The organism is Orrella marina (genome assembly GCF_003058465.1).
GTDB classification, from domain to species: domain Bacteria; phylum Pseudomonadota; class Gammaproteobacteria; order Burkholderiales; family Burkholderiaceae_B; genus Algicoccus; species Algicoccus marinus.
The window spans coordinates 634387-749729 of sequence record NZ_CP028901.1 but is presented as its reverse complement, the minus strand read 5'-3'; the positions used below and the strand labels follow the sequence as shown (position 1 = coordinate 749729).

Sequence of the window (115343 nt, the reverse complement as noted above, 5' to 3'; positions counted from 1 at the left end):
ATCCCCACGCGTAAGCTTGACATCGTACAGGTCCGCATTATTGGTTGCGCCACCTGCTTGTGCAATGGCGTCAGTGATCCGCAGCGGCTGATCGGTGATCTCCAGTGCGCCAGGCGACTTGACTTCACCTGCGAGAAATACTCGCTGGCTTCTGAAGCCTGCCACGTCAACCTCAACCTGCGGATCGGCGATGTACTGACTCAGTGCGCGGGACAGTCGGTCGCGGAACTCGCTCACAGTCAAGCCAGCAGCACGAATGTTGCCAACCATTGGGAAATAGATGTTGCCGCTGGAGTCAATCGTACGGCCGGCCGGAGTGCTCGCGATGTTGTTGGCCGATACGCTACTCGTGGCCGGTGTCAGATCCGGATGTCCCCAGACAAAAATGCGCAAGGTGTCCTGAGGGCCCAGACGATAGGGATAACTCGCGACCTTGGGTTCGGGAAGCGTCCCTTGAATTGCAACAGAGTCCGCATCGGCCTGCTCGACCAGACGACGCACCAGCAACGGGGTGACCTGAAGCAGCGTGTAGTCCATCTGAGCAGGCTCTTGCTCGGTCTGCAGCACTTCGGGTTGCCGCTCATACGAAGCAAACATGCCCGGCACGACTGCGCAACCGGAAACAAGCAACCCGGCTGTTGCAGCCAGAAAGAGTCCTTTAATGGGTGTCAGTAGATGCCTGCAGTTCTGGCGGCTGCTGTTCTGGTTGCGGCATTTGTTGAACGCCGTCTCACAATCATTATTCCTGCCGCTGCATGACAGACTCGCGGGCACTTCTTTGCAATCCTCATGCATGCTCATGTAACAAAACCCATTTCAATCATCTTTTTGGCCCACTGACCTGCCAGGACCGTCATGCGATCCACAGATTTTTCATATGTTGCTATCGAACGTCCGACCGGATCGTCGACCTCGGACTGCCCATCCCACTGTCCGAAGAGCCTGGCTCTTCCCAGGACCGCCGGGTTCAAAGATTGAACTGACGCAAGATGGTCCCTCTCCATGCACAGTAACAGCTGATAACGATTCGTGTGGGAAGGCAACAACGCGCGAGAGCGATGCTGCAGAATCTCGTCATACCCCCGTTCAAGCATCAACTCGATCATGGACGAATCGGCCGGGTTTCCTTCTACGGCTCGCGTGCCCGCAGACTCCACCAGCACGTTGTAATCTTGCAACTCTTTCTGTAGCAAAACCTGTGCTGCGGGACTCCTGCAAATATTCGCCGTGCATATCACCAAGACTCGGAATGTGCCGGAATCCACCTCAACAACCGCCTGAAAGAAAGAGTTCAAAAAATATAACGCTGTGCACGCCCTGATCCTGAGATTCCTGCAAAATTCTGTCGCACGCTGGCAACCGGCAATCCGTTCACAAAAAACCGAATTACGCCCGACAGAACGTGGCAGATGACTGACAGTCTGCTCTCATTCGAACCACTGGAATTGACCAAAGACAATCCCTGCTCTTTGCCCGTATCAGGAGGTCGCAGCTGGTCTCGCCTGCGCTACTGTAACCTACTTTTCTATAGCACTCACTCGAGGTTTTTCCTGAGTTACACATGCGACCGGTGAATACCAGACATCATCTCAAAAAACTGCGAATCGAGCAGTCAGACATACAACAAACCCTCATAAATACTCACACAACGTAGCCACCGCAAGGTCAGAACCAGAACGACACTGGCGCAAACCGGTGTGATCCGGATCTGGTGCTGGCTTTGGCGACACATGTGATTGTCTGCAGCACTCTGACAAGTCCGTCCACACGAGTCACTCACCCGCCCCGCGCTCCCGCCCCACGCTCCCGATCCACCGACCCTCATCTGGTCAATGCCGGGCATCAGCGCTCACGCGTATTAACCATGACCATGATTGGCCTGCGAACTATTCTCAGCGCCCCTCTAATATCTGTCCTTATTAAATATATCTTAAAATTGCATTTGTGATCTGTTTGACCGAACATCTTGTAGCGCCATGGCCTGAACAGAACCTGACCAGGCCCCAGGCGAGATATCCAGGCCTCAAGCCTGTCAGGCCTGTCGTCTTCGCTGGTGGCCGAGAAGTGTTAACTCCTGGTTCATACCGCAACGGTACGGCGCTACACTACGCCAGTCGGACACTTGAGCCGTCCTTGTCCTTCGGAATCGGCTTGCTGGTTCGAGACATGTTCCCTTGCCAGCGTGCATTTCAGTGCCAACCCCAGAGAAATCGTGACTTCGACTGACACTTCACCGCACAGCATCAAGCCGATAACGACCAGCAAACGGGTCATGGATATCATCCTCGCCCTGATGGCAGGCTCCATTCTCATTCTTCCGATGTGCATCATCGCCCTGCTTGTGCGGCTGACATCGCCAGGACCTGCGCTCTACTGGAGCGACCGGATCGGCGCCAGCAACCGGATCTTCCGGATGCCGAAGTTTCGAAGCATGCGCACTGACACCCCTGTGGTCGCAACCCATCTGCTAACCCGGCCTGATGCCTACGTGACACGGGTCGGTGCGTTCATACGTCGCACCAGTCTGGACGAACTTCCCCAGTTATGGAACATTCTCAAGGGTGACATGAGCTTTGTGGGGCCTCGTCCAGCGCTCTACAACCAGTACGATCTCATCGAGATGCGTACCGAGAAGAACGTGCACTTACTCTTGCCTGGACTAACAGGCTGGGCGCAGATCAATGGTCGCGACGAACTCGATCTGCCTGCCAAGGTTGCTTTTGATGCCGAGTATCTGACGCACAGGTCAGTCCTGTTCGATATCCGGATTCTCTGGCTGACCTTCGTCCAGGCACTTGGTGGCAAGGGTGTTTCTCACTAAAGCGGGAGAGATTTTTTGAGGTTTCAGTATTTCAAGATGCTGGCAGATCCCGTTCTGGCCATGCCGCGATTCGCCAAACGATCCATCGCCCTGCTTGTTGATGTCTGCCTGTGCGTACTGACGGTCTGGCTGGCGTTTTTTCTGCGTCTGGACTACTGGGTCCCGATCGTAAGCGATCAGTTCTGGGAGGCAGATATCGCTGCGCTGATTTCGATCATTCTTGCGCTCCCGATATTTGTCCGATACGGCTTCTACCGTGTCATTTTCCGGCACTCCGAACTGACTGCTGCCCACACTATCGTGCGCGCCATGGCGGTATACGGTTTGCTATATTTCACGGCCATCACGGTCATCGGCTTCACCGGCATTCCGCGAACAGTCGGTGTGATGCAACCCATCTTGCTGTTGCTGGCCATTGGTGCATCACGCGCCCTCGCCGCTTTCTGGCTTGGCGGTGCCTACCGGGCAATCCTGCGACAGTCCAAACGACCTGGTGTTCTCATATACGGGGCAGGCTACGCCGGCCGACAACTGGCAGCGGCCATGCACAACAGTGCCGAGATGCAGATCATCGGTTATCTTGACGACGACCCCCACCTGCAGCGCCAGGTTCTCAACGGTTTACCGATCTACGATCCGCAGGATTTGCCGCTGCTCGTGGAGACCAAAGGGGTTCAAAGTGTTCTGCTGGCACTTCCCTCCATCAACCGCTCCCGTCGCAATGCCATCATCAGCAAGATCCAGCAAGCTCGCGTCGCGGTTCACTCGCTACCGAGCATGAGTGCACTGGCGCAGGGAAAGGTCTCGCTGGCAGATTTGCTCGAACTGGACATTGATGATCTGCTCGGTCGAGAGTCAGTCTCGCCCAATCCGCTCCTGCTGGCACGCAATATCCAGGGCAAGACAGTAATGGTGACTGGCGCAGGCGGATCGATCGGTAGCGAGATATGCCGGCAGATCATGAAACACTCACCCAGGCGACTGCTGCTGGTCGAGGCGAGCGAATTTGCACTGTACGCCATCCACTCAGAGCTTGAATCCACCTGGCTCTCTGAACCACAGAACCTGGCGAGCCTTGAAGATGGCACTGAGGATCAGAAGAGTTCCCCACTCATTCCGTTAATCGGAAATGTACAGGACACGGGCAGGATGCGCGTGTTGCTGTCCACCTGGATGCCGCAAACAATCTACCACGCCGCTGCTTACAAGCACGTTCCACTGGTCGAGCACAATCCAGCTGAAGGTATCAAGAACAATACCTGTGGCACGCTCACTGTGGCCGAACTTGCAATGCAATACAGCGTGTCAGATTTTGTGCTGGTGAGTACAGACAAAGCTGTGCGACCCACCAACATCATGGGTGCGAGCAAGCGTCTGGCGGAGATGGTGCTGCAGGCACTGGCCGAATCCAGCCCCGATACCAGCAAGACACGCTTTACCATGGTGCGATTTGGCAACGTCCTGGGTTCTTCTGGTTCTGTTGTGCCCAAATTCCGGCAGCAGATCCGCGATGGCGGCCCTGTGACTGTGACGCATGGCGAAATGACGCGCTACTTCATGACGATTCCTGAAGCCGCACAACTGGTGATTCAGGCAGGAGCCATGGCCCAGGGGGGAGACGTATTTGTGCTCGACATGGGTGAACCCGTCAAAATCATTGATCTCGCCCGCAGGATGATCGAACTGTCAGGATTGACGGTACGCGATGAGAGCAACCCTGATGGCGACATCGAGATTGAGGTCACCGGTTTGCGACCGGGAGAGAAACTCTACGAGGAACTCCTGATCGGACACAATCCAAAAGGTACCAGCCACCCGCGAATCATGCGTGCACAGGAGGACTATCTGGAGTGGTCAGAACTGAAGCCTTTGCTCGCAGAGCTCTTGGTCGCCTCGAATAACAACGAGATTGGCAAGGTCAAACTCATGCTCCAGAAACTGGTGTCCGGATATTCCCCGTGCGCAGACATCGTTGACTGGATCCACCTGGAGCAGGATAGCCACCACGGACAAGCGCTAAATGACACGCACTAAGTGACACGCACAGTCACGCAACATCCAGACAAAACTGACCCGGTCCAGTAGCCCGAAGGCTTTAACCCAAGGACAGGGCATACTTGCAATCTACGATCCGTAAACGGCGACGACAAACCAATCATTCCTCTACCCTTAACCTGCATCCCTGGCGTCTGACCACGGAGATGAAGGAAAGGGATCCGCAATCACGACTTGTCTAGCGCCTTCGCTTCCTGCAACTCTACAAGATCGCCATCATCCTCGTCATCCTCTTCATCCTTGTTCGGATTACCTCCGAGCCAGGTCATGATCTTGACGTAGAAAACCGGCACAATCGCCACCGCCAGTGTCGTGGACGCAATCATGCCGCTAAACACTGTCAAACCGATCGAGAAGCGTGAAGCCGCACCTGCACCCGAAGCAGTCAGCAGTGGGACCACCCCCAGAATGAAGGCAATCGAGGTCATGACGATCGGTCTGAACCGCTCGTGAGAAGCATGCAGAGCAGAGTCGACCAGGTTCATGCCGGCCCTTCTTGCCTCCAGTGCCACCTCGACAATCAGGATGGCGTTCTTCGCTGAGAGCGCAATCATCAGGACAAGACCGATCTGCACGTAGATGTTGTTATCCAGACCCGTGAGTGTCAGCGCAATCACAATGCCAGACAGTGCCAGGGGCACGGCACTCAACACAGCCAGCGGTGCTGCCCAGGACTCGTACTGGCCTGCCAGCACCAGATAGACCAGCAGGATCGAGAGCGCGAACACAATGATCTGGGTGTACCCGACCAGGCGTTCCTGATATGACATGCCAGTCCACTGAAACTCGACTCCCTCTGGCAGGCTGTCTGTTGCAAGCTGATTCAACGCGCTGAGCGCCTGACCTGAACTCACACCCGGTGCTGCAGCGCCGTTGATCGAGGCCGTGGGAAACAGGTTGTACTGCGACACGATGGACGGACCGAGTGTTTCCTTGATCTCGATAAACGAACCCAGTGGAACCATTTCACCGGAGCGACTGCGAACGTACAGCCTCTGGATATGGGACATATCAGCACGAAACACGCCATCGGCCTGCACATAGACCTGGTAGGTCTGTCCAAACTTGAAGAACTGGTTGACGTAAGACGAACCAAGGTAAGAGCTCAGCACATCATATGCATCGCCAATGTTCACACCAAGCGTCTCCGCCCTCGCAGAATTGAAACTGATCTCGAGTTGTGGAATGTTGTTATCAAACGTCGTGAAGGCCGTCATGACTTCAGGCAGCTGATTGGCTTGCGCCAGAAATTCGTTAGTGGCAGCCTGGAGTTTCTCGAAACTGTTGCTGCCATCAGTCAGCAAGATCTGCATGCTAAAGCCACCCGAGGCTCCCAGGCCCGGAATGGCCGGCGGGAGTACAACCCGGGCGCTTGCACTCTGAATCTGTGACAAGGCAGCCGACAAACTACTGTAAATCGAACGCAAATCCTCGTTCTTGGTCTTGCCCCGCTCCTCCCAGGGCTTCAAAATCACGTACATGGCACCGGCACTGGCCGACGACGAGTTGCTGTCCAGCACACTGACTCCGCCAATGGATACCACGTCCTGAACGCCAGGCACCTTCTGTATCGTCTGACGAATCTCGTCCATGGCTTGCTGCGTCCGTTCAAGCGAAGCAGCCCTTGGCAATTGAACGGTTGTAATCAGGTAACCCTGGTCTTCGTTAGGAATGAACCCGGTCGGAACTTTGGCCAGTCCATAGACGGATGCACCAATGATCACAAGGCCGACCAAGGCAGTCAGGTTGCTGTGCTTCATGAGCGAAGCCATCATGCGCGAATAGCGGCTGGCGAGCGCTTCGAATCCCCTGTCAAATGTCCTGGCAAATCGCCCTTTAGGCTTGGGCGTCTCGCCTTTCTTGAGCGGCTTGATGAACTCCCCGGACTGGGCGGGACTCAGACTGATCGCACAAATGCCCGAAAGCAGCGCGGTGATTGCGATCACGAGTGCAAATTGCCGGTACATCTGGCCAGTAATGCCGGAAATAAAGGCGGCTGGCAGAAACACAGCCATCAACACCAGGGTGATCCCGATAATCGGCCCCATGAGTTCACCCATGGCTTCGATAGCCGCGCGTTTGGGACGCATGCCCGCTTCCACCCTCTTGGCAACACCCTCGACCACAACAATCGAGTCATCCACCACGATACCAATCACGACCACGATAGCAAACAGCGTCAGCAGGTTGATCGAAAAACCGAGCGCGGCCATGCCGGCAAATGCACCAATGATCGTGACTGGAATGGTCACCGCCGGCACCAGCGTGATACGCCAGTTCTGCAGGAAAACCATGATCACCAGCAACACCAGCAAGCCTGCCTCGAACAGCGTCATGTAGACCTCATCGATCGAGGCCTTGACGAACACTGTCGTATCAAATGGAATGTCCCACTCGATGTCGGCCGGGAATGTTTTGGCGATGTTCTCCATTTCTGCGCGTACGGCTTCAGAGACGGCAAGCGCGTTGGCATCAGGCTGCTGGAAAATGGCAATACCACCAGCCGGCTTCTCGTTCAGGTTGAAGAACTGGTTGTAGTTCTGGCTGCCCATCTCGATACGGGCAACATCTTTAAGGCGAGTGATCTCGCCGTCACTGTCGGCCTTGAGCACAATCTCGCCAAACTGTTCAGGCGTATCCATGGCGCTTGCCACGTTCACCGTGAACTGAAACGCCTGCCCGGCTGGCACCGGTGGCGCACCAATCTGCCCCGCCGAGAGCAACACGTTCTGTTTGTTGATGGCCTGCATCACCTGGTCCGGAGCCAGCCCGCGCTCTTTCATCAACGCAGGATTGAGCCATACTCGCATACTGTAATTGCCCACCCCGAAAACGTTCGCTGCGGCCACACCGGGAATACGCGCCAGCCGTTCCTGCATCTGCAAGTTGGCAAAGTTGCTTAGGAACAGGGCGTCCCGGGTGTCGTCACGAGAGGTGACGGTCACGAACATCAGAATGGCCGTTGACTGGGTCTTGGTCGTGACGCCAAGCTGCTGGACCGCCTGCGGCAGCATCGGCAACGCAATGGCAACACGGTTTTGCACGTTGACCTGCGCCATATCAGGATCGGTTCCTACATCAAAGGTCACCGTCAGAGAATAGGTGCCCGCATCGGTGGAATAGGACTGCATGTAAAGCATCCCGTCCACTCCGTTGACCTGGTTCTCGATATTGCTGCCAACCAGCTGTTGAATCAGCTTGGCGTTTGCCCCCGGCCAGCTGGTCGTCACCTGAATCGTTGGCGGTGTCATCTGCGGATACTGGGCAACCGGCAACCCGAAAATGGAAACGGCCCCGATCAGCACAATGATGATGCCGATGACGTTACTTAGAATCGGGCGTTCGATGAATGTCTTGGATAACATAGCGGGAAGTCCGGTCAGCGATCAGCGGTCAGCCGAATTTAAAATCGGTGAATAGCACGTGCGGACATTTCGTGCGTCCGTGCTATGCACGCAGCTTGTTCAGTACGCGGGTACATTAACCGTGCCCCGGCAACTTCGCCGGTTCAAGCTTGCCCTCCTGCGGCTCCACCGTCTGCCCCACACTCAGCGTGACAAAGCCGTTGATGACCACCTTGTCGGTTGCAGCCAGGCCTTTGGTGACTTCGACCAGCGAGTCGTAGCGCTGCCCGATCGTCACATCCTTGCGCTCGACTTTGTTGTCAGCGTCAAGAAGCAGCACGTACGTCCCCTGCTGGTCGCGCTGGACCGCATCATAGGGCACGAGCAATGCATCACGAGACTGACCATAATTGATCAGCACATTGGCATACAGTCCTGGGACAATGGCGTTGTCGGCATTCTCGAATACCGCCCGCAACTGCAGGGCACCAGTCTGCACATCGAGGTTACTGGCCGCGTAGTCCAGCACACCGACGTAGGGATAACCGCTCTGGCCTTGCAGTTGAGCATAGACGGGCAGTTTGCCCACCAGGTCGGCCGCTTTGGTGCCGCCCTGATTGCGACGCTGAAAATTCAGCACTTCCATTTCGTTCATGGAAAAGTAGAGATAGACGGGCTTGATCTGACGGATATCGGCAAGCTTGATGCCCTGCTGGCTGCTACCAAGGTAATTGCCGACATCAATGAGGTGACGGCTCACGACACCATCAAACGGTGCTCTCACCTCGGTGTATCCAAGATTGATGTTGGCAAGAGCCAGACTGGCCTGCGCCTGTTGCAACTCTGATCGCGCCCGGTCAACAGCGGCCTGCGACGTGGCCTTCTGGGCCAGCAAGGTGGTCTGACGATCGAACTCGATCTTGGCCTCGTCATAGATCGCCTGATTGAGCGCCACCTGTTCCTTGTACTGATCCTGCTCAATAACAAACAGCAGATCGCCCTTGCTGACCTGCGTTCCATCTTTGTACAAAATCTCCGTCAAAAAACCTGGCACCCGGGCTTCCAGACTCACCGTGTTCATGGCCGCCGCAGTGGCGTCAAATGTTGCATACCCTTGCACTTGCTGCTGCACCGGAGTGGCCCAGGTCACGTGGGCGACCGGTCTTGGAGGAGTTTCCTGCTTCTCGCAGGCTGCCAGAGACAGGCCACCCAAAATGGCGCAACCGGCCACGAACCAGCGCTGGAACTGTCGTCTGACCTGAGTGCCGTAGCCCTGGCCAGACACCGACTGGCCGCACGCCACAGCGCCAGTTGCCTTCGCAGCGGCACACGTTGCCTTGTCATCTGGTGGTACGCACGTCCTTTCAGCCATCATTTCACCCGTTGGTTCAATTGCAATATGGGAAGCACTCGAGCGCCAGTACATGGTCATGGTTTCAATCCGGGAGTCTGAACAAGATGCGGCGTGTCCGGCTGGCTCAATGCCTCGCCCCAGTCGGTTCGCTGCGACATCTGGGCGATCATTTCGTTGGGCAGAGCTGGCACACGCATGTCGTCAGCCCAGCCCCCGCCCAGTGCCTTGAAAGCCTGTACGTAACCGAGCAAGGTATCTGTCTTGGACTGCACATAATCACTTTGCACACTCAGCAACGTCTGCTGAGCCACGATGACCGTGTTGTAGTCACTTTGTCCTGATTCATAAAGATCGACAGCCAGCCTGGCGGCCTCTCTGGACGCGGCAAGCGCCCGGGCCAGGTCCTCGGTGGAGCTGAGCGACGTGGCGATCTGGACCAGTGCGTTCTCCACCTCGGCCTGGGCCTGCAGCACCACATTCTGGTAATTCAGGACAGCCTGCTGAAACGAGGCATCCTGGACTCTGACCTGATCTACCAGCGCGCCACGATAGAAGAGCGGAAAGTAAAACGCTGCACCGCCGCTAAGATTGCTGCCATCGAACTTGAACGTCGATCCGCCCTGGTAAGAAACCGATGCGTTCAAGTAACTGAACATACCGTTCAACGAGAAAGACGGGTACAACTGAGCTTGCTGCACGCCGATCAGGGCAGACTGAGAGGCCGCCTGATACTCGGCGACCAGCACATCGGGTCGCCGGCGCAGCAGATCACGCGGAATCCCCACGTTCAATGCCTTGGGCGTCGTCATTTGCTCGCGCTTCTGTTCCTTGTCAAACAGCCCCTGAAAGTACCCTGGAGGCTTGCCTAGCAACACGCTCAACGCATTCTGCAATTGCTCTTTCTGACCGTTCAGGCGTGGCAACTGGGCCAGCGTCTGCTGATAGCGCGCCCGTGCCTGGCTCAGTGCCAGCAATGAAGTCGAACCAGCCTGGTAGCGTGCATCGGCTATCCGCAGGCTTTCGCCCTGCAAGGCCAGGTTCTGGCGTGCAACCCGGATCAACTCCTCGGTGTTTCGCAGATTGATATAGGTACTTGCCACGGTCGATGCAAGCGAGACATCGGCAGCGTAATAGGAGGCAATGGTTGCGTTGTAGCCTGCGAGACTGCTCTCGATACCACGGCGAAACTTGCCCCAGAAGTCCAGCTCCCAGTTCGCCTGCACCCCCAGCTGATAGAGAGTTGCGCTGTCGGAACTCGTCCCTTGACCCGCGGCACCAACAGTGGGCAACAGCCCGGCGTCGCTGATACCAAGCTGGGCCCGGGCCTGATAGACCCGCACTGCAGCAGATTGCAGGTCCAGATTCTGAGAAGTGGCAAGCTCAAGCAGTCTGATCAGCGTCGGATCACCAAACGACTGCCACCAGGTCACCGGGTTGATCTGCTCGCTGCGAATCATCTCGACAGCCTCGGCAAATCGCTCCCTGGATCGCTCTTCCCATGCAGGATTGACATCCGCAACTGGTTTCTCGAAATCCGGGCCGACCATGCAACCGGCAAGCAAAAGGGCTGCCAGACTACTAGCGGTCAATTGAAGGGATCGCTTCACGATCTCTGGCGTGCGGGGGACTGTCATAGGATTCCAAACAAACGGTGAGACGACTGAAGTCACGATCGATCAATCGCTCAGAAACAAGACAAAAGACTGACAAACGACATGACTGAACCGGATGGACCGGGCAGCCTGGTCCAGGCATGATGTGAAGATCATCTTGACCAGGAACTGTAGGTACCAAGCTCATGGCTCCCTGCAGTCACGCTTGCAGTCACGCCTGCACCCACGACTCGTCACCCGAAACTCGTCACCCGACACAGCTACGACTCTGCGAACTTCCACTGGCGCCTGTCAATCCCTACCCGTTACGAACTGTTACCACCCATAAAAGTACCTGAAACAAATGGGCTAATAAAGCAATAAATCACACCTGGGTGGCAACGCAGTCGCCACCCAGGACACTACCACTGCTCCTGCCCAGCCGCGTCCCCCATGGACCGCACACGTGCCCAGGCTCTATGCGCTGCGCCGATGCATGCAATCTCACCCACACGAATGATGCTCAGAAGCGACATTGTGTCGGTCCGCGTGCGTCAGTCAAACCAATCCTGTGTCTGCTGGTTGCAATGGCGCAGACCTCGCACCAGGAAACTCAGCGACTGACCCGTCTCGTGTGCGCAAGCGCAGCCTGAACCAGTTTGTCACTGGCCTCCGGTGTGCGAAACGCCGAATGTGCCGACAGAGTGACGTTTTCCAGACGTGTCAGCGGGTGCTCAGCCGGTAACGGCTCGGTCTCGTAGACGTCCAGACCGGCGTGTGCGATCTTGCCAGACTCGAGTGCCTGGATCATCGCCTCTTCATCAACCACTGCCCCGCGAGCGGTATTCACAAACAACACGCCATCACGCATCTTCTCAAAGCAGGCCGCATCAATCATGCCGCGGGTTTCGTCATTGAGCAGGAGGTGGATCGACACAACATGGCTTTGTGCCAACACCTGGTCCAGCGGCAAAAACTCGACACCCTCGGACGTTTTAGGCGATCGGTTCCAGGCAATCACGCGCATGCCGACACCCCGCCCTAGCCGGGCCATCTCTGCACCGATACCACCGAATCCGATCAGGCCCAGCGTCTTGCCAGTCAGTTCAACGCCATCTGTTCTTGGCCAGCCTCCGGCCCGAACGCCGCGGTCCATGCGAGTGAAGCTTTTGGCGGCGTCCCACATCAAGCCAAACGCGCACTCGGCCACCGCTGTGTCACCATAGCCCTTGATGATGTGAACTTGAATGCCGACCTCGGCCAGTTCTTCCGGGTCCATGTAGGAGCGTGCTCCAGTCCCCATGAACACCACATGACGAAGGTTCGGACACTGACTCGCGATGTCTGTTGGCAGTGATGTGTGATCCACCCAGATGACATCGGCATCACCGACCACTGCCGGGATTTCATCTGGCGTGATATCTGGATTGCGATTGACCGAGATAGGCATGTCATCGTTCAGACGGAGTCGCTCGGTCACGTCACCCAGACTCTCACTCGCATCAATGAATACAGCTTTCACGTGTTATCCCCCGCTTGTCATGGATCGAATGTGGCCCATCATGCTCGAATCTTCTGTTTCAAGTCAAGGACCATGACCATCCGTTGTTTAAAGCCTGGGCATTGAACGTCAGGAATGACTCGATAATCTGCACAGTCCCGGTCACACGAAGTGCGCTGTAGAACCAACCCTCACGCCGAAATGCAAACTGGCCGCATCCACCACGTGATTCTCGTGACTGCAACGACCTTCGCCTCTACAATATTCACCCCAATCGACAAAAGTCGTTCCGGTTGTCATTTCGTTGTTTGCTATGTCGCTTCTTCCACTGGCAGTTCCTGATCTGCGCGCTCCGTGAGTGAACACCCATCATGTACGGCATTACTGATCCGCTGACTTTTTTAATTGGCACTATCTTTGTCGTGCTGCTACCCGGTCCAAACTCCATGTTCGTGTTGACGGTGGCCTCCATGCGCGGTGTCGGGCAAGGTTACCGTGCCGCGTGCGGCGTATTTGTCGGGGACACCATCCTGATGAGCCTTGCGGCGATGGGAGCAGCTTCTGTTCTCTACGCAAACCCGATTCTGTTCATGATCCTGAAGTACGCCGGCGCCGCCTACCTTGGTTACATTGGCATTGGCTTGCTGAGGGCAGCCTGGCGACACTGGCGAGACCCGCGTCAGACCGGTGCCCAGGTCAGGCAAGGCGACCCGGATCTGGGCGGTTCGGGCGAACACACGAAAGCCAGCCATCGCGAAAAGAAAGGACTGCCTCACCACATGCAGCGCCCATTTCAGCGTGCCCTGCTGGTTAGCCTGATCAATCCGAAAGCCATTTTCTTCTTTCTGTCGTTTTTCGTCCAGTTCGTCGATACACGCTACGCACACCCCGGCCTGACATTTTTTGTGCTCGGTCTGATTGTTCAGGCTTGCAGCTTTCTCTACTTGTCTGCGCTAATCTTCGCAGGATCGCATCTGGCGTATCTCGTACGTAGCCACCCTCGGGTGAGCGCGCTCGCCTCGGCATCGGTTGGAGGCCTTTTTCTGGCATTCGGCATTCGCCTGGCCGGCGCATCGATCAAGGCCGTGTGACTGCAACAATTCACTGATACCCTGATCGCCACGTTGCTGTTCAATCGCGCCGGGCCATGAAGCCCGAAACGCAGCCATGGTTAAACCAGAGGGACAGACAAGTAGAATTCGGCCATGAACAATCCTCGCAGACTCCCCCCAATGCCCCAATACCCCTCGATGACCGGCAGGCAACGATCGACACGGTGCGTTCGCGCGATTCTCATGCACCACATGCTTCACATGGATCGCACAGGTCAGTCGCTGCGCAACACAACCCGGGCAGCAATGGACACCGGGATCCACAAGCCACACTTGAACGTGCCGAAGTCGCCCGTCGCACCACCATGGTCAGCGTCTGGGTCAATGTTGTCCTGAGCTTGTTGCAGATCGTTATCGGTTACATGGCACGATCGCAGGCACTGATTGCTGACGGCATTCACTCGCTGTCAGACTTGATGTCGGACTTTGCCGTGTTACTTGCAAACCACCACAGCAAGAAAGCACCTGATACCGACCACCCTTATGGTCATCAACGTTTCGAGACAGCCGCCTCCCTGTTTCTTGGTGGACTGCTACTGGGCGTTGGTGGTGCGATGGTATGGGTCGCAGTCGAACGGGTCATTGACCCGTCCAGTATTCCGACGGTTTCTCCGATCGCACTGGTCATTGCCATCCTGACCCTGGTTTCCAAGGAAAGCCTGTTTCGCTACATGCTCAAAGCCGGCAAGCGAGTCAAGTCGAGCATGATGGTCGCCAATGCCTGGCACGCCCGCTCAGATGCGGCATCGTCTCTGGTTGTTGCGTTTGGCATCATTGGCAATCTGATGGGGTACCCTATTCTGGACCCGATCGCCGCGCTGCTGGTTGGGCTGATGATCGGGCGCATGGGCTGGCGGTTTGGATCTGACTCGTTTCAGGATCTCATGGACCGCGCAGCCAACGAGACTGAAGTTGAGGAAATCATCCGCACGCTGAACGAGACTCCGGGCGTGCTTGGCGTACACGATGTCCGAACACGTAAAATGGGAGACTTGGTACTGGTGGATGCCCACATTGAAGTTGATCGCACGCTCACTGTTGAACAGGGCCACGAGATCGGCGTGTCAGCACGCGCAGCGGTATTGCTGCGACACCGCGTGCTGGACTTGCTGACACATATCGATCCCGTCGATCCGCCCAAAGCGACGCATCCCGCTCAGGCAGAGTCTGTGGTCGAGCCTTCGGACTCAGGCAGCCTGCCGGACTCGACACACTGACCAGCTCATCACGAACCCATCGAATCAAGAAACACCATCTCTAAATGAATCAAGAACGCGCCTCACAGACCCCGTCTTCTTCCAGTGCCACTACGGGCGCTGAAACCACCACCCGTGGCCATCACGCCAGACCACTGGCTGGCCTCAAGGTCATTGAGCTAGGACAGTTGATCGCTGGTCCCTTCGCTGCCAAGATACTTGGTGAGTTCGGGGCCAATGTGATCAAGGTCGAGCCACCCGGAGGCGACCCGCTTCGCAAGTGGCGCTATGTCCATGAGGGCACCTCGGTATGGTGGGCAGCACACGCGCGAAACAAGCGTTCGATGACACTCGATCTGCGTCAACCCGAAGGCCAGGATGTCGTGCGCAAGCTGGTTCAGGAAGCGGACATCCTCATTGAGAACTTCAGGCCAGGCCAGATGGAAAAATGGGGGCTCGGTTATGAGGCCCTGAGCCAGATCAATCCGGGACTGATCATGCTGCGCGTCTCAGGCTACGGCCAGACTGGCCCCTACCGTGACCGGCCAGGGTTCGGTGTGATCGGCGAGGCCATGGGTGGATTGCGCTACCTGAGTGGCGAGCCTGGACGCCCACCAGTACGCGTGGGTGTCTCCATTGGTGACACACTCTCGGGTCTGCATGGTGTAATCGGCATTCTGATGGCTCTGCGCCATCGTGAGCAACAAGGCGGCCTGGGGCAGGAGATCGATGTCGCCCTGTATGAATCTGTTTTCAACATGATGGAAAGCCTGCTCCCCGAATACTCCAAGTTTGGAGCCGTGCGCCAGCCATCGGGCGCCAGCATGCCGGGCATCGCCCCGACCAATGCCTACTTGTGCAAGGATGGCAAGTACGCACTGATTGCCGGCAATGGTGACAGCATTTTCAAGCGTCTGATGAATCTGATCGGCCGCGCTGATCTGGCTGAAGACCCGGCGCTCGCAGACAATCAGGGCCGTGCGGCGCAGGCTGACATGCTTGACGAGGCCATTTCGGCCTGGTCCTCGCAACGTGGACTCGACGAAGTTCTGCAAGCGTTGAACAATGCCGGTGTGCCAGGCGGCAAGAGCTATGATGCGGCCGACATCGCCAGTGATCCACACTACCGGGCCCGTGACATGATCCTGAGCACCGAGCTGCCAGACGGCTCCGCGGTCGAAGTACCGGGGATCGTCCCAAAACTTTCGCGTACGCCGGGTGAGGTCGACCGGCTTGCGCCAACGCTGGGTCAACATACGCAAGAAATTCTGGATGAACTGGGAGTCGACACCCAGACACGTGAAGACTGGAAGTCACGAGACATCATTTAAATGAATCCGTGCAACCCCGCGCAATTCCTTGCCGGGGCAATGCCAGCCAGAACGTCAGACGTTCAAACAATCCGTCTGTTTTACTGTTTTCCTGGCATCCTGCCCGGGCGCGAACCCGTCCGACAAAAACTCGCCTCAAATCCGCGAGTCCCCTCGCAGGCAGCTTCACAAACCACACCACACACACAACGGACGTAGTCACCGCAGATCCGGCAAAATCGATGTGCAACCGCATCAGTCAGAAAAAAGGAGTTACCTGATGAGCAAGCAACGAATCTATCTTCACGACGTCGCCCCCCGAGACGGGTTTCAGAACGAGAAAGTTTTCATTGAAACCCAGGACAAGATTTCGATCATCAATGAACTGAGCGAATGCGGATTCGCCAAGATCGAGGCAACCTCCTTCACGTCCCCCAAGGCTATTCCCGCGTTGCGCGATGCAGAGCAGGTCATGCACGAGATCAAGCGCAAGCCCGGCGTGGAGTACACCGTCTTGATCCCCAACGTGCGCGGTGCCGAGCGGGCGCTAAGCTGTGGCATTGACGAAGCCAACCTGGTGATGTCTGTCAGCGAGACACATAACCGGGCCAACCTGCGCATGACCCGCGAGAAATCGGCTCAGGGCCTGGGGCAGATCATCGAAGCGCTTAAAGGTGCACCCGTGGCTGTGAACGTGTCTCTCTCGACTGTCTTTGGCTGTCCGATGGAAGGCGACATTGCGTCATCCGAGGTATTCCGGTTGATTGGCCACTTTGCGGATCAGGGCATCACCCGGATCTCACTCTGCGACACAACCGGAATGGCGTATCCGAGTCAGGTACGCGAGATTTGCAAGCGTGCCCGTGCAGAATTTCCCGACATCACGTTCACACTGCATTTTCACAACACGCGAGGCTTGGCGCAGGCGAACGTGCTGGCCGCTATTGATACAGGGATCGACCGGTTTGACGCCTCACTCGGTGGACTTGGCGGATGCCCTTACGCACCGGGCGCCAGCGGCAATGCGTGTACAGAAGAAGTGGTTCACATGCTTGAGCTAGAAGGCTTTGACACCGGCATCGACCTGGATCGCCTGCTTGCCGTTTCAGCGCGTCTGCCCGATCTGGTGCAACACGACATACCGAGCCAGATCCTGAAGGCCGGACATCGTCTGACCACCCATCCCGCTCCTGAAGGAATTGCGGACATGGCATGAGGTCTGGGAGTCATTCCGGATCCGGTATTCGAGTGACTTGAAGGTTCAGAGCCCACTCCGGGCTCTGAACCATGCCGTCCCATAGACGACCTGGAGCGCCCGTAGCATCATGCGCGTCATGATCGTCCACCATACTTTCTACTCCTTTCCACTTTTTTACCAGCATTTGCTTGCACGGTGTCGCCACAACAGTCGTTCTCATCAGTCTGCGCAATCTGCTACGATCAACTTAGCGCGCGAGCCTATGGCCGCTAGATCTGTTGCAACAGGACAGGCACAGCCGCTCGAGACGCCGCTCGAAATGTACCGCCGCTTCTCGATCGAGTTGACGCTTGACGCTTGACGCTTGAACGAAATCTGGCGATGTAACAGATCGGACTGAACTGTGACGCAGACTCCCGGTCGCACCATGAGAGTCGATATCAGATTGCATTCACATCAAAATCGTTGCCCTGAAACCACCGTTGCTGAATTCCGAACCATGCATCAATCCCCATGACTGGCACTCCTGCACTGAAGGCACCCTGCCAGCAAGCTGCCAGCGGTCAAGTAGCAGTGCGCTCGCTCATGACGGGTGCACTGATTGTGGGGTGCCTGTTGCTCTCGGGATGTATCAGTCCGCAGGCACCTGCCTTCTATCTGGCCGGGTCTTATTTCCCGAGCTGGCTGATCGGAACGGCGGTCGGCATCGTGCTGATGATTCCGATCCGGTGGTTGCTGATTCGCACCGGTATCGACGATGCCTTGCCCCTGCGTCTGCTCTTTTACACCTGCGTGGTGCTGATCATCGCGATGGCGTTTTCGTATGCCTTTTCTCCCCAATGAAGACTGACTGATACCCCATGTCCGACCACCCTTCCGACTTTGCTCACGACGACTTCGGCATGCGACCTGCACCGGCAAAGAGAATGATCGCGATTGCGCTGGTGATCGTGGTCATTGCCAGCACGATCTTGATGGCATGGCGATATTTTGTGTATACCGAGCGCAACCAGGTTTCCGAAGACGCCATCATCCAGGCCAACATTGTCCACATCGCAGCCATGGTGCCAGGCAAACTCGAGACGCTGGCGGTCAAGGATGGACAACGGGTGAGCAAAGGGGAACTTTTGTTCAAAATTGATCCCGCCACCTATGAACTGCGCGTGAGGCAGGCACGGGCTGAACTGGCCCTGACCAAGGCAGGCCTGAATGATCAGCTACGTCGAATCGAGGCTGAATCTGCCAACGCGGTGATCGCAGACGAACAGGTCCAGCGTGCACAAGCCAACCTGGAACTCGCTCAGAGCACGCTCAAGCGCCTGGAATCCCTGGCACCCAAAGGTTATGTGACTGCTCAGCAGGTCGATGCGGCCCGAACGGCCCAGCGTGATGCCGAAGTCAGCCTGACCCAGGCGAGCTCCCAGGCGAAAGCGGCGCAGGCGTTGATCGGCCAGACCGAAGCCGCCCAGGCAACCGTTGAAGTTGCCACCGCGGCACTGGCGATCGCCGAGAAAGCACTGGCTGACACAGTCGTTCATGCCCCTGGCAACGGACTGGTAGTCGGATTGAATGTCTCCCAGGGGGAGATGCTGGCCCCTGAGCAGTCCCTTTTTACGTTGATTGACACCGACGCCTGGTACGCCACGGCTCTGTTTCGTGAAACCGAGCTGCCTTCGATCAAGGTAGGAGACTGCGCCGCAGTCTACACCATGGCAGCGCCTGGAACGCCTATGAAAGGCCGTGTCGAGAGTATCGGCTGGGGCGTGACCACTGAAGATATGCTCAGTTTGCCGCGCACCTTGCCTTTCGTGCAGAAGTCACTGAACTGGGTCCGTGTCGCGCAGCGATTCCCGGTTCGCATTCTGATCACCGACCCTGTGACTGACCTGATGCGCGTGGGAGCCAGTGCAAGTGTCGTGATTCGTGACGAACACACCTGCGAAGGCTCGTGAACACACGTCAGGCGAAATAACGTCCATGCCAGCCAAGACAACCAGTACAGCCAACGTGATCAACCACAACGACGAGGGTCGAGGCGCACACACGCTACCGGCACGGAATCTGCCATTGTGGCGAGGTGTGCTCAATGAACTTGCGCCTTTTGACGGCAGAATGGCCATGGCCTGGCGCACTGCTGCGGTGTGTGCACTGGCCGCCCTGGTTTTTATGACTTATGAGGTGCCGCTGGTATCGATCGGTTGCTACCTGATCATGTTTCTGGCCAAACCCAACGCCCAGGAGAACGTGCTCGTTGCCATCGGAATCACCATTCTCGTATCGCTGGTGGTGCTGCTGCTACTGTTTCTGACCCGGCTCGCGATCGAGGTGCCGATGTGGCGCATGGTCATCATTGTCCTGGGCTCTTATTTTTTTCTGTTCATCGGTGCAGCCAGCGTTCTGGGCCCGGGCGGCAATATCGTCGCGCTTGTGATCGGCTTCATCATGACACTGCTGCCCTACGTGCCCTTTGGAGAAGTGGCCACGCGAGGCATCTTGTATGCCTGGTTGATGGTGCTCGTTCCCATGGGGGTTATCGTGGTGTTTCACACGATTGCCGGACGCAGTGCCCGAACGGAACTTCACGACAAGCTTGCCGAGCGTCTGAATCTGATCGCGCTTGCCGCACAGAGCGCATGTAGTCCCCCTGCCCCGACAGACGCCTTGAGTAGAACCGGCAATTCAGCTGATTCAGATGAGGATATGGTTCGCAGCATGCTTCTGAGAACGCTCAGAGAGGGTCAGGGCAAGCTTGAAACGCTCCTGAAACTCGTGCGCCTGTTTCATCTGGCACCCACCGCCCATTCGCGCGTCTTGGCTCAGGCCATTGCGCAAACGCAAGACATGCTGGTATGGCTGGCCACTATGCGTGACCCTTCAATCGTTCAACATGGCCTGCCACCGGAGCGTGATCCGACTCAGGTTCAAGTGTTCACCAGACGTTGCAAAGCGCTTGCGACTCTTCTGAAGCGCGACAAACTGGTCCAGGCTGTGCAACTCACTCACAGACAACCACTTGGCCAGTCTCTCGAGCAATCACCATTGCATCAAGGCGCCAGGCTCGATCCGCACACGTTGTCCTTGGTACAGATGCTGGATCAGATTTTTCGGCAACCTGCGAATGCGACGGTATCCGCCCCTGCACCCAAGCGTGAACATACCAAGTCGACAGGCAGGAAACCGGGGTTTTTCAAGGAAGACGCCTGGCGAAATCCGGAGTACTCCCGGTTCGCCATCAAAACCACCGCTGCCGCGGTGCTGGCCTACATTATCTACACCAGCATCCAGTGGGATGGCATCCACACGGCCATGATCACGTGCTATGTGGCCGCACTCGGCACGACTGGCGAGACTGTTCACAAACTGACTCTTCGCATCATCGGCTGTCTGATCGGTGCGGCCATGGGCATGGCGAGTCTGGCGTTTCTCATTCCATACATGACCTCCATCGGGCAATTGATGATCCTGGTGTTTGCTGGTGTACTGATTGCTGCCTGGGTGTCCAGCGGGTCGGAACGAATTTCCTATGCCGGCATTCAGATCGGCCTGGCGTTTCTCATGACGGTCCTTCAAGATTTCAAGCCAGATGTGGGCATGTCAGTCGCCATGGACCGGATCTACGGCATCTTGCTGGGAAATGCCCTGCTTTTCATCATGTTCACACGGCTATGGCCCGTTTCAGTCGCCACGACTGCCGAGCGAACCTTAAGGCGCTGTCAAGCGCACCTGGATGCGTTACGAGATTTGACATCAGGCCCCTCAGGGCTTTCCCGGGAGCAGCGACGCAAGCTGGTCGATGAGTGCCTGACAAGTACTGGCCAGGCCAGAGAGGCGCTGATTTACAACCGGTTTGAGCCCGACCGTCTGAGAGCCCGGCCGGAAACCCTGGCAAAACTCAGGCGTCAGATCGATTCTATCGAATCCCGGGCACTGGCATTGTCATCTGGCACACCAGACCGGACCTGATCAGACCACGTTCATTCAGGCAGCGTACCCAGGCGCTCCAATAGACCCAATAGACCCAATAGACCCAATAGACCCAATAGACCCGGCATGCGGTTTATTGCAAACAGCCAGGAGAAGTCTGAGTCCGCACAACGTATCAAGGAAACGTTTATCATCGAAGGGATCAGTGAGGTTCGTTCAATGCACCTCACACATTGCGACACGCTCACTGCACGCCGAGTACGCCGAGTACGCCGAGTACGACGAATCACGGCGTGAGAGGCTGTTTGTTTTTGATTTGGGTTTTTGATTTGGTTTTTTGATCTGTGATTTTCCGCGCACGGCGCAGCATCAACGACACATCGTCCGGGCCTGGCCTGGAGCCAGGCAGTTTTCATTTCACGCGTCCCCTCGTTACATGCCGCATGACTGATCCAGCAACGTTCATTCCATATCCAGACTACGAAACACGGCTCACAAAGCTTTTAGCGGGCCGTCTACAAAGGACCTTCTGTGCTGGGGCTCGCGCGCTCATACCTGCGTGTGCCATCGGCTTGTTGAGCGGTTGTGCGACCGAGGCGCTGGACCGTGCACCCGCTTCAGCCGAGCGCCCCTGGGTGGACCCTGAGATTGTCAGCGTAGCCACTGAAACAGTGACTGCCGGTCAGACCGGTGGTCTCACCTCAGCGCAGACGACCACCAGTCACAATAGCCAGGCACAGCCGACCTATCGGGTAGCCAGAGTCTCCGAAATCAGAGGACTGCCCCGCACGGAACTACCCAACCCTGATCAAACCTACAGTCTGGTTCAACTGATCGATCTCGCACAACAGAACAACCCGCAAACGCGTGCTGCCTGGAATCACGCCCGCGAAGCGGCACTGGCAGTCGGTATGGTCGAGGCAACCTTTCTGCCCGTCCTTTCAGCCAATGTGCTGGCAGGCTATCAACGCACGACCTTCCCTTCGCCACTGGTCATCGGGCCACGTGAGTTCGCAACCGAGGTGAGCGGGGTGGTGCCGGGCCTCGCACTCGGGTGGCTGGTGCTGGATTTTGGAAAAAGAAAGGCGTTGCTGGAAGGAGCCGAGCAGCTTTCACGTGCAGCCAACATCCTTTTCAATGCCGAGCACCAGAAGGTGATCTGGGCTGTGACCACGCGCTTTTATGAGTACAACCTGGCACGCGAACGGGTGCGACTTGCGCATGACTCGCTTGCGAGCCGGCAGCAGATCGCGCAAGCCACGCGCGCACGCCTGCAGGCAGGCATGGCAACCACCGTCGAAACGGCGCTTTCTGACCAGGGCGTCATGCAGGCCAGACTGCACCTGGTGAACACGCAAGGGGCCGAGCGCAATGCTTATCTGGGATTGCTGGCAGCGGTCGGTCTTTCACCAACAACCGAAGTCCGGATCGCAGCAGACACCTCCAAAGTCGCCACGGAGCAACTCAGAGCCAACACGAAGCTCACCGATCAGGCAATCGAACAAGCAATTGCCTCGCGCCCGGATGTCGCGGCGAGCTATGCCGCAATGAAAGCCGCTCAGGCTAATATCAAGGCAGTCGAAGCGGATTTCTTCCCGAAAGTCTTTCTGGGCGGGTTCCTAGCCAATAGCAACACCAGTTTCAACCTCCAGGGACTGCCTGGCTTCACCCAGCAGGCAAACGCAACAGGTGTTTTACTTGGGGTCACACTACCGCTCTATGATGGGGGGCTGCGCAATGCCCGCCTGGTCGGCGCTCAGATCAAAAGCGAGCAAGCCGCCAGAAACTTCAACCAGATGCAGCAAGACGCCGTACGTGAGATCGTGCTGGCGCAAACGGTCCTGGGATCAGCACTCGAGAGTGAAGCCACGGCCCGGGAACTGGTCAGTACGGCGCGCATCGCCTATAACGCAGCGCTGGATTCTTATCAGGAGGGACTGGCAACCATTACACTGGTGACCGAGGCAGCTGAAGGGCTCTTGCACGCACGGGAAGCATTGCTCGAGGCGCGGGTGGCATCGGAAGTGGCGGCTGCCAACCTGGCGTTCGCCATGGGCGAGATGACCTCGTCCAGTCAGGCGGTCCAGACGATACAAGGACGCCCGAAATAAATCAGAACGCACACCGAAGCATGTGAAACCGGGAGCATTCAGAAACAAGTGCAGATCGCGCGGCCAGATTCAGGGTCATCACACAGAAAGGTGACTGAACACAGACCGCACACAAACACCACAAAACAAAACGGACCACTCTTTCGGGGTATCCCCGAAAAAGTGGCCCTGATTCTTGTTGCTCTTGCAGGCACAAACGCCGTTGTTCTCTCTTCTTCTAACTTCTTCTTTTTATTCCTGGTTTTGACGGCCTCAGACCATCACGACTTCCAGTTGGCCCAGTCCTTCGAAAGTGCCAACCATGCGATCACCCTTGACTACCGCACCCACGCCTTCTGGAGTCCCTGTAAAGATTAGATCACCCGCTTTGAGTTCGAACAACCCTGACAGATAGGCAATGCTCTCGGGAATACTCCAGATCAGCTTGTCAAGATCACTGCTTTGTTTGACCTCGCCATTCACGGTCAGCGCAATGGCACCCTTTTCCAGAATACCAGTTTGACTGACAGGATGCACCGGACCAATCGGGCCGCCGTGATCAAACGCCTTGCCCACTTCCCAGGGGCGCCCCTGCTTTTTGGCTTCACCCTGAAGGTCACGACGTGTCATGTCCAGACCCAGTGAATATCCAAAGATGCACTCATTGGCTTTCTCCACAGGAATGTCACAACCACCCTTGCCCAGCGCCACCACCAGTTCCATCTCGTAATGCAGGTTCTGTGTTTTTGAGGGGTAAGGCATTTTGCCTTCAGTGCCATCCGGAATCACCAGCAAGGCATCGGCTGGCTTGCTGAAGAAAAACGGATCCTCACGCCCAGTAAAACCCATTTCCTTGGCGTGCTCGACGTAGTTACGGCCGACACAATACACCCGGCGAACGGGAAACTGGGCATCACTACCCACAACGGGCAAGGACACCACGGGGGTGGAGCAAACACGTAATCTGTCATCGATCATTCCTTTCAAAAAACAGGTAGCCCGTCTCACCAACCGTCACAGGCATCCCACCACGACACAGTCGAAAATTTTATTGCACTGCATTCTATCGGAGGGAACCGCTTGGCGGGTGATCGTCAAAGCTTGTCCAGCACACAATTTTCGTTGCAGTGGCGCCCTCTCTTGGATATACACCGATATATAGCATTACGAGCCCACATCTCACACCACGGTAGATGCAGCATTCATTCAGTCGCAACCATATCGCTACTGACACCAAAGGCTGTGGGCGTTAAAATTCACGAACAATTTTATCTAACTTTTTCTTAACCTGAGTACGGTTGCGTTCAACCGGTTGCATTCATTTTGCATGCGCACCAAATGCGACTGAACCGGGCAGTTCCTTTATAGTCGGTCGATCGCGCCGTTGCGTCAAGTTCGGCATTGCTCGCCTGGCGTGCAAGTTGAGTCGTACAATTTCAAAGAATCGTTTCTGCTTTACACATTTATCAACCATCTGGTGGTCTATTCAATATGTCATTCAACAAAGTCAGCCCCGGTGACAAAGCACCTGAAGTCTTCAATGTCATCATCGAAATCCCGATGAACGCCGATCCGATCAAATATGAGGTGGACAAAGATACGGATGCCATCTTCGTGGATCGCTTCATGAGCACCGCCATGCAGTATCCGACCAACTACGGTTACGTTCCACAGACCATCAGTGGCGACGGTGACCCCGTTGATGTGCTGGTGATCACGCCCTTCCCTCTGCTGCCTGGCGTTGTGGTTCCGTGCCGTGCACTGGGTATTCTCAAGATGACCGACGAAGCCGGTGAAGATGGCAAAGTGCTTGCTGTCCCGATCAACAAGGTTCTGTCGATCTACAGCCACTGGCAAAAGCCTGAGGACATCAACCCGATGCGCCTGAAGACCATTGCTCACTTCTTCGAGCACTACAAGGATCTCGAGGAAGGCAAGTGGGTCAAAGTCACGGGCTGGGAAGGTGCCGAATCAGCCAGAAAGGAAATCACTGACGGGATTGCAAACTACCAAAAAAGCAACGAACAGTAATCGTCTCTATCTGAGACGCCTGAGTTGATCGGTACCCGCCAGATCACTGTCAACTCGACCAACAGCCTCAACAGGCTCAACAGGCTCAACAGGCAGGCCCGGACCAGATGTCCGGGCCTGCCTGTTTCTATAGAGAGCACTCAAGGTCGGAACAGCCCTGACCCTGCTCGGGCAAGCACGATCATCGCAAACAGGCCGGTTCAATCTGCGTGCTTCTTGCGGTACCATCTTCGGCCGGACACGCTCACCCCTCCTTGCGGTTGATGCAGTGCAGTCACTTTACATTGGCTACCAAGTCGATCACACTGAAGGGACCTTAACTGCAAGGAGGGACTGACCATGGGTTACCTGCTCGTCATAATGCAGTTTGGCATTCTGGTACTACTCGCTGTGTGGGCAGTCCGACAGGATTTTGCGTCTCTGACGCAAGCGACCCCTATTGTCTTGCTGGCCGGGGCGGTTGTCATGGGTGTCTGGGCTGTTACAGTCAATCGCCCTGGTAACTTCAACATCACACCAGATCCCAAGCCTGGAAGCGAACTTGTCACCGCCGGTCCTTACCGATGGATTCGTCATCCGATGTACACCAGCGTGCTTTTGTTCGCTCTGGCGTGTGTTACGGTCATTGGCCACCCTCTGGCCTGGATCGCGTGGGTGATTCTGCTAGCAGTCCTGTGGGGCAAAGCCCGCATGGAGGAACAATACTTGCTCGACACACATGAGGCCTATCAGATCTACATGGTCGGCAAGCGTCGGTTCATACCCTGGATTCTCTGATTAAGCCTGGTCCTGAGGGTGTCTGTCGATCTTTACTGACAACAAATATGGTCAGTTCTTCTCTGGCAGTACAGCCATCCCCGGGTACCAGTCCTGCATCTTCTCGATGATATGTCGCACCATGAATTCGACCAGTGTCTGTGCGGCCAGACTGGGATAACGTCCACCTGATGCCATCACGAATAGCGAATCACCCGCCCCGCGAGCTGTGTACTCCGGCAACACCTCGACCAGGTCGCCATCGCGCAATTGCCGCCAGACGGCATAGCGAGGCAGCATGGCGACTCCCATGCCTGCAAGGACAGCCTGGACTAGAAACGGGTAGTCCCCCGACTGGAGCCGCGGGGTGATCGGAATCGACACGCATTGTCCAGCGCGATTGAGCTCCATTGCGAAGCTTCTTCCAACCGCGGCCGGAGTGATCACGGCGTGTTGCACCAGGTCGTCGGGCCGAAGTAGCGCAGTGGTCTCTCGCAGATAGTCTGGGCTTGCGCACAGACACCAGTGAACAGGTCCGACTCGGCTGACGACATCGGTCTGGTCCATGTCTGTCGCGATCTTGAGCGCCACGTCCACTTCGGCTGAAATCAAATCCCCCAGGTGATCGTTGATGTTCACTCGCAGCGTGATTGCAGGATGCTGTCGTACAAAATCCAGCAACAGAGGCGTGAGATACAGATGACCCAGCCCAGTCGGCAAGCGGATCCGGACGTCGCCTCGCACGATACGCCCCAACTCCTCGATTGCCGTCACAGCAGCAACCGACTCCTGCATCATCCGGCGAACATGCTCGTACAGAATCTTGCCAGCCTGGGTCAGATCCCGCTTGCGCGTGGTTCTACGTAACAGCTGTGAACCCAGCGATGTTTCGAGTGCTCTGAGCTGATGCGAGACATTTGCCCTTGTCATGCGCGCACGTCTGGCGGCTTCAGCCATGGAGCCGCACTCCACGGTCAGGGCAAAGAGTTTGAGTTTTTCCCAGTCAACTTGATTTTCTAGTTTCATGGTTAGGTTTCGATCCGGATTCGGTCTGAATTCAGGCTTTGATCAGAGAGTTCAAACCTATTGGCAAATATCGTTTGACAGTACTGTCAAAATTTAGATGATTGTCACATGAAGTTCTACCTACTAGCATAAATGCATGACACACAGGCATGACAACAATCTGACCTGAAACATCCAGAAAAAAAGGAGACAGCATGATCAAACCCTGGTCAGGCATCCGCATCCTCGACATCAGCCAAGGCATTGCCGGCCCCTATTGCGCACAGATCATGGCTTCACAGGGAGCACAGGTCATCAAGGTGGAACCACCCTCGGGAGACTGGGGACGGTTTGTCGGGGTCACCCATGGCGATCACAGCGGGCTGTCCCTGCAATACAACCAGGGCAAGCGCGGTGTGGCCCTGGATGCCAAGCATCCCGAGGGGCGCACTCTCCTGAGAGACATGATCCGGTCGTGCCAGGTCGTGATCCAGAATTTCCGGCCCGGCGTCGCCCAGCGACTTGGCATAGATCATGACACGCTGTGCGCCGACCAGCCGGATCTGGTCAGCGTCTCGATCAGCGGCTACGGACCCGATGGCCCGGCGGCCGACATGCCAGCCACGGATTCAGTCATGCAGGCTGATTCTGGTTTGATGTACATGAACCGCACGCCAGATGGAACACCGAGGCGCGTGGGCATGCTGATGGTAGACGCGGTCACAGGCATGTACGCGGCGCAGGCGCTGTCTGCGGCGCTGTACCAGCGGCTTGCCACAGGACAAGGAACACACGTCGAACTCAACCTCTTCGAAGCCTGTCTGGCGTTTCAAGGCATGAATCTGATCGAACATGCGTTGGCTGGCCCTCGCCCGGTCGGTGCCGTCAGTGCACCCAATGGAGTCTTTCGCACCGCTGATGGCCAGTTGACCATCGTCACCCTGAACAACCCGCAGTTCGAGAAGCTCTGTCGAGCGCTTGACACAACCGCCTGGCTCAGTGATCCGAGATTTATCGACAATCCCGCGCGCATGCGCAATCGAGAAGTGCTGGACGAACTCATCAACCAGGTACTGCAGCAGGCCCCGACACAAGTCTGGGTCAACCGCCTGCGAGAACACGAAGTGCTGCATGCCATCCTGCGCGATTATGACGATCTGATGCAGCACCCTCAGGTGGCACATCTGGATCCGTTTCAAACGCACACCGTTGCAGGACTGAATTCTGTGCAGATGATGAGCAGTCCGGTCGCTGCGTTTCGACATGAACTGAGCACAGCCCCGGTCATTGGAGAGCACACCATCGAGGTGTTACGCGATCTGGATGTTGACGAAACACGTATACAAGAACTGATACGGTCAGGCGTTCTGACCCAGGCAAACGAAGTTGGAGCACAATCATGAAAGCCATTGTCTGCGAACGATTCGGGGATCCTCGAGAGGTTGCCCAGGTGAAGGAAATCGACCCTCCCCCATCACCTGACTCTGGTCAGGTTTCGATAAGGGTCGACGCCGCCAGCGTGAGTCATGCAACCGAACTGCTGATTCGCGGCTCGTACCAGTCCAGTCCGCCGCTGCCTTTTTCGCCGGGAACAGAAGTGTATGGGGAGATCGTGGCTTGCGCAGCAGATGTCACCGCATTCAAACCAGGTGACAAGGTGTTGGCGATGACACGCTGGGGCGGGTATGCCCAGCAAATCAATCTGCCAACCCACACCGTCTATCGCGTGCTCGACGGCCTTGGCATGCGCGAAGCGCTGCCCTTGCCGCTTTCCTACGGTACCGCCTACACCGCGCTGGTGTGGAAAGCGCGCATGACGCCAGCGGACACCGTGTTGATACTCGGTGCGGGCTCAGGCGTCGGACTGGCTGCGGTCGAAATTGCCAGCGCGCTTGGTGCCACGGTCATCGCAGTCGCAAGCTCGCAGGACAAACGTAAAGTTGCACAGGACCATGGAGCCCACTACGCATTTGCACCTGACGACGAACTGGTATCAAACATCAAGGCCTGTAGCGGCAGCGGCGGTGCCAGTATCATCTTTGATCCGGTGGGTGCGGAACTCATGGAAACTGCCTTCAAGGCCGCCGCACAGGGTGCGCAGATTCTGAGCATCGGTTTCGCGGCAGGTCGCCCTCCCCGACTTCCCCAGAACATCATGCTGGTCAAGAACCTCACACTGCATGGGTTCTTTTACGGCCAGTACATTGGCTGGACCCCGCGCGACGAACGACTGCGCTACGAGACGCCGATGCGCGAGATGATGCGAACCCTGCAACAAATGGCGTTACGGGGCAAGATCCGGCCTGAGATCGTCAAGACATACCCCATGGAAGGACTGTGCCAGGCACTGGACGACCTGGGCTCGCGCCGGATCACCGGCAAAGTCGCACTCGAACTGAAAGGAGACACACCATGACACACAAAACCCGGAACCGACTCTCATTGCGGCCGACCATCCTGAAATCCATGCCCGCCCGTCTGTTGACATGTACTGCCGGTGCCACAAGCGCCATGGCACTGGCACTCACACTGCTCGCTACACCGGTGGCGCACGCTGACACGTCGGCCTACCCTGATCGCCCGGTGCAAATGATCATCCCCTATCCACCAGGTGGCCCCACTGATCTCACCGCCCGCGTGGTCGCGGCCGAGATGGGCTCGGTGTTAGGTCAGCCGGTTGTACCAGACAATCGCGCTGGCGCAAGCGGCATGATTGGCGCGGACGCCGTCGCCAAGGCCAGTCCAAATGGCTATACATTCCTGGCGAACGCATCAATCCATGTCATCAACCCAAGCGTCTACGACAAAATGACATTCGACGCACTCGAAGACTTCGTCCCCATCACCCAGCTGGCGCAGGTTCCACTGGTACTGGTTGTACCGGAATCGTCACCCATTCACTCCGTCGAAGACCTGGTCAAACTCGCCCAATCCAGGCCCGGTGGATTGAACTTCGGCTCGGCCGGCAACGCCTCGGCTCAGCACCTCTCAGGCGAGTCATTCAAGCGCGCAGCCGGCATCGACATGCAGCACATCCCCTACAAGGGAAGCGCACCGGCACTGCAGGACCTGGCGGGAGGTCAGATCGACTTGATGTTTGACTCAATGCCATCGGCCACACCGTTGATCAACTCCGGCAAATTGCGTGCGATTGCCGTGACAACCGCCAACCGTGCGCAAGCTCGTCCGGAGCTGCCCACCATCGCTGAAAGTGGCTACCCTGGCTTTAACATGGCAACCTGGTACGGTTACTGGGCCCCGAAAGGCACACCGCCAGCCATCGTCAACAAGCTCGCAGCAGCAGCCCAGGAGGCCCTGAAAAACCCGAAAGTGATCGACTCCTATCTCAAGATGGGTGCTGAGCCGGTTGGGTCGACTCCCGAAGAGTTTGCTGTCTATGCGCGTGACGAAGCGCAGAAATGGGGGCAGATCGTCAAGGAATCGGGTGCAAGGCGCGACTGATTGCGTCTGACAACAGGCTGGCATCGCACTCAAACAGCCCCGATTCAGGCTGTTTGAGTCTGTGATTGACTGTCCTTGCTCCGACGGACTTGTATCGAAGGATTTAAAACACGTTGCAGATCTGTTTCAGGCGCCATCTGTTCGCCAGGACCGCCGGCTTTGAGTTCGGGAATGAACCCGGTATCGAATGCGACGTCGTACCCGGTCCGGGTGTCAGGTCAGGTCCGGATCAGGACGGTCCAGTAACATTTTGACGATCGTCAGGCGCCTCAAGGGATCATCCTCATCCAGGATACTGACCTTCTGCTCGATGCCCAGATTGACCAGATGAGCCCACTGGTTAGCCACCCAGCCGCACTCATCCAGTCGATAAGGCCGGGTAACGGGTAGCCGATCTTCAATACCCTGACGCTGAGAGTCGGCGATCAGCGCGCCAAGGCGATCTGCCATTGGTTGCAGATCCGGCGGGATATCTGTCGCAAGATCAGGCTCAAGCATCTGGACCTCGGCATGCCAGAGACCTTGTCCATCCCGCTCACCGGAAGTCACCCTGAAACGGTCGCCACCGACGCAATGCACCGCCAGCAACCCTGGTTGCAATTCCCTGACTTCAACAATATGTGCCAGACAGCCGATATGAGTGAGCGTTTCGTCCACGCCTTCAACCTGCACCTCATAGCCATCCTGCAAAGTGACCACTCCAAACGGCACATCATCACGCTGACACTGATCAATTAGCGACAGATAACGCGTCTCGAAGACCCTGAGTGCAAGAATGCCGTCAGGAAACAGCGGTTGCGAAAGCGGAAACAAGGCAAGCATGGGCACAGTCAGCAGCGGTTCATTTCTTCTTGTCAGTGGCGTCTTCAGCCAGTTCTGACCGAGTTGTGGCGAGCGCAGGTGATCCGTCATATGGGATCGGTGCGCTATCAAAAAACTCGTGATATTCGTCGACAGTCTGGCTCGCTGCGGCTTGCGTCCGGGTCTGTTCAGCAGGCTCTCCACGATCAGATGGCGCTGCGCCTGAGTGGTCAGCCGATTTCATCACGCCACCTGAACCGGATGCCACAGAGCCCGACGCGCGAGGATAGAAGTCCTGGGCACTTGCGATTGAATCGCCGGTCGGATGATCCTGTCCATGATCACCATCTTCATCGACGGGCTCCACATACCCTTCAACATGGTGAATCTTGGGGTCGGCTGCAATGTCTGCCGCCGGCAGATGCACGTCCTGCGCCAGCACAGGCAGTGCCGCACTGACCGCCGTGGCAAGACGCCAGTGATTGGCCGCTTGCTGTGGCTTTCCGATGCGATCGTAAAGACTGCCCAGCAATGCATGAACACGTGCGTCACTGCGCAGGCGGCTCGCCTGTTCAAGATAACGCTGCGCCTGTCCCCACATCTGTGACGCCAGACAGAGTGCGCCCAGTGCTGTCAGCAGATCCGGATCATCTGGACGCTGGGTCAGCCAGCTTTCTGCTTTTTGCAGTCGCGGGTTGACCTGATCCGAACTGGCTCGCGCGTACGCCGCGAGCAATCGTCCATCAAAACTCTCCTTGATCGCCTGTTCGAGCAAGCGTGTTGCCTCTTTTTCTTCACCACTGGCCTGCAGACCCGCGGCACCTGCCAGAGAAACCTCCGGATACAAACGCTCTGGTGCTTTCAGTGACTTCCAGACTGCCTGCCATTGAACTTTGTCCTGAGTCTGGCGCAGCAGTGCCGCTGCACTGCGTTCGACGTAGGAACGCGCCTGCTGCGCAGTCAACGCGTCCTTTCGCAGCAACTCCCGCGCAATCTCCAGCACTTTGTCGTGCTGGCCGAGCGACTGATATGCACTCAGTAACAAGCGCATTGTGTGAACATGCTTCTGCGGATCAGCCTGGGACGCAGTCAGGGTCTCGATCGCCCGATTCGCCTGACCGTCCTGAAGCCACAAATCCGCTGCCGCAACCGCGACAGCAACACTCATTGCCTTGTCGGCTGCAAGCGACCGCGCACCGGTCTGGGCTCTGCTGATCAGTTCGTCGCGCCGGGTCCGCTCACCTAGTTCGTGTGCAGCACGGGCAGCACTGAGCTGAGCAAGAACCGTACGACGCCTCTCTTTAGAGTTATCCGCCAGTCGGCCGAGCACTTTCTCGGCATGGGCATATCTTCCTTCCAGTAGAGCCACCCAGCCCAGCTCAAGCTGAGACTGTTCAAATTTTTCCTGGCGGCCTGTTCTCCAGCCTCGATAGCGCTCAGGAACCTGGACGAGCCACGCAAACAGGCGAATCAGAAAATATACCGCTGCAAACACACCAATCGTGAGTAAGGCGGCAAACGCCAGCGAAACTTGCACCCGCCACTGCCCGACGACGATCAGTACGTTGCCGGGATAGGAGTGGATCACTACCGCCAGAAACACGGCCAGTGTGACAAGGAGAATTGTCCAGAACCAGGCACGCATCAGTTAGTCACTCCCGTATTGTCTGGTACGGCAATTGCCTGAGCGGTGACTGCCAGCGCACTCAGGCTTTCCGTGATAGGTTCGATACTCAAGGTGATCGGTGCACTTTGAAGTTCATCAGTCAGGCGCAGGGCTGTTCTGGTATCCAGGGAGTCCGGATTGTAGTAATTCTGCAGCACCGATCGCACTGACTTGAGGTCTGCCACCCAGATTTCGGGCTGCTGATTCAGCAACGCCAACTGGGCACTGAGCAACATCGAGCGCAGATTCGTACGTACCAGCATGGCCTGCTCTTCGGACAACAGCAACACCTGCGACTGGTCTGCCTTGCGGATCTGCATCAGATCGGAAAACTCGCGCGACACGACCTGCGCGGCCGTTGCTCCAGCCTCGCTAGCCTCGTCGAGCCAGCGTCTCCACCAGATCGATTCGCTTTCTGCAGTCGCTTGCACCTGCGGAGCGGCTTGCGTAGCGGGACCTTCTGCAACAGCGGCACCGCTCGCCGGGGCCGGTTCCTGGGCCATTCCAGACACCGGACTCAGTCCGGGCGCAACCGGATCAGGGATCTGCAGGGGCGCCTTCTCGGTAATGTCCACAAGTCGATTGAGCTTGGCTGCCAGCGCATCGATATTGACCTGAGGGGTTGAGCGCAACCGCTCAAGATCTGCCTGAACAGCCTTGAGCAGATCTCCGAACTGTTCCTGATTCTGATGACCTTCGAGCAGACTCTGTGCCGTCTCGAGTACCGCAATGGTGCTGTTGACGTTGCCAAGCAGAGTCAGTTGTTGCTGCGCCATGTTGAGCAGCCTTCTGATGTTACTCAGCACCAGGTTGTCATCGAGGCTGCGGCTCATCGACTGCCAAGCCTGGTCCATGGACGTCATCTCGCTACGTACCGAACGGATTTCACGCCCGAGGGCACCAAGCTTCTCTGCCTGGCTGCTACTGGCGGCCAGAGCAGTCTGCGCATCCTGCTGAAGACGATTGACAGTCCGGTCTGTCTGCTGCAATCGCGTAGCCACTTCCCTCGCTACAGCCTCAAATCGCTGGTGCTGCCACCACAGGGCAAGCCCCAGAAACACGACCATAACCAGCGCGACCGCGCTGACCCACGCAACGGTGTGTGTGGGGCTTGAGGAATTGCTGGACGATCCGCTTGAACCGGTCATGTTGGTATATCCGGCCTTGCCAGGCTTGTCAGAGTTTTCAGGGTTATCTGGCTTTCCGGGCAAACCAGATTTCGCGGCAGATGACTGCCCGGACTTGTCGGTGTCTCGGCCTGTTTGATTGCCCGCCTGCCTGACTGCTCCCTTTTCTGCGGGACTGACAGCACCGGCCATACTGCCTTTGCTGTCATCGCTATGCTTGCTGTCTGGCTTCAATGTGTCAGATCCCTGGGCGTTCAACGTGCTCGGCGCTCCCTGCTTATCCACTTCAGAGCTATCCGAGCCCAAAGACTTCGGATTACGCAATGCGTCCACCGGCTCATCGAGTGTCTTGCCACCTGGCGGATTGTTTCTGGTTTTATCTTGATCAGCTGTCATGGCTCTGATTGTAGACCTTTGCGAGTTGCAAGATAGACGAATCGTCTCTCGTGTAATGACCGGTAACGCACTCGCTTCACCGGCATACCTGCGTATCTGTTACATCTCGTATTCTAAACGTCGACGCCGGCAACCATGGTGGCACGCACTCAGTACAGCGTGTAATCCCCTATTCCTGCCCAGAGACACCATTGCGCAAGTTATCTCTGCGACGTGCCTCACGGATCTTATCGTCTCAGGCTCGAGAAAACCGGATTACTCGATCATTGCCACAAACAAGCAGAAGCAGCCTTGCCTTGATCGCGTGTGTCAACTCACGTGTGTCAATTCACGCGTGTCAACATTCGCCGGCATGACCACTGCTCGCGACGGAACATCTTTCGAATCAGGTCAACCGCCGTATTCAGCATCCTGGCAGCGGCTTCTGGCAACAAAAGCGACTCGACCATTCAAAATGGACAGTCACGAGAGCACCTACGCAAAGAAATCTTCGACATGACCGTCAACCAATCCGGGTCAAGAAACACTCTGGAGTCTGATCTGTTCGAATCCTTGTTCCAGGCTATCGTCATCAGGCTGACATATCCATACTGGCGTATTCTCTGGAGCTCGCGTATGCCCGAGCCACTGTACAGCGGGCTGAACCAGACGCTCGTGCGTTACGAGCACAGCCGCCGGATAAACGAGATGCAGCAATCCAGCCATTTTTAATGCCTGTGTACTGGCTTGAACACCATGCTGACTGGTGAAGAGCCATACCCCGCCGCTGGCCAGTTCATTCGTTCTGGACCACTGTCTAAGTGTCCATTCAGCCTTGGCGGAAACTGGCGCCACAATCCGCTGATAGCATTCCATCACCTCACACTGGGCACCATACGCTCGGATCTTGTCACGCAACCAGGTGCGCCCTTGCCGTCCGGCAACAATCAACACACGAGAGCAGTCACTCAGGCGAGGTTCCAGACGACGCCACAGCCCCTCTGAATCTTGTGAATCGTTTTTTTCTGGCGTCAAAATTTCAGGAGCCTGACAAGACGGCTGGGAAACATCTTCACCCGAACCGGGACGCAAGAGACCGGCTGCGAAGTCCCCTGCAATCGCCTGCGCCGTCCCCTGACCGACCACTGCGATCCTTGTCGATGCGGGCCAGCAAACGCCTGTACTGGCGCGATACAGACGCCAGGCGGTTCGACTGACAAACATTATCCAGTCAAACTGTTCAGGTCGAAACTGGACATTCAGAGTTGAATCACCAGTCGCGACTAGTTCGAGTGCAGGCAATGAAAGAACTTCCCAGCCCTGGGCATGCAAGCGCTGAGCCAGCGCCATCTGCCGATCTGCCGGACGGGTCAGAACGGCTCTGAGGGCCGGAAGCTTCAGTGGGAAGTCAGACGAAACCCGCGAAGATTCTCCACTGGAAGCACCCTGTGCGCTTGAGCCAGCTATCGGAATCGAAGGCAACATCAGTCGTCCTGCAGGTGTTCCTGCAACAACTGCGCCGCACCGTCATCAAGCAGGATACGAGCAGCCTGTTCACCGAGCTGGTTCGCTTGACTGACCGGACCGAATACGCTCGACTCCAGCACATCCGCCCCGTCAGGGCTGGCAACGAGAGCACGAACAAGGATGCCCGCATCCGTGATTGAATCCAGACCTGCATCAGCCGCGATCAATTCTCCGCCTTCTGACTGTAACGTCGCATGGGCAGCCAGTGGTACCGAGCAGGAACCACCCAGCACTCGAGAAACCGCACGTTCCGCGATCGAGACGGCTGTGCTGCGTTGACAAGCAAGTGGCATGAGCAGATCAACCATGTCCTCTCGCCCTGCGCTGACTTCGATACCAAGCGTTCCCTGACCCGCTGCAGGCAGACACAAGTCCACCGGGAGGATCATTCTGATTCTGGATTCGAGCCTGAGTCGCTGCAAGCCGATTGCTGCCAGAATAATGGCATCAAACTGCCCATCATCAAGCTTGCCAAGACGGGTATCAAGGTTTCCCCGCAATGGCTTGACCACGACGTCAGGGCGTCTGCGACGAATCTGGGCCTCGCGTCGCAAGCTTGACGTTCCCACCACAGCCCCGGCAGGAAGGTCTTCAATCGAAGCGTATTTGCCTGATACCCATGCATCCCTCGGTTCGGCTCGTGGCAGGATACAGGCCAGCGTGAACCCTTCGGGCATTACCACCGGGACATCCTTGAGCGAGTGCACGGCAAGATCGGCTCGACCGTCTGCCAGCGCATTCTCGAGCTCTTTGATGAACAAGCCCTTGCCCCCAACCTTTTGCAGGCTGCGGTCAAGAATTTCATCTCCACGCGTGCTCAGTTTAAGCAACGAGACTTCCAGTCCCGGATAGGTCTTGCGCAGGAGATCCTGCACATGCTCTGCCTGCCAGACAGCCAGCCTGCTTGCACGCGTGGCAATCACAATCGGGCGATCGGTAACTTTCGACAGCACCATCAGCGAATGTAATTCAGCGCGACGGTCAATACGATTCCTATCACGGCCAGCAACGCGAGCCGTTGCAGAATCGACATACTCGCTTTCTGCATTGCTTGTTCTTCAGACATTCTGTTTCCTTATCAACAAATAAGCAATGTCACAGCAAACATCTCGCAGAATTTCACCACGTAGAACGATCTGTGACACCGACAGCATAAGTGTAACCGCTCCCCCTGAGAAACACACTTGATCCAGCGCAAGACCGCAGAATGATCCGTGCGATGATCTGACGTGCCCGAGAACCAGGTGCACACCAGTCATTAACGCATCCCAGGCAAGCACACATCAGGTCAGACGGCATGAGCAAACGGGACACGAATGTCTCGACAAAATCCGATCCCGATACCTGCAGCGGATCCAGGTCAGAGCTGGATTTCTGGAGAGAAGCTCGAGAAGAAAAGCAGAACGCCGCAAATTCACGATGAACTTGCGGCGTTCTGCTTACGGTTGCAATCCATTGCGCGGCTGTGTGACCTAAACAGATCAGTTCAAGCAGATCAGTTCAAGCAGATCAGTTCAGTCAGGAAATGGACCTGGGACCTATCGAGAGCCCAGTCCAGCACAAATAGCCCGGACTGAGTTGCCGAATAGCATTACAACACTGGTTTACAGCACTGATTTGAGCAGCTTACCCATCTCGGAAGGATTGCGCGTAGTTTTCATGCCGCAAGCTTCCATGATCTCCAGCTTGGCATCCGCTGTATCTTCACCACCCGAAATCAACGCACCGGCGTGACCCATGCGTTTGCCAGCGGGTGCCGTCACACCTGCGATAAAGCCCACGACCGGCTTGGTCATGTTCTCTTTTGCCCAGCGTGCAGCATTGACCTCGTCGGGACCACCGATTTCACCGATCATGATGACGGCTTCGGTCTCGGGATCTTCGTTGAACATCTTGAGGACGTCCAGGTGCTTGAGACCATTGATAGGGTCGCCACCAATACCGACTGCACTGGATTGACCCAGACCAAGCTCAGTGACCTGAGCAACTGCCTCATAGGTCAGCGTGCCGGAACGGCTGACAATACCGATCTTGCCACGACGGTGAATGTGACCCGGCATGATGCCAATCTTGATTTCATCCGGAGTGATGAGTCCCGGGCAGTTCGGGCCGAGCAGCAGTGTCTTGCTGTTCATGGCAGCCATCTTGCTCTTGACCTCAAGCATGTCACGCACAGGGATGCCCTCGGTGATGCAGATCACCAGATCAAGTCCGGCTTCGACACCTTCCAGGATAGCGGCCGCAGCACCTGCGGGCGGCACATAGATCACCGAAACGGTGGCACCGGTTGCTTCCCTGGCCTCGGAGACGTTGGCATAGATTGGAATGCCTTCGAAATCCTCACCCGCTTTCTTGGGATTCACCCCCGCAACAAACGCTTCCTTACCGTTCGCATAATCACGGCACATACGGGTGTGGAACTGCCCCGTCTTGCCGGTGATACCTTGCGTAATGACTTTGGTGTCCTTGTTGATCAGAATCGACATATTGAAATCCCCGGCGATTATTTGGCGGCTGCCACGACAGCACTGGCAGCGTCTGCCATGGTGTCGGCACTGATGATCGGAAGACCCGACTCGGCCAGCATCTTCTTGCCCAGCTCTTCGTTGGTTCCCTTCATGCGAACCACCAGCGGCACGCTCAGGCTAACAGCCTTGCAAGCAGTGATGACGCCCTCTGCGATCACGTCGCAACGCATGATGCCTCCAAAGATGTTGACCAGAATGGCGCGAACATCATCGTTCTTGAGCATGATCTTGAAGGCCTCGGTGACTTTCTCAGCTGTGGCACTACCACCCACATCGAGGAAGTTGGCCGGCTCGCCGCCAAAGAGCTTGATCGTGTCCATGGTCGCCATGGCCAGACCCGCGCCGTTGACCAGGCAGCCAATGTTGCCGTCGAGCTGAATGTAAGCCAGGTCGAACTTGCTCGCTTCGATTTCAGCAGGATCTTCCTCATCCAGATCACGATAGGCAACGATCTCCTGATGGCGAAAGAGCGCATTCGAGTCAAAGTTGAACTTTGCGTCCAATGCAATGATGTCTCCGCTGCCGGTCAGGATGAGCGGATTGATCTCGGCCAGTGACGAATCGGTATCCCAGTAAACCTGATACAGCTTGCGGAACTCGGCAGCAGCCTTTTCGACTGATGCGTCAGGCACACCGATACCACGTGCCAGTTCACGCGCCTCGTCCTCGCTGAAACCTTTGAGGGGATCAACAAACACCTTGAGGATCTTCTCAGGAGTGCTGTTGGCTACTTCCTCAATGTCCATACCACCCTCGCTGGAGGCCATCACGCAGACACGCTGGGTGCCTCGATCAGTCACGATACCAACGTAGTATTCCTTCTTGATGTCCGCACCTTCCTCAATCAGCAAACGCCCAACTTTCTGACCGTCCGGACCAGTCTGGTGTGTGACCAGCTGCATGCCGAGGATCTCGCTCGCGAGCTGTCTGACTTCGTCTATGGAGCGAGCGAGCTTGACACCACCGCCCTTACCCCGGCCTCCGGCGTGAATCTGGGCCTTGACTACCCAAACTGGCCCACCAAGCTGCTCGGCGGCACTGACAGCTTCCTCAACGTTGAACGCCGGGATGCCACGGGGTACTGTCACGCCAAACTTGCGCAACAGTTCCTTGCCTTGATATTCGTGGATTTTCATGAGAACCCTGTCTATCGGTCGTTAATCTTGAAACAGCAACTACTCTCTTGTCGCCCATACGCAAGCAGTATGCCGGCCCGGACCGGCCAGGCAGGCTGCTCTGCATATCGACTAACTGCTTGACGATTCCGCCTCGCTTTCGCGCTTGAGCGGAACGTACCATTCGGGATGAAACTCGCGCACTACCGGACCGTGCTGACTCAACGCATGACAGCCGTCAACCTGAAACGGCTTTTTCCCGGGATCTTGCGCGGGTTCAGTCGATCGGAAACTGGCTCGTGTCTGCAAGGCCACGGTCGGCAGCAGTCCAGCGAGTTCGGTCATGTGAGAACAGCCGGCGGCTCGTGCAAACCGCACCTTGACAGCCTGCCTGAATCCTTTAAGAAGATTCATGCCGACCAGGTTGCTGTAGTCGGGCGCGATACAGGTACAGATTTCTCCGTAAGGAGCAGCATCATAGGCGGCAACGGCGGCAACCACGTTGAATGCCTTGTCAAACGTGATGCGGATATGCATATGGTGAAACGGCTCACCCGCATGCCGTGTACTGCCGTCGCGACGCTCAAAATCGTAGGATTTGGTGTCGATCAGCTCGGCATCAATATCCCAGAGTCCGTCATCGCGTTCGAATGAGTGAGCCCTGATGTATCTGTTGTGCATCGGGGAACGTGGGTAGTCGGGTGCGGGTAATGGCATGCGTGTCAGATAAAACTTCGATTAGTGATCAAGTATAGCGCGATCTTGCTGCATTGCACGAAAACTAAGACGTGGTTAACCACAGATTAACCCCTTCTGGTTCCGGATTTCAATGAGATCCGGTTAAATGCGCACAAATGCGAAGGATCACGCCCCCAAGACGCATAGTGTCGCATCTCGCAGCACCAGAATGAAAGACGCTGGCTTGAGACAGACACAAAATTGAACATCTGATCTGACCTTGCACTATTGACAAGCATCAACCAGTCGACTCGTCCGAATCACTGTCCACGTCAAAGTCTGGCTCGTATCGCCCCGAAAGGATCCGGGCAACAACATCCCCCCAAACCCCCGACTCGCCAAAAAACGTGCTTGCCGGGCATACTCGCGCGAGTCAGTCGGTAACCCCTTCTGTCCAAAACGCTTGCGCCAGACTTGCCAGGCTCTCTGCGGTTCTGAATCCTTGAGTCGATCCAGGCTTTCACGAATCAACTCATCATCAAGACCTCGCTCGCGCATCGAGTACGCAATCCGGCGACTACCGAACCGGCCACGGTGACTGTGCTCAAGCGCATGTGCGAACCGTGCATCGGACTGCCACCCCTCTCGTTCGAGTTCATCGAGCAACGCGTCAAGCACAGTCGAGTCGAACGGGTGCTCACCTGAGTCACTATCTGAATCACCAGTTGAACGTACCACTTCAGTCATGCCAGTCCTGGCATCCTCGTCGCGAATGCTCGCGCCAACCTCGAGATCACCGTCTTGCCTGGTATCAGACTGCGGCTTCAGAGACATCTTTCTCGCATAAGGGGAGAGTTTGCGGAACAATTCATCTCGCGAATACTCTCTGATGCTGAGATAGCGAACTGCACGCGCCTTGAGACTGATATCAGACCCCTTGCGTGCTTTCTTGTCCAGAGGCTTATGCCTTTCATTCAGAGACGGATCAGGATTGCCAGCCTTGTTCTGACCGGATTCATCACCGGTCAGTTCAGAAGCCCGGAGAACCCCTGGCGGATTATTCTTCGGATATTTCGGACGCATCTCTTGCCGGGACAACAGCCATTCTCTTGATACCGAACGACTCGCGCACCTTGTTTTCGATTTCGACTGCGAGCTCCGGATGCTCACGCAGGTACTCACGGACATTGTCTTTGCCCTGCCCGATCCGGTTCCCGCCATAACTGAACCATGAGCCCGCTTTATCGACCACACCGGCCTGCACCCCAAGGTCGATGATCTCACCCTGCCTGGAGATTCCGGCTCCATACATGATATCGAACTCGGCTTGTTTGAACGGTGGTGCGACCTTGTTCTTGACCACTTTGACGCGAGTTTCGTTGCCGATCATTTCATCGCCCTTCTTGATGGAACCGATGCGACGAATATCGAGGCGCACCGACGCGTAGAACTTCAGTGCATTGCCACCCGTGGTTGTCTCGGGACTACCGAACATGACACCAATCTTCATGCGGATCTGGTTGATGAAGATCACCATGCAATTGGTCCGCTTGATGGTCGCAGTCAGCTTGCGCAATGCCTGACTCATCAGTCGTGCCTGCAGACCAGGGAGAGAGTCCCCCATCTCGCCTTCAATTTCAGCTTTAGGCACGAGTGCCGCGACCGAGTCGATCACGATCAGATCAACTGATCCTGAACGCACCAGTGCATCTGCAATTTCCAGTGCCTGCTCACCCGTGTCTGGCTGCGAGATCAGCAGGTCTGTCAAGTTGACCCCCAGGCGCGAGGCGTATTGAACGTCCAGAGCATGCTCGGCATCAATAAAGGCGCACGTACCATTGATTTTCTGCATCTCGGCGATGACTTGCAACGTGAGTGTCGTCTTGCCGGAGGATTCCGGACCATAAATCTCGATCACCCTGCCGCGAGGCAGCCCGCCAACGCCCAAGGCGATATCAAGCCCCAAAGAGCCAGTGGAAACCACCTGAATGTCATGCTCGACCTCGTTGTCACCATAACGCATGATCGAACCTTTACCGAACTGCTTTTCGATCTGCGACAGCGCAGCGGCAAGAGCCTTGCTCTTTTCTGACCCGCCTCCCTGTTTGGAGGATTTATCGTCCATGAATACTCCTTGCCATGATTACATCTCGTTAATACGGTTACACAAATAGCTACGCAACGGACACACAAACGGACAGCGCGATTGACCGCTGCAGCCCCCCCATCGACGAGCCATCGAGAGTAGAAGAACTTTACTCGAAGCACATTATTGCACTTGCCACAGACTTCACATTGCCAAACAAGGCGCTGACCGCCCAGCCATGAATCAGCAGATTTTACATTTACTGTATAAACCAACAGTATAACTGAATCGTGACCTAATTCAACGTCACACTGGGCGAGAACCTTCACGAACGGGGGTCACTCCCAAGGACAAACACCTGAACAAACGATGGCCGGGTCCGGTACAGAATTCTTGATGACATAGAAGACGGGATTCTTCCATCCAGCAAGGTCATTTGCTTCCCGGGATGAGGCGGATCGTTGCAAGCGCACACCTACGCGGGTTAATGCCTGTAGGCAACGCCAGCGGCCTGTGCCAGAATTCCAGATTATTGACCTGTGTTTCCTATCTCGCACCATGAGAATACTGATCGCCGAAGACGACAACCTGCTGGCTGACGCGCTGACCCAGTCCTTGCGCCATTCAGGATACGCAGTTGACGCCGTAAGCGACGGACTGGCCGCAGACACTGCATTGCGCTCCCAGGAGTTTGACCTTCTGATACTGGACCTCGGGTTGCCAAGAATGTCAGGACTGGAAGTGCTGCAAAGTCTGCGCACGCACAACGCCATGTTGCCCGTACTGATTCTCACCGCCGCGGACTCCATTGAACAACGAGTCAGAGGACTGGACCTGGGCGCTGACGACTATATGGCCAAGCCCTTCGCACTCAGTGAACTTGAAGCACGTGTCCGGGCGCTGACTCGTCGCGGACTAGGTGCTGGCACGGCACTCATGCGGCATGGACGTCTGGTGTTTGATCAGGTCGGCCGGATCGCGCTGGTTGATGACAAGGCGCTGGACTTATCGGCCAGAGAGGTTAGTCTGCTGGAGATTCTGCTGCTGCGTGCCGGCAGAATGGTCAACAAGAGCCAGATCGTCGACCACCTGTGCCAGTGGGGGGAGGAAGTCAGTTCCAACGCCGTCGAGGTTTATGTGCATCGACTCAGAAAGAAACTTGAACCCAGCGGCGTACGAATTGCAACCGTTCGCGGACTCGGCTACTGCCTGCAGCGCGCAACCGAGGAGCCCGCCTCCGTTCAGGGATCAACAGCCTGAGACGATCTGAATTGAACCGTACTGTCATCCCTCCTCCAGAACGTGTTGCCAGCGATGAATCAAAGTATCCGCCAGTAAACACGCCGATCAGCACACAATCAAAGTCTTCAACCGAGGGGTTCGAGCCAGCAGACAGTGGCCCGCGCGTACATCGCCGCTCGCTACTCGGGGAGATTCTGGACTGGATGCTAGCTCCGCTTTTTCTGCTCTGGCCCATGAGTGTGGCAATCACCTACCTGGTTGCACAGGACATCGCGAATGCACCTTTCGACCGGTCGCTTAACAACGCACTGGAGCTTCTGGAGCACCAGATCGAATGGGCGGAACCACTACCCGCCCTGACACTGAGTTCTCCTACCAGAATTGCCATGCGCACACGTGAGAACGAGGGCATTTTCTGGAAAGCCCAGGTCGTCGGCGGGCCGATCATCAGTGGAGAAAGCGCGCTACCCTCACCCGACATGCCAGAGAACTGGGGACCAGGCGATGTCTATTACCGTGACGAGTCAGTGAGCGGCTACAACCTCAGACTGGCATATACCTGGGTTCAGTCTCCGCTCAAACCGGCGACGAACATCCTGCTGGTTGCAGCCGAAGGCACTGAAAGCCGGGCGGAGCTGGCCAACAACATCATCAAGGGTGTCATCATCCCCCAGTTCCTGGTACTGCCACTGGCGGTACTACTCGTCTGGTTCGGGCTGTCACGAGGGATCGCGCCCATCAATGCACTTCAACAACGATTAAGGTCGCGCAGACCGGACGACCTATCCTCAATCGAGGACACATCGACACCGCTCGAGATCACTCCACTTGTTGTTGCCATGAATGATCTGCTTGCCAGACTATCAGGGAACATCGAATCGCAACGTCGCTTTGTCGCGGACGCAGCGCACCAACTCAAAACTCCGCTGGCTGGCTTGCGCACGCAGGCAGAGCTTGCGCTCAAAACGGCAAGTGACGCCCAGACTCAACAGAATCTGCACAAGATCGTGGCAAGCACTGAACGAGCAACCCGCCTGATCAATCAGCTACTCCTGATGGCCAGTGCCGAACATCCTGAAAAGGTCGAACGCCAGCCTATGGATGTCGGTTCGCTCGCACGTCAGGTATGCGAGCAGTGGGTACCGGACGCACTTGAAGCAGGCATCGACCTGGGTTACGAAGGCCCCGAGTTTCCGATCATGATCCAGGGACAGTCAATCTTGCTCACAGAGGCTCTCAACAATCTGATCGACAACGCACTGCGCTACGTTCCTGACGGAGGCCATGTCACGATTGGCGTAAATACAACACTGGGGCAGGTGGAGTTGTTCGTGCGCGACGATGGCCCTGGCATTCCTGCGGCAGACAAGGGGCGCATATTTGACCGTTTCTATCGTGTACTCGGATCGACTGCACACGGCAGCGGTCTTGGGCTTGCGATTGTCAAAGAGATCGCCCAGCGACATCAAGCGGAGCTACGGGTCGAGGACGCAAATCCTGGACAAAAACCGTATGGAACCCAGTTCACGATCACTTTTGACAGAATCCTCACAGAATAACTTGCAACAAGTGAGTTATTGACGCAACGTATCACTATGTCTTGCTGATAGAACATGTCAGAAGTGCTGATAGTTGTGCTGGGCAATACTCGTATCAGCATAGACGCATTGACTGTCAGTTACCTGTCAGGTTCATGAACTAATATTTAGGCTAGATGTTTTGCAAATTGGAAGCCTTGGTTATAGAATACTTTCAGTCACAAAACATAGCTTAGCCAGAAACTGATTCTCTCGAACGGTCCAGACCCTGCAAACGGGATATCAAGACCGATAAGACAGATGGTTATGGCATGGTTTAGTCAGGGTTAGCTGTAGTGCCGGTGGTGAATGCAGATGTGGCTTGATGACACACTTGCCTGGTTGGACACCAGGATGAACCCCGACACGAGGTCAGTCCTGCCTGCTGCTCTGGAAGACAGGGCGGCTGATTGAATTCAGATCGAAATCAGAGCAACACCTGATCGATCGAACGGTCCCCCGCCGGATGGGACTGCTGCACCCTACCGGCTTTTAGGCCCCTCCAGTGCTGGAGGGGCTTTTTTTTACCTGAATTTCCCGCATCACATGCAGGCGACAAGGCTTCACGCAGCCCGGTTCTTACCGGAGAAAAATGGGTAGTTCCAACCGCAACCCCCGGGAGCAAGTCGTTAAACGCTGACTACCAGGCCACGCACCGCAAGACATGCGGGCCAGCGATGCTCTGACGTCTTTTGAAACAGCGTGAAGATTGCTCTGTCCTGATGTGTGATTCGAACAAGTGAGCTGACTTGTCTTATCTGCCAGAAATGCACAGGCACAAGACACACATCACGCGTCAGAAAGCAAACCCGGTGTCGCCATTTTCCTGCGCAGCACGCGCAGTACCGTACCAAGTACTGGTAATCGCTCGTAAACGCCTTGAGAAACATCCCAGAAATCGCGGTGTCTGGAGATTAAGCCTCGCTCATCAAGGTCAAACCAGGTTGTACCTTCAAACTCGATCGGACGCCCGCGCCAGCTAAACTGAAACATCCATACAACGCACAGGTGACTTGCCTGCTCGACTGATTCAGTCACCGTAAACCTGGGATTCTCCAGAGATTCGAACATGTGCGCATAAATCTGTCTGATCGATCTCAAACCGCTGACGTCATTGAAAGGATCCCGAAACCGGGCGTTCGGGCCATAGACCGTGGCTATACTGTCCAGCGTATCAGGTCTGAGCGCTTCAAACCAATCGATGATACGGTGTGCTCTAGCCGACTGCTCTTCACGCTTGACTCGCTGGCCAGTACCGGACGTCTGGCTAGAGCCCGAAACCATTCTATCAACCATGTCGATACTCCCACAAAGCGCACATCGCGGTGCACATCACATTGCACGCACTTACGCATACTTCCATGTACATGCGTTTATTGACATGCGCCTATTAAATTGCACGACAGCATCCCTGCCCTTGCATGGAACAAGACCAATCGACTAAGCCCTGGTTACACGGTTAAGCAAGGCGAACCGGATGCGATATGGCAGTCTGCTCACAAGCCGGAGTACATTGGCAAAGCCGGTCGGAAACCGGATTTCAAACAGCCCCCTGGCAAATCCCTTCAGAATGGCCTGTGCGGCAGCCTGCGGTGTCATCAGTCCAGGCATCTCGAAATCGTTGGCCTGCGTCATCGGGGTTCTAACGAAACCTGGCGAGATGAGATAAACCGATACACCCTTGGGAGCAAGTTCCAGATACAGCGTTTCAGTCAGATTCTGCAACGCCGCTTTGGTGGCTCCGTAGATGATCGCTCTGGGCAAGCCGGTATAGCCCGAGATGCTCCCTATCATGGCGATCCCGCCATGCCCCTGTGCGATCAGCCGCGGAGCCAGTCTGGCAGCCGCCCGATAGGCACAAACAACGTTCAGATCATAGCTCGCCTGAACTTTCTGAAGATCCAGATCCCAGACGTGCCGGGGATCATAACGAGCTGCACCGAAAACGACCAGATCGATCTCGCCAAACTCGCGATCAATCCGCTCGAGTGCCTGATCCCAGGATCGTTCGTCCAGGACATCCAGCGGCACGACAAGCGCGTGTTCATAATCTTGGGCAATCCCCTCCAGCATGGACACTCGCCTGGCCGAAATGGCCACTCTTGCCCCCTGCTCGAGCATTGCGCTCGCCAGCGCTGCCCCGATTCCACTTGACGCACCAATGATCCAGACCTTGCGACCTGACCAGTCTGTCACCGGCGCATTCAACTTACGCCAGATGCTAGCGAATATGCTCACGAACCGGGCTCCCGTTTGCGAAACAGTAGCGACACTTCACCCAGTCTGAATCCGTACTTCGACATGACTGAACGATTCATCATGGTATTGCCATCCATGAGCCACATCCAGTCGTCAAAGTCAACGTTGTAGACCTTTCCGTCAACCGGCAGTTGCAGGACATACTTCCAGTGCAATGCATTACCCGCTACCTTGCCAATCGCAACGCCTTCGACATCATCGGCCGTACCGTGCCAGGTGCCATCCGCCTGCTGGCTGAGTTTCCATAAGCGGCGCGACTTCTCACCATCCGCGTAGGTGAAATACTCATCGAGCTGGCCCTCGGTCGGACTTTCCCATGTGCCAATGATCTCGACATGAAAGCGCCGGGCAAGCTCGCCGTTGCGTTTCTGAAAAATGCCCCAGGCATCCATCTTCCCGTCAAAGAATTCCGACATGACGAGCCTGGGCTCTTCACTGGCGTACTGTTCGACATCAACGCTTGCGCATGCCGTCAGAACAGCTGCGCTGGTTGCAGCCAGTATGGATTTGAGTTTCATGCTTTGGCTCTCCCTTAATCAGTACGTGAATGGATAGATATGTTTTTTGGCGATTGCCGGACCGTGTCCGGACTGAGCAGTCTGCGCCCGAGACAGACTGCTGCCACTGCCTTGAAAACAATCGGCATGAAGGCGTAGACAAGTGCCAGCGATGTGGCGCTTGCCGGCTGTCCGGGCTCGTACCCAAGCGCGGCCAGCACGGGTAGCGACACCCCGGCTGATACCGCCAACGCAAATTTGGCGACGAACGCCCAGACCCCGAAGTAAAGCCCCGTACTGCCACGTTGCTCTGGCCGGATCGCATCGGCCAGCATGGCCGGGGGCAATGCCAGATCCACGCCCAGTGCAGTGCCGGTCAAGACACAGACGAACAGATAAGCAATGGTGTCGCCTGTGCCTAGAAACGCAGCCAGACAAAGCCCCACTCCAGCTATCAGCGATCCAAGCGCCCAGGTCCGGGCCTTGCCCAGACGGTCTGAGACCCGGACCCAGAGTCCAAGCGCCGTCAGTCCCGCCAAAAAATACGCGCCCAGAAACAGCCCGACCTGGGCAGGCCGTTCAATCACATCTTCGACATAGAACAGGATCAATGTCGCCGGCAATGCCGCCGCCGTTGCGTTAAACAGATAAAACGCATAAAGGCGCCACAACCAGCGATCCGGACCAACGGTCTGACGACCTAACGCGGCCCGCCAGGGCGCCAGCATCCGGGCCCATCGTCCTCGTTCTCGTCCTCCTGCTCGTACTCGTCCTGCCTGAGCAAAACCGTCGTTACCGGTATGCTGAAGCTGGCGCCGGTCTGCGTTGATTTCAGGAGTGAAGACGATCCTGGGGCGCGGCGACCCCAGCAACGTGATCAGCACAGTGACCGCAAGAATGGCAGCAAACACCCACGCAAATGCGCCGTAAGCGCGCTCGGGACCATCGCTTGCCGCCCAGACTGCCGGCAGGATAGACGCCACCACCACACCGACCACACCGGCGGCTTCACGCCAGCCAGTAACGCGAGCGCGGGCACCGGTGTCGTCCGTCAGTCTGGCACCCCAACTCAGGTAGCACACGTTCATCAGACTGTGAGCCGTGTACACCAGCACGAGTGCTGCCACCATCCAGAGAACAATCGACGTTTCACTCAGCCCGTCCGGCACATGAAACAGCAGGACAAATCCCCCTGCCAGCAAAAACGCACCTGCGATCAACAGCCCGCTCCATCCGCGCCGGACCCCACTCAGCCAGTCCACCAGTTGTCCGATCAACGGATCCTGAACAGTGTCGACCAGACGCACGGCGAACAGTGCAGCGCCAAGCATGCCGAGACTGACACCCAGCGTATCCCCATAGAACTTGGGTGCGATCATGTAGATCGGCAACATCGCCATGGCAAGTGAAAAAGACAGTGCACTGTAGGCCGCAAGCCCGGCGGCAGACGGCAGCCTCTGGAGATCTGGCGTGCCTGATGCTGAGCGCGATGGTCTCGGATTCACGTGAGCCGGCCCTTAGTCCGACTGCCCAAGCAGCTCGGCGCGCAAGTCAGGATCACTGGTGCGATGATCCAGCCAGATCGCAAAAAATGCCTGTGCCAGCGCGTCATCCAGTCTTCCCAGCCTGACTCCTTCATGAAAAATCCCGCTGCCCCGCCCCGGAACGTAAACGCCAGTCAGCACATCGCCCGCTCGCACGTCCATCAGGGCCCCATGGAGCTGGGCTTTCCAGTCAGGGTGCTGGTCGACATCCACACCCAGAGCCTGCATCTGGTCAAGCGACGCATCAATGATCTGGTCACGGCTAATGGTTCTCGCGTACCGTAATTCCAGTGCGAAAGGCTCGTCAGGCTGATAGCGACCGTTGGGCGCCAGGAGCGTGGCGTCGTAGATCAGGAATCCGAAGCGACGAAACTGGCCCTGTCCAACTCGCCGGGCGTGCGGAACCAGTGCATGCCAGCCAAAGGCCGGGGTCTGACTCAGCGCGTCGCCTGCAACGGGGTCGCCCCCGGACGCCCGGTCGTGGCCGGAAACTCCGTTCGCACGATCCTGATTCGCGAGTTGTGAACCTGATGCCGGCATCGCAAGGCCAGCCAGGCTTGCCAGCACAGCAGCGCCTAGCACCTTTTTCAAGTTCGGTGCTATCAGTGCAAGAGAAGACACACACCGCAAGAAACCGTCATTGGCTTTTTCCAGAATTGCGGTTGCGATGGCGCTAACCAGGGTATTCTGCTCGCGCACTCCACTGACCTCAGGCTGCCCCTGCACGCTGGAATGTCTTTGCATGGTGATCTTCTCCTTACCCGTCAGCACACAGTAGTGGTGACTGGAACATTGCGTTCTTACTGGCTCGCCGCGTCAAGCGACCGCGTCCGGCAAAGAAATGAATAAAGGCCATCAAGCATGCTTGGCCAGAACCCATTGCTTGACATCAGTGCGTCCTTCCCGAAATCCAGCTTCGCAATAGGCCAGATACATGCGCCAGATCCGCATGAAGGTGTCATCGAACCCTTGCGCCTGAATGTCTTCCTGGTGTGTGTCGAAGGCTTGCGCCCACAAGGCCAGTGTTTTTGCATAATCGATACCAAAACTGAATCGATCCTGCACATTCAGGCCCGCGTTGTCGGCCAGAGACTCGAATCGCGATGGGCTGGGCAGCATGCCGCCCGGGAAAATGTATTGCTGAATGAAATCAGTGCCACGCACGTATGCATCAAAATGGGCATCCGCTATATCGATTGTCTGGATAACCGCTCGCCCACCGGGCTTCAGACGATCGCGAATCACTGAGAAGTAACCGGGCCAGTGACGAAGGCCCACTGCCTCGAACATTTCGATCGAAATGATGTGGTCGTACTGACCTGTGATATCACGGTAGTCGCAGATCGAAAGATCAATCTGAGCAGCCAGCCCTTCGCGTCTGACCCGCTCTTGTGCCCATGCTAGCTGCGCGTCTGATAGCGTGACGCCTTTGACTTTCAAACCTCTTCGAGCGGCACGCACAGCGAGTTCACCCCAGCCGCACCCAATCTCGAGCAGTGTCTGGCCCGGCTGGATGTCGAGTTGGTCCAGCATACGGTCGTACTTCGCTGCCTGTGCATCGGGCAGACTGCGCTGGTCATCCCCTTCAAACAGTGCTGCGGAATAGCTCATCGACCCGTCGAGCCATAGACGGTAAAAGTCATTCCCGAGGTCGTAATGTGCAAGGATGTTGCGACGGCTACCGCGGCGGCTGTTGTCTCGCAGCACCCAGTGCCCAAGCTGACGCAGCAACAGCGCCCACCAACTACCGCGCACCACATTCACCGAATCCTCGTTACGGATTGCGAGCCTGAAGAGTGACATCATATCCGGGCAATCCACCCAGTTGCGTCGGACGCACTCCGCAAACCCGACATCGGCCTGTCGCATGATGAGCGATGCTGCCCGCCAGTCACGGATCTTGAGCTGGGCGTGTGGCAATGCCCCTTGCCTGCCGAGCAGCATGAACCGGCCCTGCGGATCGATCAATGTCAGAGAGCCTTCTGAGATCCTTGACAGCAATGAGACAAACGTACGGGCAGACCAGGGCAGCGTCTGGACGGACAGTGTGTTGATCGAAGCTTCATTGACATTCATTAAATGAACCTCGGGTATGGTGAAGTGAAGTAATGTGAAGTGAAATGAAGTGAAGTCAGGTGTGAAATCTGGGTCAATGTGTCTGGACCTGACGGGACTGAGGTCGGTTTGGTCGTTTTTGCCTGGTCTGTCGACACATTGGCAAGCACGGCATCAGTAGCGGCAGTACGGTCATGGCACATTGCGGGTCACCTCTTCTTGCGGTGGCGCAGGCAACCGGTGAAACGCTGCCCCTTTGCGCCATAATTTGAAGGCATGCCAGTGGATGCGGACCATCACGCCAAAGGTCATGAATGGCATACGCATGACTGCACCGAGCACGCGTCTTGTGGTCCACGATTGCGGTTCGACCGTGATTGCCGTTCGCAGCAGCGCTACATCACTGGCGTCATCATCAAAGAAATCGATCGCCATGGACTGACGCGCGGAAGTTGATTCAGCCAGTGACATGGCACGGTTCGAGATAGAGGGTGCCGTTGCGAGGGGAGCCGTGATCTGGCCCTGGTATCGAAACCGGTAGTGCCCCTTGATCTCGCAGAAGGGAGACACATGGAAGACTTTGCGACAGAACAGGTCGTCACCCTGTCCAATAACACCGTGATCAGGTGCCTGCAACACATACTGGTGGCTCTGCCCGAAGGTGTTATTCACTTCGGCCAGAATCAGCTTCAGGTCCCCCTGACGGTCATGCATCATCCAGAAGCTGACCGGGTTAAAGACGTAGCCAAACACCCTTGGAAAGCACTGCAACCAGGTTGCACCACCAGGATGCTCTAGTCCGGCTGTACGTAAGGTGCGCTCCAGCCACCCCATCAGATCAGTGCCCTGACGATCTCCGTGATCGGCACTCATAAAGCTGACCGGGCGGCGGCGATTCACGCCAAACAGCCATGAGCCGCCTGATGACGCATGAAACGCCACCTGATCAAGCTGATCAACCCGCAACTGCATGCAGAACAGCTTGTAGACAAAGGCGTGGATAAACGGCTTTTGCCGCTTGTGCATGACCACGGCACGAGCAAAGCGGATCAGGTTGTCAGACGCCGGTAACTCATTGCTCATGCCACAACTCCTGCCCACGGCGGTTCAATCCCGAAGTCCCGGGCAACGGCGATGGCTGACTTCAGTCCGTCCTCATGAAATCCATAGCCACACCAGGCCCCGCAGAACCAGGTGCCCAGTTGCCCCTGGATCACACCAAGCCGCTGCTGGGCCCGAATTGCAGGCAGATCCATGACCGGATGTTCGTAATTGAAACGCCGGATGACACGGGACTCATCAATCGGGCGGTGACTGTTGAGGGTCACAATCACCGGAGTCGTGAATGGCAACGGCTGCAAGCAGTTGATGAGATAACTGACAGCGACTGCATGAGCATCATCACGTGACGGCGTGGACAGATAGTTCCAGGCCGACCAGACTTTCTTGCGTCGGGGCAACAGTGCTGGATCCGTGTGCAGAACGGCTTCATTAGGCTGGTAACGGACAGCCCCTAAGATGTCACACTCCTGATCGGTAGCATCGATCAGCCCCAGACTGGTGGGCGCATGACACGCCATCACAACAGCGTCGAACACCTCGGTCGAACGGGCGGTGCGAACGACGATACCAGCGCTCTGCTGTCCAGACTCTGCGTTGATCAGGTGACGACGACTGATTTCCAGCACCGGGCAGTCAAGCCTCGCATCCTGAATCGACTTGAGCATTGCCTGAACGTAGACTCGCGAGCCACCCAGCACGGTGCGCCACTGAGGCCGTCCTTCGATCTGCAATAACCGGTGATTCAAACAAAATCGCAGAAACGTCGCGGCCGGAAACGACAGAATGTCACGAACAGAGGAGGACCAGATCGCCGCTGCCATTGGCAGCAAGTACCAGTACTGCATCGCCCGCCCGTAGCCATGGCGCTTGAGCAATTCCCCAAGCGTGATATCTGGCTGGTTCGAACATTCCAGAAGATACTGGTTCGCGTTGCGGTTGAACTTGAGTATCTGGCTCAGCATCACGATAAAACGAGGATTGAACATCAGGCTCTTCTGGGCAAAGACTGTGCCCAGGTTCGAACCTGCCCATTCAATGTCTGGCTCCTCAATTGATACACCGAATGACATATCGCTTTGATGGACAGGTACGCCAAGATGCTCGAATAAAGCAATCAGGTTGGGATACGTGAGGTCGTTATGAACCAGAAAGCCGGTGTCAACCGGATGCGTGATGCCGTCGACCGTGACATCCACCGTGTTGGAGTGTCCGCCAAAGTACGACCCCGCTTCGAACAAAGTCACCGAGTAGCGCCGGGACAGGAGCCAGGCGCTCGCAAGGCCCGCAATGCCCGAGCCAACAACTGCAATCCGGCTGCCGGGCGAGGGAATGCGCGACTTGCCCTCAGTCATCACTTATCCCCAGCAGCGCCTTGCGCAAGGACTGCCCCTGAGTTCTGGGATCAAGCCAGATCGCTGCAAATGCTTGTGCAAACGCCGGATCCTCCACGCAGCCCAGGTGCTTGTTACCGTCAAAGAATTCAACTTTCTGATTCGGGTAAAAAAGGCCTGTCAAATGGTCGCCCAGCGCGACATCAGGCAACAGCCCGAGGAGCAAACTCCTCCACTGCTGATGCTGTTCTGACGAACCGAATCCGAGCCGCTCGAACTGTTGCACGGATGTGTCGGCAATCTGCTGAGCGGTTACTTTGCGCAGATAAGACAGCAACAAGGCGTAGGGCCTTCCAGAATCGACAGTTCCTTGAACAAACAGGCTGGCACGGTACAGACGAAACACGCTCCAGCTGAAGACACCACAACCACTGAGTGTCCAGGTTCCCGGCTCAAATGCCTGGACGTGCCTGGGTAGCTGCTGCGCCTGGGACGGAGTCTGCTCACCGGACTGCGCCGCTGCCGCCCCCTTCTGATCAGACTCGCGCGAGTCCAGAACCCCTTTACCGGCTGCAGATTGATCGTCAAACGATGTGGATACAGGCATAATCGACATTTACTCTCGAGTAGCAAGACGACCATCAGGTTTTAGACAGCAACTGCATCATTTCTGTAAAAACTTGGGTCTCTTTAAATTGAACTAATCAGTTCAAACAAATACTGATCAGTATTTGTTTGAACTGATTAGAAACCATTTTTGTGGGATACACAAGCTTTTTGTGTGTCCATGTGTTTTTTACAAGAGGCAGCAAACATGCCAACGCCAGCAGCCAGAAAGAAGGCCTCATTCAAGGCACAACAATTGAAGTTCCGGGAAGACGCGATTCTGGACGTCGTCAACCGTCTGCTCGCCCAAAAAGGGTTTGACCTGATGACCATGGATGAAGTAGCTGCTGAAGTGGGCATCGCCAAAGCCAGTCTTTACAAACACTTTGCATCCAAAGAGGCGCTTGCTGCGGCGTCTATGACACGGTTTCTGGATGACTCGCTCGAGGTTGCCAACTCCCTGTCCGAGCATCTGTCCGCAATTGAAAAGCTCAAGGCTGTCGTTCGCTGGGCCGTGCGCATTCACCTTAGCGGCACCATGCCCTCGCTACCATCAACCCGTTCCAGCATTCAGCAAACATTGATCGAGCACCAACCCTATGTGGAGCGTCTGACCCGGTTGACCGAAGTGCTCGGGGAATGGATTGAACAAGCGCAAGCCAAAGGTGACCTGTCAGCCTCACTGCCTGCCGAAGTCATTCTCTACACGATTTATTCGCGCTCATGTGACCCGGTTGCGGACTTTCTGAAAGCGGGCGGCGCCTTCAGTGACGATGACATTGTTGAATTGCTGATTCACACTTGTTTCGAGGGCATGACCAAACCGCCACGAGTACCGAACCGAGAGTGAGCAAGCTTCGCAGTTGCGTGCAACGGCGCCCTGTTTGCCCGCGTTGCGAGGCATGTGCCGCTACATCGCAAGCCGATTACTGAATCATTGACAATTCGTACAACCACTATCTCGCCGTGGCGAGCGTTCCGAATTGGAGCTGCGCCCGGCTTGAACTACACTTGAAGCCTTTTTTCGTGGGTATTGGATAGGCATCATGTGGTTCAAGAATCTCAAAGTATTCAGACTGTCGGCTCACTGGGCCAAGCACTGGGATGAAATCGATCAGGCGCTCAGCGCGCATCGATTCACACCAGCAGGCGATCTGTCAGCTGTTTCTCAGGGCTGGGTTCCGCCCCGGGAGGACGACGACCGGCTGGCCGTGAATGTGTCAGGTCAGCTCTTGCTGGCCATGCGCATGGAAAAGAAGCTGTTGCCTGCCAGCGTCATCAACCAGGAAGTCAAGGCACGGGCGCAGATCATTGAGGCCGAGCAAGGCTATCGTCCTGGTCGCAAACAGATCAAGGATCTCAAGGAGATGGTCACCGAGTCTCTGATGCCACGCGCCTTCACCATCGCACGCGACGTCAGACTGTGGATCGATCCGGTCAACCATTGGCTGGTGATTGACGCAGCCGCGTCTTCGCAGGTCGAGGAGGTCCTCTCCGCGCTGGGAAAAGCCATGCATCCCTATCCCGTTGAGCCACTCAGACTGAATCAGTCCACAGCCAATTTGATGACCAGCTGGCTGATTCAGGGTGAGGCACCGGATGGATTCACGATCGATCCGGACAGTCAGTGGCAATCCGGTGGAGACAGCGCAGGCGTGATTCGCTACGCCAAACATGCTGTATCGACCGATGACATCACTCGTCACGTGGAAAACGGCTACCAGTGCACACGCCTGGCGCTGACCTGGCAGGATCGAATCAGCTTCGTACTCACTGATACTGCGGATTTCAAGCGCGTCAATCCTCTAGACATTCTCGAGGAACGTGCCAAGGCGGATGGTGCCCTGAACGAGGCCGAGAAACTCGATACAGACTTCACACTCATGACCTCGGAGCTCAATCACATGCTGGCCGCCATCATGGAAGTCCTGGGCGAAGAGCGAGAGTAATAGCGTCTACCCGACCTCCAGGCGTGCGGCCTGAACGTCGGGTTCCTGACTCCATTTTCTTTCACGCAACTTGTCTGCCCTTGCGCCATGCGTGTCGTACTGAAAATTATCAAACCATCAAACTATCGCGTTTGCGGTACTCGAGTGTATCGATGAACGATCGCAGTTTATGTTGAGCTTGACGGCACTGACATTGCTGGCATACGGGCGTCGCGATCAAAGGCTCGGTCCCGTTCGCCACAATCGGTCGCCCTTTCTGATCAAATTAACGGAGAATTGAATGATCGACGGTTTCACCGCGGCACGCATCGATGGACTGCCCGAGCACCTGCTCGAGGTCCAGCTGACCCAGACTGACCCGGAACCTGGTGAAGAAGCAGCGAGCCTGACTGTCATTCTTGCCGAAGGGCCACCCGACCCCAATGCCCTGAGTTACCTGATTCCAAGAAGCGTCTTTGAGCGCGAGCATCCGGTTCACGTCGGCGCGCTCGGTCACAGCGACGAGAATCTGCTGTATGCCATGTATGAACTGCTCGAGGTCATGAACGCAGACGACGTTGCCGTATTCCTGTGCGAGGATGCAAAGATTGTCGAGCAGGTCAGCAAGATCCTGCTCGAATGACAGCAGACTGCAGTGAGGAGTTTTGCCGAGACAAAAGCCCGCTCATCGCACAGCCTGCGTCCAGGATGGGTCAGCGATCCTCTACCGTCTCGCTGATTTCCTGATTCATCACCCGGAAAAGATCCCATGCCACCAGAAACAGCACGGCAATCAACGGGCCCGCAATAAAGCCACTGATCCCGAACATGGTCAATCCGCCCAGCGTGGAAAGCAAGACCATGTAGTCCGGCAGACGGGTGTCCTTGCCCACGAGCACGGGTCTCAACACGTTGTCAACCAGACCAATCACCAACACCCCGTAGGCGCCAAGAATGGCACCTTTGGCAATATCACCCGTCGCCAGAAAGTAGACGGCAACGGGCCCCCAGACCAGCCCGGCCCCTACAGCCGGCAGCAGTGACAGAACCGCCATCACGGTTCCCCACAAGGTCGCCGAGGCGATACCCAGTGCCCAGAAGATCAAGCCCCCGAGCGCGCCCTGGCAGATCGCCACCACCACATTTCCCTTGATCGTTGCACGCACAACGGTTGCAAACTTGCTCATAAAGCGTGCCTTGTGCTCCATGGCCAGGGGTAGCGCATTGGTAACCAGGCCAGACAGCTTCATACCATCGCGCAACAAAAAGAACTGCAGGTAGAGCATGATGCACAACTCCAGTACGAACATAAACGTGTTCTGACCGACGTTTATTGCCTGGTTGCCGACCAGACGCACAGCCTGGCTGGCAAAACGCGAGATGTAGCTCTTGATTGTTTCAACATCATCCAGACCGAGTCGCTCAAACCAGGGCATCATGCTCGGCGGGACAGCGTTGACTAGTTGTTCGTACGCATCACCCGCCCTGAAATCACCATCCTGAACCTGCTGATAAAGATGAATCAACTCGGTGATCACTGACTGTGCGACAAACGAGACGGGCATCAGCACAATCACCACGGCAGCCAGCATGGTGAGCAGTGTGGCAGCATTGGGCCAGTTTGGCATGACCCCGATGAGCCATCGCTGCATTGGAATGAACAGGATGGCCAGCACAATTGCCCAGAAGATCGCACCGGCGAACGGAATGAGCAACCAGACAAAAGCGGCCGATACAGCAACAAGCAGAATCAGAAACGTCCGGATCTGCAGAATGGTCGAAGACAAGGCAATCCCCTGATGAATTCTTGTAATGCGAAGCATACCAATACCCACTTGCCTGCGACCGGTTTTGTGCGCAAATACTTGAGCCGAAAACGACAATCCAGGCAATTGCACGCGAGGCCAGTTCCAGATCAACCAGTGTCCTTGCTGTTTTCTCCTGCCGAAGAGATCTGATCCGGGCGACGAATACAACAACAGCGAATGTTGTGACATAGGCCAGGCGCCTTTCAACTGCCGCACGGTTGATCAAAATGAACTCTCCCGCTATTGCCAACCCGCCTGGGCGGTTGCCAGACACCTCGAGTAACCCGCCATATCCCTGAAAACGCTGCGTAACCTATTGAAATGTATTGTTCTGATTTTCACTGGCCGAGGCTGTTCGAGGCGAACTATCGTGGGGGCTTCGCGGGTAACGGGTCAGGGGCAGAGGTCCAGTTGACAGAACCCTGGCGACCGTACGTGCCGGCATCGATGCCCAAGGGATCGAAGGGCGCGCCCGCAAAGCTCCTTCAAAAAGCCTTCTCAAAAGGCAGGACAAAAATCAAATCGCCGGCATGCTACCCCCGCATGCCACCCCGCTTGCCACCCACATGCCCCCGGCGCGCGCCCTCCTGCCCGGTCGGCTGCGCCTGACTGTTCGCACGCGAACCAGTCAGACCAGGAAGGGAAATGCGCGGGCAAGTGTTCAATCGTCAGAATACAGAGACCTTACTTGCCTGATGATTACGCTTTGCTTTTTGCAAAAAACAATATATATTTACATGAAATGAATGAGTCCCTTAAGAATGAGTCACTTAGTCCTCGTGATTCACTCTTGCTCTCTCAACCAACACCGTGACGGGAAAAATCATGCAAGTTAGCTGCCCGCATTGCCGTAAAACGAATCGTGTTCCTGCCGACCGGGTTGCCGACGCACCAAACTGTGGTGCATGCGGTGAACTGCTCTTTGGAAAAGTGGTCGAGCTTGATAGCACCGCCCTGCAGGAAATCATACGGCAAGACAAGATACCTGTGATCGTCGACTTCTGGGCGCCCTGGTGTGGCCCCTGCCGGATGTTTGCGCCCACTTTCGAAGCGGCGTCCCGCCAGCATGCAGGCGAGGTACTTTTCGTTAAAGTCAACACCGAAGACGAGCAGCAGGCCGCGGCCGCACATCAGATCCGCTCGATCCCGACCCTGGGTGTGTTTCTCGATGGCAAAGAAACCGGAAGAGTCTCAGGTGCATTGCCTGCATCCCAGCTAGAACAGCTCGTCAAACAGGTCAAGACACAGAAACAGGCTCACTGAGAGGGTTCGCCCCTAATACCAGATCCGTTTTGAAGCGCTTTTGGTCAATGAAATCAAAAGCCGGTCTTCACTGCGCTCATGAGTCAGGGACAGGCAATCACGATCAGCAAACAGGGGATGACGCCGCAACCTGCACCTGCCCCTGTTTGCTTGTCAAACGAGAATCAGACCGATCCGTCTAGCCAGGTCACACGGAGCAGATTGGTGGTGCCAGACACCCCGAACGGTGTGCCTGCTGCGATGAGCACGGCCTTGCCAGGCTCCCCGAAGCCATGTCTGCGAACGGCCTGCGACGCATGATGAACAATCTCGTCTGAACTCCTGACATCCGGGGATTGCGTGGAATGCACCCCCCAGACCAGTGTCAGACGCCTGGCCACGGACAGATTGGGCGTCATGCTGAGAATCGGGGTGCGAGGACGTTCGTGCGCGACCCGTAGGGCCGTCGCGCCCGATGAGGTGTAAGCGACCGTTGCGGCCACAGGCAAAGTTTCTGCAATGGTTCGAATCGCAGCGGAAATCGCATCGCGAGCAGTTACCTCACGTGCTGACTGGACCGCCTGCATGGTCACTCGCTGCATGGGATCCTGCTCTGTTGCACGCAGAATGCGATCCATCATCGTCACGGCCTGCACCGGATACTGTCCTGAGGCAGACTCGGCCGAAAGCATGACGGCGTCAACGCCGTCATAAATGGCACCTGCGACGTCGCTGACCTCGGCACGCGTGGGAACGGGCGAAGCAATCATGGACTCCAGCATCTGGGTAGCCACGACCACTGGTTTGCCCACTTCCCGGCATACACGAATAATTCGTTTTTGCAGGATGGGGACATCCTCTGGCGGCTTCTCCACACCGAGATCGCCACGCGCGACCATGACTGCATCCGATGCTTCGACAATAGCCTCCAGGCTTTCGATTGCTGCGGGCTTCTCGAGTTTGGCCATCACCCAGGCCCGCCCTGCGACCAGCGCCTTGATTTCTTCGATGTCCTCAGCCCGCTGGACAAATGACAGGGCAACCCAGTCGACCCCGAGCTCCAGGCCGAATGCCAGATCAGCGCGGTCTTTGTCGGTCATTGCCGATAGCGCCAGAAGCGCTCCCGGGACATTGACGCCTTTGCGATCAGACAGCACACCATCATTACAGACTTCGACACGCGCGCTTTGGGCGTCGCCATGCAGGACCTTCAGACGAACCTTTCCATCATCGATCAGGAGATCGTCACCGGGCTTGACGGCCTCGAAAATGGGCGGATGGGGCATTGGAAGGCGTTCAGCAGTTCCGGGTGCGGGGTCCAGATCCAGCGTCAATACGTCCCCGCGTTTGACGGCCAGACGTCCACCTTCGATCACTCCAAGCCTCAGCTTGGGGCCCTGCAGATCCATCAGAATACCCACAGGCCGGTTGACCTCACGTTCAATCTGGCGCACCAGTTCGTAACGTTTACGGTGGTCTTCATGTGTGCCATGGCTGAAATTGAACCGGAACACGTCAACGCCCGCATCAAAGAGCGCTCGTATCGTGTCAGCATCACTGCTGGCCGGACCGAGGGTTGCCAGGATCTTGGCATTGCGGGCACGATGCGAAATCGCGTCAAGCTTCATTCTCTTCTCCGGCCAGACCCGGGGTCTGGCGTTAACGCATGAACTGGGGGACTATTGTTGAGTCCCCCGCGTTGACAGCAATCGGGGGCTGACTTTGCACCACGACGAACCGCAGGCAAAGTCTCGCAAGACTGGTTAAATACTGGCTATAAAAAGCAGGACTGAGTCAACACTGACTCAGTCAATCATCGTTCAGACGGCGTTCAGACTGCGTTAAGACGGCGTTCAGGCAACATTCACTCACTCCTCAGTTTGCTGGTGTCAAGAATCCGCCTGACCTGGCATCAGCCATCTGGCTAGCCAGGTCGTCATCGAGTTGTCACTGCTCACAGCACCTGATCAGGCACAACAGATCATCCTGATCAGTTCGTCGTTTCGTCGGTCAGACGCTGCTCAAGGCGAACCCGGATATCGAGCAGCACTTGTGGCAGTCCGTGCGAGAGTTGCTCAAAAAGTTCGTCGTGCAACCGGAACTCTTTCTGCCAGGCCTGTGGATCGATCGAAGTGATGCGATCAAACAAGTCCTGCGAGAAATTCATGCCGGACCAGTCCAGATCTTCATAACGTGGCGTGATGCCAAAGACGTTCTCGGCACCGGTCGCGTTGCCTTCAATACGCGCCAGCATCCACTTGAGAACACGCGCGTTCTCACTAAAGCCCGGCCATACAAAACGGCCCTCCTCGTCGGTTCTGAACCAGTTCACACAAAAGATATGGGGTAACTGGGCATCACATTTCTGCATCTGCTCACCGAGTTGCAGCCAGTGAGCGAAGTAGTCCGCCATGTTGTACCCACAAAACGGCAGCATGGCGAAGGGGTCCCGGCGTACCACGCCCTGCTTGCCCATGGCCGCCGCGGTGGTTTCTGACCCCATGGTGGCGGCCATGTAAACGCCCTCTTCCCAGCTGCGCGCCTGGGTCACCAGCGGGACCGTGTTGGAGCGACGTCCGCCAAATACAAACGCATCGATCGCCACGCCAGCCGGATCGTCCCAGGCATCGTCGAGCACCGGATTCTGGGTTGCACTGACTGTGAAACGTGCGTTCGGATGCGCAGCTTTGACACCCTCGGCACCCTGCTCTGGCGTCCAGTGGTTGCCACGCCAGTCAATGCAGTGCGCCGGAGGCGTCGATGTCATGCCTTCCCACCAGACATCACCGTCATCAGTCAGGGCCACGTTGGTGAAAATCACGTTCTCTTTGAGTGTGGCCATGCAGTTGAAATTGGATTTCTCGTTGGTGCCAGGTGCTACCCCGAAATACCCTGCTTCCGGGTTGATCGCGCGCAGCTTTCCATCAGCGTCAGGCTTGATCCAGGCGATGTCGTCACCGATAGTGGTGATCTCCCAGCCCTGCTGTGCGAGCTCGGGCGGCGGAATCAGCATCGCAAAGTTGGTCTTGCCGCAAGCCGAAGGGAATGCGGCGGCAACGTGGTACTTCTTGCCCCAGGGTGCCTTCACACCCAGAATCAGCATATGCTCAGCCAGCCACCCAGGATTCTCACCGCTGGCGGCATCAGCGCGCCCCATCGTTGACGCAATGCGCAGTGCAAAACACTTCTTGCCCAGCAAGGCGTTACCGCCATATCCGGAACCATACGACCAGATCTCGCGCGTCTCAGGAAAGTGCACGATGTACTTGGTGCTGTTGCATGGCCACGCGACATCAGACTGACCTTGCGCCAGCGGTGCACCCACACTGTGGACACAGGGAACAAACAAGCCGTCTTCACCCAGAACGTCATAAACCGCACGGCCCATGCGAGTCATGGCGCGCATGTTGACTACGACATAGGGAGAATCGGACAGTTCGATTCCAATCTGCGCAATCGGTGAGCCCAGCGGCCCCATCGAGAACGGGATGACGTACATGGTACGACCCTGCATGCAGCCTTCAAACAGCTCGTCGAGTCTGGTACGCATTTCGGCCGGATCGATCCAGTTGTTAGTGGGGCCCGCGTCCGCCTGCGAGGGTGTACAGATGAACGTCCGGTCTTCGACTCGCGCCACGTCGTCGGCTGACGAACGTGCCAGGAATGAATTCGGACGTTTCTCCTGATTGAGTGGAATCAGTGTGCCAGCTGCCACCATTTCGGCGCACAGGCGATCGTATTCTTCCTGTGAACCGTCACACCAGACCACCTGGTCGGGACGGGTTTTAGCGGCGATCTCGGCCACCCACTGAATCAGGCCTTCGTGCTTGACATAATCTGGTGCGTTCATCTTTCAGTTCCGGTCTAGGCTTTGCAGTAAATTGGTAATCTTATCACTGCAAAACCCTGTGTTCACTTTTGATGAACCTGAGAAATCGCATTTATGACCACTTCGAGTGATTGCTCGCTGTATGACATCCCTCGATGACCTCCCTGATTGTTTCAATCAGGGCTTCAGGCAAGCACACCAGACAACGGCATCGTGCCAGGACGCTGACCCTGTGGACCCGTGTTTGCGTGCGACACGGCAATGAAACGCATTGAAGACGCAAGCCTGACCATCTCTATTGAAGCGTCAGGGAGGATTGTGAGCCCGCATCAGCAAACGCCAGTACAGAGCGAACACCCGTAGCGAACAAGGTGCTTTCTCTGACCTCATCCCTCCCGAATGATTGCTACCGCGTTTGGCACCAGTCGTATACCCCAGTCACCGCAGTCGCCGGGCTTCACGATGCCACTGACGCTGCTCGCATGGGACGCAATGCCAGGAGGAACTGCAGGCTCGCATCGCGCCAGTTGAACTGCGCAGCACGCTCCAGGGCAGCACTTCTGGGTATTTTCAGACAGGCCAGACAGGCTTGACGCAGGTTCTGATCCAGTACGCCAGCGCCGCTCTTTCCCACAACATCCAGCGGACCTGGAGCCGGAAATGCCGCAACCGGCAATCCGCACGCCATGGCCTCTGCCATCACCAGTCCAAATGTGTCAGTCAGACTCGGAAATACAAAAACATCCGACTCGCTATAGACCTGCGCCAGATCGTCTGGATCCAGCATGCCCAGGAACCGGGCATCCGGGTATCTGGCTTTGAGAGAGGCAGCTGCAGGACCGTCACCCGCCACCCATTTCACTCCGGGCAAGTCCAGCGACAGGAACGCCTCGATGTTTTTCTCGACGGCAAGTCTGCCAGCATACAGAAAGACAGGCGCGCTCTTGTTCGGCGATACGCTCTGCGAAATGCGCGGGTAAAACACATCATGATCCACGCCTCGCCCCCAATGGGCGATCCGGCCGAACCCACGCCGATGGAGCAAACTCACCATTGAGAGGCTCGGCACCATCACTGCTGCGGAGCGCTGGTGAAACCGGGCCAGAAGACGATAGGACGCACCGACTGGCAACCCCGTACGGGCTCTCACATACTCTGGAAAACGAGTGTGATAGGCGGTGGTGAAATGCCAGCCATTTAATACAGCCCCTCGTCGTGCGCACCACCCAAGTGGACCTTCAGTTGCGATGTGGAGCGCGTCAGGCGCGAGGTCCTCGATCATTCTGGTCACCCGGGCAGGTGTCGTCAGCGACAGCTTGATATCCGGATAGGTGGGGCAGGGAATCGTCCTGAATTGTTGCGGCGAGAGAATCTGGACATGTACCCCCATGCGTTCAAGTTCCCGCCTGGTGTTGTCAATCGTTCTCACCACGCCGTTAACCTGCGGCGCCCACGCATCGGTGACGATCAGAATACGCCGCGGGCGAGTCTGGTCGCTCGAGTACATGACCGGGTGGCTGGCTAACCGAGTGGCGACAAGGCGGTCACCATGACCAGAAAGCACGCCTCCTTCTGATTGCTGTAATGCGGCAACTGCCGGCCGGTCATACTTGAGGGTGCACTCAGACATGCTCAACTCCTCGACCCTTGCAGGCTGATCCGGACTGCGAGGCTTTCGTCCCAGACTGCCCACCTGAGCACCGTGTTGAATCGTCAGCCTTCTGGCCTGGCGCCACGGGTGGTGCGACCGCGGCATCAAAGAGTCGTCCCGAACTTTCCGGAGCACTCTCAGATGATTCGTGCTCATCATGGCCGAACGGGGACTGCTCGGGCCCGGTTGCCTGGTAGGGCCAGTGGACCAGCTTGAGCTCTCCCTCGTGTGTCTCGACCAGCGCGCACAGGCTTTCCACCCAGTCACCATCGTTGCAATAGAGAATGCCGTCAATTTCACGAATCTCGGCTTTATGAATGTGACCGCACACCACCCCGTCAAAGCCGCGCCGCCTGGCCTCGCGCACCAGCACAGCTTCGAATTCGGAAATGAAGGACACCGCGTTCTTGACTTTGTGTTTCAGATACTGCGAGACCGACCAGTACGACAGTCCCATCCGGTGGCGCACACGATTAAATCCATCATTGATTCGCAGAACCAGTGTGTAGAGCGTATCCCCGAGGTAAGCCAGCCATCGAGCATGCTCGATGATCCCGTCAAAAAAATCACCGTGTGTCACCAGAAACCGCCGGTTATCCAGGGTATGGTGGACCGCCTCGTTGACGATCCGGATGTCCCCGAACGCGAGCCCTGCGAACTGCCGGAGCACCTCGTCATGATTGCCCGTGATATAGGTCACCTTGGTGCCCTTACGGGCCTTGCGCAGCACCTTCTGCACCACATCGTTGTGCGATTGCTTCCAGTACCAGTGTTTTTTGAGCTGCCAGCCGTCGATGATATCGCCGACCAGATACAAGTTCGAGGACTCGTTAAACCGGAGAAAGTCCAGCAGATACTCTGCCTTGCACCCGGCCGTTCCAAGATGCACGTCCGACACCCAGATTGCCCGATAGTGGGCGTGCTGTCGGGGCATGGTGACCGGGACTGTGACGGCCATCTTCCGGGAGCTAGCCTCGCCCTGACCGAATTGTGCATGAGCCTTGCCGGCAGTGGCAGGAGCCAGGTCGCACATGCCTGAGCGGCGTTCATAAGTGTTCATGACCGGTATCGTGACCGGTCAAAATGACAGTGGCGTGTCAGAAATGTGACGATTCCTGGACAGGAATCAGCAATGCGTCTGAATCGACTTGATGCATTGCAGCAGGCCACTTCGGTGGTGATGGAAGATGGCACTCGACGTGACCGGCACCAGTCCTGCAGGATCGGTCACACTCTTCGATCCGGATCAGCGCTGCCCACCGAGTTCGACCGGCGTGCGCTCGAACGCAAGCACCTTGTCTCGCCATGACTGTGGAATGGGCTCACTTCGCTGCGCTTTGACATCCACATAGACGTACACCATCTCACCCGTGGTCAGGACTTCGTCGCCTCTGAAAATTCCGATAAAAAACTTCAGGCTGGAGTTGCCCAGATACGACACACGCACGCCAATCTCAAGCGTGTCGTCATAACGGGCGGGCGCCAGATAGTCGACAGACGCCTTGCGCGCAAAAAATTCCCGTCCGCTTTTCTGGCGCTCCAGACCACCTGGCAGATTCAAGTGCCTGCCATACTCACTGATGGCGATATCAAAGTAGGTCAGATAATGACCGTTAAAAACAACCCATTGAGGATCACACTCGACCCAGCGAACTTGATGTGGAAACAGAAAGACAAAATCAGATTTCATTGATAGCTCCAGCATGCCCGGTCAGTTTGTCCAGGCTGGCGGGCCTGCTCCAGGCCGCCTGAGATCATTCACTTTGGGGTTAAGCCCAATTCAGTACAGTGATTCGAGCGCCTAATATAGTGCGTTACATCTTTTCTGTTCGCAGCGGCAAGGCTTTCAGACAAGGTAAGGACTTCAGAAACTCGGCCTTTGGCTGCGTAGTCAGTCTGGTCAAGTGGGCATCACCTAAGGAAAACGCAAGGCCTGTGTGCGGTTGATGTGTGATCGATGTGTGATGATCGATTTATGCTCGTCGTTCTGCACGTGTGGCGCATCTGTGGTTCTCGTCTTTGGCGTTGAGTCTGGCCGATGTACGGATTCGTCCAGAGACACTTTGTCCGGACGATATTTAGGATTTTGAAGCAAGTCTTTGTCGAAACCAACGGGCTGCTGTTCGTGACTAGCGCCCTGATTTGTGCCTGCATGTCGTCGTGGCATGGTCTATCGAGGACCCTGACCCAGTTGCGACATGACTGGCAGAACAGTCTTGCTGAAAAGTAGTGCTGAATTTTGTTGATGGGTCTGGCTGGACCTGTGCATTTAACCTGGAACCTGGTCAATTGAGAAACACCATCCTCTTTGTAGACAGACTCGTGACCGGACTGTCGCTACACTTGGCGAGTCTGCTGCTGGCCATCATCAGTTGCCTCGGTCTCTGGCAGGTCACGACACGTTTTCTACTCTCGCAGCCTTCAGTCTGGACCGAAGAAATTATGCGACGCCTTCTGATCTGGTGTGTGATGCTAGGCGTCGTCGTTGCCATCCGGCAAGGCTCGCTGATTTCAGTTGACTTGATGATGCGTAAGGCACGTGGCACCTGGCGCAAGGTCGTACGCTCAATCGTCTGCTGCGCCAACATCGGCTTTCTCGGAACCATCCTCTGGTTTGGCGTTTCCCTTTCCTGGCGAGTCAGATTTCAGACATTCGCCTCGGTGGATCTGTCCATGGCCTGGGCTTATGCGGCGGTGCCCACCGGGGCGCTACTGGGCATTCTCGCCACCATCGCCTTCTGGATAGATGAGCCCCGCCATGAAGACCCGCTTGCGGACAACCCTGAGATCCTGAAACTTGATCCTACCAGCAATCAGGCAGGTGCTCATGCTCGCTGATCAGCCACACATGCTGGCAATGACTGATTGCGTTTCGAACGCATTTGCTTACCTGACGCAGGTTTCACCATGCCGTTAACCCTTCTGATTACCATGCTGCTTGGATTCGCGTTCAGCGTGTCCATTGCCGTCTCGATTGGTGGGTCAGCCGTCATTGGCCTGGCTCTGTTTGACCCGGCACGCCTGATCATCGCTCCCAAGGAAATGTTCACGGCAATCGACAAGTTTCCGCTGGCGGCGATTCCGTTTTTCATACTGGCTGGAAACCTGATGCAGGTAGGAGGTATTTCCTACCGGCTGGTGGATTTTGCCAAGAGTCTGGTGGGCGGAGTGCAAGGCGGCCTGCCCATGACCACCGTGCTCACCTGCATGATTTTTGCAGCCGTATCAGGCTCATCGGTCGCAACCACCTTCGCCATCGGTGCGATCCTGATTCCCGCACTCGTCAAACACGGGTACCCGCGTCCGTATGCCGCCTCGCTACAGGCTACCTCGGCCGAACTCGGCGTGGTGATTCCGCCATCAATTCCCATGATCCTGTTTGGCGTGGCAGCGGAAGTCTCCATTGGCGAGTTGTTTATCGCCGGTATCGTGCCAGGCCTGCTGATCGGCTCGGCACTGATGCTCTATATCTACATTGACTGCAAGATCAAAGGCTGGGGCAAGCAGGACCGCGAGGGCCGCAGCAGTGTGCTGGTTGCGACCCGCAAGGCTGGATGGGCCCTGTTAATGCCGGTAATCATTCTCGGGGGCATCTACGGCGGCATCTTCACGCCTACTGAAGCCTCGGTTGTTGCAGTTTTCTACGCACTGTTCATTGGCTTTGTCATGCACCGCGAGCTAACAGTACGCCAAGTCTATGCGGTGCTCAAGCAGTCTGTCATCACCAGTGCGGTGATCATGTTCATCATTGCCAATGCCGGCCTGTTTGCGTTTCTGATCACTCGCGCCGGGATCCCGGATGCGATTGGTCGCTGGCTAGTGGAGGTGCTGAGTTCACCGGCAATGTTCCTGATCGGTGTCAACGCGGCGCTGTTCGTGATCGGCATGTTCATCGAGACATCGGCAGCCATCATTGTGCTGGCGCCTATTCTGACCCCGGTTGCCATCTATTTCGGAATCGATCCGATTCATTTCGGGATCATCATGGTGGTCAACCTGGCGCTCGGCATGATCACGCCACCATTTGGAGTGAATTTGTTCGCAGCCTGCACTGTTGCCAGAATTTCGCTGGAGCAGGTCATCAAGTCACTGATCCCGTTTGTGCTCGTGATCATCACCTGCCTGATGATGATTTCTTACTTTCCGCCCATCAGCTTGGGACTACGTGACGCTGTTTATGCGAGTGACCCAGCTCCCGCTCCCGCCCTCTCCCCCAGTAGCGTACCGGCCCCGGGTCCCTCTCCTGTCGGTCCTTCTCCTGTTGGTCCTTCTCCTGTTGGTCCTTCTCCTGTTGGTCCTTCTCCTGTCGGTCCTTCTCCTGTTAGTCCCTCTCCTGTTAGTCCCTCTCCTGTTAGTCCCTCTCCTGTTGGTCCTTCTCCTGTTGGTCCTTCCCCTGTCGGTCCTTCTCCTGTTGGTCCTTCTCCTGTTGGTCCTTCTCCTGTTGGTCCTTCTCCTGTCGGTCCTTCTCCTGTCGGTCCTTCTCCTGTCGGTCCTTCTCCTGTTGGTCCTTCCCCTGTCGGCCCTTCCCCTGTCGGCCCTTCCCCTGTCGGTCCTTCTCCGGTCAGCCCATCCAGCCCTCGATAGGTTTTTCAATCATGCATGAACAGAACAACAATCCAGTCCTGAAGCATCCTGAGCAAGCCCAGTCTCGAGATGCTGGATCAACGGCAACCCGTCCCCAGACAGAAAGCAAAGAACCTATTGATATCACGCATGAATTGATGATCATCGGCAAGGAAGCCGTCAGCGCGAGCGACGGTGAAACTATTGATGTTCTGGACCCGTCAACGGGAGAGACTTTTGCGACTGTTCCCTTTGGAACCGAGCGCGATGTCGACAAGGCCGTACGCACGGCACGTCAATCCTTTGAGACGGACTGGGGACATCTGACGGCGACAGAACGGGGCCGCATTCTGATGAGCTGGTCAAACCTGATTCTGCGCGATCTCGAGAAACTGGCTGAGCTCGAGTGCCGAGATACGGGCAAACCCATCAGCCAGGCAAACAGCGACATCCGGGCGTGTGCGCGCTACTTTGAGTACTACGGCAGTGCAGCTGACAAAATCCATGGACAGACCATTCCATATTCCCTCGATACCAGTGTGATGGCCATCCGGGTTCCGCTTGGTGTCACTGCCCACATCATTCCGTGGAACTATCCCGCCCAGATTTATGGGCGCAGCGTGGCGGCATCCCTCGCGGCTGGCAACGCCTGCGTATGCAAGCCGGCCGAGCTTGCGTGCATGACACCACTTGCACTCACCCGGCTTGGCATCGAAGCCGGATTGCCGGCTGGCGCGTTGAACATTGTCACCGGAGATGGCGCACGAACGGGCTCGGCTCTCGCCGCCCATCCCGGGATCGACCACATCTCTTTTACGGGTTCAAACGCGACCGGCTCCCACGTCGCACAGGCTGCTGCGCGTAACCATGTGCCTGTGACACTTGAACTCGGTGGCAAGTCACCCCAGATTCTGTTTTCAGACGCCAACCTTAAAGAAGCCATCCCTACCGTCGTAAACGCCATCATCCAGAACGGCGGACAAACCTGCACGGCTGGCAGCAGGGTCCTGATACACCGTGATATTTACGACGAAGTCATCGAGACACTGGCAGCAAGAATTCGCGAACTGACGGTTGGACCCGGGGCATCTGATCCGCACTGCGGACCGCTGATCAGCGGTCCGCAACGCGATCGCGTCCAGCGATTTGTGAAGCTGGCTGAGTCGGACAAACTGCGTATCGCTGCCAGCGCCAGCCTACCCGATGACCTTCCTGCTGGTGGTTTCTATCTGGCACCCATGCTGATCCACCGGGTGCCGCTTGAACATCAACTCGAGCAGCAGGAGATTTTTGGGCCGATACTGACCGCCTATTCGTTTCGGGACGAAGACGACGCAGTCAGTCTGGCCAATGGCACGCCATATGGTCTGGCGGCAAGTGTCTGGACCCAGGATGGTTCACGGGCGCTTCGTGTAGCGCACCGCATTCAGGCTGGCCAGGTGTTCATCAATAATTACGGCGCCGGTGGCGGCATCGAACTTCCTTTCGGCGGGGTCAAACATTCTGGACACGGTCGAGAAAAGGGGTTTGAGGGGCTGTTGAGCTTCACGACAATCAAGACGATCACAACCCGGTACGCCTGAGTCATACAATCCGCGTTTCAGGCAGGATCCGTCATGTAGCAAGCGTGCCGGCGGATCTGATCAGAAACTCGCAAGGAAATTTCTCCATGACCGATATTCAGAAAAAACGGCCCTTCGTGCTGGTCCACGGTGCTTGCCACGGTGGCTGGTGCTGGAAAAAACTGACGCCCCTGCTGCGTGCCGCCGGCCATGACGTCTACACCCCGACCCAGACTGGACTTGGCGAGCGATCTCACCTGCTACAACCGGGGCTGGGACTCGATGTCTTTATCGATGACATCGCCAACCTGATCTTCTGGGAAGATCTGCACGATGTCATTCTGGTGGGTCACAGCTTTGGTGGAATCACCATCACCGGGCTGGCTGATCGCATGCCCGACCGAATCTCGCAACTGGTCTACCTGGACAGTCTGATTGTGCAAGACGGCGAGAGTCCGTTCGACATTTTACCGCCAGCAGTCGCGAGGGCTCGTCAGGAGGAGTCTCTTGCAACCTCTGGCGGACTGACCATGGCGGTTCCTCCACCAGAGATGTTCGGCGTGACGGACCCGACCGACGCCCAGTGGTTGCGTGAACGCTGCACCCCACATCCGATGTCAACTTACGAAGACCGCCTGCCTCTGAGGCATCCGACTGGAAATGGTCTGCCGACCACGTATATTGCGGTCACGCCATATTACGGGCCGACAACCTCGAGTCGGGAGTACGCGCAATCCCGCAAAGACTGGACCTACATCGAGATGCAGGCAGGCCATGACGCCATGGTGACGCACGCGGAAGACCTCGCCAGACTGCTGCTGGCAACTCCGGATTGAACCCGCACCAAGTGATCCTGACCAGTCTGACGCACCCTGGCCTGCTGAAAAGGTCCAGGCTGGCAGACGCTAGCCCGGGCTCGTCCGCAAAATTTGACTGTGGGCGTGAATGTGGTTTGGACGGGGTGCATGGGCGCATGCCAGGGCACCGTTATAGCAAATTTGCAACAAGCCTGCACAGCTGTTTTGATTTGCACCAGCAAAATGATTCGGACAGTTTCAGTCCGACAATCTGATCATCTGGTCGGTGCTCGCTATTGCACTGGATGGAAAGCAAACAACCTTCTGAATGCACCCGCCTCAGGCTTTACCCTCGAAACATGGCTTAAATGCAGGATCGAACTATTAGTGACATGTAACCTCATGTTACCGTAAGGCACTTTTGCGTTCCGGCCGTCTGACCGAAGCCAGTGCTCTGGGGAGTCAGTCCTTGATCAAGGCAGCACCTCAAAGCGTCCTGCGCAACGTCTGGATCCGGCACTTTACCAAGAACCTGTGCCCACCTAGCGGCGCTCTCACGGAGGTCAAATCGTGACTGACACCAAAAAGGACCCCATGGTTCCAGATGGGGACGTCAACCCCATCAATACCGACTACACAGTTGGTCAAGACAATATTGTCATGAACGTCGGACCGTTTGGTCTGGATATTCACAACCGGGTGTTTGCCGTCTCGGCTGCCATGGTGATTGCATTTGTCGTTCTCACTCTGGCATTCAAAGATCAGGCCGAACCGATGTTTAGCAGTCTTCGGGGATGGCTAACCTCAAACCTGGACTGGTTCTTCATCATTGCTGGCAACATATTTGTCATCGTCTGCATCGTGATCGCCATCTCGCCATTGGGCAAGGTCAGGATTGGCGGCACCGAAGCCAAGCCAGACTACTCTTACGCAGGCTGGTTCTCCATGCTGTTTGCAGCTGGTATGGGTATTGGTCTGATGTTCTACGGCGTGTCCGAGCCGCTGGCACACTTTGGCACCGCCATGGGCGGCACAACCGTTGAGAACGGTGCCAGAACCGACTGGGCGCCACTGGGTGCCGCTGCAGGCGATGCCGCTGCTGCTCAAAGTCTGGCCATGGCAGCAACGATCTACCACTGGGCGCTGCATCCCTGGGCGATTTACGCCGTGCTTGCGCTGGGTCTTGCGATTTTTTCATTTAACAAAGGTCTGCCCCTGACCATCCGCTCGGTGTTCTACCCGTTGCTCGGCGAGCGGGTCTGGGGCTGGCCAGGCCATGTGATAGACATTCTGGCGGTGCTGGCGACCATGTTTGGTCTGGCGACCTCACTGGGACTAGGATCTTCTCAAGCTGCCGCTGGTCTGCACTACCTGTTTGGTCTGCCGCTTGGCGACACCATGCAGATCCTGCTGATCATCGCCATCACAGCGATCGCGCTGTTTTCTGTTCTGGCGGGTCTGGATGCAGGCGTCAAGCGACTGTCCGAGATCAACATGGTCCTGGCCGTCGTGCTGCTGTTTTTTGTGATTTTCGTGGGTCCAACGCTCGATATCGTGAAGGGCTTTTTCAGTAACCTGGGGGCCTACGTCAGTTTTCTGCCAGAGCTGAGCAACCCGTTCGGACGAGAGGACGCAAACTTTTCTCAAGGATGGACCGGGTTCTACTGGGCCTGGTGGATTTCATGGTCACCCTTTGTCGGCATGTTCATCGCACGTGTGTCGCGTGGACGGTCTGTGCGGGAGTTCATTGTCTCGGTCCTGATCGTTCCTTCACTGGCCTGCGTACTCTGGATGACCGTGTTCGGTACCACCGCCATCAGTCAGGTCGTCAAGCAGAAGTATCTGGCTGTCACTGAAGGCGAGCTCCCGCTGCAGATCTTTCTGATGCTGGAAGCATTGCCGCTGGCACAGATCACATCGTTCATCGCCATTATTCTGGTAGTCGTGTTCTTTGTCACCTCGTCGGATTCCGGCTCACTGGTGATTGACGTGATTGCCTCAGGTGGTAAAGTGGAATCTCCAGCGCCTCAGCGGGTGTTCTGGTGCACTTTCGAAGGACTGGTCGCGATTGCGCTGGTCATGGGTGGCGGTCTCGTGGCCTTGCAGGCCATGGCGGTATCAACCGGATTTCCATTTACGTTGGTATTGCTGGTCGCTACGGCCTCGCTCATCAAGGGTCTGATGAGCGAACCTCGCCCAGGCAAGCCCTGACCCAAACAGCCCAGGTCGTCTGTTTGACCCAGGGTGTTACCTTGAGGGACTTGTGGCTGCAACATGCATCACAAGTCCCTCAGAATTTGACCTGACCTGTCACTCACTCATCCTCTGCCTCCTCCGTTTCACGAAGATCACCCAGCAAGGTAAGCCATGGAAAGCGAACAACTCGAAATTCTCGACTTTCTGCAGAAACACATGCCCTACTCTGCGCTGCCGGAGGATGTACTCAAGGATGTGGCACGCGCAGTCGACGTTCGTTACGCCAAATCGGGCACCGCAATCTTCCAGTTTGGGGAACCACTGCATCACTGGTTCATTGTTCGCAGCGGTGCTGTCGAAATTTACAGACGTGATGGTACGCTCTATAACCGACTGAACGAAGGTGGGCATTTTGGAGAGTCCGGGTTACTTCAACGACGCACCGTCCGCTATCCGGCGACCGCAATCGAGGATTCTCTGCTCTACGTGATTCCCGACAGCCTGTTTCTGGAGATCTTCGAGAATCACGAGGCTTTCGCGGATCTGGTTGAAGTCAAAGACAGCACTCGCTTGCGAACAGTTGTGTCAAAGTCCGAGCAGGCCAACGAGCTGATGTCCACACAGGTCGCCACGTTGCTGGCAAAAGAGCCTGTTTGCACCCAAAAAGAAACCAGCCTGATGCAAGCCGCCAGCATCATGAGCGAACACGGCGTATCGTCGCTGCTCATCACCGATGCAGAGCGAATGGTGGGTATCGTCACAGACCGGGACATTCGCAACCGGGCTGTTGCCAAAGGCTTGTCCTACGAAACCCCTGTTGCCGAGATCATGACGACCGACCCCGTGTCGGTCAAGGCAGACCAGTTAGCCTTCGAAGCCATGCTGGCCATGCTGCATCACAACATCCATCACCTGCCAGTGGTCAAACACGGTCGACCCATGGGGGTGCTGGCCCTGTCCGACATCCTCCATTACGAGTCTCGCAACAGTCTGTTTGTTGTCAGCCGGATATTTCAGCAGCAGACAGTAGACGACCTTGCGACACTGCTACCTGAAGTCCAATCAAGCTTTGTGCGCATGGTCAAACAGGATGCCAGCTCGCACATGGTGGGTAGTGCCATGGCAGCGATCGGCCGTGCACACAAACAGCGACTGCTCGAACTTGCACATCAGGAGCTTGGGCCGGCACCGGTTCCATACTGCTTTCTGGCAATGGGCAGCATGGCACGTCAGGAGCAACTGATCGTGACCGATCAGGACAATGCGTTGATTCTGGACAACCGTTTCAATCCAGACCAGCACGACGCTTATTTTGAAAGTCTTGCACGCTTTGTCAGTGATGGTCTGGCGCGCTGTGGCTACACCTATTGCTCGGGTGGCGTCATGGCCACCAACAAGAAATGGCGTCAACCCCTGCACGTCTGGCAGCAGTATTTCTCCGACTGGATAGAAAAACCCAGTCCGCAGTCACTGCTTGACAGCAATATATTCTTTGACCTTGAAGGCGTTTACGGGAGCAATGATCTGGCCGAAACGCTGCGTGCACTGATTGCACGCAAGGCCAAGGGCAACAGCCGGTTCCTCGCGTCCATGGCCCGCAACGCCCTGCTTCGCACACCGCCCATCGGATTCTTCAAGGAGTTCGTAGTCGAAGCTGATGGCCGCCACTCCCGAACCATCAACATCAAACGCCGTGGCACCGCACCATTGACGGATCTGATCAGGGTGCATGCGCTGGCAATCGGATCGAGGGCACGCAACTCTTTCGAGCGCATCGATGACATCGAGCAGGCCCAGATCCTTCCGCGAGGTCGCGGACAGGACTTGCGGGATGCGCTTGAGTTCATTTCGATCACCCGTGCTCGTCACCAGGCGGAAGAAATCGCCAACGGCCAGGAAGCAGACAACAGCATCGAACCCGACAATCTGTCGGATTTTGATCGCAAGAGCCTGCGTGATGCGTTCCTGATTCTGTCAAACGCTCAGAAATACCTGAAGTTTCGCTACCAGCCCAATCGGGCCAACTGATTCCGGTTTAGCCCTTGTCGTAGGAGAATCCATTTGTTACACGGCAGCCTCTTGCACCTTCCGCGCGAACGCAACAACATGCCCGAGACTGGATCAATCGACTGGAAAGGCCGGTTCGAAGCACTCGCCAGACAAGCGAACGACCCGCGTCTGCGTGCGTATTACGAAGCAGGCATGGTCAGTGGGCAGACACCCATCAAGGACGTTCCACTGATGGCCATGGATGTGGAAACCACAGGTCTGAATCCCGCCAGGGACGGCATCGTCAGCATCGGGATGCTGCCCATGACTCTCAGGATGATCGAGTCAAGCAAGGCGCAACACTGGATCGTCCAGCCGCATGTGCCGCTTGCCGACGAATCGGTGACACTGCATGGAATTACCCACTCGCAGGTCGAGAACGCGCCGGAACTCCTGGAAGTGCTGGGCCCGCTCCTGCAAGCCATTGCCGGTCACGTCCTGGTGGTGCATTGTCGCGCGATTGAACGTAACTTCCTGAATAATGCGCTCAACCGGCTAATCCACGAGCCAATCGAGATGCCCATGATCGATACGATGGAGCTCGAGGCACGCCTGTATCGCAATCGCAAACCCACTGGCAACTGGTGGCAACGCCTTTTCCGCAAAGAGACCGTCAAACCTGTTTCGATCCGGCTGGCCGACAGCAGACGACGTTACGGCCTGCCTTTCTACAAACCACACAACGCAGTCACTGATGCGCTCGCCACGGCAGAACTGCTGCAGGCGCAGATTGCGCACCGGTTCAGTGAAGATAGTCCACTGGACGAACTCTGGCACTGATTTTGACAAGCATGCCATCTCAAGACATTTTCACGGCCCACCACTCGCCAATTCCTTCAACCATCTAATAGTGCACATGCCTTCCCACTCCAGTCAGCTTGGCGCGAGCATGCTCGCTATTCATCTGGTCGCGTTTCTATTTGGCATGACGGGTATCCTGGGTAGCCTGATCGAGGCAGATCCCAACACGATCACCTTTGGTCGTGCTGCATTTGCCGTTCTCTCTTTGTCTCCCCTGCTACTTTTACCAGCACTTCAGTCCTCACGCCAGTCAAGCGCCCCGCAATCATCTTTGCCCGAGGAGCAAGTGGATGACTCGCACTGGAGCCGTCTACCGGCAAGGTTGCAACTGATTGGATACACAGGATTATCGGGTCTCTTGCTGGCGGTGCACTGGGTCACATTCTTCATGTCGGTCAAGATCGCAGGTGTCGCACTCGCAACCCTGGGGTTTAGCAGTTTTGCGGCCTTCATCACCGCGATTGAATGGGTGATCGCTCGCGGTCAGATCAGCCGGGCCGACTGGCTGCGCACACTAGGGGTGACCTCCGGCCTCGTACTGATGACACCTTCTTTCAACCTTGCTGACGAGAATACTTATGGTTTTCTGCTCGGACTGGCCAGTGGGCTGTCGTTTGCCGCGATGGCCGTCGTCAACAGCAGAAAACTTGCAGGGCAAAACCCGATCCGGATAGCCAGGAACCAGAACCTGATTGTTGCCCTGCTACTTCTGCCGCTGGCATTGACGCATCTGCCCAGGATATCTGTCGTTTCCTGGATGTGGCTGGCCGTCCTGGGCATTCTGTGCACAGGACTCTCACATTCACTGTTTGTTTACAGCCTGAAGCGACTGCGCGTCAGTATGGCCGGCCTGGTAGTTGCACTGGAGCCTGTCTATGCGATCGCTGTCGCCTGGATGCTGTTTGCACAAGTCCCACAAGCCCGCACCCTGCTGGGCGGCCTCTTGATTGTGGGCTCCATTCTGGGCGTGAGGGCCGCCACGGCCTCGAGAGATCACATCAGAAAGTAGACAGTGCCACCAGTCACTGTCTACTAGCGCAAAGCGACTTTCAGGCGGGCCGACGCTGCGTGAGCGCCTTGTAGGGATGGTCGTGAATCAACATGCCGGCAATCATCGCCAGCACAAACACGGCAGCTTTCTCGTAGCCGGCACCAAGTGCCACCAGTGCCGGGCCGGGACAGAAACCAGCAATCGCCCAGCCAGCCCCGAATATAAATCCGCCTGCTACCAGCGAAGAATTGATGTCCCTGGAAGTCGGTAGTTGCAGCTTTTCATGATAAATCGTCTCACCACGCGACTGAATCCAGTGAAACCCGACAAATGCAACCGGGATGGCACCCAGCATCACAAAACCCAGACTGGGATCCCAATCCCCAGCAATATTCAGAAAGTTGATCACCTTGGCGGGATTGCTCATCCCTGAAATGATGAGACCGATCCCAAAAACCAGACCAGAGACAAATACCAGCAGTGTTCTCATTGAAAGACCCCTCAGAACAGGTGATAAACGACGTAGGCCGTCACAAAACCACTGACCATGAAACTGGCTGTTGCCACCATGGAACGCGGCGAAGCACGTCCGATTCCGCACACAGCGTGCCCACTGGTGCATCCCGACCCCATTCGAGTACCAAATCCGACCAGTAATCCAGCCAGTATCAGCATTGGATATCCGGTATCGATCTGCGATGCTGGCATCGCAGTGAAAAGGCTGTACACCAGACTCGAGACAAGAATGCCCAGCACAAAAGCGATACGCCAGCCATAGTGGTCCTGCGAGGTGTTCGAGAACTGAAACAACCCTCCAAGGATTCCGCTAATACCTGCAATTCGCCCCCGGAATACGATCAGCATGACAGTCGACAGACCAATCAAAATGCCTCCACCGAGCGACGCCCATGGCGTGAAGTTCGCCCAGTCAATCGTCAAACCTGCACTCACCTTGACACCTCCTTAATTTGATCAGCTCTATTGCTTTACCCTGGCCGCTTTGTCCTGCGTTCTGCGTTTCCGTCGGATCGCTGAAACCGATGCAGGTCCAGTCACCTTGAGTACCTGGAACGCCGGGAACACACAATGACAAACACAAAATCCGCCCAAACACATTATATTATTATTAACTATTTTCAGATAGATCAAATATGACTAATAAATGATTAATCAAACACTTTCGTATACTTTTTTCCAGATACAGACCTCACGGAACACCTGGCTTATATCACTCCAACTATCTTATGCCCTTGCCGCTTCCTCGATCCGTTCGCCCAATGCATCGGCCAAACTCCCGCAATCGGAGCACCCGACACCGCAAGCACCTGCGATCGAAACGTAGCGATCTCGCAACAACTTCTCTTGATTGTCCAGCCACAAAGGCTTTTACCCAGCCCCCCTGACCTGCGGAAACAGAAACAAATGCTGGAAGAATGCGACAAAAACATGTGCGCTGTACACACCGCCTGGCCCCGACTCGAGTGCCTCTCAGGTACCACTACAGTGATGGACCAGAGATCACACCACGCACACACGACACCCAGAAAGATGCAACATCATTCGTCGTCAGCACTACAATAAATTCCCTTTCCTCCTCGTTCGGGCTGATCCAGACCGTTCGTTTCGACTTTTTCGATGGTCTCTGTCTTGTGTCAGTAATGTGATTGGTCTGAAATGATGCTGCATTCGAATCCAGTGACGAACAGCCAGAGCAGATGGCTTGCATCCATGGCGGTGCTGATAGCGGCCTGCATGCTCACCGGCAAGATGGTCGCAGCACAGCCACTTAGCATCTCGGTGTCTTCAATGCATATACCGGTCATGGAAAGAATTGCTGCACAGTACAAGAGACAGACCGGCGAGACAGTCACACTTGTTCCTACCCGTCCCCCCGGCGCTCTGACAGAGCGTGTGCAGTGTCTGGAGACAAGACATCTCCGGGAGGCTGGAGCACACTCAGAGGCACAATCCTGTCAGGATCGCACGGACATCACGATCTCAGCCCAGGACTGGCGTACCGAGAGTGTCAGGCCAGGTGGTTCCGTGATTTTTGCGATTGCACAGATTGCGCTCTGGAGCCCCGACCCGGCCCTGATTGATCCCAGAGGAAACGTACTGCAAGCAAGAAACTTCGACTGGATCGCAGCCCCCTCTCCCGAATCGGACCCGTTCGGCAAGGCGGCGTTTGCTGTCCTGATCAAAGCCGGCGTGCTCAATCGCATCAATCACCGTCTGTTGTACCTGCCTGATTCACAGAATGTCTACGCATCGATACTTTCGGGTCAGACCCGTCTTGGGTTCATTGCGCTGCCCCAGGTCTGGCGTGACGGACAACTGGTTGAAGGCTCGCTCTGGATTCCGCCACTTGACTGGTACCCGGTGATTGCAATGACAGCATCTCTGGCTCCAGACACGACAACTGACGACCTCAGACGCGTTGCCGCCAACCGCTTCCTTCGATTTTTGCTACAGAAACCGATCCGGCAAATTCTGTTGATGCACGGTTATCTCACACCTGCGGGCCTGGTGTCCTCATGATGGCCGCCGGGAAGCTAGACTCGCGTACGCGATCAGGTCCGCCGAAAAAGGGACAGCGACAGTCCAGCCAGAAAGAAGAGCGACCCGAACGACCGATTCAGAAGCTTGACGTGTGATGGCTTTCTAAGCAGATGCAAAAGACGGGACGCCAGGGCGGTGTACCCTGCCATCACGACTGCGTCCGTAAACGCAAGCGTTACAGCAATCACCAGGTACTGACTGGCCAGCGGCTGGGCAAGATCCAGAAACTGCGGCACGATAGCCAGCAAAAACACCGTGCCCTTCGGATTGACCGCGTTGATCATCCAGCCCTTCAGTATCAGTTTGGAGGGTCGAGTCGTGCGCATACCGGTTCGCTCGAGTGCGACTGCCTGTAGCGGTGCGCGCCACTGAGCAATGCCAAGCCAGATGAGGTAAGCCACCCCTAGCCATTTAACGATCTCGAATGCCAAACCAGACGTTGCGACCACTGCGCCAAGACCCACCCCAACCAGCACGATCTGCGTCATGATGCCCAGAATCAGTCCTGCAGTCATCCAGTAACCTAGCCGAAAACCGTGACTGATACCGGCATTCATCGCCGCAATAGCCCCGGCTCCCGGGGAAATGCTGATTGCCCATGAAGCTGCAAACAGTGCAAGCCAGGTGGAAAATTCCATGTTGATTTGTCTCAGTGAACTCGCTGACAGAAGATCAGTAGATGCAGTACAGGTTCAGAAAAAAAGGGGATCTGAAAATGCAACTTGCATCTACTTGCATCTTTAACCGGGAAACGAGAGCAGCCAGACCCGGGGCAGGCAAAAAACCTGTCCACAGGGCGCGTGGCGCGCAATACGGAGTGAGACCACGGTGTAAAGCAAGACTCGATTTTACTTGCAGCCAGGCAAAAAATCTCACCTGAAAATCAAATCGATTAGTGGATCAGGATATGAACGCAAGCCCGGACAACGAGGAAATGAACTCAACAAACGGCTACCAGAGGCATGGTTGACTCGTTTTTCGGGAATAAGAAACAAGCTTGATCTCATATCTGGAATATCTGCAGAAAGACTTTGACGCCATGCAGACCGCGTCTAAAAACTAATGAAGATAATCCTCTGGATCGCCTGGACGGGACTCTGGATGAGCAGGCCATGCCAGCGATCTGCATGACAGACGTGGTGGCCTGAAAAATACCACGCGGATCAAGGGGGGCTCAATGTGTCATCGATTTGAGTTTGAGATCCCCGTCCAGCCAGATAGCCTACACAAAGCGACATCCGACCCGACCTAACCCGCCGATATTGACCTCCACCAAGTCACCAGCCTTGACGGGCACCATCGGTCCCAGCGACCCGGAAAGAATGACTTCTCCTCTACGCAAAGGTTGATGATTTCGCGCCATCAGACAAGCCAGCCAGTAGGCCGATCGGAGTGGATGACCGAGGCATGACGCACCGCTGCCAAGCGAAACAACCTCGGAGTTCACGCGCATCTGCATCCCGACATCAGCCAGCGAAACCGCATCAACCGCCACGGGCTGGTCACCCAGCACGTACAAGGCACTTGAGGCATTGTCGGCAACGGTGTCGTACAGCGTGATGGCCCAGTCCTTGACCACTGAGTCGACAATCTCGATCGAAGCGACCGCATAGCGGATACTCAGTAGAAACTCTCCCCAGGTCGGTTCAATCTGGTCGACATCCTCGCCAAGGACAAACGCGATCTCGGCCTCAACCTTGGGCTGAATCAGTCGGGAAGTGGGAACGTCATCACCGTTCATGTATTCCATATCGGAGAACAAAACCCCGAAATCCGGCTGATCGACACCCAGTTGCTGCTGAACGATTCTGGAGGTCAGTCCGACCTTTTTGCCACTGATTCTTGCCCCGGATTCAAGGTGCTGACGCGTATTGATCTGTGCGATCGCGTATGCATCCTCAAGCGTCGCAATCCCGAAAGTCGACGAGACCGGATTGATTGCATCCCGGTTCCTGCGAGCCTGCGCAATCGCGTTTGCGGCATCAATCAGATTGGAATCATCAGCAACAGTCATGGGCACTCTCCATAAAAGCCATATCGGCGCAACACCAGACCAGTGTCGCATTGACATGACTATACCCAAACAACCTGCTGCGTGACAGACCGCGGGTCTGGATGTCAGACCTGAACGCGAGCACCAGATACCCTATCCGCTTGAGACAAGGACAGACAGGCTGACGTGGATGCCGGAACAGAGCTCACCATATTGGCAATCGCATCATCATGGGCCCCCATCAGGGTGCCTGAGAGACCATGAACCGACACCAGCACCAGAAATGCGTACAGATCATCACTGCGAAGACAGGCGACTAACCAGTGTGTCACTTCCAGTTCGCTCGAGGGTGCGTGGACCCACAAGGCTGGCTCAATGTCCTTGACTGGCAACGCACGCTCAAGTGCGCAAAGCGCTTCCCGATTGGCACCGGCCACTTTGAGCCATACCCAGCGACCAGGGTTAGGCGTTTGCGGGACCTGGGGACCCAGCACCCACCAGCGAGTGACATTCGGTGCGACAGTCGGTATGTCGGCGACAAGCGTGTGCAGACCGTGCGTGCCCACCGCCTGAGGCGGCGCCACTGCCAGATGCTTTGCGTGATTCTTCTGCGCGACCGAGTGCGCCGCATCTGAGCCGGACTTCGCGAACACCCACTCGGCATCAGGAAACTGGTCAGACAACCATGGACGCACTTCCTCCAGCGCAACCGGATGTCCGGTGATATGCGTCACACCAGAGAGTTTGACGCCCGGATCAACCGCAGCCAGGCTGTGCTGAACAGGCCTGACCACATCCTGCTCAATCCAGAGTCTTTGCAGAGCGAGCAGCTGCGCCAGATATGGCGTAGTCCCTGCGATCGACGAGTAGTACGGAACGCAGATCCAGGAAATCTCGCCTTGACTGTATGCCTTCAAAAGCTCTGGCGCATCAAACCCTTGAAGCTTGGAATGTTCCCCAAATAAATCACGTGTGACCTGATGCGTCCAGGAACCGGGCAAGCCGAGGTAACCGACTAACTCATGCACTGTGCGTCTCTCAAAGTAACTTTCAGGAAAAACTGACGATCGCTGATGGAACAGTCCGATCCGTCAGACGACTTCAATACGATCCGGGCTTTCACCACACACCTACCTCACACCCGGGTTGTGTCACACCCCAGGCGCTCCAGCGCTTCGTCCACCCAGGACCGGTCAACCAGACCTTGCTTCATCTGGGCAAGCAGATCGCGTTCTTTCTCTTCGATGGCCCGTACGCCACGGGCGACATCGTCCAGATCGTGAGCACGGATGGCAATCATGCCATCTGCATCGCCCACGATCAGATCACCGGGATGGACCACGACCCCATCTACACTGACCGTCACATTGATCTCCCCTGGTCCAATACGACTCGGTCCACGGGGCGAAATACCGCGAGCGTACACAGGCAGATCTGATTTCGCCAGTTGAGCGCTATCCCTGACGGCTCCGTCAATGACAAATCCAGCCACACCACGGGTTCGAGCGTACGTAGTCATCAATTCGCCAATGGTCGCACTGTATCCGACACCTCCAGCGTCCACCACGATCACGTCACCCGGACCCGCCAGATCGATTGCTTTGTGGACCATGAGATTGTCGCCCGGCACGGTACGGACCGTGATCGCGCGACCCGCCATCGGCGCACCGTTGTGAAACGGCCGTAACTGGCTCGACCCACGGGTGCGGCCCATGGCGTCACTGATATTAGAGACGGCGAACGCTGAAAACAGGCTGATCTGCTCATCACTGATTAATCGCTGTACCGGATGAACCACAAAACCTGACTGAACCATGTATCCCCCTGGAACACGAACTCGTATCGTGGATTGCTACACGCTTGACTACAGATTGCTCGCGCATCATCTGGATTGCGCTATCGGGACCAACGCCGCAGTTGCCTGTCTAGTTATTTTGAAGGCGTTCATCAGGGTCCTTGATTGCACCTTTCTGTATGCGCAAGAAGTTGCTATCGAATCACGACCTGCCTGAACCGACCGAGATTTGTTGCAACACAGCATACTGTAGCATCGATTGAAGGCTGGGGCATCTTCGGACAAGAGCGGCACGCCAGATCAGGCGTGTGCGCATCAATGAGGCCCACCCATGCAGACGCGTACCAGCATCGGGTGATTTGTGTGCGAGATTTGTATGCGAGCGTTGTACACGAGCCCTTGCACAAGAGCTCGCCCACAAACCCCTCGCAAAAGCCAGGACAAGAACCAGATCCTGGCTGAGTCGCGCGTACGTGAACAGCATCAGATCACAGTGGTCGGTATCAAGCGACCCAACCAGGACTTCAGCTATGCCAAACCTGATAGCGCGATCCAGAGCGGTGATCTCCTCATTGTTGCAGGCTCCACCAGGTCAATCGAGCGTTTCAGTGGACTGGTCAAACTCACCAGAAGGCCTAAGCGCCGTCAGCAAGGCAGATTGTGAGCCTGCCTTGCTGACGCTCTGTCACACGGGCATATCGTAAGGGTGTGCCTCTGACATTTTGGGGGCCTTGGCGCACATGGCTTCCCACGCATCTTCAACCCAGTCACACAGAACTGCCCGGGTTTCACGCGGATCGATAATGTCCAGCATCATGAACCGTTCAGCCGTCCTGAAGGGAGATGCGATACGGTGGTAGTACGCTTCAAGTTCGTCACGGGCTTCGACCGGATCCGGTGCCTCGGCAATCTCCTTGCGATAAGCAGCCGCGACACCACCTTCGATGGGGATGGATCCCCAACGGGCAGACGGCCAGCCAAACCGGTGAATCAGGTGCGGAAAGTACTTCGGCGCATGCAGGCCTCCGGCCATGCCAAAGGCTCGACGCATGACGATCGATACCCAGGGCACCTTGACTTCTTCGATTGTGCTCAGTACCCGAACAGCGCCAAGCAGGGTCCCCTGCAACTCCGCTTCCGGACCAGTCGCGTTGCCAGGCTGGTCAACCAGGTTAATCACGGGCAAGCCAAATGTGTCGCACATTTTGACGTGGCGCTCCATTTTCCAGGCGGAGGTGATCGTCATGGCACCACCGGCGACCCGCGGGTCACTGCACAGTACGCCCACCGGATAGCCGTCCAGGCGGGCCAGTGCAGTGATGCAGGATCCTGCCTGGTATCGTCCTATCTCAAATACCGAGCCTTCATCAAAGATTGAGCGAAGTATCTTGCGTGGATCGTAGACCTTGCGGCGATCGCGGGGAATTGCGTCCTTGAGCCAGTCGTCGGCACGATCAACTGGGTCACCTGACCGGATCCGCCTGGCATATGTTGCACTATGTCTGGGCAGATAGGACAGAAAACGGCGTACCTGCTCAAACGCATCGGTCTCGCTTTCGGCTTCGTTGTGAACCAGTGCACTACGCCGATGAACCTTGTAGCCGCCCAGGGCGTTCTTGTCGATCTCGATGCCGTACGCCTGCTTGACCACGGGTGGACCTGCGGCAAAGACCTGCGACTGGTCACGCACCATGACAGAAAAGTGCGACATGAGCACCTTGACCGCACCTAAGCCAGCGCAGGCCCCGAGCGCCACGCCAACCACGGGGACCGTCTTGAGCAACTGCGTGACGGGCCAGTTCGGATAGCCCGGGATCTTGCTGTGCCCGCTTTGTTCGAGCAGCTTGACACTTCCGCCCGCCGTGTCGACCAGGCGTATCATCGGCAGTCTGAGATCGAGTGCCATGCGCTCAGCGTAGATCCACTTGTCTGAGATCGTTGCCTCCGAAGAGCCCGCCCGGATCGTGTAATCATCGGCCGAAACGACGACTTTGCGTCCTTCAATTTTCCCGGATCCAATAATGGCGTTGACCGGAGACAGTCCCTGAAAGTATCCCTCTTTGTCGTACTTTCCCTTACCAGTGATGCGACCAAGCTCCCTGAACGTATCAGCGTCGAGCAGCGTCGCCAGACGTTCTCTGGCGTTCATGATGCCGCGACTCTTGAGTTTGGCCAGCGATTCGGGTCCACCCATGGCCGCTGCCTGTTCGCGCCGGGTCGCCAGTTCCTTCAACTCTTCTGCCCATTGGCCATCTGGCGTCAATGAGTTGCCCCCCGCCTGGGTAGCTTCCTGAATGTCAGGCTGGCTACTTCCTGCAGGCCCGGTCGATGTATCAGTTGTTGTATTCAATATATTCCCCTACGGGTGTTCAGTTTCAAATAGTTCGTAAGGCACAAAGGCGACGTCGTTCTGGTGTTCAGGCGGTGGCTCCTGGATCAGCGAATCACCTTGAGAGCGCGAAGCTCCCCGATCTGCTGCTCGCTCAACCCCATTGCGGCCAGGATACTGTCGGTATCGGCGCCCAGATCCGGGCCTGAGTGACGGATCGTGCCTGGCGTACGAGAAAGCTTGGGCACGACCCCAGTCTGGGTCGTGTGGCCCAGCACAGGATGCCCGACCTTCACCAGCATGTCGCGCGCAGTGAAATGTGGATCTTCAAAGATGTCCGCAATGGTGTTGACCGGTGCAGACGGAATGGCCGCCTCGATTAGCCTGGCTGCAAGGGAGGGTGCGTCCAGTGTGCGGGTCCATTCACCGATGATCCGGTCGATCTCTTTCATATTCTCGGGTTTGCCTCGTGCCCGGATAGTCGCAAATCGTTCGTCCGTGGCAAGTTCTGACTGCTCCATGATCTGGGTCAGGCGGCGGAAGATGATGTCGCTGTTGGCAGCAATCAGCATCCAGTTTCCGTCAGCAGTCGGATACAGACTATTGGGTGCCATCGTCGGCAGATTCGGTCCCACTCGCTTTGGCACAAATCCTAATTTTTCGTAAGCGGGGACATACGGCTCCATTTGACTGAACGCAGCCTCGTACAGTGCCACGTCGACGACCTGTCCAAGACCAGAGCGGGCGCGCTCGTGTACGGCAGTCATGGCACCGAACGCCGCGTAAACCGAGGTCAGGTAATCCGTGGTAGCAAGCGCTACCCGTGCGGGCGGACGATCCGGGTCCCCCGTCATGTGCCGGACTCCCCCCACCGCCTCACAGGTGGCTCCGTAGCCGGGCCTGCCCGAGTACGGGCCGTCCTGGCCATAACCGCTAATACGCACCATGATGAGTCCGGGGTTGGTCTGGCGCAGATCTTCGTAGCCCAGGCCGAGTCGCTCCAGCACCCCGGGCCGGTTGTTTTCCACGAGGATGTCAGCCTGATCAATCAGAGCACGCGCAATCCGGTTGCCCTGCTCGGACTTCAGGTCCAGTGCAATCGACTTTTTGCCGCGAAGTATGGTGGCAGCGTAAAGCGAGACATCCTGCACATGCCGCCCCATCTGACGGACACCATCACCTTCGTGTGGCTCAATCTTGGTGACATCGGCCCCGAAATCCGCGAGCAGACGTGCACAGGCTGGACCGGCGATGGTGGAACAGATTTCAATCACTTTGAGGTCGGACAAAGGAAGCGAGCCGCTGTGCGCCTGCTCAGGCATGGACTGTACAGATGCATCTGAGAGTACGGACTGACTCGTGGGGCTTTCCTGGCTCATGCAGGACTCCTGTCAAGATTCATGTTCAATAGCTGCTTGAGATGGGTCTCGATAAATCCGGTGTGCACGCTCTGCGCGACAAATTCCGGATGCGAAAAGATGGCTTTGATAAATCCCAGGTTCGTCTGGATACCGCTGATTTCCGTTGCATGCAGGGTGTCGAGCATGCGGGCAATCGCCTGATCCCGGTTGTCTGCCCGAACCAGTATCTTGGCCACCATCGAGTCGTAATACGGACTGATACTGTCCTGCGCACGCACACCGGCGTCCACCCTTACGTCGCCCTGCGCAAACTCGATATGTTCGGGAAGCGACCATGTCTGGATCTGTCCGACAGACGGCAAGAATCCTTTGTTCGGACGCTCTGCACAGATGCGCACCTCAAAACAATGACCATTGAGCTGCAGATCATCCTGTGCAAGGGGCAAGCGTTCACCACGCGCGACACGTAACTGCCACTCAACCAGATCCAGCCCAGTGACAAGCTCCGTCACACCGTGCTCGACCTGCAAACGCGTATTCATCTCCAGAAAGTAGAAATTGCCGTCCGGGTCGACGATGCATTCGACCGTGCCCGCACCGACATAACCCACGGATCGGGCAAGATCAGCCGCAGCCTGCCCCATCGCATCGCGCTGACTGTCTGACAATCCTGGGGCTGGAGCCTCCTCTATCACTTTCTGATGCCGACGCTGGACAGAGCAGTCACGCTCGAACAGATGCACGACGTTGCCATGGGCGTCGCCAAACACCTGCACTTCGACATGGCGAGGCCGTTCGATGTATCGTTCGAGCATCACGGTGTCGTCGCCAAACCCGGCCAGTGCCTCGCGCCGGCAAGACGCCAGAGCTGCATCAAACTCGTCCATGCTACGAACGACTCGCATGCCGCGTCCGCCGCCCCCCATACGCGCCTTGATCATCAGCGGAAATCCCGCAGCCAGTGCTTGCTCCTTCAGAAACGCATCATCCTGTTCGTCACCGTAGTAGCCTGGAATCAGAGGCATGCCTGCCTGGTGGGCTTGCGCCTTGGCACGGGCTTTGTCGGCCATGGCCTCGATCGCATGGGGCCCCGGACCGACAAACATGATCCCGTCCACCTCACAGGCGCGAGCCAGGGCGACGTTCTCCGACAAGAAACCGTATCCGGGATGCACAGCATCTGCGCCACTCTCGCGCACCACTTCCATCAACCGGTCAATGTTCAAGTAGCTCTGACGGGCATCTGCTGGTCCGATCAGATAGCTGCTATCGCAGCACGCCACGTGCTTGGCCTGCGCATCAGCTTCTGAATAGACGGCGACCGTCTCGATACCCAGCCGTCGAGCGGTCTGGGCAATCCTGCAGGCAATCTCGCCCCGGTTTGCAATCAATAGTTTCTTCAATTCATTCATTCCTATTACTGGACGCGACCCACTGGTTCGCGATACATGCCGGACTACTCCTGGACGACTCCCGAATGAACCCCGCAGGCGTCTGAAACATCCGGGCTCCGGGCTTTATCGTCGAGCCATCCGGTCGATAGTCGTTCCGTTAACGGTGTCCGATCAAGAGTTCCACATTCCTGACCAAATCCATCAATCTTGGTCCAATTTCGGTCTCAATCTGCGACTCCTTCAGGCGAACCACCGGCATGCCGCAGTTAAAGGCGTAACGCATTTCGTCGACTTCGCCGCGAAGGGGAACACCGACCGAGCGTGTTTCACGCACAAGATTGTGCATGGCCAGGCAAAACCCCCATTGCCTGAACTGCGCCAGTGCATCATCCACCAGCACCCGGTACTTGCTGCCCTCTTGTTCCCAGCCAGGGGTGATCGCATCGAGCAACTGCGTGCGCTCGGCCGGACTCAAGCCACAAAGGTAGGCTCTTCCCATAGCCGTCGGATACATCGGAATCTTTGACCCGATCCCTGCGACGACCGGACTCACCGACTTCGCGCTTGCGCAGCTTTCGACATAGACCATCTTTCTGCCAAGCTGTACCCCCATCGACACCACACCACCAACCTCGTTGGCCATGGTCTGCATCAATGGCCGGGCAACCTGGCGGATTTTCATGTGAGCCAGCAACGGATAGGCTGACGTCAACATGGAAACGCCCAGTGCATACTGTCTGAGCACTGGTGAATACCGCAGGAACCCGAACTTCGCCAGGGTGTAGGTGATCCGGGAAACGGTCGGCTTGGACAGCCCGGTCAGGCTGACCAGCTCCTTGTTACTCAGGTACTGACGGCTCAGATCAAAGCAGTTCAGTACAATCAGGCCACGCGCCAGCGTGAGCACGACTGATGGATCGTCCTCGGAAAAACTCCCCTCCTTGCCTGGCAGAAAAGCATCTGGCGAGCGCGTGCGTCCCATATGTACAACTCCGAGGAGATCACTTGTTCCTGGAAAGACCGAGGGTGTCAAGAATCTCCTGAATTCTCTGCGTTTCCTCAGCCAGCGTCTGCTTGACCTGATCCGGCCCCACAAAATCCGGTGCCCAGCCACGCATCTCTACGAATTTTTTCCACTCATCAGTGCTGGTGATCTCGTCAAACGCCTTGCCCCAATAGGAGATCTGGGCTGGTTTCAAGTCCTTGGGTCCGAGAATGCCCTGAATTGAAGTCGTCACCACATCGACACCAGACTCTTTCCAGGTCGGAATACCCGAGAGTTCGCCAGGCAGACGCTTGGGCGAGCCGACAACCAGGATCCGCAACTGGTCGTTCTTGAGCGCAGTCAGAAAATTGGGAGTGCTGGCGGCCACGACATCGACGTTCTTGCCGAGCAAATTGGTGATTGACTCAGCCGATGATTTGTAAGGGATGAAGTTGATTTTTTGTACATCCACACCCGCTTTCTGTAACGGCAAAGCCGCACCAACGTGGATGTGATTACCCAGTGAGGTGGCGAGTGCCACATTGAGTTTGGCTGGATCTGCCTTCATGGAGTTGACCAGATCCTGAGCGGTCTTGTAGGGAGAGTCCTTGTGCACGATCAGACCGACGTATTCCTGAAACAGGATCGCGATCGGGCTGTAGTTGGTGTACGGGCGATCCTTGAGCGAGCCGGTGATGTTGTTATTGATGATCGAGGTCGTCAAGGTCATCAGATAATTGGCGTCGCCAGGATGCTTGTCCAGATCATTCAATGCCATGGCCAGTGCACCGCCTGGACGGTTACTGATGATCATGCTGTCGACCAGCTTCTTCTCGATGGCGATCTTTTGTATCTGGCGTGCCACCATGTCCAGAGAGCCTCCAGGCCCTGCAGGAACAATGAATTCGACAACAGAACCGGGTTTCCAGTCCGACTGTGCCATGGCTGCCTGACCGGTCAGCGCTGCCACAGAGAAAGTGATTGCTGCAAGTAACTTCATGCGTGTCTCCTCACGATTGTGTTGTTGTGCTACGGCGATACCGGATGTGGTTCGAAGTGAGACGCGCCCCGACAAAACTTTGCTCACTTCTTGAACCGTCACCGGCCAAACACCGCAGTCTGATTATGGGAGTCATTCACTGATAAATCAATTTATAGGAATAAAATTCCATATACAGGAAAAGTTTTTTTTAAAAAGTTAAATCAAACTTCAATTTTTGCAATGATCTGTCCTTCGGTGACAGGATCGCCTTCGGCCACCATGATCTCGACGATGGTGCCAGGCTTTTCTGAAACGAGCGGAATTTCCATCTTCATCGATTCGATGAGCAGAATAGGCTCTTCCGCGTCAACCGCAGTGCCTACTTCCATCAGAATTTTCCAGACCGAGCCGGTAACATCTGACATCAGTTCGACTTGTGCCATCTTTCAGTGCTCCTTTGTGTATTGACGTTTATATAGATTTTTCAAATAACTTGTCACCTCTGATGTGACAATCGGCGTAGAGTGTAAACACGGACACCCCGGTAAAGACAAGACATTCATGGCAGCAAGGGCAAGTTGCGGCAAGATGAGGCGTTGTCACCCACATGCAAGCAGGAGACAACTACCCACCAATCGCCACCCGGCTGGCGATCAATCATGCCTGAATCCGCCGGTGCGCCAGTCCCGATATGCGCTTTCTCAGCACTCATGCGTCTGTTCACAGCACTAAGCGCTCACTTCTGATAATCCGGACACTGAACGCACACAGCTCACGCTCGCTCCTTTTGCCACTGCGATAAGCTCTTGCTCTCATTCACCAACGAAACAATGAGTGAAGCGGGCTGCCACCATGACTTTGCGCCGGGCTCAGAGCAAAAGCGTTGCAGGTCTGCCAGCACCTTATCCAGTCCGATCTGGTCCGCATAGAACATCGGTCCTCCGTGCTGCCTCGGAAAGGCATAGCCATTGAGGTAGACAACGTCAATGTCGCTCGGCCTCAACGCAATGCCTTCTTCCAGAATTCGCGCACCCTCGTTGATCAGCGCACCGACACACCGGGCAACAACCTCCTCGTCCGTCACAACCCGTGGGCTCACACCAAGACGTTGTCTGAATTGACGAATGATCTCTTCAGCCTGCGGGTCCGGAATCGCCTGACGATTGCCCGGCTCATACCGGTACCATCCTGATCCGGATTTCTGGCCCAGACGCCCTTGCTCAACCAGATCATCCGCGATGTGTGGATACCATTGATCTGGCGCGCTCGCCTTATATCGCTTGCGGGTAGCGTAGCCAATATCCAACCCGGCCAGATCCCCCATGCGCAACGGCCCCATTGAGAATCCGTACGCCTCAAGTGCCTGATCCACTTGTTGCGGCGCTGCACCCTGCACCACCAGGCCGTGCGCGGCCGCGGTATAGCGTGCAACCATGCGGTTTCCGATAAACCCGTCGCAGACACCCGCAACGACTGCAATCTTGCCAATACGCCTGGCAAGCGACATGCATGTCGTCAAGACTTCGTTCGATGTCTTGTCACCTCGCACGATCTCGAGCAGCTTCATTACATTTGCGGGGCTAAAAAAATGCAGTCCGAGCACATCACCCGGTCTGGATGTCGTCGCAGCCAGTTCGTCGATATTCAAGTATGAAGTGTTGGATGCAAGAATGGCGCCGGACTTGCAGATCGCGTCAAGTTTGCCAAACACCGACTTCTTGACGTCCATATCCTCAAACACCGCCTCGATCACCAGATCAGCGTCAGACAGATCCTCGTAGGCAAGACTCGGTGTGAGCAACGCCATGCGCTTCTGAACATCTTCTGCAGTAATGCGGCCTTTGCTGGCCGTGTTCTCGTAATTTCGCTCGATGATGGCTACGCCGCGGTCAAGCGCTTGCTGTGTGGCCTCGACCAGCGTGACAGGAATTCCCGCATTAAGCATGCTCATGGCAATGCCGCCACCCATGGTGCCGGCTCCGATAACGCCAACGCGACTGATGTCCCGGATCGGCGTATCCGCCGCAACACCCGGTATTTTGGTGACTGCCCGTTCAGCAAAGAAGATGTGACGCAAAGCCTTGGACTGGCTCGATTCCATCAACATGTTGATGAGTGCGCGCTCCTGCTCAAGTCCTTTGGAGAATGGCAGATTGACCGTTCCCGCTACCGATTCGAGACAATTCTGCTGAGCCAGCTGCATGGCTTTGTCTTTACTGCCGGCAAGCTTCTGTCGGCATTCATCCAGAATCGCCTGCGCATTGGGCTCGTCCATGTCGATGTCACGCACACGGCGATACGGTGCGCCTTTGGCGGCTAGTTCTCGCGCGGTCTGGATGGCTGCGGAAACGATGTCTTCATCGACTACTTGTGCAAACAACCTGGTATCGGACAAAGTACTTGCGCGTACGATCAGACCTTCCGTGATCATTGTGAGCGCCCGCTTCAGTCCAACCAGCCTTGGAAGGCGCTGGGTTCCGCCGCCTCCCGGGAGGATGCCAAGCTTGACCTCAGGCAGGCCAATTCGGGCCTGCACGTGTGCGACCCGCTCATGTGCCCCTAATGCCAGCTCGAGTCCGCCCCCAAGGCAGATCCCGGAAATAGCAGCAACGATGGGCTTGTCAGCGCTCTCCATCTGCTCGATCACCGAGGCCAGTCTGGGCTCAGTGGAGGGAAGAGGTCCACCAAATTCTGAAATATCCGCGCCGCCGGAAAACGCCTTGTCTGTGCCGGTGACCACGAGCGCTTTCACAGATGCGTCGGCCAGCGCCCGGGCAATCGCCTCGTGAAGGTCCTTCCTGAGGGGGTGACCCAGGCTATTGACCGGGGGGCGGTTCATGTGAATGACCGCAACGTCATCCCGGGTTTCGTAGTGGACTGTCTGCATGGGTTGTCTGACTCCTTTCAATAACCCTTCCTTTGAACTCTTCTGTCCAGTCAGGACATGCATGAACCCAGTCTACAGGTTGGTCTCACTGCAAGGGCATCTGACCCGATAGAACGAAGAACAGACTGATCTTGAGACGATGAACAATAAGAGTCAACAAATTTTGGTACACCTCGAAATCAGTCCATCACTTCGCTACACTACACAGACTGTGGAACAAGGCTATGAGCAAAATATCAGAACAGGTTTATATCTCGCTACGCAAACGCATCATGTCAGGAGATCTTGAACCTGGCGCGCAGATCAAGGAGGAACACCTCGCTGCAGAGATGAATGTCAGCCGAACACCCGTCAGAACAGCCATCCAGCAACTGGTCTCGGATGGCCTTTTGATACCTGGCGAGAAAAGAGGTGCATTCGTTGCGCAATGGACTGACCGCGACATTGCTGAAGTTTTTGAGATCCGGATCATGCTTGAGTCAGCCGCTTGCGGCCTGGCTGCTGCCAATGCAACCCCGGAGCAGATCACCAGGCTCAGGCACCTGACCGACGAGATGAGCCACCTGAGTTCTCTGTCGGGCGATCAGGTTGCAGCAGACCTGCAACGCGTCAACAGTCAGATTCACCTTGCTTTACTTGAAGCCAGCAACTCTGCCCGGCTGCGGCATGCTGCCATGCAGTTTGTCGACGTCCCGATCATCATCGGATCCTTTTATCTGTACAAGAAGCCAGATATGATTCGATCCGCTCATCACCACGAAGAAATCATGGCAGCAATTGAAAGAAAAGATCGCCTGCTGGCTGAGGAGCTCATGCGGGTACACCTTCGGTCTGCCTACAGAACCTTCGAAGCATCGAGGGTTCGCAAAACAGCACCAGCAATCAGCATCAACTCAGGTGATCATGATCGCAGCCAGAGCAAACAGCAGCAATGAACAAACCGAGAATATCAGGTTGATATCAAGCGCCACTTTCTTACTTGGAACTTGAAGAACTCTGCACGCTGTCACAAACGCCAGAGATCCTGGCGCAATCATTGTGCCAAGAGACCATCCCAGCAATGCAGCGAGCGCCAGAAAGACACTTTGCACATCCGATGTCATGGATGGACTGAATACAGTCACAAACAGAGTAGCAGTGACCACCATATGCACGCCCACCATCGCAAGCAGGAGGATCATTAACAAAGAGAGAATAATCAGTGCTGTTGGGCCCATGATCCCGGCCAGACTTGCGACAACCAGTTCAATAGCCGGAACATTCGCAACCGCCTGAGCAAAGCAAAGAGAGGCCACAAAGACTGCAATTTCACCGTCAAAGTGTCTCCATGCTCCTTGCACATGGTCCTTGACCAGCCGCAGCGCACCAGTGCCGCTCAGGCCAGCCGCAAACAGGCTAAAGGGCAAGACGGTTAGCACCGCTGCTTGCAAAGGGGTGACGTCGACCCAGAATACGATTGCCATATTCAGGCAAATCAACAGCAGGACTGGCCCTAGCATGACAATGAGATCGCGAGAGAATTTCCCACGCAACTGTCCTGGCAAGACACATTGACCACGAAAAAACGGAATCAGAAACAGCGTCAGCGCCATGATCAGGCCGCACGACATCAGCCAGCCTATCGGCAGATCCTTGTCTGACGCACTGGTCGCAACACCCATTGCAACGGTAAATGGAGAAAACAGGACGGCCAACCCCATTCCTCTCATTGCCCAGGAGGCGTCCGTTACTCGGTCACGGCCTGTTCGTTGCGATGAAATAAGCGGAGAGACGACACCCACCGCACCCACCGCCAGTGGCACAGCAAACACCAGTCCCAGGAACTGGAGCACACCAGACCGTCCAGGCTGAGGCTGGGAGTCAAACGTGTCTTGAATTGACTCGATTCGACTCGACATCCTGACCAAAGCACTCAACGCAAATAGTGACGCAAGAAAGCTTGCAAACAGCGACGCTCGAACAACACCATTCCACAACGGCGCCAGTGTCCCGCTGACACTCGACACAAGCAACGCACACCCGCCCAGCACGATCAGTGTTTTTCGGGGGGTTCCTGATGTCGTGAAAAGAGCAAACAGCGCAATGGCAGCGGCAGTCAATCCCGCAATATTCTGGGCCAACTGCACATCAAATAAAAGGTGGGCAAAGCTGCCCACCCACATGATTAGCACAAGCCACGGTAACAGCGAACGCCACTGCAAGAGCGAGGCACTGAGACGACTCACGCCTTAAGCGACTGCGGCCAGCGGTTTCTCGCCGATGACTGTGCAGCGATGCATCAGGCGCTCCCCGCTGCCGTCATAATCCATGACGGCATAGTGCATGGTGCAGCGATTGTCCCAGATCACCACGTCGTGCAAAGACCAGCGATGCCGGTACTGGTAATCAGGCTTGGTTACAAGCTCGAACAAGTAACCAAGCACTGCCCGGCTCTCGTCAGCGCTGAGCCCTTCAATGTAAGAAGTAAAACCCGGATTGACAAAAACACCTAGCTGTCCGGTTTCTGCGTGCTTGCGAATGATCGGATGTAGCGTCGGCGGGACATTGCTCAACTGTTCCTGGGTGATCACCTCGTTACGAAACCCGCCGCCGGCAGCGTTCGCAAAACTGTGTACGGCCTTCAAGGGCATGAGGAATTCTTTGAACGTCTCCGACAGACCTTCAAACGCTTTGTGTGTACTTGCGAAAATGGTGTCGCCGCCCACAGGTGGAATCTCCTTCGCATACAACACAGAGGCCTGTGCAGGCTCGACTTCATATGAGTTATCGGAATGCCAGTACGTACCAGCGCCTTTTCTGCCTTGCGGCTTGCCATCGATCACCTTGTTGGAAACACGATAGATTTCAGGGTGATCAGGGTGGAGGTATTTCGTCACTGTGTGACCTTGCAACTTGTGAAGGCGACCAAACTTGCCTGCAAACGCGATCTGCTGCTCTTCAGTCAAATTCTGATCGCGGATCACCAGCAGGCCATTGCTGTCCAGCCAGGCTTGTCTGATCTCGGCGAAGAGTTCGTCACTCACGGGTTGTGAAACATCAATTCCGATAACTTCCGCTCCGATTGCGGGGCAAAGGCGTCTAACTTCCATTTTGTCAATCCTCCAGAAATAGTGCGAATGTGCCAATGACATCATTGCGCTGTAAACACTCAAATCACCTCATATCAGTCGTTGGAGATTTTCTTGGCAATGTCCTCTGACAACGTTTTGCCTGTTCGTCTTGAGAGGAACCTCTTGATCAATGGTGAACACAACATCACGATGATCAAACTGACGAGAATCAGAGATATGGGCGAAGAAAACAGAAAACCGAGATTACCCTGAGAGATCAGAAGCGAACGTCTTAGCTCGGACTCGGCCATCGGACCGAGGATCACAGCCAGAACCGCCGGTGCGAGTGGCACGCCAAGCTTTTCCATGAAATAGCCGAGCACTCCAAGGGCGGCAACGAGCCCCACGTCGAACAAACTGTTGCCGATCGAATAGATCCCGATAAACGTCATGGCGATAATCATCGGTGCCAGCAAAAGCGCAGGTAATCTGAGTACGCTGATGAACAAACGCGCACCAATCGACCCGACGAAGATCAACAAAACGGATGTCACCAGCATGGACAACATGAATCCATATGTAACCGGCGCTGAGTCCCTGAACAAAGCGGGGCCAGGCAACAGGCCGTGAACCAGCAGACCGCCCAGAATGACGGCTGCCACAGCATTACCGGGAATCCCCAGCGTCAAAGCCGGAATCAGCGAGGACGCATTATCTGCGTTATTCGCGCATTCTGCGGCAGCAACGCCCTCTGGCGCACCGTCACCAAACGTTTCGGGCTGCTTTGAACTACGCCTGGCCTCACTCCACGCCAGCAATGATGCGATATTCCCACCGGCACCAGGCACAATCCCCACCAGTACCCCAATGACGGAAGACTTGCACCATGTTGGCAACAAACGTAACCAGGGCATCGGTTCTCGACCACCACTGTCACCGCGCCTAAGATCCTCTGCACGAATGAGCAAAGCTTTTGCTGCGAGGTCGATTGCAGGCGGGATGGCATACAAGCCGGTCAGCAGAACCAGTATCCCGACACCACCTACCAGATACATGGAATCAAGGGTGAAACGCTCCGAGCCAGTCATCTGATCAATCCCGATCAGCCCCATCACCAGACCGAAACACGCACTAAGAAGCCCCTTGACAGGGTTGGAGGACAACACCACTGCGATAGTTGTCAGTCCCAGCATGGCGAGCCAGAAAATTTCAGCCGAACCAAACTTGAGCGCAACAGAAGCCAGCGGTGGCGCCAGCAGAAGCAAGGAGATTGCGCTGACAGCACCGCCAATCGCGGAGGAATACAGGGCGATCTTCAGAGCCAGGCGCCCTTGCCCTTTCAGTGCCATCGGGTGGCCATCGAAAACCGTGGCAATCCCCGCTGGCGTTCCAGGGATCCTCAGAAGGATGGCCGGTATCGCACCACCGTACATGGCGCCGTTGTAAATGCCGGCGATCATTCCCAGCGCGCCCAGTGGTGTCATCGAAAAGGTCAGCGGAATCAGTACCGCGATCCCCATGGTTGCCGAAAGTCCTGGAAGCCCTCCTATCACGACACCCACAATTGTGCCAATCAGCATTGAGAGGAAAACGTCCCAGCTAAAGAGCGCTGGTAAAGCCTGAAGAATGTGATCAATCATGCCTTCAAGCTCCGATCAAAAACCAGATTTCGGCTGGAAGTGGTCGATTCAGAACGACCTTGAAAATAAGGTATAGCCCCCCGGAGAATATGACCGTACCAGTTGCAATGCCTCTCCAGTTCCGGTAACCAAGCAACCATGTGATCACCGGGATCATGAGAACAAAAGTTGTAAAGAAGCCCAGCTTCGCGACCCCAAGGATCAGCACCGGAAGACTCAGCAGGATCGTGCAGACGCGCTTTACTTCCGCGACGTCGATCTCCGGGGCTGGATCGGTCTTGAGCTTTCCACTCATCATCAACTGCACAATCCAGATCAACGAAAGTACGGTTGATAGGATCATGACTCCGACTGGCATGATTCGGGAACCATCCGGGTAATTCCAGACGGTCAGCAATCCATACAATGACAGCACGGCAACCAGCGTTGCTGCGCCAAGTTCCAGAGAAACCTTTCGGGGTAGAAACATGAAATACCTTCGGGCATGAAGTTGATGCCGACCTGAAGAGAGTCACCCGCACCACGTGCGAGTGGACTCCTCAGAACTCAAACACGACGCATCAATTCTTGACCCAAGGCTGTTCTTTCCAGAGCTCCACGTAACCGTCACGCAACTTGTAAAGCATGTCCGAGAACTCTTTGGGAGAACTCGCAGCAAGTGGAAGTGCCTGCTCGGCCGCTTTCTTCTGAAACTCAGGATCGTTGATGGCGTCGTTCACGGCCTTTGCGAGCTTTTCAACAATAGCGTCAGGGGTCCCGGCTGGCACTGCAATTCCTCTGGCCGAGCCCTGCACGATATCGAACCCCTGCTCTTTCAAGGTCGGAACATCCGCCGCCTCTGACCACCGTGTTTCACCCATCTGACCCAGTGAGCGAATCTGATTCTCGCGCAACATGGTGACAGCCTCTCCCATATTGAACACCCCCAGCGTGATGTGTCCGCCCAGAAGCGCCGATCGCACAGCGGAGGAACCTGGAAATGGCACATGGGTCAACTTGACATCAGCCTGTCTCTCTAGCGCAAGCATGGCCAGATGGTCGTCCGAACCAATGCCGGTAGTGCCGTACGTGACGGCACTCGGATTGCTCCTGGCATACTCCACCAGGTCCTTCATGCTCTTAATCGGACTATCCAGACGAACTTGCACGCCACCTGGATCATCGACCACATTTGAAACCGGGGTGAAGCTCTCAAGGCTGTACCTCGTTTTACGCTGGATCGGAATCGTCAGAATATTTGGCGTATTAATAAAGCCAATGGTGTACCCATCTGGCGTTGCATTTGCCAATTCCGTGAAGCCGACTTCTCCACCAGCGCCAGGACGATTGATCACAGCAACGTCTCCACCAAGATATTTGCCGATATAGGGTGCCAGCGTTCTGGCGGCGATATCCGTACCGCCGCCAGCGCTGTAAGCAACAATCATTTGCAGCGGACGATCTGGATAATCTGCCTGAGCCAGCGCTTGCCCCCCGACGCCAAAAGTCGCCACGCTACACGCAATTAGTAGTTTCTTCATTGTTCTCATCTCGACACTCTCCCAATTTTCGAATGACTTTCATGTGTGCCATTTCTGTAGAGTTTGTATACAAACACAAAAGCGACGTATCTCGCAAGTTGATTCGAACTATGGTAATCCCTTGTGATTATCAAACTGTTTGTAAAAACTCGTTCTTTGGTAAAGAATAAAGCGTTAAGAAAAAGTACAAAATAAAAACAAAGAAACCATTAACGCTAAGGAAATTTGATGAAATCCATGATCATCGGAATGGGCGAAGTGGGCTGCTGCCTGTTTGAAGCCCTTCACGAAGGCGGCATGCCGATACAGGTGGCGATCGACAAACGACTGTCCGAGCGTGCCAAGGGTTTGACCGCGAAATATGGAACACAAACTGCTCAGGATGTTCGAGACCATTTACAGGATGTTGAGGTCATACTGTCGTGCGTCGAGGGCGAAACAGCACCCGTCATCGCAGAGATCATCTCGGAACATGGACGTCCCGGGCAGATACTGATTGATTTTTCAACAGCATCAGCTGACGCAAAACGCCAGGCATCTGCCCTGCTGGCCAAACGAGAAATCACCTACATCGACGTTGCAATCATGGGTGCAATTGCCTTGACCGGTGCCAGCACCAGCATGATTGCGGCAGGCGTCAGTGCGGATTCGAAGGGACAGTCAACCATCGAGGCAATGCAAGGCGCAGGCATCCCCGTCAAGGTCATTTCAAACAGTCAGGCGGGCGATGCAATTTCTCTCAAACTCTTGCGCAGCGTGTTTACCAAAGGCCTTGAAGCGCTCACAACAGAATGTCTTTCAGCAGCCGAACACCTCGGCGTGCGGGAATCACTCTACGAAGTCCTTTCCGACATCGACAAAGCACATCTGCCCCGGTTCCTCGAGATGCTTGTCACAACTCACCTCGTTCATGCCGAACGACGACGCAAAGAAGTCGAACGTGCAAACGAGCAACTTGTCGAGCTCGGTCTCACCAGCCTGATGCTCCCGGCAGTTACTGCTGTTTTTGAGCGGACAGAACGCCTTCACGACCGATCGAGCACCCCAACCCCGCCCTCCCCTGAGGTAGCTCTGGCAATACTCACGGAAATATCAAGATCCCCTCAGAACCGGCCTGCTGACAGCAAGGTAACCACTTAACAGTAAGAAGGAGCAAGACAAGAAATGACTAGTCAAGAAACCCTATTGCAACAACTCAACGCTCTCGGGACCGCAACGATTCACGAAGCACAGGGCCAGATCGGTGCAATGGATCATGAAATGAAACCCATCGATCCAACTTGCAGAATGATTGGGCGCGCGCTCACTGTGGACACGCGCCCGGATGACAACCTGATGATTCATTACGCACTAACCAAAGCCCGGCCCGGTGATGTCCTGGTTGTCGACGCAAAAGGCTTTCTTGAAGCCGGCCCGTGGGGAGACTTGCTGACGCTTGCCGCCATGAAGCGAGGGATTGTGGGCCTGGTCATTGACGGTGCAGTCAGGGACGCAAACACAATTCTCGAACTGGGATTTCCTGTGTTTTGCAAAGGACTGTCGATCAAAGGCACGAACAAGGAGCAAGCTGGCAAAGTCAACGTTCCAGTTATTTGCGCTGGCGTGAATGTTCGACCTGGCGACATCATTGTCGGTGATCGTGATGGAGTGGTCGTAATCAAAAGCGAAGACGCACAATCGGCCCTGGACTCTGCAAACGCAAGAGAGGCCAAGGAAGACGGGATCAGGACCAAGATTGAGTCCGGGATCTCGACGGTTGAGATTCTTGGTCTAGGCCCCAAACTGACAGCACTGGGTCTCGAGTAACCCCTCCCGAAAGAACCGGGGAGCCGGGAAGCCCTCACTGGTGGTAGCTCAAGCACCCCGCCACCTGTAGCCAAGCCTGCCTCGGTGGAACCGCGATCAGCATGTGCCTATGCTCCGGCGCCAGATACCTCACGGGATCTGGCGCTCATTGCAAAACGCAACCTTCCCGACAACACAGAGGCATTTCCTCAAAGTTGCATACAACGTCTTTATTCACTATCCGGGAATGAAAACCACGTGGGATCAGCAGACCCATCAGCGATGACTCAGACTTTCAGTTTCGTCCATCGCGAAACGCCTTGTATCGAGTGTGCCTGGCGATTCACTCTGGATGTCTCATCGATGGACGCTGTTAAAAGTCAAATATTGTTGTGCCGCCTCGACCGCGCATGAGCACTCAAAACATCTCTCCACCTCTGAAGGCAAGAGCGGAACAACTGGCCGTACTGAGCACAAGCATGCTCACCGTCCGACAAAGTTCGGCGCACGTTTTTCGAGGAAAGCACGTTGTGCCTCCTTCGCGTCTTCGGTCCTGGCGATTGCTGCCGTCATATCCTGCTCATAACGGTAGCCATCACGCAGACTCATGTCCTCGATGGCGTTCATCGTCTGTTTGGACAACCGGATAGAGAGCGGACTCTTGCTCGCCATGGTGGTGGCAAGTGCAATGGCTTCCTGCATCAACTCTTCAGGCCTGGTGACTTTAACCGCCACGCCGAGGCGGTACATTTCCTCTCCGGTAACCCGGTAACCGGTCAAGGCCATCATCCTGAGATAGGAATGCGGAAAAAGTCGCTGCGCGTGGCGACACCCCCCTAGCAGACCAACATCGATTTCCGGCAATCCGATCGAGCCCTTTTCTGAAGTGATGATCACATCGGCCGAGGCAGCCATTCCTAGACCGGCCCCGAGCGCGGCACCGTTGATTGCGGCCACTACCGGCTTGGCACACTCGCGAATGGCATGAAACGCCTCGCGGGTTCGACGCGAATGAGCTGGAAGATCGCCTGGGCCCTTGATCACGTCAGCCCGGCCCTTGAGGTCCGCACCCGCGCAAAACACTTTGCCTTCCCCTGTCAGCACCACTGCTCTGACCTCATCGATCTCGGATATGTAATCGAGTGCATACGTCAGCTCATCACTCAGCATGCGGCTCATCGGGTTGACGGGTGGATTGTCCATTCGGACAACGCCCACATGACCGATCAGCTCGAAGCGGATCTGTGTAAGTTCATGCAAAGGCTTGAGGGTGTCATTCAATTCAGTCATGGCTGCAAGTATCTCTTCTGTCGGATTAAATCGGCACAGTCATGACTCTCGGAAACACATATTTAAAGGCATCAACGATAGGCATTATCCAGTGATGCCATCTAACGAGACTTAGTCTGAAACTCGAACTCCAGGTTAGTCATGTCTGCGTATTTCAAGATAGCACAGCGGATCTGTTCCAAAAAACTTGTTCAGAGTGAGTACTGGATTTATGTGCTCTTCGTTGACACAGCGTAGGCCGCACCGGAGTGCGACAACAATATCCGCACCAGTTCAATGTGCTGTCGTTTGCGACAGTTGGGGCACTCAATGATGCGACGCACAGACAGCATTTGCAGTGGCACGCACCGCTAAGTGCCCGGCAGGCGCTGCGCCCCGATCACCCTGGGTTCTGGCAGCGGCCCGCCTGAGAGCAATGACCTTAGGGCACTAAAGGTAATGTGTGGAGCAAACTGGTTGATGAACGACAACAAGACCTCTTCGTCCGCACTGTCGCGCCGGGCCACGGCGTAGACAGGGCTAGGTTCGAACAGGCGATTCACGCAGCGGCCGACCAGATTCGTATCTCGCGCCTGATCGAACGACAAAGCGGTGATTACTGCAATTCCAAGCCCATCGGCCACGCAGGTTTTGACAATATCAGAATCAGCAGCAGTCAGTGCAATCTGAAACTCGATGCCATGCGAACGAAACGCGTTCTCGACCGAGGTTCTCCCTGCATGAGGTGCCGTGTACATCACAAGCGGGTACTTTGCAATTTCGTCGAGAGTCTGTACAGCGCAATGCGACAACGGGTGATCGAGCGGCATGATCAGAATTCTGGACAAGGAATAACATGGCACACAGATCAACTGCGACTGATTGACAGGTGCCCGCGTGCTGAGAACGAGATCCACCTCCTGGTTAAGCAATTGTTGCAAAGCAACATCGGGAGTGTTCTGACTGACTTCGATTGCTACCGATGGATAAGCTTCGCGAAATCCGGAAAGTGGCCTGGCAAGCAGATAACGAGCAATGCTGTGATTGGTCACGACCGACAGAGATTTACGTACTTTCCGGTAGGTACGACGACCCAGATCGCGTAATCGATCCACGTCGGAAACAATCTGTCTGGCAAGCGCCATCACTGGATCCGCACCCGGTGCGAGGCCGGTCACACTGTTGCGTGTACGCAACAGCAAAGGCATCCCAAGCTCTTCCTCGAGCAGCTTCAACTGACGGCTGACGCCCGGCTGGGATGTATGCAGTAATCGTGCAGCCTCGGAAATGTTGAACCCGGTCTGCGCGACAGTCACCAGATAACGCAGTTGCTGCAATCTCATGGCTAGATATCAACCTCCTGAGTCACCAATAAGGAGCATCTTGCACTGAAGCGGTGCGATCATGCACTCACTATCCAGTTTAACTATAGCAGTATGCCTACCTTGCTGAGACTGAATACAAGGGCTTGACACTCACAGATCGCGCAATCAAAGGGCTTTCGCAGCTTTTCTCTGCCATGGCCAGAAGTATCCCGATGGTACACATCGGATCACGCCATACCTCTGACTGATAGCAGCATACAAAAGAGTTATTTGTCTATGAGACAGGTATGTGACTAGGATCTTGCGTGGGGTTGTAGTGTTCTGAATAAACGTATTGCCTCGCAGCAGCAAGTTCACTCAGGACAAGACATTGAATAACAAGCAGGCAGTCTGAAATATTTCAGGACACGGCCTCGACAAGAAAGCACAAACTGGAGATACATATGTTCAAGATCAAGGGAATTCTGACGGGTACCGCGCTGGCGCTAGCACTGGCGGGAACCACTGCCTGGGCAACTGATGACTATCCGAACAAGACTGTACGCATCATCTTGCCCTTCTCGCCTGGCGGTGGCGCAGACAACAACGCCCGAATCATCGCAGGCCCCTTGTCCGAACGCTTGGGCCAACCCGTCATCATCGACTACAAGCCAGGTGCCGGAGGCACCATTGCCGCCAACTACGTCGCAAAGGGCGAGAAGGACGGTTACGCCATTCTCTACGCAACACCCGGACAACAGTTGACCAACCCATATCTGATGGAATCGTTACCTTACGATCCAAGGAACGATTTTGATTCGATCATCCAGCTCATCCAGGGTACGAACGTACTGGTCGTGCACAAAGACCTTCCGGTCAACAGTGTTGAGGAACTGATCGAATACGGCGAAGCTAACCCGGGCAAGCTTAATTTTGCGAGTTCAGGTATAGGATCATCCAGTCATCTGGCGGGGGAACTCTTCAAGTCCATGTCTGGCCTCGACATGGAGCACATCCCGTTCAAGGGCTCTGGTGATGCCGTGGCACAAGTCATTGGTGGCCGGGTACCCATGACAATCGACACCGTTTCGGTATACCTGCCCCATATCGCATCAGGTGCGGTCAAGGCACTTGGTGTCTCAACACCCGAGCGCAACCCGATGTTGCCCGATGTACCGCCAATTGCTGACGATCTCACGGGTTTCTCCGCATTTCCTGTGAACTACCTGACTGCAACTGCAGGGACGCCCCGTCCGATCATCGACAAGCTCAATCGAGATGTCAATGCCGTCCTGCAGCAGCCGGACGTACGCGAGAAGTTTCTCAAGAATGGCTCCACGGTTGTCGGGGGTACGCCTGAGCAACTGGGCGCACTGATCGAATCAGAATCCGCCAAATGGAAGAAGGTTATTGAAGAGTCCAAGGCAAGCAACTAACCCTTTGCCAGCCCGTCTCTGAGCCAGTATCGCCTGCAATCGGTGGCCCCCGCCAAAGTGCCAGACACAGTGGGGCCATCTTGCCGGGCGTGCAACACCCCATCAATCCCTTGTACACCAGCAGCCTCTGACGTCTGCACGGGGTTGCTGTACCCGGATAACACCCAAACAGATAAACAGGAGTACTCATGCGCATCTTCAAGAAATCCGTTTTCGCCATCTGCGCCGCGGCACTCTCGATCGCCGCTTCACCGGCTGCAGCCAAATTTCCTGACGCGCCAGTCACGCTGATCGTGCCCTACTCGGCTGGCGGAGTCACCGACGCATATGCGCGTTCCATCGGACAGAAACTTTCAGAAATGTGGGATCAACCCGTGCTGGTCGACAACCGGCCAGGTGGTGGCACGATCATTGGAACGACTGCAGCAACACGAGCAGACCCTGACGGTTACACGATCCTGGTGACCAGTTACGGTTTCACCTCGAATCAGGTGCTCAAGAGCTCCCTGCCCTACGACCCCAAAGCACTGACTCCAATCCTGCTGATCGGCAATTCGTCCAACATGTTTGTTATCAACAAGGATCAGCCGTTCAACAACCTGAGCGAGATTATCGAGTGGGCCAAGAAAAATCCCGGCGAACTGACACTCGCATCCTCCGGTAACGGGTCCAGTCCGCACATTGCCGCCGAATTGTTTGCAACCGAAGCCGGTGTCAAGATCACACACATCCCTTACAAAGGCACATCACCAGCGATGACCGATGTGATGGGTGGACAGGTCATTGGAATTTTTGACGGTCCCTCTTCCATGCGTCGAGTCGAAGCCGGCCAGCTTAAAGCCATCGCTATTGCTTCGGACGGACCCCACCCGAACGCTCAAGGTGTTCCGACCTTCAAGGAGCAAGGCATTGACCTGGTCTTTGGAAGCTACTTTGGCTTCTTCGTTCCGACCGGCACACCTGAAGATATTCAGTCGTTCATTTTTGAGTCGATCGAGACTGCGATGCAGGATCCAAAGGTAGCCGAAGTGATCGCCAAGACAGGCATTATTCAGCGCAATGGAACCCAGCAGGATTTCAAGGACTTTCTGGACTCCGAGCTTGCCCGTCTGACCAAACTGGTAAACACAGAAGGTGTTTCCATCATCGTGGACTAAAGATCCAACACAATCCGACTGTTCAGCAGACACAGGTCAGAGACAAACACTGGATGAACGCCAGAAGAGCACAAGCTCACCTGGTGACTGACACAGTCCAGGGCCTGTACCTGCCGTTTCTATCCAACAACACCAGAAACCGGATTTCAGGAATCTGTTTAATGTGACCGGAGCATCATTCCGGTCAATCATCACCGAGGACTATTTATGTCATTTGAAACACTGGATGTCAAAGTCGAAAACGACATCGCTGTAGTCACCCTGAACAGGCCACCCGTTAATGCCCAGAACGCACAACTGCGCAGCGAACTGATTGAGGTCTTCGACTCGTTCAACGACCGCACAGACGTCAAGGTCGTGGTGCTGACCGGTACGGGCAAGACGTTCTCGGGAGGGGCTGATATCAACGAGCGCCCGAATCTGGGTACGACGCCTGGTGCATACTGGCGTCACAACCGCCTGGTCCGCGAATGCAGCAATTCCATTTCAGAATGCAACAAGCCTGTCATTTGCGCCGTCAACGGACCAGCGATCGGAGCAGGATTCGGACTGATGACGGCCTGCGACATCTGGATCGCGTCCAATACAGCAGTTTTTGCCATGACTGAAATCAACGTCGGCCTGGCTGGCGGGACTGCCATGCTGCAAAGCATTTTTGGCAAATCACGTGCCCGACGGATGTTCTTTACCGGCATGAAAATCACGGCTGACGAGATGTATCGACTGGGCCTGATCGAGGCCAGCCTGCCGCCCGAAGAACTGATGCCCTACACCATGGAACTGGCACAAGAGATAGCCTCGAAAGCACCGATCGCGCTGCGCTATGCAAAGGAAGCAAGCCAGGTGACCGCAGTCATGCCACGCAGAGAAGGTTACAGGTTCGAACAGAACATCACCGTTGCGCTGTCCAAAACAGAAGATACGGCCGAAGCCCAGCGAGCTTTCAAGGAGAAGCGCCAGCCAGTGTACAAAGGACGGTAAATAAAACGCTGAACCTATAACGCTGAACCGCGTCTAGCCGGGCCGCCTTGCACTGACGAATGAACAGTGGCGAACTTTCAGGCGGCCCACAGCAGTCTGTAGAGCCCGGACCTGCCGCGACAGATCAGCAAGGCACCTCAAAAAGCCTGTCTCCTGAAAAGTCACCGCGTCGACTTTCAACAAGTTACTGACCGAACCTTGCAGAAACATGAGGCTATGCGAGATGCCAGATCGCATTCTGAATGCGTCATACAAGCCCCTCAGAACGATTCAGATCGACGCTCGCAGTTTCCTGTAACAACGCACGAAAACACAGATATTTACAAGAAAAGTCTAAGGCCAGCCTGATTACGCATCCTCCTACCACCACCTTCAACACTCTCAGCGACAACTTTTCACCATGACATCCGAACTACCTCCGCATGATCTCAATTCGCTTTTCGAGCCTCGCTCGGTCGCCATCCTGGGCGCATCATCGGATCCTCTAAAACTAGGAGGACGCCCGATCCGTTTCATGAAGGAAAGCGGCTTCCAGGGGAAGATCTATCCTGTCAATCCAAAAAATGACGAGATCCAGGGTCTGAGGGCCTACCCCAGCGTACTGGACATTCCAGGTGAGGTTGACCAGGCGATCATCATTCTCCCGGCCAAGTTCTGTGCTCAGGCCATGCGGGATTGTGCTGCCAAAGGAATCCGCATGATCCAGCTCTTTAGCTCAGGGTTTGCGGAAGAAGGTGAGCATGGCCAGGCTATGCAGGAAGAGGTCATACAGATTGCGCGCGAGAACGACATGCGAGTCCTGGGCCCGAACTGCCTTGGCGTCGTCGGCGTATCAAACCGGTTCTTCGCAACGTTCTCTACCGCACTCGAAGCGCTTGAGCCCTCGCCCGGTGTAATTTCGATAGCCACCCAGAGTGGCGCATTTGGCTCTTGTGCGTACTCGATCGCCATTCAGCGCGGCATGGGACTTTCGCGGATTGTGGCAACCGGCAATGAGGCTGATATTGATGTGGCGTCATGCATCGATTACTTCGCAACCGATCCCGCAACCCGGGTGATCTGCGCTGCAATTGAAGGGTGCAATGACGGCAATGCGCTTCGCCGGGCGCTACTCAAAGCGGCTGATCATGGCAAACCCGTCATTCTCATGAAGGTTGGCACGTCCGAAGTTGGCGTTGCCGCAGCGGCCACCCACACCGGGTCACTTGCCGGGAATGACACCGTATTTGAAGCGATTTTCGAGGAGTGTGGTGCATGGCGTGCGCGTTCGATTGAAGAGATGCTGGATATAGCCTACTTTTGCGCACAACTGCCAGAGCCCTCCAGTCGACGGGCGGGTATCGTGACGGTGTCGGGGGGAATCGGCATCCTGATGGCAGATGACTGCGAAGCGAGTCAGCTTGAACTGCCAGCGTTGCCAGACTCGAGCGCCAAGGAGATAAGAGCCCTTTTGTCGTTTGCTCCAATCGGCAACCCGATGGACACCACGGCACAGGTCTCCGCAGTCAAGAATGGTGTGACCCTGGTAATGGACCAGATTTTGTCGCAGACAGACTGGCCAATCATGCTGCTCTACATGGCACAGAGTGCAGCCGCCCCGGTCAAATTCGAGCCGATGAAGCTAGAGCTGTACAAGCTGCGTGAAAAGTATCCCGAACGCTGTTTTGTGTTGATCGGACCGTCGGACGCCGGTGTTGTGAAGGAGCTTGAAGCAAACGGGTTTGCGGTGCTGGCCGATCCTTCCCGGGCTGTCAAGGCGATTGGTGCGTACCGCCAAATTGTGGAACGACGGGAAAGGCTGAGACGATTACCATCCGGGCCAGGAGGATCTTTGCCCAGGCTACCGGACGTCGGCAACGAAACGCTGGCCAAATCGTTTCTTCACGAACAAGGCCTACCCGTCTTGCAGGAGCAACTTTGCAATAGCCCTGACCAGGCCGCTCAGGCCGCCATGTCACTCGGTCTGCCAGTTGCCATGAAAATTGTCTCCGAGCAAATCCTGCACAAGACTGAAATCGGCGGGGTCATACTGAATCTGAACTCCGAAGCAGAGGTTCGTCAGGCATATGACACCATATTGTCGCGAGCGCGCGCGAAACAGCCAGATGCAATCATTGACGGCATCCTGGTGTCGCCCATGGCAGGTGATGGTGTGGAAACCATTCTCGGCACATCGTTTGATCCAGTCTTTGGCCCAATGATCATGTTCGGGCTTGGAGGCATCTCGGTCGAACTCTTCAAGGATGTCGCCTTTGCGTCGGCGCCTCTCAAGGAAAGCGATGCGCTCGCGCTAGTCGACAAGGTCAGAGGATCGGCGTTGCTCAAAGGATGGAGAGGACAAGCAGCGCTTGACATCGCTGCCCTGACCGATGCACTCGTCAAGCTCTCAAGAGTGGCTTCAGACTATTCACATGAAATCAGCAGCATCGACATCAACCCGTTCCTGGTCAGACAGCAGGGTGGCGTATGCCTGGATGCGGTGATCACTCGCCACATGTGAGTAGCTTATGAACAACCATCCGCTTCGATCTTCTGACCAGGCGGATGAACATCAGATGGCATATCGCACATCAGGCAAGAGAATGCGTGCAGACAGTCTGCTGTCATGCTGATCAGCCCATGATGGAATATCAGAATCCTTGTCCAGCAGGTATAGGTGGAACAATCAGGAGCCCCTGCGATAATGGTGCATGGTGACTCAGGCTTGGGGGGTTGTGAGCGCAAGAAGCCTCCCAGGTCTCGTTCATGCCACGACGTATGTGACGTCTGAGTCCGTTCGTCTTATCTGACCCTCGTGCCTCATGTTGACCAACCTGCTGCCTCCGTGGCTCTATCCTTCACTGCTTGCCTCACACCAGATTGCGGTCACGCTGAGCATCATGTTGTTTGTCGCAAGGGGCCTGGGGGTTCAGCTAGCAGCCACATGGCCCATGCGCCGAGCCATCCGTCGACTGAGCATCCAGATTGATATTGTGCTGCTCACTGCCGGTGTGAGCCTGTGGATTCTGATGCAGTACAACCCGGTCGTGCACAGCTGGCTGGGAGTAAAACTGCTGTTGCTGGTGCTTTACATCGTACTGGGTTCGTTTGCGCTAAAGCGCGCAAGCACACAGACATCCAGAGCTGTCTTTTTTGTCGGCGCGATTGTCTGCGTCTTCTGGATGGTCGGCATCGCACTCTATCGCCACCCGCTTGGGTGGCTGATTCACGGGTCATGATGGATCCTTCGAGAAGACCCATGTGGCAGCGAACCGCGTACACGGTTGCGGGACTGATTGCGCTTGGGCTGGGGTTGCTTGGCGTGATACTACCTGGACTGCCAACCACGCCCTTTATCCTGCTAGCAGCCGCCTGCTTTGCCCGCTCATCCCAGCGACTTCACGACTGGTTGCTCACGAACAGGTGGACAGGCCCCATGTTGCGCGACTGGGTCAGACACCATAGTCTGCCACGCAGAGTGAGGTGGATTGCCATCGGCTCCATGACTGCCATGATCAGCCTGTCAATCTGGATTCTGAGTGATCGGCCCTGGTTGCAATTCATTCTGGTACTGGCCGGCTTGATCGGTGCATGGAGTGTGCTGCGCATTCCACTTCGCGAAAATGCCAGTCAATCCACTCAAGCCAACCTGAACCAGATCTGCAACTGTGACTCCGGGGATGAACTCGGAAAGCCACCCGCAAATGGCTCGACAGCAAGCAAGCGACAGAACGAAACAAGAGAGAAGGGATGAACATCTGGTGAGTGCTCATCTCTTCTCATTGCACTGCAGTTGATCAGGCGCTAGCAAGCCTTGCATCAAGCAGCTGACCAGTGTGAAACTGACCGTCACCGTACTCCATACTGGCCATCAGGATGCTCTTGTTCAGTCTCGATGCAAACAGGTCTTCGGTCATCCCCATTCCCCCGTGAACCTGGATCACCGTGTGAGCAATCATCTGCCCTACCTGTCCGAGATAAACCTTTAGCAAGGACAACTCCTGATGATCCACCTGCCCGTTTTGCTGCACACGGCCTACAATGGCACGCACCAGTGCCCGATAGCACTCGTACTTGGCGTAAATAGCGGCCATATAGTGACGCAATGCCTGAAAGCTCGATAAACTCACCCCAAACTGCTGCCGGTCACGGAGATATTGCAGGGTCTGTTCAATGTTCATACCCATGGCACCTCCTGCACCTGCGCAGGCAAACAGACACCCGAAATCTCTGGCCTTCGATACCGCATTTGCAGCTTGCGCGCCGGTTGCCAGAACCTGGCCTGGAGGCAACCGGACCTGATCGAACACCAGACTGATTGTTGTGCGGCCATCGATACGCTCTGCCTGTGCCTGCCAGCGAGTTACATCCCGCCATTCAAGACTTGCGATGACAGGATGATTACTGTCAGGGGATTCGGTTAACGCACCATCAGAAGGGCAAACAAGCAGGATCGCGCTGGACCCTGGAACTTGCTCCACCCCTCCAATCTGGCCATTGAGCACGACACTGCCATCGGCTTCGATGCCTGCACGCAGCGTGTCCTGCATGAACCTGAGATCACACGCACCGGGATCCAGAACAACCGGCTGAATGTTCATTTCGCCTTGAGCAATTGAAGCCAGCATCGGTTGCACCGAGGTGTTCTGCAGTGCACCCAGCAAGATGGCGGGTATTCCGAACCCACTTGCAACCGGCAATCTCAGTGCGTGACGGCTAGCCGCCTCAAGTAATGAGCAGAAATCAGTCAGACTGCCACCAAGTCCACCCTGCTCTTCGGGCACCAGGCAGGCCTGCCACCCCTGCTCGATGGCCTCGCGCCACTTGGACTCGAACATGGAAGCAGTCGTCTCGTTCAGCTTCGCATCTGACAGCTCTTGTCCGATTGCCTGGGAAAACCGCTCGGCCGAATCTGAAAAATCTGATTCGAATATTGGATTCGCTTTAAAGCTCATGCTGATCAATCCCCAAAAATCTGTCTGGCAATCACGTTCTTCTGAACCTCGTCACTGCCACCGTATATGGTGCGAACACGCGAGTAAAAGTAGTTCTGTGCCCAAAGTGCCGCCTCCATGTTTCCGTCAAACGATGCGTCCTCTGCGCGAGGCATGCGGGCGGCGGCGTCAGGGCCAATCACTTCCATGGCGGTTTCCGTCAAGTACTGAAACAACTTCGCGCTCACCAGCTTGAGTGCCGAGGGCTGCAAAGTAATCGGATCGCCCTTCATGGCGAGATCAATCGTTTCCATTCCAAGCGCGCGCACCGCAGCAATCTCGGCTTCAATGCCGATCAGCCTGGTGAGCAGGGACTCTCGCCGGCGCCGATGCACAGTGCCTGTCAGTCGGGTTTCAACAAGCTCTCTGACTCTGCTCAGACTCTGATTGAGGTTGCCAGTGTTGGCAGAGTTCAGCCGCTCACGAGAGAGCAGAAACTTGCCGTAGCGCCATCCATTGTCCTGTTCACCGATGCAGTTCTGGAGTGGCACGCGAACGTTGTCCAGAAATACTTCATTGACGTGGTGCCAGCCATCAATAGTCCGGATGGGGCGCACCGTTATCCCGGGACTGTCCATCGGGATAATAAGCAGGCTGATTCCCATCTGCTTCCTGGTGTCCTCTTTGGTGCGCACCAGGGTGTACATCAAATCGGCTTCCTGGGCGTGTGAGGTCCAGGTCTTCTGACCAGTGACCACGTATTCGTCACCTTGAATCTCGGCACGTGTGCGCAGCGACGCGAGGTCAGATCCAGAATTCGGCTCCGAGTATCCCTGACACCACCACTCCGAGCCGTCCAGAATCGTCGGAAGATAGCGCGCCTTCTGATCAGCTGAGCCAAACTCCAGAATCACAGGCCCGATGTGACGCAGGCCGTGGTGATATTGAGGTGGGCAGTCGTTTTCTGCGAGCACCTCATTGAAAATTGCCTGCTGCAAAGTGTCCCACCCTGTTCCGCCGTGCTCGATCGGCCAGTTGGGTGCTCCCCATCCTTTTTGAAACAGTATTGCCTGCCAGCGCGCCCAGGGCTCGCGGTGCATCTTGCGACCATCCTTGACGATCTGGCGAATGTCGGCTGGGCAATTTTCTCTGACGAAAGACTCGACCTCCTCCCGAAACCGGGCATAGTCGAGGTCTGAACCGGACTGCGTGGCTTGTTCAGTTGCTGTCATGGCGCTAATTCGACGGACGATGCAGACATCAGCCATGCAGGGTGTACGCTCACACAACCTCGCGCAAACACCCCCCATCGCAGACTGCTGTCGTCGTGCTTTCTCCTGTTATTGAACGGACCTGATGAGTTCATTTGATTTCACAAGGTTACAAACGCGGTTCGCTACCAGCCAAATACCAATTCTTTATGCCGCCATACAGCAACAGCATAGCAAGCGGGTTGATCACAAAATATTCTTCATTTTCACCGGGTTCTCAAGTAGCATTGAACGCGGTCCATTCCGGGCACCAGTTACCCATTTCGGTCACGCACTTCAGCCCTCATCACTGCCTCGGGACCAATGACCGAAAGGACAGGTTAGTGAAGATCTTTAACGGATTCATCAAGACATTCTGTGCGATCATGCTGGGCTGGGCCACCGTGGGTGATAGCCACGCCGACCGTGTCATTTCAGTTGGCGTACACCACAATCCGCCAAAGATTTTCATAGACGAAGATGGCACACCATCTGGCATCTTAGGGGAG

At 55.9% G+C, this 115343-nt stretch carries 95 protein-coding genes and 3 pseudogenes (2 of these 98 only partly in view); 41 read left to right on the top strand and 57 right to left on the bottom strand.

The features are described 5' to 3' along the window. The 3 genes from DBV39_RS03305 to DBV39_RS19390 all read right to left on the bottom strand — a co-directional run. Positions 1 to 801 carry the 5' portion of a polysaccharide biosynthesis/export family protein gene (locus DBV39_RS03305; RefSeq protein WP_108620345.1) on the bottom strand. Its footprint begins 495 nt before the window's first position, so the window shows 801 of its 1296 coding nt (coding positions 1-801); it begins with the start codon at positions 799 to 801; its stop codon lies off the left edge, out of view. Continuing rightward, positions 798 to 1238, bottom strand: a complete 441-nt coding sequence (locus DBV39_RS03300) for an arsenate reductase/protein-tyrosine-phosphatase family protein (protein ID WP_159078769.1) — start codon at positions 1236 to 1238, stop codon at positions 798 to 800. Before DBV39_RS03300 ends, DBV39_RS03305 begins: the two co-directional genes overlap by 4 nt. Before the next feature lie 862 nt (positions 1239 to 2100). Next, positions 2101 to 2274 (bottom strand): hypothetical protein, encoded by a 174-nt coding sequence (locus DBV39_RS19390; RefSeq protein WP_159078768.1) that lies wholly within the window; start codon positions 2272 to 2274, stop codon positions 2101 to 2103. Here DBV39_RS19390 and DBV39_RS03295 point away from each other — a divergent pair. Both DBV39_RS03295 and DBV39_RS03290 read left to right on the top strand, forming a co-directional pair. Next, the gene (locus DBV39_RS03295; protein WP_108620343.1) at positions 2273 to 2821 is read left to right on the top strand and encodes a sugar transferase; all 549 of its coding nucleotides are present in this window, start codon (positions 2273 to 2275) and stop codon (positions 2819 to 2821) included. The two genes, DBV39_RS19390 and DBV39_RS03295, sit on opposite strands and share 2 nt — an antisense overlap. Positions 2822 to 2836: 15 nt before the next feature. After that, on the top strand, positions 2837 to 4855 hold the full coding sequence (locus DBV39_RS03290; protein WP_322348736.1) for a polysaccharide biosynthesis protein: 2019 nt from the start codon (positions 2837 to 2839) through the stop codon (positions 4853 to 4855). Positions 4856 to 5043: 188 nt separating this feature from the next. Here DBV39_RS03290 and DBV39_RS03285 read toward each other — a convergent pair whose 3' ends face one another. The 4 genes from DBV39_RS03285 to DBV39_RS03270 all read right to left on the bottom strand — a co-directional run bounded on the left by DBV39_RS03285 (position 5044) and on the right by DBV39_RS03270 (position 12688). Continuing rightward, positions 5044 to 8241 (bottom strand): efflux RND transporter permease subunit, encoded by a 3198-nt coding sequence (locus DBV39_RS03285; protein WP_108620342.1) that lies wholly within the window; start codon positions 8239 to 8241, stop codon positions 5044 to 5046. 115 nt (positions 8242 to 8356) lie between these two features. Beyond that, positions 8357 to 9652, bottom strand: coding sequence for an efflux RND transporter periplasmic adaptor subunit (locus tag DBV39_RS03280; RefSeq protein ID WP_108620341.1), 1296 nt, complete (start codon positions 9650 to 9652; stop codon positions 8357 to 8359). Then, positions 9649 to 11208, bottom strand: a complete 1560-nt coding sequence (locus DBV39_RS03275; protein WP_108620340.1) for an efflux transporter outer membrane subunit — start codon at positions 11206 to 11208, stop codon at positions 9649 to 9651. Before DBV39_RS03275 ends, DBV39_RS03280 begins: the two co-directional genes overlap by 4 nt. A 571-nt stretch (positions 11209 to 11779) precedes the next feature. Further along, positions 11780 to 12688 carry an NAD(P)-dependent oxidoreductase gene (locus DBV39_RS03270; RefSeq protein ID WP_108620339.1) on the bottom strand — a complete coding sequence of 303 codons (909 nt, stop codon included), beginning with the start codon at positions 12686 to 12688 and terminating at the stop codon, positions 11780 to 11782. Positions 12689 to 13038: 350 nt separating this feature from the next. Between DBV39_RS03270 and leuE the strand changes: the two genes are divergently transcribed. The 4 genes from leuE to DBV39_RS03245 all read left to right on the top strand — a co-directional run bounded on the left by leuE (position 13039) and on the right by DBV39_RS03245 (position 17501). Then, the gene (gene leuE, locus DBV39_RS03265) at positions 13039 to 13758 is read left to right on the top strand and encodes a leucine efflux protein LeuE (protein ID WP_108620338.1); all 720 of its coding nucleotides are present in this window, start codon (positions 13039 to 13041) and stop codon (positions 13756 to 13758) included. Positions 13759 to 13943: 185 nt separating this feature from the next. Next, positions 13944 to 14996: a cation diffusion facilitator family transporter gene (locus tag DBV39_RS03260; RefSeq protein ID WP_227870795.1), complete on the top strand. Its 1053-nt coding sequence runs from the start codon at positions 13944 to 13946 to the stop codon at positions 14994 to 14996. Positions 14997 to 15040: 44 nt separating this feature from the next. Further along, on the top strand, positions 15041 to 16306 hold the full coding sequence (locus DBV39_RS03255; protein ID WP_108620337.1) for a CaiB/BaiF CoA transferase family protein: 1266 nt from the start codon (positions 15041 to 15043) through the stop codon (positions 16304 to 16306). Between the two features lie 259 nt (positions 16307 to 16565). Beyond that, a complete protein-coding gene (locus DBV39_RS03245; protein ID WP_108620335.1) occupies positions 16566 to 17501 on the top strand; it encodes a hydroxymethylglutaryl-CoA lyase in 936 nt (311 codons plus the stop codon). Positions 17502 to 17511: 10 nt separating this feature from the next. On the opposite strand, the gene DBV39_RS20215 is transcribed toward DBV39_RS03245, so the two are convergent. Next, a complete protein-coding gene (locus tag DBV39_RS20215; protein ID WP_265416028.1) occupies positions 17512 to 17634 on the bottom strand; it encodes a hypothetical protein in 123 nt (40 codons plus the stop codon). 362 nt (positions 17635 to 17996) lie between these two features. Between DBV39_RS20215 and DBV39_RS03235 the strand changes: the two genes are divergently transcribed. The 4 genes from DBV39_RS03235 to DBV39_RS03220 all read left to right on the top strand — a co-directional run bounded on the left by DBV39_RS03235 (position 17997) and on the right by DBV39_RS03220 (position 23518). After that, on the top strand, positions 17997 to 18326 hold the full coding sequence (locus tag DBV39_RS03235; RefSeq protein WP_227870794.1) for a YtcA family lipoprotein: 330 nt from the start codon (positions 17997 to 17999) through the stop codon (positions 18324 to 18326). A gap of 17 nt (positions 18327 to 18343) precedes the next feature. After that, complete coding sequence (gene mdtN / locus DBV39_RS03230) at positions 18344 to 19435, top strand: multidrug transporter subunit MdtN (protein ID WP_227870793.1); 1092 nt, start codon at positions 18344 to 18346, stop codon at positions 19433 to 19435. Positions 19436 to 19460: 25 nt separating this feature from the next. Continuing rightward, positions 19461 to 21446, top strand: a complete 1986-nt coding sequence (locus DBV39_RS03225; protein WP_159078767.1) for an FUSC family protein — start codon at positions 19461 to 19463, stop codon at positions 21444 to 21446. A 404-nt stretch (positions 21447 to 21850) separates the two neighbouring features. Further along, positions 21851 to 23518, top strand: a complete 1668-nt coding sequence (locus tag DBV39_RS03220) for a TolC family protein (RefSeq protein WP_108620333.1) — start codon at positions 21851 to 21853, stop codon at positions 23516 to 23518. Between the two features lie 252 nt (positions 23519 to 23770). Here DBV39_RS03220 and DBV39_RS03215 read toward each other — a convergent pair. Next, positions 23771 to 24468 (bottom strand): annotated as a pseudogene (locus DBV39_RS03215) (fumarylacetoacetate hydrolase family protein). Positions 24469 to 24988: 520 nt separating this feature from the next. Here DBV39_RS03215 and ppa point away from each other — a divergent pair. Together ppa and DBV39_RS03205 are read left to right on the top strand one after the other, a co-directional pair. Continuing rightward, positions 24989 to 25528 carry an inorganic diphosphatase gene (gene ppa / locus DBV39_RS03210; protein ID WP_108620331.1) on the top strand — a complete coding sequence of 180 codons (540 nt, stop codon included), beginning with the start codon at positions 24989 to 24991 and terminating at the stop codon, positions 25526 to 25528. Between the two features lie 339 nt (positions 25529 to 25867). After that, positions 25868 to 26305, top strand: coding sequence for a methyltransferase family protein (locus tag DBV39_RS03205; protein WP_108620330.1), 438 nt, complete (start codon positions 25868 to 25870; stop codon positions 26303 to 26305). Between the two features lie 51 nt (positions 26306 to 26356). Here the strand turns inward: DBV39_RS03205 and DBV39_RS03200 are convergent, their stop codons facing one another. Beyond that, positions 26357 to 27310 carry a LysR family transcriptional regulator gene (locus DBV39_RS03200; protein ID WP_108620329.1) on the bottom strand — a complete coding sequence of 318 codons (954 nt, stop codon included), beginning with the start codon at positions 27308 to 27310 and terminating at the stop codon, positions 26357 to 26359. 194 nt (positions 27311 to 27504) lie between these two features. Between DBV39_RS03200 and DBV39_RS03195 the strand changes: the two genes are divergently transcribed. Genes DBV39_RS03195 through DBV39_RS03185 form a run of 3 tightly spaced genes read left to right on the top strand, consistent with a single transcriptional unit; the run spans position 27505 to position 30751 of the window. Then, on the top strand, positions 27505 to 28692 hold the full coding sequence (locus DBV39_RS03195) for a CaiB/BaiF CoA transferase family protein (protein WP_108620328.1): 1188 nt from the start codon (positions 27505 to 27507) through the stop codon (positions 28690 to 28692). Beyond that, positions 28689 to 29705, top strand: a complete 1017-nt coding sequence (locus tag DBV39_RS03190) for an NADPH:quinone oxidoreductase family protein (RefSeq protein WP_108620327.1) — start codon at positions 28689 to 28691, stop codon at positions 29703 to 29705. The genes DBV39_RS03195 and DBV39_RS03190 overlap by 4 nt, the downstream gene beginning before the upstream one ends. 50 nt (positions 29706 to 29755) lie before the next feature. Then, on the top strand, positions 29756 to 30751 hold the full coding sequence (locus DBV39_RS03185; protein ID WP_108623059.1) for a Bug family tripartite tricarboxylate transporter substrate binding protein: 996 nt from the start codon (positions 29756 to 29758) through the stop codon (positions 30749 to 30751). Between the two features lie 213 nt (positions 30752 to 30964). Here the strand turns inward: DBV39_RS03185 and DBV39_RS03180 are convergent, their stop codons facing one another. From DBV39_RS03180 to recA, 10 genes are all read right to left on the bottom strand, one after another. After that, positions 30965 to 31573: an LON peptidase substrate-binding domain-containing protein gene (locus DBV39_RS03180; RefSeq protein WP_159078766.1), complete on the bottom strand. Its 609-nt coding sequence runs from the start codon at positions 31571 to 31573 to the stop codon at positions 30965 to 30967. Positions 31574 to 31592: 19 nt separating this feature from the next. Continuing rightward, positions 31593 to 33197 (bottom strand): heme biosynthesis HemY N-terminal domain-containing protein, encoded by a 1605-nt coding sequence (locus DBV39_RS03175; protein WP_108620325.1) that lies wholly within the window; start codon positions 33195 to 33197, stop codon positions 31593 to 31595. After that, the gene (locus DBV39_RS03170; protein ID WP_108620324.1) at positions 33197 to 34741 is read right to left on the bottom strand and encodes a uroporphyrinogen-III C-methyltransferase; all 1545 of its coding nucleotides are present in this window, start codon (positions 34739 to 34741) and stop codon (positions 33197 to 33199) included. The genes DBV39_RS03175 and DBV39_RS03170 overlap by 1 nt, the downstream gene beginning before the upstream one ends. A 516-nt stretch (positions 34742 to 35257) precedes the next feature. Further along, positions 35258 to 36205: a uroporphyrinogen-III synthase gene (locus DBV39_RS03165; RefSeq protein WP_108620323.1), complete on the bottom strand. Its 948-nt coding sequence runs from the start codon at positions 36203 to 36205 to the stop codon at positions 35258 to 35260. Beyond that, entirely contained in the window at positions 36205 to 37203 is a 999-nt protein-coding gene (gene hemC, locus DBV39_RS03160) for a hydroxymethylbilane synthase (RefSeq protein ID WP_108620322.1), read from the bottom strand. Before hemC ends, DBV39_RS03165 begins: the two co-directional genes overlap by 1 nt. Positions 37204 to 37851: 648 nt before the next feature. After that, a complete protein-coding gene (gene sucD, locus DBV39_RS03150) occupies positions 37852 to 38733 on the bottom strand; it encodes a succinate--CoA ligase subunit alpha (protein ID WP_108620320.1) in 882 nt (293 codons plus the stop codon). A gap of 17 nt (positions 38734 to 38750) precedes the next feature. Continuing rightward, the gene (gene sucC / locus DBV39_RS03145) at positions 38751 to 39911 is read right to left on the bottom strand and encodes an ADP-forming succinate--CoA ligase subunit beta (protein WP_108620319.1); all 1161 of its coding nucleotides are present in this window, start codon (positions 39909 to 39911) and stop codon (positions 38751 to 38753) included. A gap of 111 nt (positions 39912 to 40022) precedes the next feature. Then, on the bottom strand, positions 40023 to 40607 hold the full coding sequence (locus DBV39_RS03140) for a DUF2889 domain-containing protein (protein ID WP_108620318.1): 585 nt from the start codon (positions 40605 to 40607) through the stop codon (positions 40023 to 40025). A 246-nt stretch (positions 40608 to 40853) separates the two neighbouring features. After that, positions 40854 to 41666, bottom strand: a complete 813-nt coding sequence (locus tag DBV39_RS20545) for a regulatory protein RecX (RefSeq protein ID WP_159078765.1) — start codon at positions 41664 to 41666, stop codon at positions 40854 to 40856. After that, a complete protein-coding gene (recA, locus tag DBV39_RS03130) occupies positions 41626 to 42693 on the bottom strand; it encodes a recombinase RecA (RefSeq protein ID WP_108620316.1) in 1068 nt (355 codons plus the stop codon). Before recA ends, DBV39_RS20545 begins: the two co-directional genes overlap by 41 nt. 519 nt (positions 42694 to 43212) lie before the next feature. Between recA and DBV39_RS03125 the strand changes: the two genes are divergently transcribed. Beyond that, the gene (locus DBV39_RS03125; RefSeq protein WP_108620315.1) at positions 43213 to 43914 is read left to right on the top strand and encodes a response regulator; all 702 of its coding nucleotides are present in this window, start codon (positions 43213 to 43215) and stop codon (positions 43912 to 43914) included. Positions 43915 to 44099: 185 nt separating this feature from the next. Beyond that, the gene (locus tag DBV39_RS03120) at positions 44100 to 45455 is read left to right on the top strand and encodes a sensor histidine kinase (RefSeq protein ID WP_108623058.1); all 1356 of its coding nucleotides are present in this window, start codon (positions 44100 to 44102) and stop codon (positions 45453 to 45455) included. 807 nt (positions 45456 to 46262) lie between these two features. Here DBV39_RS03120 and DBV39_RS03115 read toward each other — a convergent pair. From DBV39_RS03115 to DBV39_RS03075, 9 genes are all read right to left on the bottom strand, one after another. Next, positions 46263 to 46769: a nuclear transport factor 2 family protein gene (locus DBV39_RS03115; protein ID WP_108620314.1), complete on the bottom strand. Its 507-nt coding sequence runs from the start codon at positions 46767 to 46769 to the stop codon at positions 46263 to 46265. A 144-nt stretch (positions 46770 to 46913) separates the two neighbouring features. Further along, positions 46914 to 47711 (bottom strand): SDR family NAD(P)-dependent oxidoreductase, encoded by a 798-nt coding sequence (locus DBV39_RS03110; RefSeq protein ID WP_227870789.1) that lies wholly within the window; start codon positions 47709 to 47711, stop codon positions 46914 to 46916. Beyond that, complete coding sequence (locus DBV39_RS03105) at positions 47708 to 48250, bottom strand: DUF3833 domain-containing protein (protein ID WP_108620313.1); 543 nt, start codon at positions 48248 to 48250, stop codon at positions 47708 to 47710. Before DBV39_RS03105 ends, DBV39_RS03110 begins: the two co-directional genes overlap by 4 nt. 14 nt (positions 48251 to 48264) lie before the next feature. Further along, the gene (locus DBV39_RS03100) at positions 48265 to 49734 is read right to left on the bottom strand and encodes an MFS transporter (protein WP_108620312.1); all 1470 of its coding nucleotides are present in this window, start codon (positions 49732 to 49734) and stop codon (positions 48265 to 48267) included. A gap of 12 nt (positions 49735 to 49746) precedes the next feature. Further along, positions 49747 to 50517 carry a chalcone isomerase family protein gene (locus DBV39_RS03095; protein WP_108620311.1) on the bottom strand — a complete coding sequence of 257 codons (771 nt, stop codon included), beginning with the start codon at positions 50515 to 50517 and terminating at the stop codon, positions 49747 to 49749. Positions 50518 to 50628: 111 nt separating this feature from the next. Continuing rightward, the gene (locus DBV39_RS03090; protein ID WP_108620310.1) at positions 50629 to 51849 is read right to left on the bottom strand and encodes an SAM-dependent methyltransferase; all 1221 of its coding nucleotides are present in this window, start codon (positions 51847 to 51849) and stop codon (positions 50629 to 50631) included. A 171-nt stretch (positions 51850 to 52020) separates the two neighbouring features. Beyond that, positions 52021 to 52911, bottom strand: coding sequence for a DUF1365 domain-containing protein (locus tag DBV39_RS03085; protein WP_108620309.1), 891 nt, complete (start codon positions 52909 to 52911; stop codon positions 52021 to 52023). Then, positions 52908 to 54242, bottom strand: a complete 1335-nt coding sequence (locus tag DBV39_RS03080; protein ID WP_108620308.1) for an NAD(P)/FAD-dependent oxidoreductase — start codon at positions 54240 to 54242, stop codon at positions 52908 to 52910. Before DBV39_RS03080 ends, DBV39_RS03085 begins: the two co-directional genes overlap by 4 nt. Beyond that, positions 54235 to 54837: a chalcone isomerase family protein gene (locus DBV39_RS03075; RefSeq protein WP_108620307.1), complete on the bottom strand. Its 603-nt coding sequence runs from the start codon at positions 54835 to 54837 to the stop codon at positions 54235 to 54237. The genes DBV39_RS03080 and DBV39_RS03075 overlap by 8 nt, the downstream gene beginning before the upstream one ends. 198 nt (positions 54838 to 55035) lie before the next feature. Between DBV39_RS03075 and DBV39_RS03070 the strand changes: the two genes are divergently transcribed. From DBV39_RS03070 to DBV39_RS03060, 3 genes are all read left to right on the top strand, one after another. Further along, positions 55036 to 55677 carry a TetR/AcrR family transcriptional regulator gene (locus DBV39_RS03070; protein WP_108620306.1) on the top strand — a complete coding sequence of 214 codons (642 nt, stop codon included), beginning with the start codon at positions 55036 to 55038 and terminating at the stop codon, positions 55675 to 55677. A gap of 196 nt (positions 55678 to 55873) precedes the next feature. Then, the gene (locus DBV39_RS03065; RefSeq protein WP_108620305.1) at positions 55874 to 56776 is read left to right on the top strand and encodes a recombination-associated protein RdgC; all 903 of its coding nucleotides are present in this window, start codon (positions 55874 to 55876) and stop codon (positions 56774 to 56776) included. 280 nt (positions 56777 to 57056) lie between these two features. Continuing rightward, positions 57057 to 57398: a hypothetical protein gene (locus DBV39_RS03060; protein ID WP_108620304.1), complete on the top strand. Its 342-nt coding sequence runs from the start codon at positions 57057 to 57059 to the stop codon at positions 57396 to 57398. Positions 57399 to 57468: 70 nt separating this feature from the next. On the opposite strand, the gene DBV39_RS03055 is transcribed toward DBV39_RS03060, so the two are convergent. Then, the gene (locus tag DBV39_RS03055) at positions 57469 to 58752 is read right to left on the bottom strand and encodes an AI-2E family transporter (RefSeq protein ID WP_227870788.1); all 1284 of its coding nucleotides are present in this window, start codon (positions 58750 to 58752) and stop codon (positions 57469 to 57471) included. Positions 58753 to 59388: 636 nt separating this feature from the next. On the opposite strand from DBV39_RS03055, the gene trxC reads away from it, so the two are divergent. Further along, positions 59389 to 59826 (top strand): thioredoxin TrxC, encoded by a 438-nt coding sequence (gene trxC / locus DBV39_RS03050; protein ID WP_108620303.1) that lies wholly within the window; start codon positions 59389 to 59391, stop codon positions 59824 to 59826. A 164-nt stretch (positions 59827 to 59990) separates the two neighbouring features. On the opposite strand, the gene pyk is transcribed toward trxC, so the two are convergent. The 5 genes and pseudogenes from pyk to DBV39_RS03025 all read right to left on the bottom strand — a co-directional run bounded on the left by pyk (position 59991) and on the right by DBV39_RS03025 (position 66975). Then, a complete protein-coding gene (gene pyk / locus DBV39_RS03045) occupies positions 59991 to 61433 on the bottom strand; it encodes a pyruvate kinase (RefSeq protein ID WP_108620302.1) in 1443 nt (480 codons plus the stop codon). Positions 61434 to 61795: 362 nt separating this feature from the next. Then, complete coding sequence (locus DBV39_RS03040; RefSeq protein WP_108620301.1) at positions 61796 to 63655, bottom strand: phosphoenolpyruvate carboxykinase (GTP); 1860 nt, start codon at positions 63653 to 63655, stop codon at positions 61796 to 61798. 436 nt (positions 63656 to 64091) lie between these two features. Further along, positions 64092 to 65264, bottom strand: a complete 1173-nt coding sequence (locus DBV39_RS03035; RefSeq protein WP_227870787.1) for a glycosyltransferase family 4 protein — start codon at positions 65262 to 65264, stop codon at positions 64092 to 64094. 187 nt (positions 65265 to 65451) lie between these two features. Further along, a pseudogene (locus DBV39_RS03030) lies at positions 65452 to 66318 on the bottom strand (UDP-2,3-diacylglucosamine diphosphatase); the annotation flags it as partial. A gap of 213 nt (positions 66319 to 66531) precedes the next feature. Beyond that, positions 66532 to 66975, bottom strand: a complete 444-nt coding sequence (locus DBV39_RS03025) for an acyl-CoA thioesterase (protein WP_227870786.1) — start codon at positions 66973 to 66975, stop codon at positions 66532 to 66534. 599 nt (positions 66976 to 67574) lie between these two features. Here DBV39_RS03025 and DBV39_RS03015 point away from each other — a divergent pair. The 8 genes and pseudogenes from DBV39_RS03015 (at position 67575) to DBV39_RS02980 (ending at position 78262) form a co-directional block, all read left to right on the top strand. Continuing rightward, complete coding sequence (locus DBV39_RS03015) at positions 67575 to 68123, top strand: TRAP transporter small permease (protein ID WP_108623053.1); 549 nt, start codon at positions 67575 to 67577, stop codon at positions 68121 to 68123. 69 nt (positions 68124 to 68192) lie between these two features. Next, positions 68193 to 69467, top strand: a pseudogene (locus DBV39_RS03010) (TRAP transporter large permease); the annotation flags it as partial. A gap of 539 nt (positions 69468 to 70006) precedes the next feature. Then, entirely contained in the window at positions 70007 to 71431 is a 1425-nt protein-coding gene (locus DBV39_RS03005; RefSeq protein WP_108623052.1) for an aldehyde dehydrogenase family protein, read from the top strand. Positions 71432 to 71517: 86 nt separating this feature from the next. Beyond that, positions 71518 to 72246 carry an alpha/beta fold hydrolase gene (locus tag DBV39_RS03000; protein ID WP_108620297.1) on the top strand — a complete coding sequence of 243 codons (729 nt, stop codon included), beginning with the start codon at positions 71518 to 71520 and terminating at the stop codon, positions 72244 to 72246. A gap of 531 nt (positions 72247 to 72777) precedes the next feature. Further along, positions 72778 to 74418, top strand: coding sequence for a BCCT family transporter (locus DBV39_RS02995; protein ID WP_227870785.1), 1641 nt, complete (start codon positions 72778 to 72780; stop codon positions 74416 to 74418). Positions 74419 to 74574: 156 nt separating this feature from the next. Then, entirely contained in the window at positions 74575 to 76431 is a 1857-nt protein-coding gene (locus tag DBV39_RS02990) for a DUF294 nucleotidyltransferase-like domain-containing protein (RefSeq protein ID WP_108620296.1), read from the top strand. 33 nt (positions 76432 to 76464) lie between these two features. After that, on the top strand, positions 76465 to 77232 hold the full coding sequence (locus DBV39_RS02985; RefSeq protein ID WP_227870784.1) for a 3'-5' exonuclease: 768 nt from the start codon (positions 76465 to 76467) through the stop codon (positions 77230 to 77232). 76 nt (positions 77233 to 77308) lie between these two features. Continuing rightward, on the top strand, positions 77309 to 78262 hold the full coding sequence (locus tag DBV39_RS02980) for a DMT family transporter (protein WP_108620295.1): 954 nt from the start codon (positions 77309 to 77311) through the stop codon (positions 78260 to 78262). A gap of 40 nt (positions 78263 to 78302) precedes the next feature. Here DBV39_RS02980 and DBV39_RS02975 read toward each other — a convergent pair whose 3' ends face one another. Beyond that, positions 78303 to 78734, bottom strand: a complete 432-nt coding sequence (locus DBV39_RS02975) for a DUF6691 family protein (RefSeq protein WP_108620294.1) — start codon at positions 78732 to 78734, stop codon at positions 78303 to 78305. Positions 78735 to 78745: 11 nt separating this feature from the next. Next, positions 78746 to 79183 (bottom strand): YeeE/YedE family protein, encoded by a 438-nt coding sequence (locus tag DBV39_RS02970; protein WP_108623049.1) that lies wholly within the window; start codon positions 79181 to 79183, stop codon positions 78746 to 78748. Between the two features lie 735 nt (positions 79184 to 79918). Between DBV39_RS02970 and DBV39_RS02965 the strand changes: the two genes are divergently transcribed. Beyond that, entirely contained in the window at positions 79919 to 80782 is an 864-nt protein-coding gene (locus DBV39_RS02965; protein WP_108620293.1) for a substrate-binding domain-containing protein, read from the top strand. A gap of 32 nt (positions 80783 to 80814) precedes the next feature. On the opposite strand, the gene DBV39_RS02960 is transcribed toward DBV39_RS02965, so the two are convergent. The 4 genes from DBV39_RS02960 to DBV39_RS02945 form a co-directional block, all read right to left on the bottom strand. Then, on the bottom strand, positions 80815 to 81441 hold the full coding sequence (locus DBV39_RS02960; RefSeq protein ID WP_108620292.1) for a LysE family transporter: 627 nt from the start codon (positions 81439 to 81441) through the stop codon (positions 80815 to 80817). Positions 81442 to 82025: 584 nt separating this feature from the next. Beyond that, positions 82026 to 82817, bottom strand: a complete 792-nt coding sequence (locus DBV39_RS02955; RefSeq protein WP_108620291.1) for a 2-keto-4-pentenoate hydratase — start codon at positions 82815 to 82817, stop codon at positions 82026 to 82028. 104 nt (positions 82818 to 82921) lie between these two features. Then, entirely contained in the window at positions 82922 to 83824 is a 903-nt protein-coding gene (locus DBV39_RS02950) for a prephenate dehydratase domain-containing protein (RefSeq protein WP_159078764.1), read from the bottom strand. A gap of 107 nt (positions 83825 to 83931) precedes the next feature. Continuing rightward, positions 83932 to 84612, bottom strand: a complete 681-nt coding sequence (locus DBV39_RS02945) for an RraA family protein (protein WP_108620289.1) — start codon at positions 84610 to 84612, stop codon at positions 83932 to 83934. Positions 84613 to 84967: 355 nt separating this feature from the next. On the opposite strand from DBV39_RS02945, the gene DBV39_RS02940 reads away from it, so the two are divergent. Further along, positions 84968 to 85255 carry a cation:proton antiporter regulatory subunit gene (locus DBV39_RS02940; protein ID WP_108620288.1) on the top strand — a complete coding sequence of 96 codons (288 nt, stop codon included), beginning with the start codon at positions 84968 to 84970 and terminating at the stop codon, positions 85253 to 85255. Between the two features lie 21 nt (positions 85256 to 85276). Here DBV39_RS02940 and DBV39_RS02935 read toward each other — a convergent pair whose 3' ends face one another. From DBV39_RS02935 to DBV39_RS02905, 7 genes are all read right to left on the bottom strand, one after another. Further along, positions 85277 to 86941, bottom strand: coding sequence for an acyl-CoA carboxylase subunit beta (locus DBV39_RS02935; RefSeq protein ID WP_227870783.1), 1665 nt, complete (start codon positions 86939 to 86941; stop codon positions 85277 to 85279). A gap of 86 nt (positions 86942 to 87027) precedes the next feature. Next, positions 87028 to 88299, bottom strand: coding sequence for a CaiB/BaiF CoA transferase family protein (locus DBV39_RS02930; RefSeq protein ID WP_227870782.1), 1272 nt, complete (start codon positions 88297 to 88299; stop codon positions 87028 to 87030). Next, positions 88296 to 89684, bottom strand: a complete 1389-nt coding sequence (locus DBV39_RS02925) for an acetyl-CoA carboxylase biotin carboxylase subunit (protein WP_407669219.1) — start codon at positions 89682 to 89684, stop codon at positions 88296 to 88298. The genes DBV39_RS02930 and DBV39_RS02925 overlap by 4 nt, the downstream gene beginning before the upstream one ends. Before the next feature lie 148 nt (positions 89685 to 89832). Next, positions 89833 to 90657 (bottom strand): IclR family transcriptional regulator, encoded by an 825-nt coding sequence (locus DBV39_RS02920; protein WP_108620286.1) that lies wholly within the window; start codon positions 90655 to 90657, stop codon positions 89833 to 89835. Between the two features lie 19 nt (positions 90658 to 90676). Then, complete coding sequence (locus DBV39_RS02915) at positions 90677 to 91660, bottom strand: Bug family tripartite tricarboxylate transporter substrate binding protein (RefSeq protein WP_108620285.1); 984 nt, start codon at positions 91658 to 91660, stop codon at positions 90677 to 90679. 203 nt (positions 91661 to 91863) lie between these two features. Further along, positions 91864 to 92085, bottom strand: coding sequence for an acetyl-CoA carboxylase biotin carboxyl carrier protein subunit (locus DBV39_RS02910; protein WP_108620284.1), 222 nt, complete (start codon positions 92083 to 92085; stop codon positions 91864 to 91866). 329 nt (positions 92086 to 92414) lie between these two features. Continuing rightward, complete coding sequence (locus DBV39_RS02905; protein WP_108620283.1) at positions 92415 to 94529, bottom strand: 3-hydroxyacyl-CoA dehydrogenase NAD-binding domain-containing protein; 2115 nt, start codon at positions 94527 to 94529, stop codon at positions 92415 to 92417. A 224-nt stretch (positions 94530 to 94753) separates the two neighbouring features. On the opposite strand from DBV39_RS02905, the gene DBV39_RS02900 reads away from it, so the two are divergent. Next, positions 94754 to 95464, top strand: a complete 711-nt coding sequence (locus DBV39_RS02900) for a GntR family transcriptional regulator (protein ID WP_108620282.1) — start codon at positions 94754 to 94756, stop codon at positions 95462 to 95464. Here the strand turns inward: DBV39_RS02900 and DBV39_RS02895 are convergent. The 5 genes from DBV39_RS02895 to DBV39_RS02875 form a co-directional block, all read right to left on the bottom strand. After that, positions 95423 to 96754: a hypothetical protein gene (locus DBV39_RS02895; RefSeq protein WP_159078763.1), complete on the bottom strand. Its 1332-nt coding sequence runs from the start codon at positions 96752 to 96754 to the stop codon at positions 95423 to 95425. The genes DBV39_RS02900 and DBV39_RS02895 overlap by 42 nt on opposite strands. 3 nt (positions 96755 to 96757) lie before the next feature. After that, positions 96758 to 97618, bottom strand: a complete 861-nt coding sequence (locus DBV39_RS02890; protein ID WP_159078762.1) for a TauD/TfdA dioxygenase family protein — start codon at positions 97616 to 97618, stop codon at positions 96758 to 96760. A 74-nt stretch (positions 97619 to 97692) separates the two neighbouring features. Beyond that, on the bottom strand, positions 97693 to 99219 hold the full coding sequence (locus tag DBV39_RS02885) for a tripartite tricarboxylate transporter permease (protein WP_108620279.1): 1527 nt from the start codon (positions 99217 to 99219) through the stop codon (positions 97693 to 97695). Positions 99220 to 99223: 4 nt separating this feature from the next. Then, positions 99224 to 99688, bottom strand: coding sequence for a tripartite tricarboxylate transporter TctB family protein (locus DBV39_RS02880; RefSeq protein ID WP_108620278.1), 465 nt, complete (start codon positions 99686 to 99688; stop codon positions 99224 to 99226). Between the two features lie 91 nt (positions 99689 to 99779). Further along, complete coding sequence (locus tag DBV39_RS02875) at positions 99780 to 100739, bottom strand: Bug family tripartite tricarboxylate transporter substrate binding protein (protein WP_108623046.1); 960 nt, start codon at positions 100737 to 100739, stop codon at positions 99780 to 99782. Between the two features lie 228 nt (positions 100740 to 100967). Between DBV39_RS02875 and DBV39_RS02870 the strand changes: the two genes are divergently transcribed. Beyond that, positions 100968 to 101879, top strand: a complete 912-nt coding sequence (locus DBV39_RS02870; protein ID WP_108620277.1) for an NAD(P)-dependent oxidoreductase — start codon at positions 100968 to 100970, stop codon at positions 101877 to 101879. Positions 101880 to 101903: 24 nt separating this feature from the next. After that, entirely contained in the window at positions 101904 to 102545 is a 642-nt protein-coding gene (locus DBV39_RS02865) for a 4-carboxy-4-hydroxy-2-oxoadipate aldolase/oxaloacetate decarboxylase (protein ID WP_108620276.1), read from the top strand. A 462-nt stretch (positions 102546 to 103007) separates the two neighbouring features. On the opposite strand, the gene DBV39_RS02860 is transcribed toward DBV39_RS02865, so the two are convergent. After that, positions 103008 to 103814, bottom strand: a complete 807-nt coding sequence (locus tag DBV39_RS02860; protein ID WP_108620275.1) for an enoyl-CoA hydratase/isomerase family protein — start codon at positions 103812 to 103814, stop codon at positions 103008 to 103010. Between the two features lie 350 nt (positions 103815 to 104164). After that, on the bottom strand, positions 104165 to 105136 hold the full coding sequence (locus tag DBV39_RS02855) for a LysR substrate-binding domain-containing protein (protein ID WP_108620274.1): 972 nt from the start codon (positions 105134 to 105136) through the stop codon (positions 104165 to 104167). A gap of 425 nt (positions 105137 to 105561) precedes the next feature. On the opposite strand from DBV39_RS02855, the gene DBV39_RS02850 reads away from it, so the two are divergent. The 6 genes from DBV39_RS02850 to DBV39_RS02820 all read left to right on the top strand — a co-directional run bounded on the left by DBV39_RS02850 (position 105562) and on the right by DBV39_RS02820 (position 112404). Then, entirely contained in the window at positions 105562 to 106533 is a 972-nt protein-coding gene (locus DBV39_RS02850; RefSeq protein WP_108620273.1) for a Bug family tripartite tricarboxylate transporter substrate binding protein, read from the top strand. Positions 106534 to 106721: 188 nt separating this feature from the next. Then, positions 106722 to 107690, top strand: a complete 969-nt coding sequence (locus DBV39_RS02845) for a Bug family tripartite tricarboxylate transporter substrate binding protein (RefSeq protein ID WP_108620272.1) — start codon at positions 106722 to 106724, stop codon at positions 107688 to 107690. Positions 107691 to 107897: 207 nt separating this feature from the next. Next, positions 107898 to 108671, top strand: coding sequence for an enoyl-CoA hydratase/isomerase family protein (locus tag DBV39_RS02840; protein WP_108620271.1), 774 nt, complete (start codon positions 107898 to 107900; stop codon positions 108669 to 108671). Positions 108672 to 109071: 400 nt separating this feature from the next. After that, complete coding sequence (locus DBV39_RS02830; protein WP_108620269.1) at positions 109072 to 111171, top strand: acetate--CoA ligase family protein; 2100 nt, start codon at positions 109072 to 109074, stop codon at positions 111169 to 111171. A gap of 301 nt (positions 111172 to 111472) precedes the next feature. Continuing rightward, the gene (locus DBV39_RS02825) at positions 111473 to 111889 is read left to right on the top strand and encodes a SirB2 family protein (protein ID WP_108620268.1); all 417 of its coding nucleotides are present in this window, start codon (positions 111473 to 111475) and stop codon (positions 111887 to 111889) included. A gap of 20 nt (positions 111890 to 111909) precedes the next feature. After that, positions 111910 to 112404 (top strand): YbaN family protein, encoded by a 495-nt coding sequence (locus DBV39_RS02820; protein ID WP_227870781.1) that lies wholly within the window; start codon positions 111910 to 111912, stop codon positions 112402 to 112404. 43 nt (positions 112405 to 112447) lie between these two features. Here the strand turns inward: DBV39_RS02820 and DBV39_RS02815 are convergent, their stop codons facing one another. Continuing rightward, complete coding sequence (locus DBV39_RS02815; protein ID WP_108620266.1) at positions 112448 to 113605, bottom strand: acyl-CoA dehydrogenase family protein; 1158 nt, start codon at positions 113603 to 113605, stop codon at positions 112448 to 112450. A 5-nt stretch (positions 113606 to 113610) separates the two neighbouring features. Then, the gene (locus tag DBV39_RS02810) at positions 113611 to 114816 is read right to left on the bottom strand and encodes an acyl-CoA dehydrogenase family protein (protein ID WP_108620265.1); all 1206 of its coding nucleotides are present in this window, start codon (positions 114814 to 114816) and stop codon (positions 113611 to 113613) included. Positions 114817 to 115178: 362 nt separating this feature from the next. On the opposite strand from DBV39_RS02810, the gene DBV39_RS02805 reads away from it, so the two are divergent. After that, positions 115179 to 115343: the 5' portion of an EAL domain-containing protein gene (locus DBV39_RS02805; protein ID WP_159078761.1), read on the top strand. The gene runs 2496 nt beyond the window's last position; the window shows 165 of its 2661 coding nt (coding positions 1-165); it begins with the start codon at positions 115179 to 115181; its stop codon lies off the right edge, out of view.

Excerpts from the sequence above, each read along its gene's own strand:
- DBV39_RS03295 (WP_108620343.1), top strand. The coding sequence starts at position 2,273 with ATGGATATCATCCTCGCCCTGATGGCAGGCTCCATTCTCATTCTTCCG.
- DBV39_RS19390 (WP_159078768.1), bottom strand. The coding sequence starts at position 2,274 with ATGACCCGTTTGCTGGTCGTTATCGGCTTGATGCTGTGCGGTGAAGTG.
- DBV39_RS03285 (WP_108620342.1), bottom strand. The coding sequence starts at position 8,241 with ATGTTATCCAAGACATTCATCGAACGCCCGATTCTAAGTAACGTCATC.
- DBV39_RS03280 (WP_108620341.1), bottom strand. The coding sequence starts at position 9,652 with ATGACCATGTACTGGCGCTCGAGTGCTTCCCATATTGCAATTGAACCA.
- DBV39_RS03275 (WP_108620340.1), bottom strand. The coding sequence starts at position 11,208 with ATGACAGTCCCCCGCACGCCAGAGATCGTGAAGCGATCCCTTCAATTG.
- leuE (WP_108620338.1), top strand. The coding sequence starts at position 13,039 with ATGTACGGCATTACTGATCCGCTGACTTTTTTAATTGGCACTATCTTT.
- DBV39_RS03255 (WP_108620337.1), top strand. The coding sequence starts at position 15,041 with ATGAATCAAGAACGCGCCTCACAGACCCCGTCTTCTTCCAGTGCCACT.
- DBV39_RS03245 (WP_108620335.1), top strand. The coding sequence starts at position 16,566 with ATGAGCAAGCAACGAATCTATCTTCACGACGTCGCCCCCCGAGACGGG.
- DBV39_RS20215 (WP_265416028.1), bottom strand. The coding sequence starts at position 17,634 with ATGGTGGACGATCATGACGCGCATGATGCTACGGGCGCTCCAGGTCGT.
- DBV39_RS03235 (WP_227870794.1), top strand. The coding sequence starts at position 17,997 with ATGACTGGCACTCCTGCACTGAAGGCACCCTGCCAGCAAGCTGCCAGC.
- mdtN (WP_227870793.1), top strand. The coding sequence starts at position 18,344 with ATGTCCGACCACCCTTCCGACTTTGCTCACGACGACTTCGGCATGCGA.
- DBV39_RS03225 (WP_159078767.1), top strand. The coding sequence starts at position 19,461 with ATGCCAGCCAAGACAACCAGTACAGCCAACGTGATCAACCACAACGAC.
- DBV39_RS03220 (WP_108620333.1), top strand. The coding sequence starts at position 21,851 with ATGACTGATCCAGCAACGTTCATTCCATATCCAGACTACGAAACACGG.
- ppa (WP_108620331.1), top strand. The coding sequence starts at position 24,989 with ATGTCATTCAACAAAGTCAGCCCCGGTGACAAAGCACCTGAAGTCTTC.
- DBV39_RS03205 (WP_108620330.1), top strand. The coding sequence starts at position 25,868 with ATGGGTTACCTGCTCGTCATAATGCAGTTTGGCATTCTGGTACTACTC.
- DBV39_RS03200 (WP_108620329.1), bottom strand. The coding sequence starts at position 27,310 with ATGAAACTAGAAAATCAAGTTGACTGGGAAAAACTCAAACTCTTTGCC.
- DBV39_RS03195 (WP_108620328.1), top strand. The coding sequence starts at position 27,505 with ATGATCAAACCCTGGTCAGGCATCCGCATCCTCGACATCAGCCAAGGC.
- DBV39_RS03190 (WP_108620327.1), top strand. The coding sequence starts at position 28,689 with ATGAAAGCCATTGTCTGCGAACGATTCGGGGATCCTCGAGAGGTTGCC.
- DBV39_RS03185 (WP_108623059.1), top strand. The coding sequence starts at position 29,756 with ATGCCCGCCCGTCTGTTGACATGTACTGCCGGTGCCACAAGCGCCATG.
- DBV39_RS03180 (WP_159078766.1), bottom strand. The coding sequence starts at position 31,573 with ATGCTTGCCTTGTTTCCGCTTTCGCAACCGCTGTTTCCTGACGGCATT.
- DBV39_RS03175 (WP_108620325.1), bottom strand. The coding sequence starts at position 33,197 with ATGCGTGCCTGGTTCTGGACAATTCTCCTTGTCACACTGGCCGTGTTT.
- DBV39_RS03170 (WP_108620324.1), bottom strand. The coding sequence starts at position 34,741 with ATGACAGCTGATCAAGATAAAACCAGAAACAATCCGCCAGGTGGCAAG.
- DBV39_RS03165 (WP_108620323.1), bottom strand. The coding sequence starts at position 36,205 with ATGTTGCCTTCGATTCCGATAGCTGGCTCAAGCGCACAGGGTGCTTCC.
- hemC (WP_108620322.1), bottom strand. The coding sequence starts at position 37,203 with ATGGTGCTGTCGAAAGTTACCGATCGCCCGATTGTGATTGCCACGCGT.
- sucD (WP_108620320.1), bottom strand. The coding sequence starts at position 38,733 with ATGTCGATTCTGATCAACAAGGACACCAAAGTCATTACGCAAGGTATC.
- sucC (WP_108620319.1), bottom strand. The coding sequence starts at position 39,911 with ATGAAAATCCACGAATATCAAGGCAAGGAACTGTTGCGCAAGTTTGGC.
- DBV39_RS03140 (WP_108620318.1), bottom strand. The coding sequence starts at position 40,607 with ATGCCATTACCCGCACCCGACTACCCACGTTCCCCGATGCACAACAGA.
- recA (WP_108620316.1), bottom strand. The coding sequence starts at position 42,693 with ATGGACGATAAATCCTCCAAACAGGGAGGCGGGTCAGAAAAGAGCAAG.
- DBV39_RS03125 (WP_108620315.1), top strand. The coding sequence starts at position 43,213 with ATGAGAATACTGATCGCCGAAGACGACAACCTGCTGGCTGACGCGCTG.
- DBV39_RS03120 (WP_108623058.1), top strand. The coding sequence starts at position 44,100 with ATGCTAGCTCCGCTTTTTCTGCTCTGGCCCATGAGTGTGGCAATCACC.
- DBV39_RS03115 (WP_108620314.1), bottom strand. The coding sequence starts at position 46,769 with ATGGTTGATAGAATGGTTTCGGGCTCTAGCCAGACGTCCGGTACTGGC.
- DBV39_RS03105 (WP_108620313.1), bottom strand. The coding sequence starts at position 48,250 with ATGAAACTCAAATCCATACTGGCTGCAACCAGCGCAGCTGTTCTGACG.
- DBV39_RS03095 (WP_108620311.1), bottom strand. The coding sequence starts at position 50,517 with ATGCAAAGACATTCCAGCGTGCAGGGGCAGCCTGAGGTCAGTGGAGTG.
- DBV39_RS03090 (WP_108620310.1), bottom strand. The coding sequence starts at position 51,849 with ATGAATGTCAATGAAGCTTCGATCAACACACTGTCCGTCCAGACGCTG.
- DBV39_RS03085 (WP_108620309.1), bottom strand. The coding sequence starts at position 52,911 with ATGAGCAATGAGTTACCGGCGTCTGACAACCTGATCCGCTTTGCTCGT.
- DBV39_RS03080 (WP_108620308.1), bottom strand. The coding sequence starts at position 54,242 with ATGACTGAGGGCAAGTCGCGCATTCCCTCGCCCGGCAGCCGGATTGCA.
- DBV39_RS03075 (WP_108620307.1), bottom strand. The coding sequence starts at position 54,837 with ATGTCGATTATGCCTGTATCCACATCGTTTGACGATCAATCTGCAGCC.
- DBV39_RS03070 (WP_108620306.1), top strand. The coding sequence starts at position 55,036 with ATGCCAACGCCAGCAGCCAGAAAGAAGGCCTCATTCAAGGCACAACAA.
- DBV39_RS03065 (WP_108620305.1), top strand. The coding sequence starts at position 55,874 with ATGTGGTTCAAGAATCTCAAAGTATTCAGACTGTCGGCTCACTGGGCC.
- DBV39_RS03060 (WP_108620304.1), top strand. The coding sequence starts at position 57,057 with ATGATCGACGGTTTCACCGCGGCACGCATCGATGGACTGCCCGAGCAC.
- DBV39_RS03055 (WP_227870788.1), bottom strand. The coding sequence starts at position 58,752 with ATGTCACAACATTCGCTGTTGTTGTATTCGTCGCCCGGATCAGATCTC.
- trxC (WP_108620303.1), top strand. The coding sequence starts at position 59,389 with ATGCAAGTTAGCTGCCCGCATTGCCGTAAAACGAATCGTGTTCCTGCC.
- pyk (WP_108620302.1), bottom strand. The coding sequence starts at position 61,433 with ATGAAGCTTGACGCGATTTCGCATCGTGCCCGCAATGCCAAGATCCTG.
- DBV39_RS03040 (WP_108620301.1), bottom strand. The coding sequence starts at position 63,655 with ATGAACGCACCAGATTATGTCAAGCACGAAGGCCTGATTCAGTGGGTG.
- DBV39_RS03035 (WP_227870787.1), bottom strand. The coding sequence starts at position 65,264 with ATGTCTGAGTGCACCCTCAAGTATGACCGGCCGGCAGTTGCCGCATTA.
- DBV39_RS03025 (WP_227870786.1), bottom strand. The coding sequence starts at position 66,975 with ATGAAATCTGATTTTGTCTTTCTGTTTCCACATCAAGTTCGCTGGGTC.
- DBV39_RS03005 (WP_108623052.1), top strand. The coding sequence starts at position 70,007 with ATGATCATCGGCAAGGAAGCCGTCAGCGCGAGCGACGGTGAAACTATT.
- DBV39_RS03000 (WP_108620297.1), top strand. The coding sequence starts at position 71,518 with ATGACCGATATTCAGAAAAAACGGCCCTTCGTGCTGGTCCACGGTGCT.
- DBV39_RS02990 (WP_108620296.1), top strand. The coding sequence starts at position 74,575 with ATGGAAAGCGAACAACTCGAAATTCTCGACTTTCTGCAGAAACACATG.
- DBV39_RS02980 (WP_108620295.1), top strand. The coding sequence starts at position 77,309 with ATGCCTTCCCACTCCAGTCAGCTTGGCGCGAGCATGCTCGCTATTCAT.
- DBV39_RS02975 (WP_108620294.1), bottom strand. The coding sequence starts at position 78,734 with ATGAGAACACTGCTGGTATTTGTCTCTGGTCTGGTTTTTGGGATCGGT.
- DBV39_RS02965 (WP_108620293.1), top strand. The coding sequence starts at position 79,919 with ATGATGCTGCATTCGAATCCAGTGACGAACAGCCAGAGCAGATGGCTT.
- DBV39_RS02960 (WP_108620292.1), bottom strand. The coding sequence starts at position 81,441 with ATGGAATTTTCCACCTGGCTTGCACTGTTTGCAGCTTCATGGGCAATC.
- DBV39_RS02955 (WP_108620291.1), bottom strand. The coding sequence starts at position 82,817 with ATGACTGTTGCTGATGATTCCAATCTGATTGATGCCGCAAACGCGATT.
- DBV39_RS02945 (WP_108620289.1), bottom strand. The coding sequence starts at position 84,612 with ATGGTTCAGTCAGGTTTTGTGGTTCATCCGGTACAGCGATTAATCAGT.
- DBV39_RS02940 (WP_108620288.1), top strand. The coding sequence starts at position 84,968 with ATGCGAGCGTTGTACACGAGCCCTTGCACAAGAGCTCGCCCACAAACC.
- DBV39_RS02930 (WP_227870782.1), bottom strand. The coding sequence starts at position 88,299 with ATGAGCCAGGAAAGCCCCACGAGTCAGTCCGTACTCTCAGATGCATCT.
- DBV39_RS02920 (WP_108620286.1), bottom strand. The coding sequence starts at position 90,657 with ATGGGACGCACGCGCTCGCCAGATGCTTTTCTGCCAGGCAAGGAGGGG.
- DBV39_RS02915 (WP_108620285.1), bottom strand. The coding sequence starts at position 91,660 with ATGAAGTTACTTGCAGCAATCACTTTCTCTGTGGCAGCGCTGACCGGT.
- DBV39_RS02910 (WP_108620284.1), bottom strand. The coding sequence starts at position 92,085 with ATGGCACAAGTCGAACTGATGTCAGATGTTACCGGCTCGGTCTGGAAA.
- DBV39_RS02905 (WP_108620283.1), bottom strand. The coding sequence starts at position 94,529 with ATGCAGACAGTCCACTACGAAACCCGGGATGACGTTGCGGTCATTCAC.
- DBV39_RS02900 (WP_108620282.1), top strand. The coding sequence starts at position 94,754 with ATGAGCAAAATATCAGAACAGGTTTATATCTCGCTACGCAAACGCATC.
- DBV39_RS02890 (WP_159078762.1), bottom strand. The coding sequence starts at position 97,618 with ATGGAAGTTAGACGCCTTTGCCCCGCAATCGGAGCGGAAGTTATCGGA.
- DBV39_RS02885 (WP_108620279.1), bottom strand. The coding sequence starts at position 99,219 with ATGATTGATCACATTCTTCAGGCTTTACCAGCGCTCTTTAGCTGGGAC.
- DBV39_RS02880 (WP_108620278.1), bottom strand. The coding sequence starts at position 99,688 with ATGTTTCTACCCCGAAAGGTTTCTCTGGAACTTGGCGCAGCAACGCTG.
- DBV39_RS02875 (WP_108623046.1), bottom strand. The coding sequence starts at position 100,739 with ATGAAGAAACTACTAATTGCGTGTAGCGTGGCGACTTTTGGCGTCGGG.
- DBV39_RS02870 (WP_108620277.1), top strand. The coding sequence starts at position 100,968 with ATGAAATCCATGATCATCGGAATGGGCGAAGTGGGCTGCTGCCTGTTT.
- DBV39_RS02865 (WP_108620276.1), top strand. The coding sequence starts at position 101,904 with ATGACTAGTCAAGAAACCCTATTGCAACAACTCAACGCTCTCGGGACC.
- DBV39_RS02860 (WP_108620275.1), bottom strand. The coding sequence starts at position 103,814 with ATGACTGAATTGAATGACACCCTCAAGCCTTTGCATGAACTTACACAG.
- DBV39_RS02855 (WP_108620274.1), bottom strand. The coding sequence starts at position 105,136 with ATGAGATTGCAGCAACTGCGTTATCTGGTGACTGTCGCGCAGACCGGG.
- DBV39_RS02850 (WP_108620273.1), top strand. The coding sequence starts at position 105,562 with ATGTTCAAGATCAAGGGAATTCTGACGGGTACCGCGCTGGCGCTAGCA.
- DBV39_RS02845 (WP_108620272.1), top strand. The coding sequence starts at position 106,722 with ATGCGCATCTTCAAGAAATCCGTTTTCGCCATCTGCGCCGCGGCACTC.
- DBV39_RS02840 (WP_108620271.1), top strand. The coding sequence starts at position 107,898 with ATGTCATTTGAAACACTGGATGTCAAAGTCGAAAACGACATCGCTGTA.
- DBV39_RS02830 (WP_108620269.1), top strand. The coding sequence starts at position 109,072 with ATGACATCCGAACTACCTCCGCATGATCTCAATTCGCTTTTCGAGCCT.
- DBV39_RS02825 (WP_108620268.1), top strand. The coding sequence starts at position 111,473 with ATGTTGACCAACCTGCTGCCTCCGTGGCTCTATCCTTCACTGCTTGCC.
- DBV39_RS02820 (WP_227870781.1), top strand. The coding sequence starts at position 111,910 with ATGTGGCAGCGAACCGCGTACACGGTTGCGGGACTGATTGCGCTTGGG.
- DBV39_RS02815 (WP_108620266.1), bottom strand. The coding sequence starts at position 113,605 with ATGAGCTTTAAAGCGAATCCAATATTCGAATCAGATTTTTCAGATTCG.
- DBV39_RS02810 (WP_108620265.1), bottom strand. The coding sequence starts at position 114,816 with ATGACAGCAACTGAACAAGCCACGCAGTCCGGTTCAGACCTCGACTAT.